This is a genomic window from Pseudoduganella lutea, assembly GCF_004209755.1.
In the GTDB taxonomy this organism is placed as follows: domain Bacteria; phylum Pseudomonadota; class Gammaproteobacteria; order Burkholderiales; family Burkholderiaceae_D; genus Rugamonas; species Rugamonas lutea.
Genome location: NZ_CP035913.1, coordinates 575713 through 689703 on the forward strand (window position 1 = coordinate 575713; position 113991 = coordinate 689703).

At 64.6% G+C, this 113991-nt stretch carries 100 protein-coding genes, 5 tRNA genes and 2 pseudogenes (2 of these 107 cut by a window edge); 49 read left to right on the plus strand and 58 right to left on the minus strand.

The genetic code is table 11. The features are described from left to right. A protein-coding gene (locus EWM63_RS02320; protein ID WP_130185106.1) for a bifunctional SulP family inorganic anion transporter/carbonic anhydrase crosses the window boundary here: on the minus strand, positions 1-1273 show its 5' portion. 950 nt of this gene lie to the left of the window's left edge; the window shows 1273 of its 2223 coding nt (coding positions 1-1273); it begins with the start codon at positions 1271-1273; its stop codon lies off the left edge, out of view. 587 nt (positions 1274-1860) lie between these two features. Between EWM63_RS02320 and EWM63_RS02325 the strand changes: the two genes are divergently transcribed. From EWM63_RS02325 to EWM63_RS02340, 4 genes are all read left to right on the plus strand, one after another. Then, complete coding sequence (locus EWM63_RS02325; RefSeq protein ID WP_130185107.1) at positions 1861-2220, plus strand: GntR family transcriptional regulator; 360 nt, start codon at positions 1861-1863, stop codon at positions 2218-2220. After that, positions 2217-3074 (plus strand): ABC transporter ATP-binding protein, encoded by an 858-nt coding sequence (locus EWM63_RS02330; RefSeq protein WP_130185108.1) that lies wholly within the window; start codon positions 2217-2219, stop codon positions 3072-3074. The genes EWM63_RS02325 and EWM63_RS02330 overlap by 4 nt, the downstream gene beginning before the upstream one ends. Further along, positions 3071-4054: a hypothetical protein gene (locus EWM63_RS02335; protein WP_130185109.1), complete on the plus strand. Its 984-nt coding sequence runs from the start codon at positions 3071-3073 to the stop codon at positions 4052-4054. Before EWM63_RS02330 ends, EWM63_RS02335 begins: the two co-directional genes overlap by 4 nt. A 164-nt stretch (positions 4055-4218) precedes the next feature. Beyond that, on the plus strand, positions 4219-4725 hold the full coding sequence (locus EWM63_RS02340; protein ID WP_130185110.1) for a cyanophycin synthetase family protein: 507 nt from the start codon (positions 4219-4221) through the stop codon (positions 4723-4725). 103 nt (positions 4726-4828) lie between these two features. Here the strand turns inward: EWM63_RS02340 and EWM63_RS02345 are convergent, their stop codons facing one another. From EWM63_RS02345 to rnr, 4 genes are all read right to left on the minus strand, one after another. Then, the gene (locus EWM63_RS02345) at positions 4829-5539 is read right to left on the minus strand and encodes a YceH family protein (RefSeq protein WP_130185111.1); all 711 of its coding nucleotides are present in this window, start codon (positions 5537-5539) and stop codon (positions 4829-4831) included. A gap of 23 nt (positions 5540-5562) precedes the next feature. Next, the gene (cysE, locus tag EWM63_RS02350) at positions 5563-6297 is read right to left on the minus strand and encodes a serine O-acetyltransferase (RefSeq protein ID WP_130190134.1); all 735 of its coding nucleotides are present in this window, start codon (positions 6295-6297) and stop codon (positions 5563-5565) included. Between the two features lie 118 nt (positions 6298-6415). Continuing rightward, on the minus strand, positions 6416-7162 hold the full coding sequence (gene rlmB, locus EWM63_RS02355) for a 23S rRNA (guanosine(2251)-2'-O)-methyltransferase RlmB (RefSeq protein WP_130185112.1): 747 nt from the start codon (positions 7160-7162) through the stop codon (positions 6416-6418). Positions 7163-7244: 82 nt separating this feature from the next. After that, the gene (rnr, locus tag EWM63_RS02360) at positions 7245-9968 is read right to left on the minus strand and encodes a ribonuclease R (protein ID WP_229487687.1); all 2724 of its coding nucleotides are present in this window, start codon (positions 9966-9968) and stop codon (positions 7245-7247) included. 306 nt (positions 9969-10274) lie between these two features. Between rnr and EWM63_RS02365 the strand changes: the two genes are divergently transcribed. Beyond that, a tRNA-Leu gene (locus EWM63_RS02365) sits at positions 10275-10359 on the plus strand. A gap of 68 nt (positions 10360-10427) precedes the next feature. On the opposite strand, the gene EWM63_RS02370 is transcribed toward EWM63_RS02365, so the two are convergent. Further along, entirely contained in the window at positions 10428-10655 is a 228-nt protein-coding gene (locus EWM63_RS02370; RefSeq protein ID WP_130185113.1) for a hypothetical protein, read from the minus strand. Here EWM63_RS02370 and EWM63_RS02375 point away from each other — a divergent pair. The 10 genes from EWM63_RS02375 to EWM63_RS02420 all read left to right on the plus strand — a co-directional run bounded on the left by EWM63_RS02375 (position 10654) and on the right by EWM63_RS02420 (position 20890). Beyond that, positions 10654-11748, plus strand: coding sequence for an NF038122 family metalloprotease (locus tag EWM63_RS02375; RefSeq protein ID WP_130185114.1), 1095 nt, complete (start codon positions 10654-10656; stop codon positions 11746-11748). The two genes, EWM63_RS02370 and EWM63_RS02375, sit on opposite strands and share 2 nt — an antisense overlap. A 149-nt stretch (positions 11749-11897) precedes the next feature. Then, positions 11898-11982, plus strand: a tRNA-Leu gene (locus EWM63_RS02380). Between the two features lie 187 nt (positions 11983-12169). Next, positions 12170-13291, plus strand: coding sequence for an NF038122 family metalloprotease (locus EWM63_RS02385; RefSeq protein WP_130185115.1), 1122 nt, complete (start codon positions 12170-12172; stop codon positions 13289-13291). A 76-nt stretch (positions 13292-13367) separates the two neighbouring features. Then, positions 13368-13452: transfer RNA gene (locus EWM63_RS02390), tRNA-Leu, on the plus strand. A 65-nt stretch (positions 13453-13517) separates the two neighbouring features. Beyond that, a tRNA-Leu gene (locus EWM63_RS02395) sits at positions 13518-13602 on the plus strand. Positions 13603-13720: 118 nt separating this feature from the next. Further along, positions 13721-15952 (plus strand): ATP-binding protein, encoded by a 2232-nt coding sequence (locus tag EWM63_RS02400; protein WP_229487688.1) that lies wholly within the window; start codon positions 13721-13723, stop codon positions 15950-15952. Further along, positions 15949-16146 (plus strand): hypothetical protein, encoded by a 198-nt coding sequence (locus EWM63_RS02405; protein ID WP_130185116.1) that lies wholly within the window; start codon positions 15949-15951, stop codon positions 16144-16146. Before EWM63_RS02400 ends, EWM63_RS02405 begins: the two co-directional genes overlap by 4 nt. A gap of 36 nt (positions 16147-16182) precedes the next feature. Then, the gene (locus EWM63_RS02410; RefSeq protein WP_130185117.1) at positions 16183-16734 is read left to right on the plus strand and encodes a phasin family protein; all 552 of its coding nucleotides are present in this window, start codon (positions 16183-16185) and stop codon (positions 16732-16734) included. Between the two features lie 191 nt (positions 16735-16925). Next, positions 16926-18575: a VRR-NUC domain-containing protein gene (locus EWM63_RS02415; protein WP_130185118.1), complete on the plus strand. Its 1650-nt coding sequence runs from the start codon at positions 16926-16928 to the stop codon at positions 18573-18575. Then, complete coding sequence (locus EWM63_RS02420; RefSeq protein ID WP_130185119.1) at positions 18572-20890, plus strand: ATP-dependent DNA helicase; 2319 nt, start codon at positions 18572-18574, stop codon at positions 20888-20890. The genes EWM63_RS02415 and EWM63_RS02420 overlap by 4 nt, the downstream gene beginning before the upstream one ends. Before the next feature lie 135 nt (positions 20891-21025). Here EWM63_RS02420 and EWM63_RS02425 read toward each other — a convergent pair whose 3' ends face one another. The 7 genes and pseudogenes from EWM63_RS02425 to EWM63_RS02445 all read right to left on the minus strand — a co-directional run bounded on the left by EWM63_RS02425 (position 21026) and on the right by EWM63_RS02445 (position 25346). After that, positions 21026-21760 carry a LytR/AlgR family response regulator transcription factor gene (locus EWM63_RS02425; RefSeq protein WP_130185120.1) on the minus strand — a complete coding sequence of 245 codons (735 nt, stop codon included), beginning with the start codon at positions 21758-21760 and terminating at the stop codon, positions 21026-21028. Then, a complete protein-coding gene (locus EWM63_RS02430) occupies positions 21738-22883 on the minus strand; it encodes a sensor histidine kinase (protein WP_229487690.1) in 1146 nt (381 codons plus the stop codon). The genes EWM63_RS02425 and EWM63_RS02430 overlap by 23 nt, the downstream gene beginning before the upstream one ends. A 13-nt stretch (positions 22884-22896) precedes the next feature. After that, positions 22897-23601 carry a LiaF transmembrane domain-containing protein gene (locus EWM63_RS02435; RefSeq protein WP_130185121.1) on the minus strand — a complete coding sequence of 235 codons (705 nt, stop codon included), beginning with the start codon at positions 23599-23601 and terminating at the stop codon, positions 22897-22899. Further along, complete coding sequence (locus EWM63_RS02440; protein WP_130185122.1) at positions 23598-23975, minus strand: LiaF transmembrane domain-containing protein; 378 nt, start codon at positions 23973-23975, stop codon at positions 23598-23600. Before EWM63_RS02440 ends, EWM63_RS02435 begins: the two co-directional genes overlap by 4 nt. Positions 23976-24185: 210 nt before the next feature. Continuing rightward, the gene (locus EWM63_RS31675) at positions 24186-24347 is read right to left on the minus strand and encodes a hypothetical protein (RefSeq protein ID WP_165390736.1); all 162 of its coding nucleotides are present in this window, start codon (positions 24345-24347) and stop codon (positions 24186-24188) included. Positions 24348-24365: 18 nt separating this feature from the next. Further along, complete coding sequence (locus EWM63_RS31680) at positions 24366-24527, minus strand: hypothetical protein (RefSeq protein ID WP_165390694.1); 162 nt, start codon at positions 24525-24527, stop codon at positions 24366-24368. Positions 24528-24856: 329 nt separating this feature from the next. Beyond that, positions 24857-25346 (minus strand): annotated as a pseudogene (locus EWM63_RS02445) (LysR family transcriptional regulator). 525 nt (positions 25347-25871) lie between these two features. Between EWM63_RS02445 and EWM63_RS02450 the strand changes: the two are divergent. Both EWM63_RS02450 and EWM63_RS02455 read left to right on the plus strand, forming a co-directional pair. After that, on the plus strand, positions 25872-26420 hold the full coding sequence (locus EWM63_RS02450) for an FxDxF family PEP-CTERM protein (protein WP_130185123.1): 549 nt from the start codon (positions 25872-25874) through the stop codon (positions 26418-26420). Between the two features lie 207 nt (positions 26421-26627). Beyond that, positions 26628-27644 carry a type II asparaginase gene (locus EWM63_RS02455; RefSeq protein ID WP_307720864.1) on the plus strand — a complete coding sequence of 339 codons (1017 nt, stop codon included), beginning with the start codon at positions 26628-26630 and terminating at the stop codon, positions 27642-27644. 9 nt (positions 27645-27653) lie between these two features. Here EWM63_RS02455 and EWM63_RS02460 read toward each other — a convergent pair whose 3' ends face one another. Next, positions 27654-28541, minus strand: a complete 888-nt coding sequence (locus EWM63_RS02460; protein WP_259772500.1) for a LysR family transcriptional regulator ArgP — start codon at positions 28539-28541, stop codon at positions 27654-27656. Between the two features lie 96 nt (positions 28542-28637). Between EWM63_RS02460 and EWM63_RS02465 the strand changes: the two genes are divergently transcribed. Further along, on the plus strand, positions 28638-29261 hold the full coding sequence (locus EWM63_RS02465; protein WP_130185125.1) for a LysE/ArgO family amino acid transporter: 624 nt from the start codon (positions 28638-28640) through the stop codon (positions 29259-29261). Positions 29262-29276: 15 nt separating this feature from the next. Here the strand turns inward: EWM63_RS02465 and EWM63_RS02470 are convergent, their stop codons facing one another. The 7 genes from EWM63_RS02470 to EWM63_RS02500 form a co-directional block, all read right to left on the minus strand. Continuing rightward, the gene (locus EWM63_RS02470; RefSeq protein WP_130185126.1) at positions 29277-29924 is read right to left on the minus strand and encodes a zinc ribbon domain-containing protein; all 648 of its coding nucleotides are present in this window, start codon (positions 29922-29924) and stop codon (positions 29277-29279) included. 168 nt (positions 29925-30092) lie between these two features. After that, a complete protein-coding gene (locus tag EWM63_RS02475) occupies positions 30093-30308 on the minus strand; it encodes a hypothetical protein (protein WP_130185127.1) in 216 nt (71 codons plus the stop codon). Positions 30309-30438: 130 nt separating this feature from the next. Next, a tRNA-Arg gene (locus EWM63_RS02480) sits at positions 30439-30515 on the minus strand. Positions 30516-30624: 109 nt separating this feature from the next. Next, positions 30625-31983 (minus strand): phosphoglucosamine mutase, encoded by a 1359-nt coding sequence (gene glmM, locus EWM63_RS02485; protein ID WP_130185128.1) that lies wholly within the window; start codon positions 31981-31983, stop codon positions 30625-30627. Between the two features lie 21 nt (positions 31984-32004). Beyond that, positions 32005-32829, minus strand: a complete 825-nt coding sequence (gene folP, locus EWM63_RS02490) for a dihydropteroate synthase (RefSeq protein ID WP_229487691.1) — start codon at positions 32827-32829, stop codon at positions 32005-32007. A gap of 63 nt (positions 32830-32892) precedes the next feature. After that, positions 32893-34776: an ATP-dependent zinc metalloprotease FtsH gene (ftsH, locus tag EWM63_RS02495; protein WP_130185130.1), complete on the minus strand. Its 1884-nt coding sequence runs from the start codon at positions 34774-34776 to the stop codon at positions 32893-32895. Between the two features lie 273 nt (positions 34777-35049). After that, positions 35050-35700, minus strand: coding sequence for an RlmE family RNA methyltransferase (locus EWM63_RS02500; RefSeq protein WP_130185131.1), 651 nt, complete (start codon positions 35698-35700; stop codon positions 35050-35052). 43 nt (positions 35701-35743) lie between these two features. On the opposite strand from EWM63_RS02500, the gene yhbY reads away from it, so the two are divergent. Further along, the gene (gene yhbY, locus EWM63_RS02505) at positions 35744-36208 is read left to right on the plus strand and encodes a ribosome assembly RNA-binding protein YhbY (RefSeq protein WP_130185132.1); all 465 of its coding nucleotides are present in this window, start codon (positions 35744-35746) and stop codon (positions 36206-36208) included. Positions 36209-36428: 220 nt separating this feature from the next. On the opposite strand, the gene EWM63_RS02510 is transcribed toward yhbY, so the two are convergent. The 16 genes from EWM63_RS02510 to pstS form a co-directional block, all read right to left on the minus strand. Further along, entirely contained in the window at positions 36429-36872 is a 444-nt protein-coding gene (locus EWM63_RS02510; protein WP_207221230.1) for a DUF4149 domain-containing protein, read from the minus strand. Beyond that, entirely contained in the window at positions 36872-37348 is a 477-nt protein-coding gene (greA, locus tag EWM63_RS02515; RefSeq protein ID WP_130185134.1) for a transcription elongation factor GreA, read from the minus strand. The genes EWM63_RS02510 and greA overlap by 1 nt, the downstream gene beginning before the upstream one ends. A 172-nt stretch (positions 37349-37520) precedes the next feature. Beyond that, entirely contained in the window at positions 37521-40751 is a 3231-nt protein-coding gene (gene carB / locus EWM63_RS02520) for a carbamoyl-phosphate synthase large subunit (protein ID WP_130185135.1), read from the minus strand. Further along, entirely contained in the window at positions 40752-41915 is a 1164-nt protein-coding gene (gene carA / locus EWM63_RS02525; RefSeq protein ID WP_130185136.1) for a glutamine-hydrolyzing carbamoyl-phosphate synthase small subunit, read from the minus strand. It lies immediately after the preceding gene. Positions 41916-42167: 252 nt separating this feature from the next. Then, positions 42168-43331 (minus strand): rhamnogalacturonan acetylesterase, encoded by a 1164-nt coding sequence (locus EWM63_RS02530; protein WP_207221231.1) that lies wholly within the window; start codon positions 43329-43331, stop codon positions 42168-42170. 233 nt (positions 43332-43564) lie between these two features. After that, positions 43565-44281, minus strand: coding sequence for a PEP-CTERM sorting domain-containing protein (locus EWM63_RS02535; RefSeq protein WP_229487692.1), 717 nt, complete (start codon positions 44279-44281; stop codon positions 43565-43567). Positions 44282-44349: 68 nt separating this feature from the next. Continuing rightward, positions 44350-45081 (minus strand): PEP-CTERM sorting domain-containing protein, encoded by a 732-nt coding sequence (locus EWM63_RS02540; protein ID WP_130185137.1) that lies wholly within the window; start codon positions 45079-45081, stop codon positions 44350-44352. Between the two features lie 167 nt (positions 45082-45248). Next, positions 45249-45653: a GlcG/HbpS family heme-binding protein gene (locus tag EWM63_RS02545; protein WP_130185138.1), complete on the minus strand. Its 405-nt coding sequence runs from the start codon at positions 45651-45653 to the stop codon at positions 45249-45251. A gap of 25 nt (positions 45654-45678) precedes the next feature. After that, entirely contained in the window at positions 45679-46686 is a 1008-nt protein-coding gene (locus tag EWM63_RS02550; RefSeq protein WP_130185139.1) for a patatin-like phospholipase family protein, read from the minus strand. A 76-nt stretch (positions 46687-46762) separates the two neighbouring features. Next, on the minus strand, positions 46763-48082 hold the full coding sequence (gene phoR, locus EWM63_RS02555; protein WP_130185140.1) for a phosphate regulon sensor histidine kinase PhoR: 1320 nt from the start codon (positions 48080-48082) through the stop codon (positions 46763-46765). After that, the gene (locus EWM63_RS02560) at positions 48079-48771 is read right to left on the minus strand and encodes a response regulator (RefSeq protein WP_130185141.1); all 693 of its coding nucleotides are present in this window, start codon (positions 48769-48771) and stop codon (positions 48079-48081) included. Before EWM63_RS02560 ends, phoR begins: the two co-directional genes overlap by 4 nt. A gap of 7 nt (positions 48772-48778) precedes the next feature. Continuing rightward, on the minus strand, positions 48779-49486 hold the full coding sequence (gene phoU, locus EWM63_RS02565) for a phosphate signaling complex protein PhoU (RefSeq protein WP_130185142.1): 708 nt from the start codon (positions 49484-49486) through the stop codon (positions 48779-48781). A 19-nt stretch (positions 49487-49505) separates the two neighbouring features. Further along, positions 49506-50294 (minus strand): phosphate ABC transporter ATP-binding protein PstB, encoded by a 789-nt coding sequence (gene pstB, locus EWM63_RS02570; protein WP_130185143.1) that lies wholly within the window; start codon positions 50292-50294, stop codon positions 49506-49508. 59 nt (positions 50295-50353) lie between these two features. After that, on the minus strand, positions 50354-51199 hold the full coding sequence (pstA, locus tag EWM63_RS02575; protein ID WP_371861169.1) for a phosphate ABC transporter permease PstA: 846 nt from the start codon (positions 51197-51199) through the stop codon (positions 50354-50356). Positions 51200-51237: 38 nt separating this feature from the next. Then, a complete protein-coding gene (pstC, locus tag EWM63_RS02580) occupies positions 51238-52182 on the minus strand; it encodes a phosphate ABC transporter permease subunit PstC (RefSeq protein ID WP_130185144.1) in 945 nt (314 codons plus the stop codon). Positions 52183-52368: 186 nt separating this feature from the next. Continuing rightward, entirely contained in the window at positions 52369-53412 is a 1044-nt protein-coding gene (gene pstS, locus EWM63_RS02585) for a phosphate ABC transporter substrate-binding protein PstS (RefSeq protein ID WP_130185145.1), read from the minus strand. Positions 53413-53734: 322 nt separating this feature from the next. Here pstS and ppk1 point away from each other — a divergent pair, with 322 nt between their 5' ends. Beyond that, entirely contained in the window at positions 53735-55825 is a 2091-nt protein-coding gene (gene ppk1, locus EWM63_RS02590) for a polyphosphate kinase 1 (RefSeq protein WP_130185146.1), read from the plus strand. Between the two features lie 36 nt (positions 55826-55861). Then, positions 55862-56329, plus strand: coding sequence for a phosphohistidine phosphatase SixA (gene sixA / locus EWM63_RS02595; RefSeq protein WP_130185147.1), 468 nt, complete (start codon positions 55862-55864; stop codon positions 56327-56329). A gap of 424 nt (positions 56330-56753) precedes the next feature. Here sixA and fliD read toward each other — a convergent pair whose 3' ends face one another. The 4 genes from fliD to alr all read right to left on the minus strand — a co-directional run bounded on the left by fliD (position 56754) and on the right by alr (position 61337). After that, the gene (gene fliD, locus EWM63_RS02600; RefSeq protein WP_130185148.1) at positions 56754-58172 is read right to left on the minus strand and encodes a flagellar filament capping protein FliD; all 1419 of its coding nucleotides are present in this window, start codon (positions 58170-58172) and stop codon (positions 56754-56756) included. A gap of 136 nt (positions 58173-58308) precedes the next feature. Then, entirely contained in the window at positions 58309-58629 is a 321-nt protein-coding gene (locus EWM63_RS02605) for a PilZ domain-containing protein (protein WP_130185149.1), read from the minus strand. Between the two features lie 224 nt (positions 58630-58853). After that, positions 58854-60227: a DNA repair protein RadA gene (gene radA, locus EWM63_RS02610; protein WP_130185150.1), complete on the minus strand. Its 1374-nt coding sequence runs from the start codon at positions 60225-60227 to the stop codon at positions 58854-58856. Positions 60228-60248: 21 nt separating this feature from the next. Further along, a complete protein-coding gene (alr, locus tag EWM63_RS02615; protein ID WP_130185151.1) occupies positions 60249-61337 on the minus strand; it encodes an alanine racemase in 1089 nt (362 codons plus the stop codon). Positions 61338-61559: 222 nt separating this feature from the next. On the opposite strand from alr, the gene lplT reads away from it, so the two are divergent. Continuing rightward, on the plus strand, positions 61560-62807 hold the full coding sequence (lplT, locus tag EWM63_RS02620) for a lysophospholipid transporter LplT (protein WP_130185152.1): 1248 nt from the start codon (positions 61560-61562) through the stop codon (positions 62805-62807). Between the two features lie 207 nt (positions 62808-63014). Here lplT and EWM63_RS02625 read toward each other — a convergent pair whose 3' ends face one another. Both EWM63_RS02625 and EWM63_RS02630 read right to left on the minus strand, forming a co-directional pair. After that, complete coding sequence (locus EWM63_RS02625) at positions 63015-63968, minus strand: IS1595 family transposase (RefSeq protein ID WP_165390737.1); 954 nt, start codon at positions 63966-63968, stop codon at positions 63015-63017. Between the two features lie 90 nt (positions 63969-64058). Beyond that, positions 64059-64970 carry a LysR family transcriptional regulator gene (locus EWM63_RS02630; protein WP_165391019.1) on the minus strand — a complete coding sequence of 304 codons (912 nt, stop codon included), beginning with the start codon at positions 64968-64970 and terminating at the stop codon, positions 64059-64061. A gap of 163 nt (positions 64971-65133) precedes the next feature. Here EWM63_RS02630 and EWM63_RS02635 point away from each other — a divergent pair, with 163 nt between their 5' ends. Beyond that, positions 65134-65832 carry a glutathione S-transferase family protein gene (locus tag EWM63_RS02635; protein WP_130185154.1) on the plus strand — a complete coding sequence of 233 codons (699 nt, stop codon included), beginning with the start codon at positions 65134-65136 and terminating at the stop codon, positions 65830-65832. Between the two features lie 283 nt (positions 65833-66115). Beyond that, positions 66116-66877: a meso-2,3-butanediol dehydrogenase gene (budC, locus tag EWM63_RS02640; protein ID WP_130185155.1), complete on the plus strand. Its 762-nt coding sequence runs from the start codon at positions 66116-66118 to the stop codon at positions 66875-66877. Positions 66878-66880: 3 nt separating this feature from the next. On the opposite strand, the gene EWM63_RS02645 is transcribed toward budC, so the two are convergent. Genes EWM63_RS02645 through tsaB form a run of 4 tightly spaced genes read right to left on the minus strand, consistent with a single transcriptional unit; the run spans position 66881 to position 70206 of the window. After that, positions 66881-67909 (minus strand): DUF1853 family protein, encoded by a 1029-nt coding sequence (locus EWM63_RS02645; protein ID WP_130185156.1) that lies wholly within the window; start codon positions 67907-67909, stop codon positions 66881-66883. Beyond that, positions 67893-68942 carry a uracil-DNA glycosylase gene (locus EWM63_RS02650; protein WP_229487693.1) on the minus strand — a complete coding sequence of 350 codons (1050 nt, stop codon included), beginning with the start codon at positions 68940-68942 and terminating at the stop codon, positions 67893-67895. Before EWM63_RS02650 ends, EWM63_RS02645 begins: the two co-directional genes overlap by 17 nt. Beyond that, positions 68939-69415, minus strand: coding sequence for a ribosomal protein S18-alanine N-acetyltransferase (rimI, locus tag EWM63_RS02655; RefSeq protein ID WP_130185157.1), 477 nt, complete (start codon positions 69413-69415; stop codon positions 68939-68941). The genes EWM63_RS02650 and rimI overlap by 4 nt, the downstream gene beginning before the upstream one ends. Next, on the minus strand, positions 69412-70206 hold the full coding sequence (tsaB, locus tag EWM63_RS02660; protein ID WP_130185158.1) for a tRNA (adenosine(37)-N6)-threonylcarbamoyltransferase complex dimerization subunit type 1 TsaB: 795 nt from the start codon (positions 70204-70206) through the stop codon (positions 69412-69414). Before tsaB ends, rimI begins: the two co-directional genes overlap by 4 nt. A gap of 108 nt (positions 70207-70314) precedes the next feature. Here tsaB and EWM63_RS02665 point away from each other — a divergent pair, with 108 nt between their 5' ends. Then, on the plus strand, positions 70315-70737 hold the full coding sequence (locus EWM63_RS02665) for a thioredoxin family protein (protein ID WP_130185159.1): 423 nt from the start codon (positions 70315-70317) through the stop codon (positions 70735-70737). A gap of 30 nt (positions 70738-70767) precedes the next feature. On the opposite strand, the gene EWM63_RS02670 is transcribed toward EWM63_RS02665, so the two are convergent. Then, entirely contained in the window at positions 70768-71232 is a 465-nt protein-coding gene (locus tag EWM63_RS02670; protein ID WP_130185160.1) for a winged helix-turn-helix transcriptional regulator, read from the minus strand. Between the two features lie 85 nt (positions 71233-71317). Here EWM63_RS02670 and EWM63_RS02675 point away from each other — a divergent pair, with 85 nt between their 5' ends. After that, the gene (locus tag EWM63_RS02675) at positions 71318-72523 is read left to right on the plus strand and encodes an MFS transporter (protein ID WP_130185161.1); all 1206 of its coding nucleotides are present in this window, start codon (positions 71318-71320) and stop codon (positions 72521-72523) included. A gap of 17 nt (positions 72524-72540) precedes the next feature. Here EWM63_RS02675 and EWM63_RS02680 read toward each other — a convergent pair whose 3' ends face one another. Further along, positions 72541-74829 (minus strand): xanthine dehydrogenase family protein molybdopterin-binding subunit, encoded by a 2289-nt coding sequence (locus EWM63_RS02680; RefSeq protein WP_130190144.1) that lies wholly within the window; start codon positions 74827-74829, stop codon positions 72541-72543. A 2-nt stretch (positions 74830-74831) separates the two neighbouring features. Continuing rightward, the gene (locus EWM63_RS02685) at positions 74832-77948 is read right to left on the minus strand and encodes an EAL domain-containing protein (RefSeq protein ID WP_130185162.1); all 3117 of its coding nucleotides are present in this window, start codon (positions 77946-77948) and stop codon (positions 74832-74834) included. A gap of 181 nt (positions 77949-78129) precedes the next feature. Here EWM63_RS02685 and EWM63_RS02690 point away from each other — a divergent pair, with 181 nt between their 5' ends. Continuing rightward, entirely contained in the window at positions 78130-78642 is a 513-nt protein-coding gene (locus EWM63_RS02690) for a DUF1993 domain-containing protein (protein WP_130185163.1), read from the plus strand. Positions 78643-78832: 190 nt separating this feature from the next. Here EWM63_RS02690 and EWM63_RS02695 read toward each other — a convergent pair whose 3' ends face one another. Further along, positions 78833-79027 (minus strand): DUF1289 domain-containing protein, encoded by a 195-nt coding sequence (locus EWM63_RS02695; RefSeq protein ID WP_130185164.1) that lies wholly within the window; start codon positions 79025-79027, stop codon positions 78833-78835. After that, positions 79024-79611 (minus strand): DUF1415 domain-containing protein, encoded by a 588-nt coding sequence (locus tag EWM63_RS02700; RefSeq protein WP_130185165.1) that lies wholly within the window; start codon positions 79609-79611, stop codon positions 79024-79026. Before EWM63_RS02700 ends, EWM63_RS02695 begins: the two co-directional genes overlap by 4 nt. 260 nt (positions 79612-79871) lie before the next feature. On the opposite strand from EWM63_RS02700, the gene EWM63_RS02705 reads away from it, so the two are divergent. From EWM63_RS02705 to EWM63_RS02725, 5 genes are all read left to right on the plus strand, one after another. Continuing rightward, on the plus strand, positions 79872-81233 hold the full coding sequence (locus EWM63_RS02705; RefSeq protein WP_130185166.1) for a transglycosylase SLT domain-containing protein: 1362 nt from the start codon (positions 79872-79874) through the stop codon (positions 81231-81233). 272 nt (positions 81234-81505) lie between these two features. Further along, positions 81506-82297 carry an enoyl-ACP reductase FabI gene (gene fabI, locus EWM63_RS02710; RefSeq protein WP_130185167.1) on the plus strand — a complete coding sequence of 264 codons (792 nt, stop codon included), beginning with the start codon at positions 81506-81508 and terminating at the stop codon, positions 82295-82297. A 427-nt stretch (positions 82298-82724) separates the two neighbouring features. Continuing rightward, positions 82725-84251 carry a DEAD/DEAH box helicase gene (locus EWM63_RS02715; RefSeq protein WP_130185168.1) on the plus strand — a complete coding sequence of 509 codons (1527 nt, stop codon included), beginning with the start codon at positions 82725-82727 and terminating at the stop codon, positions 84249-84251. A 146-nt stretch (positions 84252-84397) separates the two neighbouring features. Continuing rightward, on the plus strand, positions 84398-85387 hold the full coding sequence (locus EWM63_RS02720) for a L,D-transpeptidase family protein (protein WP_130185169.1): 990 nt from the start codon (positions 84398-84400) through the stop codon (positions 85385-85387). Between the two features lie 18 nt (positions 85388-85405). Beyond that, positions 85406-86122: a M23 family metallopeptidase gene (locus EWM63_RS02725; protein ID WP_130185170.1), complete on the plus strand. Its 717-nt coding sequence runs from the start codon at positions 85406-85408 to the stop codon at positions 86120-86122. Between the two features lie 105 nt (positions 86123-86227). On the opposite strand, the gene mepK is transcribed toward EWM63_RS02725, so the two are convergent. Then, a complete protein-coding gene (gene mepK / locus EWM63_RS02730; RefSeq protein ID WP_130185171.1) occupies positions 86228-86764 on the minus strand; it encodes a peptidoglycan L,D-endopeptidase MepK in 537 nt (178 codons plus the stop codon). 109 nt (positions 86765-86873) lie between these two features. Between mepK and EWM63_RS02735 the strand changes: the two genes are divergently transcribed. From EWM63_RS02735 to EWM63_RS02750, 4 genes are all read left to right on the plus strand, one after another. Continuing rightward, positions 86874-87329 carry a MarR family winged helix-turn-helix transcriptional regulator gene (locus EWM63_RS02735; RefSeq protein ID WP_130185172.1) on the plus strand — a complete coding sequence of 152 codons (456 nt, stop codon included), beginning with the start codon at positions 86874-86876 and terminating at the stop codon, positions 87327-87329. Positions 87330-87423: 94 nt separating this feature from the next. Further along, on the plus strand, positions 87424-88383 hold the full coding sequence (locus tag EWM63_RS02740; protein ID WP_130185173.1) for a LysR substrate-binding domain-containing protein: 960 nt from the start codon (positions 87424-87426) through the stop codon (positions 88381-88383). A gap of 164 nt (positions 88384-88547) precedes the next feature. Continuing rightward, entirely contained in the window at positions 88548-89843 is a 1296-nt protein-coding gene (locus EWM63_RS02745; protein ID WP_130185174.1) for a Glu/Leu/Phe/Val family dehydrogenase, read from the plus strand. A gap of 173 nt (positions 89844-90016) precedes the next feature. Beyond that, positions 90017-91171 (plus strand): catalase family protein, encoded by a 1155-nt coding sequence (locus EWM63_RS02750; protein ID WP_207221232.1) that lies wholly within the window; start codon positions 90017-90019, stop codon positions 91169-91171. Between the two features lie 173 nt (positions 91172-91344). Here EWM63_RS02750 and EWM63_RS02755 read toward each other — a convergent pair whose 3' ends face one another. Further along, positions 91345-92511 carry an IS4 family transposase gene (locus tag EWM63_RS02755; RefSeq protein WP_130185175.1) on the minus strand — a complete coding sequence of 389 codons (1167 nt, stop codon included), beginning with the start codon at positions 92509-92511 and terminating at the stop codon, positions 91345-91347. Between the two features lie 275 nt (positions 92512-92786). Here EWM63_RS02755 and EWM63_RS02760 point away from each other — a divergent pair, with 275 nt between their 5' ends. Next, positions 92787-94856: a S9 family peptidase gene (locus EWM63_RS02760; protein WP_130185176.1), complete on the plus strand. Its 2070-nt coding sequence runs from the start codon at positions 92787-92789 to the stop codon at positions 94854-94856. Between the two features lie 71 nt (positions 94857-94927). Here EWM63_RS02760 and mqo read toward each other — a convergent pair whose 3' ends face one another. Then, positions 94928-96532: a malate dehydrogenase (quinone) gene (gene mqo / locus EWM63_RS02765; protein WP_130185177.1), complete on the minus strand. Its 1605-nt coding sequence runs from the start codon at positions 96530-96532 to the stop codon at positions 94928-94930. A 484-nt stretch (positions 96533-97016) separates the two neighbouring features. On the opposite strand from mqo, the gene gloA2 reads away from it, so the two are divergent. Beyond that, the gene (gloA2, locus tag EWM63_RS02770) at positions 97017-97400 is read left to right on the plus strand and encodes an SMU1112c/YaeR family gloxylase I-like metalloprotein (RefSeq protein ID WP_130185178.1); all 384 of its coding nucleotides are present in this window, start codon (positions 97017-97019) and stop codon (positions 97398-97400) included. Between the two features lie 293 nt (positions 97401-97693). On the opposite strand, the pseudogene EWM63_RS02775 reads toward gloA2, so the two are convergent. Then, positions 97694-98620 (minus strand): annotated as a pseudogene (locus EWM63_RS02775) (SUMF1/EgtB/PvdO family nonheme iron enzyme); the annotation flags it as partial. Between the two features lie 16 nt (positions 98621-98636). On the opposite strand from EWM63_RS02775, the gene senB reads away from it, so the two are divergent. From senB to leuA, 3 genes are all read left to right on the plus strand, one after another. Continuing rightward, positions 98637-99632 carry a selenoneine biosynthesis selenosugar synthase SenB gene (gene senB / locus EWM63_RS02780; protein ID WP_130185179.1) on the plus strand — a complete coding sequence of 332 codons (996 nt, stop codon included), beginning with the start codon at positions 98637-98639 and terminating at the stop codon, positions 99630-99632. After that, a complete protein-coding gene (gene selD, locus EWM63_RS02785; protein WP_130185180.1) occupies positions 99629-100678 on the plus strand; it encodes a selenide, water dikinase SelD in 1050 nt (349 codons plus the stop codon). Before senB ends, selD begins: the two co-directional genes overlap by 4 nt. Before the next feature lie 629 nt (positions 100679-101307). After that, positions 101308-103005, plus strand: a complete 1698-nt coding sequence (gene leuA / locus EWM63_RS02790) for a 2-isopropylmalate synthase (RefSeq protein WP_130185181.1) — start codon at positions 101308-101310, stop codon at positions 103003-103005. 202 nt (positions 103006-103207) lie between these two features. On the opposite strand, the gene egtB is transcribed toward leuA, so the two are convergent. Together egtB and egtD are read right to left on the minus strand one after the other, a co-directional pair. Continuing rightward, positions 103208-104461, minus strand: a complete 1254-nt coding sequence (gene egtB / locus EWM63_RS02795; protein ID WP_130185182.1) for an ergothioneine biosynthesis protein EgtB — start codon at positions 104459-104461, stop codon at positions 103208-103210. 8 nt (positions 104462-104469) lie between these two features. Further along, positions 104470-105471 (minus strand): L-histidine N(alpha)-methyltransferase, encoded by a 1002-nt coding sequence (egtD, locus tag EWM63_RS02800; RefSeq protein ID WP_130185183.1) that lies wholly within the window; start codon positions 105469-105471, stop codon positions 104470-104472. 173 nt (positions 105472-105644) lie between these two features. Between egtD and EWM63_RS02805 the strand changes: the two genes are divergently transcribed. The 8 genes from EWM63_RS02805 to EWM63_RS02840 form a co-directional block, all read left to right on the plus strand. Then, positions 105645-106505 carry a putative selenate ABC transporter substrate-binding protein gene (locus EWM63_RS02805; RefSeq protein WP_130185184.1) on the plus strand — a complete coding sequence of 287 codons (861 nt, stop codon included), beginning with the start codon at positions 105645-105647 and terminating at the stop codon, positions 106503-106505. Positions 106506-106580: 75 nt separating this feature from the next. Further along, positions 106581-107372 (plus strand): phosphonate ABC transporter ATP-binding protein, encoded by a 792-nt coding sequence (locus EWM63_RS02810; protein WP_130190145.1) that lies wholly within the window; start codon positions 106581-106583, stop codon positions 107370-107372. 20 nt (positions 107373-107392) lie between these two features. After that, positions 107393-108238, plus strand: coding sequence for a PhnE/PtxC family ABC transporter permease (locus EWM63_RS02815; RefSeq protein ID WP_130185185.1), 846 nt, complete (start codon positions 107393-107395; stop codon positions 108236-108238). Then, on the plus strand, positions 108235-109029 hold the full coding sequence (phnE, locus tag EWM63_RS02820; RefSeq protein WP_130185186.1) for a phosphonate ABC transporter, permease protein PhnE: 795 nt from the start codon (positions 108235-108237) through the stop codon (positions 109027-109029). The genes EWM63_RS02815 and phnE overlap by 4 nt, the downstream gene beginning before the upstream one ends. Before the next feature lie 48 nt (positions 109030-109077). Next, positions 109078-109758 carry an ABC transporter ATP-binding protein gene (locus EWM63_RS02825; protein ID WP_130185187.1) on the plus strand — a complete coding sequence of 227 codons (681 nt, stop codon included), beginning with the start codon at positions 109078-109080 and terminating at the stop codon, positions 109756-109758. 141 nt (positions 109759-109899) lie between these two features. Further along, entirely contained in the window at positions 109900-110187 is a 288-nt protein-coding gene (locus tag EWM63_RS02830) for a hypothetical protein (protein WP_130185188.1), read from the plus strand. A 293-nt stretch (positions 110188-110480) separates the two neighbouring features. Then, complete coding sequence (locus EWM63_RS02835) at positions 110481-111698, plus strand: efflux RND transporter periplasmic adaptor subunit (protein ID WP_130185189.1); 1218 nt, start codon at positions 110481-110483, stop codon at positions 111696-111698. Between the two features lie 2 nt (positions 111699-111700). Further along, positions 111701-113991, plus strand: partial view of an efflux RND transporter permease subunit gene (locus EWM63_RS02840; RefSeq protein ID WP_130185190.1) — the 5' portion only. It continues 886 nt past the right edge of the window; the window shows 2291 of its 3177 coding nt (coding positions 1-2291); it begins with the start codon at positions 111701-111703; its stop codon lies beyond the right edge, outside the window.

Genomic DNA, 113991 nt, shown 5'->3' on the forward strand with positions numbered 1-113991 from the left:
TCGCGAACGGGTTGCGGAAATTGCTGCGCAGCAGGTAGAACAGGCTGGCGGCCAGGCCGATCATCACACCCATCAGCAGGTCGGTCAGCACGATCGCCGCCACCGTGACCACGAACGGCACGAATTGCGACGCGCCCTTCGTGTACATGTCGCGGAACAGCGAAACCTTGGCCAGCTTGTAGCCGGTCATGATGAGGATCGCGGCCAGCGCGGCCAGCGGAATCTGGTTCAGCACGGGGCTCAGCACCAGCACGGCGGCGAGCAGCAGCAGGCCATGGAACACGGCAGATGCCTTGGTAGCGTTACCCGTCTGGATATTGACAGAGCTGCGCACGATCACGGACGTGACGGGCAGGCCGCCCAGCAGGCCTGCGCAGATATTGCCCACGCCCTGCGCGACCAGCTCGCGGTTCGGCGGTGTTTCACGCTTGTGGGGGTCGACCTTGTCCACCGCTTCCACGTTCAGCAGCGTTTCCAGCGACGCCACGATGGCGATCGTGGCGCCCACGAACCACACGTCCGGGTTGGCGAAATGGCGCAGTTCCGGGAAGTTCAGGTAGGCACCGAGATTGCCGACGTCGACCGGCGGGATCTCCACGAGGTGCGACTGTTCCAGGCTCAGGCCCGGCGTGAAGCGGCTGAACAGCAGGTGCAGCGCGACGCCGAGCACGACGACGAACAGCGGCGCAGGCAGCAGCTTGACGTTCTTGAGCGGCGTGCGGTCCCAGTACAGCAGCACCAGCATCGACAGCGCGGCGATAATGACGGCGCCCGGCGTGATGCTGCCCAGGGCGCTGCCGAGCGCCGAGAATGTGGTTTCGCCGTTGGCCTGGAAGAACGAATACTCGTCGGCGTTGTTGGCGTCGTAGCCGAGGGCGTGCGGGATCTGCTTGAGGATCAGCAGCACACCGATGGCCGCCAGCAAGCCCTTGATGACGTTGGACGGCACGTAGTTGGCGATGAAACCGGCGCGGGCAATGCCGAGGGCCAGTTGCAGGAAGCCGGCGATCACGATGGACGCCAGCAGGATCTCAAATGCGCCGAGTTTCGTGATGGACGCCAGTACCACGGCGGCGAGGCCCGCGGCGGGACCGCTGACGCTGGTATGCGAGCCGCTGAGAAGCCCGACGACAATGCCTCCGATGATGCCCGAGATAATCCCGGAAAACAGGGGCGCACCGGAGGCCAGGGCAATGCCGAGGCATAAAGGCAGGGCAACGAGGAAAACCACAATCCCTGCCGGGATATCTTGCTTGAGGTGATGGATATTCATGGCACACGCGTTCGAATCGATTATCAGTCGTACGCGCCAGCCCCTCATCCCACGAATCTGTAATAAGAAACGCTGATTATCGAATAATAATCGTGGGCGGCAGTGCTCCCGACTGAGAGAGGCACCGCACTGGCAATGAATGGCGAAGCCGCGGCATCTCCTCGTAATTGCCCGGGAAATGTCAACGAAGCTCCATCTGTCGAAACAATATAGCACGCGTTTTTTGCGGTGCGCAATTACGATTTTCCCGATCCGTATTACTACGTATTTCCGGAAAGTTATATTTTTTTGTCAGGATATTTTTATTGTAATCGTTGAAATACGCATGCCAGTAAATATGCGGCTTTGCGCCGATAATCACGGAGATAAATGACGGATATATTCGATGACAATATCTCGATATTGACCAAATAAAGATGTTTCGGCGGGCGCCGGGCATCCTTCATGGACCATTGGTGGCCACACGCAAGCCGTTTTTCGTCGCTCAATCCCATGATTTTTTCACCGTCGCTTGCGCTCCGCCGTTTTGGTGTTATAGTTCACTACATCACCACCTCAATAACGCACCGACACGGGAGGACCCATGTATGTGGAATGACAATGCGCCGATCTACCGCCAGCTGAAGGAGCGGATGATCGGCATGATGCTCGATGGCTTGCTCAAGCCCGGCGACGCCCTGCCCTCGGTACGGCAGGTGGCGGCCGACTACCAGTTGAACCCGATCACCGTGTCGCGGGCCTATCAGGAGCTGGTCGATGAAACCTTGGTGGAAAAACGAAGGGGGGTGGGTATGTACGTGACTGAAGGCGCAGTGGAAAAACTGCTGGCATCCGAACGGGAGCGCTTCCTGCGCGAGGAATGGCCGGCGATGGTCGAACGCATCCGCCGGCTCGGGCTGGACCTGGAGCAGCTGTTGCGCGGCGCGCAGCCGGGGAGCGCACCATGAGCGCCGTCATCACCGCCCGCAATCTCGTCAAGCGCTATGGCAAGAGCACCGCGCTCGACGGCCTGACCTTCGACGTGCAGCCGGGCCGTATCGTCGGCCTGATCGGGCCGAACGGTTCCGGCAAGACCACCACGCTGAAGGCGGCCCTGGGCCTGTGCCAGTTCGACGGCGAATTGTCGGTGCTGGGCCTCGATCCGCGCACGCAGCGCGACGAACTGATGAAGGACGTGTGCTTCATCGCCGACGTGGCCATCCTGCCCCGCTGGCTGAAGGTGAAGGACGCGATCGATTTCGTGGCCGGCATCCACCCGCGCTTCGATCGCGCGAAGGCCGAACGCTATATCGCCGGCACGAAGCTGACACCGGGCATGCGCGTGAATGCCATGTCGAAGGGCATGATCGTGCAACTCCACCTGGCGCTCGTGATGGCGATCGACGCACGGCTTCTCGTGCTGGACGAACCGACGCTGGGGCTGGACATCCTGTACCGCAAGGGCTTCTACCAGAACCTGCTGGAAGACTACTTCGACGAGCACAAGACGATCGTCATTACCACCCACCAGATCGAAGAAGTGGAACACATCCTCACGGACGTGCTGTTCATCCGCGAAGGCCGCATCGCACTGGCCGCCTCGATGGAAGAGATCGGCGAGCGCTATACCGAAGTGATGGTGCACCCGCAGCATGCCGCGGCGGCTGCCGCGCTGCAGCCGCTGACGCAGCGCACCGTGTTCGGCAAGAGCGTGATGCTGTTCGACGGCGTGCCCAGGCAGCAGCTTGAAAACCTTGGCGAAATGCGCACGCCCAGCGTGGCGGACCTGTTCGTCGCCAGCATGAAAGGGAGCTACGAATGAACGCGAAAACGATGCAATGGCTGCTGCGCCGCGAGATGTGGGAGCACAAGGGCATGCTTGCCTGGGTGCCGCTGGCCCTGGCCGCCCTGATGATCGTGATCGTGACGGGGGTGGCCATCACCGGCCACAACGCCACGATCCAGGTCGATGGCGTGACGACGTCCGTCGCGGGAACGACCATCGAGCTGGGCGAACGACAGCAACAGCGCCTTGCCGAGGGCATTGTCGCCGTCTCGCCCGTGGGCGCGGCACCGATCTACCTGGCGCTCGCCTTCATGGTGTTCTTCTACAGCCTCGGCGCCTTGTACGACGAACGGCGCGACCGCAGCATCCTGTTCTGGAAATCGCTGCCGGTATCGGACGCGGCCACCGTGCTGTCGAAGGCGGCGCTGGCGCTGATCGGCATTCCGCTCCTGATGATCGTGGTGGAACTGGCCACGTCGCTGATCCTCGTCGCCATCGGCCTGACCGCCCTCGCCATCAAGGGCGTGAATGTGTTCCCGCAGGTGCTGTCGCACCCGCAATTCTGGCTCGGTCCATTGAAGATGCTGTCGCTGTTGCCCGTGTATGCGCTGTGGGCGCTGCCAACGGTGGGCTGGCTGCTGCTGGTTTCCGCCTGGGCCCGCGCCAAGGTCTTCCTGTGGGCCGTGGGCGTGCCACTGGCAACGATGATCTTTGTCGTGTGGATGCAGAAGGGCCTGCAGGTCGCGGTCAACACGCAGTGGCTGATCGAAAAGCTCATCTCCCGGCTGCTGATCGGCGTGGTACCCGGCACCTGGCTGATGGCCAGCGACGTGGCCCACCGGGCGCGCGACATGGACATCACGGCCAACACGCGGGGCCCGGTGGCGGCGTTCGACATGATCTACCAGTCGTCGTGGGCCGCCGTGGCAACGCCGGAAATGATCGGCGGCGCGCTGGCCGGCGGCGCCATGATCGCGGGCGCGATCTGGCTGCGCCGCCGCCGCGAGGAAGGTTGACCGCCGCGCAGTGGTCGATAGCTCAGCTGTAAGCGTCGTCTTACAGCGCTACCAGAAAGGCACCGATGCCGCCCGGCGGCTTTCGTTGAGATAATGCCAACCATTCCGCCAGCGCCAGACCTCCCGGTCTCGCGTTGGCTGTTGTTTTGAAGGATGGTTACAACATGAACATAATCGACCAGCGTTACCTCGACGGTGCCAACCGTTACTGCACCGAGCCCTGCCTGCTGAGCATTCTCGACCTCGGCCACCCTGCTCCTTATTCCGCCAGCGACATGCAGCGCCTGCGAACGAGCCTGAAGACGGCGCTGCCCGGCCTGCGCCAGGGCCGCAGCCTCATCGGCGTGGTGGGTGACGACGTGGATGCGCCGGGCCGCGGCCTGCAACTGGCGCGCCTGATCCAGAGCGTGGCGATCGAACTGCACCGCCTGACCGGCGACGAAGTGATGATGGGGTTTGTCGGCGGCGTGCCGAAGATGCCGGGCCGCTACCGGCTGATCCTGCCGTTCCGCTGCGGCACCGTGGCCAATGCGGCGCTGAACCTGGCCATCGGCCTTGTCGGCGCTTTGCTGGATGGCAAGGAGATCCCGCTGGCCGCTGGCCTGGCCGAACTGCGCGGCATCGCCGCGGCCGGCATGCCGTCGCAGCAGTCTGTCCTGATTGCTGCCTGAACCGCAGCGTCAGGCAGCCGTACATTCACATTGCCGCCTGCACCCCCGGTGTCAGGCGGCCGTTCACTCATCATGTCGCTTGCACAGCGTCGGCGGCAGCCGCTTACTCGAACTGCCGCTTGAACTGTTCGAACTGCTCCGCCAGCGCCGCATAGTCGGCGCGCAACTGCTGCACTTCCAGCTCCAGCTGCGCCACGCGGTCGCCGCGCGATGCGCCACCGGGCGCCACCGACGCCGTGCCGTATCCGGCCTCTTCCCGCGCCAGCTGGATTTCGCCACCCAGCAACTGGCCATAGCGCGGCTCCTTCGTGCCCGGCGCCAGCGCCAGCTTCGCCACGACCGGCGGGTACTTGTCGATCAAGAATTGCAGCGCCTGCTCGACGTCCGCCACCGATTTGAACTCGTGCAGGCGGCCCGTGCGCGTGCGGATCTCGCCCGCCGTCTGGTGGCCGCGCAGCATCAGGATCGTGAGCACGGCCAGCTTGTCCTGCTCAAGCGACCACTTGATGCGCATGCGATGCTCGTACTTCGTGACGCGGGCGCCGGCCGCCGCCACGGCATTGACGAGGCGGCGCTCGGTCAGCCGGGCCAGCACGTCGGCCACCGTTTCTTCCGAGATCTGCATCACGGGGTCGCGGCTGGACAGCTGGTTGCAGCCATTGGTCAGCGCATTGAGCGACATCGGATAGTTATCGGGCGTCAGCGCTTCCTTTTCGGCCAGCACGGCCAGCACGCGGATCTCGAACGGGTCCAGCGTATCGGACGGCACATCCGCCGGCGCCGCTGTCACGCCACTGTTCACTGCATCGGTCATCGCATCTCCTTGCTCATCATTCTTCAGTCGACCAACTTGTTCAGCTGGGCGGGGTCGGACTTGCCGACGGATTCGATGTCCCCGCATGGCAAGCCGTTTTCCTTCAGCAGCGCGACGATGCGCTCGATCTGCCGCTCCTGCGCCGCCGCATGGTTGATCAGCCCGTGCAGCGCCTTCGACAGGGGATCGTCGCCGTTCGGCGTGACGCCGTAGGCCGCGAACGGGCGCTGCGCGTTGGTGTCATGCTTCTGCACGACATGGGCAGGATTGCCGACGGCCGTAGCGCCGGGCGGCACGGGTTTCAGCAGCACGGCGTTGGAACCCACCTTGGCATATTCGCCCACCGTGAAGCTGCCCAGCACCTGGGCGCCGGCACCGACGATGACGCCGCGCTCCAGCGTGGGATGGCGTTTCTTGCCCGGCGACAGCGACGTGCCGCCCAGCGTGACACCCTGGTAGATCGTGCAGTCGTCGCCGATCTCCGCCGTTTCGCCCACCACGACACCGAAACCGTGATCGATGAACACGCGCCGGCCGATCCTGGCGCCGGGGTGGATCTCGATGCCGGTGACGATGCGCGCGAGCGAGCTGATGAAGCGGCCCGGCCATTTCAGCCCGTGCGTCCAGCACCAGTGCGCCCAGCGGTGCGCGATGATTGCGTGCAGGCCGGGGTAACACGTCAGCACCTCCCAGGCGTTGCGGGCGGCGGGATCGCGTTCGATGATGCTGCGGATGTCTTGGCGCAGGTGGCGGAACATGGGTGGAAACAGTATCGGTCGGATCACGATGGTAGCGCATCGGCAAGCAACTTGCAGGATGCGCCCGCCATGGCGACCGGCACTGCGGCGCGGCCGTTCTCCGCCGGCCAGGCGCTTGTCAGCCCTCTTTTGCGATGCGCTGCCGGCGCGCTTCGTACAGGCACACGCCCGACGCCACCGACACGTTCAGGCTCTCGACGGAACCGAACATGGGAATGCTCACCAGCACGTCGCACGTTTCGCGCGTGAGGCGCCGCATGCCTTCGCCTTCGGAGCCCATCACCAGCGCCGTCGGGCCCGTGAAGTCGGCTTCGTACAGGCCTTTTTCGCCGTCGTCGGACGTGCCGATCAGCCAGATGTCGCGCTCCTTCAGCTCGCGCAGCGTGCGCGCCAGGTTCGTCACCGTGATGTAGGGCACGGTCTCGGCGGCGCCGCTGGCCACCTTGGCGGCCGTGGCGTTCAGGCCGACCGCGCGGTCTTTCGGCACGATCACGGCATGCGCGCCGACACCGTCGGCCACGCGCAGGCAGGCGCCCAGGTTGTGCGGGTCGGTGATGCCGTCCAGTACCAGCAGCAGTGGCGGGCCTTCGATCGCGTCGAGCAGCTCGTCGAGGTTGCGCGCCAGCGCCAGTTGCGATGCGAAGGCGATCACGCCCTGGTGGCGGCGCGTGCCGACGATCTTGTCGAGGCGGGCCGAGTCGACGGGCATCACGCGCACGCCGGCCGACTTGGCGTTGGCGATCAGGTCTTTCATGCGGCGGTCGTCGCGCGCGGCATCGACGAAGATCTCCTCGACCGACGAGGCTTCGTGGCGCAGGCGCGAGGTCACGGCATGGAAGCCGAAAATCATTTTGTTCTTGGACATGGTACGGGGTTCTTATATGGCAAACGGCGTCGCCGGGGTAGTGCTGGGGGAAAAGCGCCGCGGCAGGCGCCGCGGCGTGGGATCATGATTTCTTGCGAGCCTTGCCGCCTGCTTTGGCGGCAGGCTTGGCCGCCGTGCCGGACGCGGCACGGGTCTTGCCGCTCTTGGCGGGTGCGGTGGCCTTGGCCGTCTTGCCGCGGCTCTTCGCATTTGGTTCAGCCTCGAATTGCGGCAACAGCGTAATGGAGGGCGCAACCGAAGGCGCCGGTGCGGGGGCAGCCGCCCTCGCAGGAGCAGGTTCGAACACGTCGTTGCCGCCGCGTTTGCCCCTGCCCTTCTGCTGCGCGACGGCTTCGTCCGCGACCATGCGCGGCGCGCTGTCCTGGCCGAACGCCGGACCGGCGTTCCTGCCGCCGCCCGCGTTGCGCCCGCCACCCTTGCCGCCCGCGCCGCCACGCGATTGGCCACCGCGCGAGTTGCCGCGACGTGGTTTCACGTCGTCGTTGCCGAAGCCGTCGTCGTCGAACGACTGGCCCTTGCGCCCGTTACGGGGCGCCGGGGGTGGCATGCCGGCGGTCTCGCTCGGTGCCAGGCGCAGGTCGATCTTGCGCGACTCGAGGTCGACGCGCACCACCTGCACCATGACGCGGTCGGTCAACTGGTAGCGCTTGCCGGTGCGCTCGCCGCGCAATTCGTGGCGGGCATCGTCGTACTGGAAGAAATCGGCGCCCAGGTCCGTCACGTGCACCAGGCCTTCGACGAACAGCTGGTCCAGCTGCACGAAGATGCCGAACGTGGTCACGCCGGTGATCAGGCCGCTGAATTCCTCACCCAGCTTGTCCTGCATGAAGTAGCACTTCAGCCAGGCCTCGACGTCGCGCGATGCCTCGTCGGCGCGCCGTTCGTTGGCCGAACAGTGCACGCCCAGCGCGTCCCACACGGTCAGGTCGCGCGCCGCCTTCGGTTCCTTGCCGGCGGCCTTGTCCTTCACCTGCTGGCGGCGCGTGGCGTTGGACACGGTGGTGTTCAGCACGCTCTTGTCCTCGACCTTCGGCTCGTATTTCTTGCCTTGCAGGATCGCCTTGATCGAGCGGTGCGTGAGCAGGTCGGGGTAGCGGCGGATCGGGCTGGTGAAGTGCGCATAGGCTTCGTACGCCAGGCCGAAGTGGCCGATGTTTTCCGGGCTGTAGACGGCCTGCTGCATCGAGCGCAGCAGCATCGTCTGCAGCAGGCTCGCATCCGGCCGCTCCTTGATCTTGCGCATCAGCTCGGCGTAATCGCCGGCCACCGGCGTATCGCCGCCGCCCAGCGACAGGCCCACCTGCTTCAGGAACTCGCGCACCTGCGTGAGCTTTTCCTTGGTCGGCGCGGCGTGGATGCGGTAGGTGCCGGGGTGCTTGTGGCGCAACAACAGGTCGGCCGCGCACACGTTCGCGGCCAGCATGCACTCCTCGATCAGCTTGTGCGCATCGTTGCGCGTGCGCGGGATGATCTTCTCGATCTTGCCGGCCGGGTTGCAGACGATGTAGGTTTCGGTCGTTTCGAAATCGATGGCGCCCCGTTCCAGGCGCGCCTTCAGCAGCGCGTGATAGACGGCATACAGGCTTTGCAGGTGCGGCACGAGGTGGGCGCGTTTCGCCGCCTCCGGGCCTTTCGTGTTCGACAGGATCGCCGCCACTTCCGTGTACGTGAACCGCGCGGCGGAGTGGATCACGGCCGGGTAGAACTGGTAGGCCTTGATCTCGCCCTCGGCGGTGACCACGGCATCGCAGACGAGCGTGAGGCGGTCGACGGCCGGGTTCAGCGAGCACAGCCCGTTCGACAGCTTTTCCGGCAGCATCGGGATCACCCGGCGCGGGAAGTACACCGACGTGCTGCGTTCGATCGCGTCCGCATCGAGGGCGTCGTTCGGCTTCACGTAATGGGAAACGTCGGCGATCGCCACGATCAGGCGGAAGGCATTGGCACGGCCCACTTTCACGGGTTCGCAATACACGGCGTCATCGAAGTCGCGCGCATCCTCGCCATCGATCGTGACCAGGGGCACGTCGCGCAGGTCGACACGGTCGCCCCAGTCCTTTTCATGCACCACGTCCGGCAGCCTGGCGGCCTGCTTCAGCGCCGCGTCGGAGAACACGTGCGGCACGCCGAACTTGCGCACGGCGATCTCGATTTCCATGCCGGGATCGTCCATGTCGCCCAGCACTTCGACGATCTTGCCCACGGGTTGCTTGAAGCGGCCCGGCTGCTCGGTCAGTTCGACACTGACGATCTGGCCGCTCTTGGCCTTGCCGGGCGACCCGGCCAGCAGGATATCCTGGCCGATGCGCTTGTCCTCGGGCGCCACGATCCACACGCCGTTATCCTTCAGCAGGCGGCCGATGACGTGCGTGTTGCCGCGCTGGACCACCTCGACGATGGTGCCTTCCGGGCGGCCGCGGCGATCGTAGCCGGTGACTTTCGCCATGACCTTGTCGCCATGCAGCACCTTCTGCATTTCGCGCTCGGACAGGAACAGGTCGTCGCCCGGTTCGTCGGGAATCACGAAACCGAAGCCGTCGCGGTGCGCGCTCACGCGTCCCGACACGAAATCGGAATGGTCGGCCAATACATAGAAGCCGCTGCCGTCCGAACGGATCTGGCCGTCGCGCTCCATCGCATTCAGGCGGCGCGTCAGCACCTCCTGCGAATCGGATTTCACACCGAGCGACATGGAAAGCGTGCGCAGATCAAGCGGCGCACTGGCGCTACGGAAGATGCCGAGGATTTCCTCGCGGCTGGGGATGGTATGGATCGTCTGGTTCAAAACTATTCTTTGGTCTTATTAGGATGATCGTGAGGGAAAGGTGGCAGCGTAGTGTACCGGAGGCGCGCCGGTTTGCCTAACGCGGGCAATTGGAACGTGCGCCCCGGGCACTTTTACGGACCCCTTTGACTTTCGAAAAGATTACTCTATAATCCTGGCTCTCGCAGCGATCGCAGTTTTACTGGGATTGTTGATGGGTAGTAGTAGATGAGCCGTAACAGAGTGGATGTGCAGCGTGGAATGAAAGTTCATCTGGCGCAAAACTCTCCATGGCAGTATGATAGCAGGAGTTGCAAGCAAATCAGTGCCCACGTGGCGGAATTGGTAGACGCGCATGGTTCAGGTCCATGTGCCGCAAGGTGTGGGGGTTCGAGTCCCTCCGTGGGCACCACTCTACCGGATACCGGGCGCAAGCCCCGACAAAAGCCGTGAATCGAAAGATTCACGGCTTTTGTCATTTCAGGCCACCCGATAAGCCTGCCCCCCCTCGTTGCCAGATAATTGTTTATAAAAAGGCATTTTTCTATTGCTGAGCTGGCGCTTGGCCGATATCCTCTTTCCGCGGAAAATCATCGCGCTTTTTGTTAGCGCTATCCGCGACGGTGAATCCTGTCCGGCAGATGTGGCGGTCATATAGCCATGTCCTGTCGGCGGGTTTCGCCCAACAACTAATACAGGGGATGTCATGAAAAAACTCGTAACCGCCATTGCCATGGCCTGCGCCGTTGCCGCGGCCGGCTCCGCCGCCGCCGCGCCGGTGTTCAACTTCCAGTTCACGGCAGGCACGTCGATCGAGGCGCAGCAAGGGTTCATCGCCGCGGCTGCACGCTGGTCGAGCGTACTGACCGACAATGTCACGATCAATCTCACGGTGGGCTTCAATCCGCTGGGCGACAGGATCATCGGCGAGACGCACTCGGCGCTGCTGTACACCGACTATTCGGATGTGCGGGGAGCGCTGGTCCGGGATGCCACGTCCCATGTCGATGCCATCGCCACCAGCAACCTGCCCAGTACCGCCACCTTCGGCGTGCTGACGAACCGCACGGCGAACAACCCGCACGGTGCCGGCAGCGCCAAGCCCTACCTCGACAACAATGGCGGCTTCAACAACGCTTTCGTGACGGTCACGAGCGCCGAGGCCAAGGCCGCCGGCCTGGGCGAGCTGCCGCAGTCGCTGGCCGGCTGCATCGGCACGTGCGATGGCTTCATCCGCTTCAACAGCGACTTCAACTTCGACTTCAACCCGCACGACGGCGTTCGCGCGGACGCGTTCGATTTCATCGGGGTGGCCGCGCACGAGATCGGCCACGCGCTGGGCTTCTCCAGCGGCGTGGACGACCTGGACTTCGTCGGCACGCTGCCGGAGCTGTATGCCGATGATGCCTTTCTCGTTTCCGGGCTCGACCTGTTCCGCTTTTCCGAGCAGAGCGCGGCCCTGGGCGTGATCGACTGGACGGCGGACAAGCGCGAGAAATACTTCTCGATCGACGGCGGCGTCACGGCCATCGCGCCATTTTCCACCGGCCGCGAGTTCGGCGACGGCAACCAGGCCAGTCACTGGCTGGACGATAAATACATCGGCCTGATGGACCCTACCGCCGGCCTGGGCGAAGTACTGACGATCTCGCAGGAAGACCTGGTGGCCATGGATGCGATCGGGTGGGATGTGTCGCCGGTTCCCGAGCCGTCGACGTATGCGATGCTGGGTGCCGGCCTGATGCTGCTGGGCGGCCGGGCAGCGCGCAAATCGGCGCGCAAATCGACGACGGCAGCGTAACGGCGATCCGGTGGGTGGCGTAGGCATCGGGAGCACGGCCCTCAGGCAATATTTGCTAAAAGGCATAATTCCCTCTTGCCCGATCGCGTCCGGGCCGTTATGATGCGTGCCTCGTTGCAGTACAGCGCAGCGGGAAATGAGCAAGCAGTGCCCACGTGGCGGAATTGGTAGACGCGCATGGTTCAGGTCCATGTGCCGCAAGGTGTGGGGGTTCGAGTCCCTCCGTGGGCACCACTCTACCGGATACATGAAAAGAGCCGTGAATCGCAGGATTCACGGCTCTTTTCTTTTGCGTCGGACTATTTGACGCTCGCCCATTTCTTTCGCCTGCCACGCCGCAGGCGCATGCCCTCCCCCTCTGGCGGCACGCCTGTGCACGCTTCTTGCCTGCTCCCTGTCGTCCAACCACAGGGAGTACGCCATGAAAACGCTGCTGACCGCCATCACACTGGCCACGGCCGCCGTTGCAGCCGGCCCCGCCGGCGCCGTGCCGGTCTTCAATTTCCAGTTCACGCCCGGCACGTCGGCACAGGCGCAACAGGGATTCATCGCGGCAGCCACGCGCTGGTCCAACCTGCTTGCCGACGACGTGACGATCAACCTCACGGTGGGCTTCAACCCGCTCAGCCCTGGCGTGCTGGGTCAAGCCCAGTCCGCGAGGCAGGCGTACTCCTACTCGGCCTTCCGGCAAGAACTGGTGAACGACATCACATCGACCTTCGACACCACGGCCACCGCCAGCCTGGCGGGCGGCAACACCTTCGGCATGCTGCTGAACCGCACGTCGAACAATCCAAACGGCCCCGGCAGTGCCACGCCCTGGCTCGACAATGATGCCGACGCCAACAATGCCTTCGTGCGCGTCACCACCGCCGAGGCCAAGGCGATCGGCCTGGCCACGCGGGCCCAGACGCTGAGCGGCTGCCTCGGACCATGCGACGCGTTCATCCAGTTCAACAGCAACTTCACGTTCGATTTCAACCCGACCGACGGTGTCAGTGCGACCGCCTACGACTTCATCGGCACGGCCGCGCACGAGATCGGCCACGCGCTGGGATTCGTCAGCGGCGTGGACATCCTGGACAACAATGCCACCCCGCCGAACCTGTTCCCGGACAACGACTTCACGTGGGTATCCGGCCTGGACATGTTCCGTTATTCGGCGCAATCCGCCGCGCTGGGCGTAATCGACTGGAGCGCCGACAACCGCGACAAGTTTTTTTCGATCGATGGCGGCGCCACGGCCGGCCCGCGGTTCTCCAATGGCGTGATGTTCGGTGACGGTCGACAGGCCAGCCACTGGAAGGACGACCTGTTCATCGGGCTGATGGACCCGACCGCCGGCCTGGGCGAGGCGCTGGCGATCTCGCCGGACGACCTGCTGGCAATGGATGTGATCGGATGGGACGTGTCGCCCATTCCGGAACCGTCGACCTGCGCGATGCTGGGCGCCGGCCTGCTGGTGCTCGGTGGCCGCGCCCTGCGCAGATCGGTAGGCAAAGCGGCACGGAAACCGGCAGTATTTCGCAAAAACAAAAAATGAAGTTGACGGATCCGGTTGCGGCCTTTAAGATGCGTGCCTTCTGTTGCTGAACAACGCAACGAAGTAAGAAAACAGGGCCCACGTGGCGGAATTGGTAGACGCGCATGGTTCAGGTCCATGTGCCGCAAGGTGTGGGGGTTCGAGTCCCTCCGTGGGCACCAAGTCCTGTTTTCATTACACGCAGTAGTCAGTAATAACTGGCAGGCAATACTAGAGAAGCAGCAGTGCCCACGTGGCGGAATTGGTAGACGCGCATGGTTCAGGTCCATGTGCCGCAAGGTGTGGGGGTTCGAGTCCCTCCGTGGGCACCACTCTACCGGATACCGGCTTCGCAGGAAGCCTTGAGAAACGCCGCCGGCTCGCAGGAGCCGGTGGCGTTTCTCTTTCCTGCGCCGCGTTGGCCACTGCGCCGGCCACCATGCGCGCCACATGGTCTACACTCTGCCCATGGTCACCCTGCCCCCATCGGACACGCTGAACACCATCCTGATCGCCAGCGCCACCGCGTTCCCGGCGCTGGAAGATGCGCTTGCCCATGCCGGGTTCCGCATCGGCGTGGTCAACCGCGGCGACACCGCGCTGGCGGCCGTCTGCGAGCCGCGCCCGGATGGCCACGTGGCACTCGTGCTCCTCGATGCCGCCCTGGCCGGCAGCGCGCGGATGGAACTGTGCGCGCGACTGGCCGGCACGGCACCCGTGCTGGTCATGTCGGCCGCACCTTCCGACGAGGAACAGGAACAGGCGCTGCACGCCGGCGCCGTGGGCTACCTGCGGCTGCCTTGCGCCCCCGAGGACGTGGTGGAGAAAGTGACCGTCGAACTCACCGCGCGCCATGCCTGGCTGCCGGTCGGGGGCCCGCTCGATACCGGCAACCTCGAAGTCAATTACCACGCGCTGCTGGCCGGCTCGCCCGACGCGATCCTGCTGTACGACGCGGCGCGCGGCCTGCCGGTGGACGTGAACCGCAATGCCGAGCGGATGTTCGGGCGCAGCGGCGCGGAATTGATGCGCATGCGGCTGGCGGACCTGTGCCCGCCCCGCCAGCCCGATGGCATGGCGTCGGCCGATGCGGTCGCCGCGCTGGTCACGCGTGGCCTGTCCGGCGATATCCGCATCTTTCCGCTGACGTTCCAGCACAGCAGCGGGCGCCATATCGATGGCGAGCTGCGCCTGGTCGTGCTGCAAAAGGCCGACATGCGGCTGCTGCACATGCGCGTCGCGGATGTGACGGGCCAGCGCGTTGCCGAGGCGCTGCGGGCGGGACAGAACCGGCTGCTGGAGATGATCGCGCGCGGCGCGCCCCTGCAGGATATCCTGGACAACCTGCTGCGCCTGATCGAAGGCCAGGCACCGGGCCTCGTCTGCACCGTGCTGCTGCTCGACGAGGATGGCGTAACCGTCCGCGGCGGCGCCGCGCCCAGCCTGCCGCCGGAGTTCCTGCAGGTGTTCGATGGCCAGCCGATCGGCCCTTCGGCCGGCTCGTGCGGGACCGCGATGTTCCGCCGCGAACCCGTGGTGGTGGCCGACATCCACCACGACCCGCTGTGGAACGGCTGGCACCAACTCGCCGCCAGGCATGGCTTGCACGCGTGCTGGGCCATGCCGATCATGACCGACCGCCCAATGGCGCTCGGTTCGTCCGCTACCGTGCTCGGGTCGTTTGCCATGTATTACCGCGATATTCGCCTGCCACGCGCCGACGACGAGCGGCTGATTGCCGTGGCCGTGCACCTGGCCGGCATCGCCATCGAACGCATGCGCCGCGAGGCGGAACTGGCGCGCCACCGCCATCACCTGGAAGACCTGGTGGCGGCGCGCACGGCCGAGCTGCTCAGTGCGAAGGAAAGGGCCGAACTGGCCAGCGCCGGACTGGCCGCGGCGCTGGACGACTTGCGCAAGACCCAGGCCGAGCTGGTGCGGCGCGACAAGCTGGCCGCGCTGGGCGGGCTGGTGGCCGGCGTGGCCCACGAACTGAACACGCCGATCGGCAACACGCTGACAATCGCCAGCGCCATGAGCGAACGCCTGGGTGCGCTGCGCGCCGGCCTGGCCGCGGGCCTGCGCCGCTCCGACCTCGAACAATTCCTGGCCCAGGCCGGCGAGGCCGACGAAGTCGTGGTGCGCAACCTGCGCCGTGCCGCCGCGCTGATCGCCAGCTTCCGGCAGGTAGCCGTCGACACGGCCAGTTCGCAACGCCGCCAGTTCCGGCTCGATGAATTCATTGCCGAGCTGGTGCTGCCGCTGACGGCCGGCATCGCACCGCCGCGCCCGCGCGTCGTGCAGGAAGTGGCGCCCGGCCTGGCGATGGACAGCTATCCCGGTCCGCTGGGGCAAGCCGTTTCCGCGCTGTTCGAGAATGCCGTGATCCACGGGCTGGACGGGCGCGGCGACGGCACCGTCACGCTGGCCGCCCATGCACTGGAGGATGGCTGGATCGCGTTGTCCGTGGCGGACAACGGCGCGGGCATTGCTCCAGGGAATCTCGAACGGGTGTATGATCCCTTCTTCACTACCCGGCCCGGCGCGGGTGGTTCCGGCCTGGGCCTGCACGTGACGCACAATATCGTCACCGGCGTGCTCGGTGGCCGGATCGCCGTGCGCAGCGCGCCGGGCGCCGGCAGCACCTTCACGATGACCCTTCCCGCGATCGCTCCCCGATGAAACGTAAGCTGTTCCTGAGTACCCTGCTGCTGGCCGCCATCGCCGGCGCCGCGCCGGCCCCCTGGTGGCTGTGGGAAAGCGTGACCGGCAGCGGCGCCAAGGTCTGCTCGCAGACGCCGCTCGGCCCCGGCTGGCGCAAGCTGCTGGGCCCGTACAAGGATTCCCGTTGCGAGAAGTTGATTCGTGTTCAATAATGGCCCGACAAGCTTTTTCACACCGACGGAGGAGACATGTTTCAGAATCCCGAGCAATTTGCCCAAGCGACGAAAGCCCTGTTCGAGTTCCAGCTCGAAACCTTCAACACGCTGACCAGCAAGGCGGTCCAGGGCATTGAACAGGTTGTGCAACTGAATATCGACACGGCCAGGAGCGGCGTCGAAAAGAACATCGCCGCCGGCAAGGAGCTCAGCCAGGCCACGGACCCGAAAGCAGCCATGGCGGCCGCCAGCGCACGGATGCAGAACCTGACCAACGTGGCCGAGTACAACCACCAGCTGGGCCAGATCCTCGCCGAAATCCACACCGAATTCAGCACTGCCGCCGAAGCCCACCTGGCCGAAGCGCGCAGCAACTTGTCGGCGCTGATCTATGACGTGACGCAGAACGTGCGCCCGGGCTCCGAGAATGCGGTGGAAATCGTCAAGACGGCGATCGACAATGCCTTCGCGGGCTATGAACAGGTCACCAAGGCCACGCGCCAGGCCGTTGCCGCATTCGAGGACCAGCTGGCGAAAGCGGCCTCGCTCGCCGAACAGCAGGGCGCCGGACAGACCAAGCACTGACGTCGTTGCGCGTATTGCCGGCATAAAATAAAACGCTGGGCAAGCGGCGGGAGAAGCGATAGACTGTATATAAATACAGCTATCGCCCTCCCGCTTTTTTTTTTGCGCCTGTTTTGGCCGCCTGTTTTGGCCACTACTGTTAGCCGCTTCTTTTTACCGCCGTTCCGATTGCCCGCATCCCCGCAGTACCGATGAAACCAGTCCTCGAAAACCCTTTTTACTACCTGGATAACTTCCACCAGGTGCTGGAATGGATCGGCGAACGCTATGCCGACCTGCTGGACAGCGAGGAGCGCGACTTCATCGACCGCTTCCCCGCCCTGCCCCGGCCATCGCGCGCGCTGTTGGTGCGCATGGTGATGCGCAAGGGGCAGCTGTTTCGCGCCTCGAAGCTCGTCTACGAGGAAATCGGCTGCGCCCGCGCCGCCGCCGCGGCGCTGGCGGAAACCGGCTGGATCGTCGTCGATCCGGCCATGTCGCTCGATGAACTGTTCGACCTGCTGCAAAAGCCGGAACTGTGCCAGGCCTTCGGGCTGGCCGGCGCGCTGCGCTCGGCCCGCAAGGAAGCGCAGCTGGAGGCGCTGCGCGCGGAGCACGACACCGCGCGGCCCTTCTCGGCATGGTGCGGCGACGGTGCGCCGCGGGACGAAGCCTACCGCATCGTCGCAAAACCGCTGTGCGACCGGCTGCGGCTGATCTTCTTTGGCAATTACCACCAGGACTGGACGGAGTTCGTGCTGTCCGACCTCGGCGTGTTCCGCTTCGAGCACGTGGAAATCTCGGAAGCGGCGCGGGGCTTTCGCACGCGCCGCGACATCGACGACTACCTGCAGTTGCACGCCTGCCGCGAACGTTTCGGCAATGGCGAAGCGCCGCTGGACGTGCTGCGCGACGTGCCGCCGCCCGGCACGGACAACGAATGGCTGGCCAGCCGCCGCCACAAGCTGCTGTTCCAGCTGGGCCAGCAACTGGAGAAGCTACGCGACTGGGCCGGCGCCTGCACCGTCTACAGCGACTGCGCCTATCCGGGCGCGCGGGCGCGCGCGATCCGCGTGCTGGAAAAGGACGAGCAGTTCGGCGCCGCCTGGGAACGGTTGCAGGCAGCCATGGCGGCGCCGGAAAGCGAAGCGGAGCGGCAGCACCTGCTGCGCATGGCGCCACGGCTGGCGCGCCGACTCGGCCATCCGCGGGGGAGCACCGGCAAGGCTGCGCCGCCAAGCCGGTTCGACCTCGCCTTGCCCCAGCCGGATGGCCAGTGGTGGGTCGAAGGCGTGGTGCGCGACCACCTGAACCGCGAGGAAGCGCCCGTCTTCTACGTGGAAAATGCCCTGATCAATTCGCTCTTTGGCTTGCTGTGCTGGGATGCGGTCTTTGCCGCGATTCCCGGCGCCTTCTTCCATCCGTTCCACCACGGCCCGGCGGACCTGCACAGCGCCGACTTCCACCGCCGCCGCACCGCACAATTCGATGCCTGCCTGGCGCAACTGGACGACGGCAGCTATCCGGCCACGATCCGGCGCAACCTGGAAGCCAAGCGGGGCATCTCGTCGCCGTTCGTGTTCTGGGGCGCGATGGATGAAACGCTGCTCGAGCTGGCACTGCACTGCATTCCGCCGGCGCACCTGAAGCAAGCGTTCCTGCGCATCCTGCAGGATGTGAAAGCCAACCGCACAGGTTTTCCGGACCTGATCCAGTTCTGGCCGGCCGAGCGCCGCTACAACATGATCGAAGTAAAGGGCCCCGGCGACCGCCTGCAGGACAACCAGCTGCGCTGGATCGACTACTGCGCGCAGCACCGCATGCCGGTCACCGTCTGCTACCTGCAATGGGCGCCGCAATGACGGTGGAGATCGTGAATACGGGCCCGGTGGACACGGCCGCGGCGGGACCCCGTTACAGGGTGGCCGTGCGCGCGCTGTGCGAGTTCACCGCCAAGACGGGCGACCTGGACCTGCGCTTCACGCCCTCGCCGACCGCGCAGGAAGGCATCGCCGGGCATGGCGTCGTCACGTCGCGCCGTGACGACGATTATGAAAAGGAGATCGCGCTGTCCGGCGATTTCGGCCCGCTGCACGTGCGCGGCCGCGCCGACGGCTACGACCCGAAGCGCAACCAGCTGGAGGAGATCAAGACCTTCCGCGGCGAGCTCGATCGCATGCCCGGCAACCACCGCGCGCTGCATTGGGCGCAGTTGAAGGTCTATGGCCACCTGCTGTGCGCCGCGCGCGGCTTGCCGTCGCTGCGCCTCGCGCTGGTGTACTACGACATCGGCTCGCAGAAGGAAACGCATCTCGTCGAGGAGCATGCCTCGGCATCGCTGCGGGCCTATTTCGAAGCGCAGTGCGGCCTGTTCCTGGCCTGGGCGGAAATGGAACTGGCGCACCGCGCCGCGCGCGACGAGCAACTGAAGGCGCTGCGCTTTCCGCACGCCGACTTCCGCCCCGGCCAGCGCGAACTGGCCGAGGCGATGTTCAAGGCCAGCGCCCGTTCGTGCGCGCTGCTGGCGCAGGCGCCGACCGGCATCGGCAAGAGCGTGGGCAGCCTGTTCCCGCTGCTGAAGGCCGCCGCCGCCCATGGCCACGACAAGATCTTCTTCCTGGCGGCGAAAACATCGGGGCGGCGCATGGCGCTCGATGCCGTCGAGTCGATCAGGGCGGGCGCGCCGCTGCTGCCGCTGCGCACGCTGGAACTGGCGGCCCGCAGCACGGCCTGCGAGCATCCCGACAAGGCGTGCCACGGCGAATCGTGCCCGCTGGCGAAGGGTTTTTACGACCGACTGCCCGCAGCCCGCGCGGCCGCGGTGCGCGAGCCGATGCTCGACCGCGCCGGCGTGCGGGCGGTCGCGCTGGCGCACGACGTGTGCCCGTACTACCTGCAAAGCGAACTCGTTCGGTGGGCCGATGTGATCGTCGGCGACTACAACTATTATTTCGACGTGACGGCCATGCTCCATTCGCTGACCGTGATGAACGAATGGCGCATCGCCGTGCTGGCCGACGAGGCGCACAACATGGTGTCGCGCGCCCGCAAGATGTATTCGGCGGAGCTGGAACATGCCGGATTGCGGCTGCTGCGCAAGACGGCCCCGGGCGCGCTGAAGAAGGCGCTGGACCGCGTGCACCGGCAATGGTCCGCGCTGGAGAAAGAGCAGGATGGCGATTATCGCGCCTACGACGCGCTGCCGGACAAATTCGTCAACGCGCTGCAGACGGCGGCCACCGACATCGGCGACTACATGGCGGAGAACCCGGCCTGGTTCGATGCCGACGTGCTCGATTTTTATTTCGCCGTCCTGCACTTCACGCGCCTGGCCGAGAGTTTCGGCGAGCATTCGGTGTTCGACGTCACGATCGCGAACCGGGGCGCCGGCGGCGGCACGCGCGTCGACTCGGTGCTGTGCCTGCGCAATATCGTGCCGGCCCCCTTCCTGCAACCGCGCTTCGCCGCGGCACGCACCACGGCGCTGTTTTCCGCCACGCTGAGCCCGTGGAATTATTACAGCGACACGCTGGGCATGCCGGCCGATACGGCGTGGGTCGACGTGGCCTCGCCCTTCCAGGCGGCGCAGCTGACGGTGCACATCGCCGGCCACATCTCCACCCGCTACCAGCACCGCGACCGCTCGCTGGCGCCGATCGCGCGCCTGATGGGCGAGCAGTACGACAGCCAGCCGGGCAACTACCTGGCCTTCTTCAGCAGCTTCGACTACATGGACAAGGCCGCCGACCTGTTCGCGCGCGAGCACCCGCACGTGACGGTCTGGCGCCAGCCGCGCCGCATGGACGAAACGGCGCGCGAGGCCTTCCTGGCCCGCTTTACCGCAACGGGCCAGGGCGTCGGCTTCGCCGTGCTCGGTGGCGCGTTTGGCGAGGGCATCGACCTGCCTGGCACGCGGCTGATCGGCGCATTCATCGCCACGCTGGGGCTGCCGCAACTCAATCCCGTCAACGAGCGCATCCGGGAAAGGATGCAGGCCATCTTTGGCGCCGGCTACGATTACACCTACCTGTACCCCGGCATGCAGAAGGTCGTGCAGGCGGCCGGCCGCGTGATCCGCACCACGAGCGACACGGGCACCGTGCACCTGATCGACGACCGCTTCGCCCGCCCCGACATCCGCGCCCTGCTGCCCGCCTGGTGGCACGTGCCGCGCTGACAGCCCAGTCCGTGTCCACCTTGGAGCCAGGCTCGAAAGTGGACACAGCCTCTGCCGTCATTTCGGATATTACAGCCGAGTTCGTGTCCGCTTTGAGGGTTGACCCCAGGGTGGACACGGGCTCTGCGCCAGCGGCTACTGCATGGCGGCGCGGATCTTCTGGTAGCCGCTGCGGCTGATCGGCAGCTTCGTGCCGTCGGCGAGGATGGCGGCATGGCTGTCCTTGCCGGCCAGTTCGATGCGTGCCACGTGGTCGACGTTGACGAGGTGGGAGCGGTGGATGCGCAGGAAGCGGCCGGGATCGAGCTGCGCCTCGAGTTCGCCCAGCGTGGCGTTCTTCAGCCAGGCCTTGCCGTCGGCGTGGATCTGCACGTAGTCGTCCTGCGCCTCGATCCACGCGATCTTTTCGGTGGCGATGACGTGCACCCGGGCGCCGTCGCGGATCAGCACGCGGCCGAGCGGCCTGTCACGGGCGGCGATGGCTTCGCGCACGGCTGCCTCCTGCCGTGGCAATGCGCTGGCCAGGCTGGTGCGCGCATGGGCCAGCGCCCTGTCGAAGCGCTCCTGGCTGAACGGTTTCAGCAGGTAGTCGAGCGCATGGATCTCGAAGGCGCGGATCGCATACTGGTCGAATGCGGTGGCGAAGATGAAACGCGTCTTGCTGCCCACCAGCTCGGCCACTTCGAAGCCATCGAGCCTGGGCATCTGGATATCGAGCAGCACCAGGTCCGGCGCCAGGTCCGTGATCGCCTTCACGGCCTCGAAGCCGTTGGCGCATTCGGCCACGATCTCGATATCGGCATGCGCCGCCAGGTATTCGCGCGCCACGCCGCGCGCCAGGGGTTCGTCATCCACCACGATCAGCCGCATCCTGTTTCCCCATGTGATTTATAGCCGTTTCCGCCGTCTGTGCCGGCAGGCGGATTTCGACACTGAAGGTGTCCCCTTCCCGCTTCCATTCGAGCGCCGACGCGTTGGGATAGGCGCAGGCCAGCCGCTGGCGCACGTTGGCGAGCCCGACGCCACGCTGCGCTTCCGGCCCTGTTTTCGAGCCGATTGTCTGCCCGACTTGCTGCATCTCGGCATCGATCGTATTGCTGATCGTGATCGACAGCCGGCCACCGTCGCGCCACGCGGCCACGAGCACCAGTCCGCCTTCGGTCAGCTGGCCGATGCCGTGCTTGATCGCGTTTTCCACGAGCGGCTGGATGATCATCGGCGGCACCAGGCAATCGAGCGCGCCCTTTTCCAGCGCTTCCTCGGTGACGAGCCGCTCGCCGAAGCGCACTTTCTCGATCGCGAGGAAGTCGCGCACCAGGTCCATTTCCTGCGCCAGCGTGATCAGCGGCTGCCCCGCCAGGCCCATGCTGCGGCGGAAGAAGCCGGCCAGCAGCAACGTCATCTCGCGCGCGCCTTTCGGGTCCTGCGACGTCAGCGCGCTCACCGAATTGAGGCTGTTGAACAGGAAGTGCGGATCGACCTGCGTGCGCAGCATGCGCAATTCCGCGTCCTGCGCCATCAGCTTCGATTCCAGCACGCGCCGTTCGGCGTTGCGGGCGCGGCCCGATTCGATCGCCAGGTAGTTCACCGCCACCAGCAGGCCGTACAACAGCGCGCCCAGCGCGAACAGGAACGCCGACAGCAGCGGCGTCCGCACGATGCCGGCCCAGTGCACACCGAAGGCCAGCGTCAGTTCGTTCCAGCCACCCAGCACCGCGAGCCACATGAACGCGGCCAGCACCGCCGCCGTGCACAGCGCCAGCACGATCATCGCGGGTGGCCGCGCACCCAGCGGATTGGCGCGGCACAGGTAGTACGCGGAGAAGCCGGCGGCCACGCCATACACCAGCGAACCGGGAATGGCGAACAGCAGCGCATTGACGGGGCGCGCCGGCGCCATCACCGCGCACACGCCGCCCAGCACGGCGCCGACGATCAGCCACGCCAGCAGGTACAGCAGCGCCCCGCGCCGGGCCCGGATCAGCCAGCTCACAGCGGCACGGCCATCAGTTGCGGATTTCCACGCCGCCCATGATCGCGTACCCGCGCACGACCAGGCGCTTCGAACCGTCTTTCGGGCGCAGCGTCGATTCCTCGATGCCGCCGAGGAGTGGCGCGCCTTCCAGCTGCACGGTCCAGTCCACCGGCACCTGGATCGTGATGCCGCCCATGAGTGCGAAAAGGTTGACGACCGCCTCGCCCTCGAGCGACGCTTCGCGCAGATCGAGTTCGCAACCGCCCATGATCACGGTGATCTCGCCACCCGCAAACTGCTGCGACGTGATGCGGCGCTTGTACGCGCCGAGGATGGCGGTGGCGAAGACGGCATCGTCGCCGCGGCCTTTCAGCGGCATCGCGGAAGGCGTGTCCGCGCGGCGATGCCCGATCGAGCGGGCCACCACGAACAGGCCCACGCCGATCATCGCCGCCGGTGCCAGCACGTTCCACCCGATCGCCAGGATGCCGAGCCCCTTCAGCAGCAGCACCGCGCCGGACAACAGCAGCGCGCCGCCGATGAGGCTGCCATTCGTGGAGCGGGCACCCATGATTTTCAGGACGCCCGCGATGATGAGGACCACCGGCCAGAACTGTACGCTCATGTCGACATCGAGCCAGCCGAGATTGTCGAACAGGAAAAGCATCCCCACCGCGATGACGGCGAGGCCGACCACGACTTGCGCGGCCGGATTGTGTTGGCGCCCGGTTCTCATGCCTTGTCTCCCTGGTTGCGATCGAAGTAGCGTGTCGCCAGCGGCTGCAGCACCATGCCGGCGCCCGCCACGATGATAAGCAATGGCCAGCTGTTACGGAAGGTCAGCCCCCACCAGCCTTCGTAGGTGGCGAAAAACCAGGCGCCGAACAGCACCTGCGACAGGCCGTCGACGAATCGCCGGCCATCGACCGGGGGCAGCATGTTGCCAAGGCCGAATGCGCTCAGCACCAGCGGCCAGTATGTCCACAGCCCCAGCACGGCTTCATGGTCGTCGCGATTGACCAGGTAGGCCACGCCGAACGCCACGAGCGTCAGGCCCCAGGTCACTTGCCGGCGCAACTTGATCGTTGCCTTCTCTTCCTCGCTTTGCATGGTTTCCTCCATCGGATCGATGATGGAACGATACGCGGCACGGGTCGCGAGCGAAACCGCTTTTCGGTGAATGGCGGCCCGGCACCGGTGAATGACGAAGAAATCCGCCGAACGGCGGCCCGCCTCCCGTGCGCCGGTCCGTTCGTATGCACCACGCAAAAAAAACCCACGGCATGCCGTGGGCGCGGGGTGGTAATTTGCCGGGGACGCTCAGGCGGCAGGCGCGGCCTGGCCCTTCACCTGGTTGCGGTATTTCGCGCGGGCGATGGCCTGCTTTTCAGCTTCCATCGCCTTGTTGAAGGCGCGGGTCCGCTTTTTTTCCTCTTTGCCGCGCATCTGCGCAATATCCTTGTTACCGATACGGTGTGTCATGTGTTCTCCTTTTTTTGATCAAGATCTGCCGTCGTACTTCTGGTCAAACATCACGAGGCCCCATCCGAGCTGGCGCCGGATTTCTTCCGGCGTCGGCGGCGGTTCCACGTCATTGGTCCTGCGCTCCAGGTATTCACGCACCGCTTCCTTCGAGGGGTGGCTGGTCTGCATCGTCATCATGATGACCTCCTATATTGTTCGCGGTCGCGGCCCTGCTCTTTGGCGGTCGGGTGCGTCGCTGCCTGGTCGAAAAATCTGGTGCCGGCGCTTGAGGCGACCGGCTTGCCTGCGGACGAGCGACCAGCTTTCGTTATCCTGATCATTGCATCGCGCTCCAGTTACACAACTTAGTCACGCAACTCCATCTTATAAATGCACCCCGGTTGACACCGTGCGCCAGCGAACAATTGCGCCGGCGCTTTCGCGCGTGTGAATGTGGGACCGCGCCTACAGGCGCAAGCCGTGGATCGACAGATTTTCTGCATGCATTCGAGGAAGCAGCTGATACGCTAAACCAGCGGCGTGTTGGGATGGTAGACAGCTTGGATCTGCTGGCGGCAGCCGGTGTTGAATGCTGCCAGCAATGGCACGAGCCGGCCGGCGGCGATGTCGGCGCGTGTCATGAAATCGGCAAGGCATGCGATGCCTTCGCCAGCCAGCGCAAGGTGGCGCACTGTTTCGCCGGACGACGCCGCCAGCGCCGGCGTCACGGCCAGGCTGTCGCCGCCGCAGTGCCGCATGGGCCACACATTGCCCTGCTCGTATTGCACGAACCCGAGCAGCGCATGGCGCGCCAGGTCGTCCGGCGGACAGGATACGACGCGCCCGATCGAGGAACAGCTGCCCCTCTTCCGTCAATTCCATGCGGCGCGTGGCACGCGTGAGCAGCGATGTCTGCAGCATGTCTTCGAGCCGCGCCAGTGACCGGCTGATGCCGGACGCGGTCTGCCCGAGGTGTACCGCAGCGGCGCTCAGCGAGCCGCTGTCGATGACGGCCACGAACGTTTACAGGTCGTCCGAGTTGATATCCACGGGCAAATCAGACGCATTGATAAGGGTGTGACTGCCGTATCGGCGGCGCTACTCGGCAATAAAATATTTTTCTTGACTTCCGATTAACCCTCAGCTCCGCCCTTGTCTCATATCCCCATCCCATGAGTCGGATGGACACACCTTTCATCAGTGAAGCAACCTGACATTTAGCCGGGCTATATTGACAATGTTGGCAAGAATGTAATCTTATATTTTTTCAGCCACTACTGTTGGCGCTGCCATTGCCTTCATCGCCGTCGCAGTGTCGCGCAATGCGGCGTTGTAATCCAGCTCCGGTGGTCCAGCTTTTGTAGTCAAACTTTGCAGTCAAACTTTGTAGTCAAACTTTGTAGTCAAACTTCGCAGTCAAACTTCGCAGTCAAACATCGTAGTCCTGAGTGTGCAGTCGAATACTTGCAGTCATCTCCTTACGCGCTTGCCGACACCGAGCTATCACTTCGTAACAACAATCGAGTCAAGGGGTAAATCGAAATGAAGAAAGCTTTGTTCAAACAGGTGGCAGGTTCCCTGCTGCTCACCGCAGGTCTGCTTGCCTCTGGCGCTGCGTCCGCTCAAACCACCCTCACCTTCAATGCCGACGGCAATGCCGATTTCACCGCCGCGCATGCATGGTCCGCCGATACGAATATCGACACCTACCTGTTCGACGTGGACATGACGTCGTGGGCTACCGGCACCGCTGTTGTCGGGCGCACGGTGATCAACGGCGCCCGCGTGGAAAACTATGCGATCACCGACATCCAGTTCTTCTGGGAAGATGCCGGAGGCACGCGCATGGACCTCGAGACCGTGTTCGACACCACCGGCGGGATCGTCTTCTATCCGGTCGACCCGCTGAATGCCGGCGCCTACGGCTTCACGGTAACGGGCAACACACTGGCCGCCAATACGGGCGGCATCTATACCGGCACGCTGAATCTGGCTCCGGTACCTGAACCCACCGTCTTTGCCATGCTTGGTGTCGGCATCGGCCTGCTGGCCTTCACGGCGCGCCGCAAGACCGACACCAAACTCGGCTGACTGCCTCTACCACGATAAAAACCCGCTGCGGCGGGTTTTTTTCATATGTGTGGCACTTTCGGCCAACGCTCGCTCAGCGCCTTTGGTTGCACATGCCGTTGGTATAAGATGCGTTTTTTTCAACAAGTCCTGAAAGGAATCCGCATGTCGCGACACAAGACGCTGCATTTCCCGCAATTGTTCCTGGTGCTGGCCACGCTGCTGTTCATGCTGACCGGCGTCCACGCACAGACGCGGCCGAACGTGATGATCCTGGCCACCGGCGGCACGATCGCCGGTACCGGTGCCAGCAGCACCACGACGGTCGGGTACACCGCGGCAACCGTCGGCGTGCAGCAATTGATCGCCGCCGTGCCGGAGCTGGCCAAAGTGGCCAATGTAAAGGGCGAGCAGGTCTTCCAGATCGCCAGCGAAAGCATGACGAACGAGCACTGGCTCACGCTGGGCAAGCGCGTCAACACCCTGCTGGCCCAGGCCGACGTCGACGGCATCGTCATCACGCATGGCACGGACACGCTGGAAGAGACCGCGTATTTCCTCGACCTGGTGGTGAAGAGCCGCAAACCGGTCGTGCTGGTCGGCGCGATGCGGCCCTCGACGGCGCTGTCGGCCGATGGCCCGCTGAACCTGTATAACGCCGTGCTGGTCGCGGGCAGCCGCGATGCCGCCGGCAAGGGCGTGCTGGTGGCTTTGAACGACCAGATCCATACGGCGCGCGACGTGACGAAGACCAATACGTCGACCCCCGACAGTTTCAGGACGCCGGAACTGGGCCTGGTTGGCTATATCCAGGGCGGCAAGGCGTTCTTTTACCGCGCCTCCACGCGCAAGCACACGTTCGACACCGAATTCGACATCGCCAATATTGCCGCCCTGCCCCAGGTCGATATCGTGTATGGCTATGCCAACATGAATACCGTGGCGCTGGACGCGTTCGTTGCCGCCGGCGCGAAAGGCATCATCCACGCCGGTGTCGGCGATGGCAGCCTGGCTGCACGTGTCAAGCCGGCATTGATTGCCGCGCGCAAGAAAGGCACCCTCATCGTGCGGGCCAGCCGCGTCGGCCAGGGCATCCTGGCGCGCAATGGCGAAGCCAATGATGACGAGCTCGACTTTATCGCCGCCGACACGCTCAATCCACAAAAGGCCCGCATCCTGCTGATGCTGGCGCTGACAAAGACCAGCAACACGGCCGAAATCCAGCGCATGTTCTATACGTATTGAAGGCCGCGGTCACGGCTGATGAAGGGCGGCGCGCGCCGCCGCCACCACGGCCTGGCCCAGGCGCTCGAGGGCCGGCGACTGCACGCGCCACGCGTGCCAGAACAATGGCACGTCGGTGGTCTTGCCCGGCGCGAGGTCGACCAATTCTCCGGCCGCCTCCGAACCGCCGATCTGCTGGGACGGCAGCATGCCGTAGCCGAGACCCAGCTTGACGGCATCCAGGAATGCACCGCTGGCCGGCACGTAATGCACCGGGTAAGCGCCAGGCATCAGCCCCAGTTCCGCCTGGATGAAATCGGCCTGCAAGCGGTCCTTGCGGGAAAACACCGCGACCGGCGCGCGCTGGGCGGAAGCGCGCTTGAACCCTTGGGGAAACCAGCGGGCGACGAAGGCCGGCGCGGCCATCATCCGGTAACGTATCGTGCCAAGGGGCTGCACGACACACCCCCGCATCGCCCCTGGTTCGCTCGACACACCCGCCACCGCCACACCCTTCTCCAGCAGCGCATACGTGTAATTCTGTTCGTCCAGAACGATATCGAGCGTGACGTGCTCGCGCTGCAGGAACCCGGCAATGCCCGGCAACAGCCACGTTGCCAGCGTATCATTGTTGACGGCGATGGGGATGCGCAGCGACGTGCTGGCCTCGTCGCGCAGTCCGGCCAGAAACTCATCCTCCATCAGCCGGCTGCGGCGCAGGTATACCAGCAGGCGCTGCCCCGTCGCCGTGGTGCGGCATGGCCGGCTGCGGATCAGCAATGGCGCGCCGAGCGACGTCTCGAGTGCGGCAATGCGCTGCGATACCGCCGATGGGGTGATGTGCAACTGGCTGGCTGCCTGCTCGAAACTGCCGGTCTCCGCCGCGGCCATGAACGCTTCGCAATGTCGTGTGTCCACCGCTTCCTTAGAGTTTTTAATGAAAGCTGAATTATATTAATCCAGCTTCATTTCCAGCACAGTTCCCGTGACAATATATTTTTTATGGGGAACAAAATGACGACACAGGTATTCCTGAGTGGCTTGGGCCTGGGTGCCAGCCTGATCATGGCCATTGGTGCACAGAATGCCCATGTCCTGCGCATGGGCGTGCAGCGCAGCCATGTCGCGCTGACCGTGGCGGCGTGCATTCTCGTGGACATTGCGCTGATTGGCGCTGGCGTTGCGGGTGCAGGCGCGCTGATCGAAGGGTCACCGGTCTTGATGGCGGTGGCGCGCTGGGGCGGCGCGGCGTTCCTGCTGTGGTATGGCTTGCGCAGCTGGCGAAGCATGCTCGCGACGAGCAGGCTCGATATCGCCTGCGCCGCCGCGCCACGCACCGCCACCGCCGCACTGGCCAGCGTGCTGGCCCTGTCGCTGCTCAATCCGCATGTCTACCTGGACACCGTCGTGTTGCTGGGCTCGATCGGGGGCCGGTATCCGGAAGCGGAACGTACGGCGTTCTCGGCCGGCGCCATGACCGCGTCATTGCTGTGGTTCAGCGTACTGGGATTTGGCGCCGCCCGCTTTGCCGGCGTGCTGGCACGCCCGGCGGCATGGAAATGCATCGAGGGATTGACGGGTGCCGTGATGCTGGCGCTGGCCGCCAGCCTGGTGGCCGACGGCGTGGCTGCGCTGTGATCGACGGGCCTGCCGTCACGCCTGGCGGTGGCCGCACTCGGTGCAGAACTTCGTGCCTGGCTGCAGCAGTGTGGAGCACGCGGTGCAGGCCACCTGCTGCGCCATCTTGTAGCCGCACTCGGGGCAGAACTTGGCGCCGTGCGTTTCGGCCCGGCACTGCGGACAGACGAGCTGCATGTCCTGCTTGACGTCATGGCGGGTGCCGCGGCTCTCGCCTTCCGTGCCCGCCCTGTCGGCCGCGCTGCGCACTTCGCCCTGGGCACGTGCCTTCGTGATGGCCACCTGCACGTTCGGCGCGCAATTGAAGCACAGGCCGTTGGCCGTGTCGAAACAAGGCTCGCACACATAGTCGTGGCAATTGCCGCAGCGGTTGAAATGCGCCTTCGCGTCTGCAATGGCTTCCTTGAATGCGTCGTCGCGGGCGCCGTGCCAGCCGGCCTGCGCCATGCCGCTCACGACCGTGCTGGCATTGCCCAGCAGGCCGCCGAAAATGCTCGCACCCTTCTGGATCCAGCCGGACGCCTGGCCGCTGCGGTATGGCTTGTAATGCGTGCGCCAGCGATCATTACAGCGTTCGCAATAGAACTCAAACTGAAAACCGGCGTCGACGCCGGACGACTGGCTCAGGTCCTGGTAATTGCTGGAAAACCGGATCTCCGACATGACACCTCCGAAACAGAAGCGTGCGATTATAACAACGACAACTATTCGTGGGTAAATATTATGGTTGCGGATTTGCCACGCGGGACGATGCCGGCGCTATGGGGCTGGCAACTGATCGTGGATTAGCAACGTGCATTGCCGCGCGATGCATCCTTGCCAGCTGATCCACTAGCGGTGAAACTTCGGCGAGCACAATACCCGCAGGATGGTGGCTCGGTCGAGCTGGTGCTGCTCCATGTGGCGGATCGCGCCATCGATGCCTTCGCTTTCGCACAGGCGCAGCGCTTCATCGATGATGGCCGCCTTGGCCGCATCGCTGCGCAACATCGGTTCGCGTTGTTCATGTTCGTGCATAGCTTGACCTTTGCCGAGCGCCGGCTTCATGCCGGCAGGAACAGCCTGGCGCCGGGCATGCTTTGCATGCGCAACGGCGGTGTTTCATCCGGCATCAAATGTGAACGACCGGTCGGAAATACAAGTGACGAGGTAGGATGAAATGCGTGGGGCGAATGACTGGCCTGCCCAGCTGGGTTCGAACCAGCGACCTACGGCTTAGAAGGCCGTTGCTCTATCCAGCTGAGCTATGGGCAGCATACCGGGCCGTGGAGGTCCGGATATAACGACAGCGGGCAGGCGCCCGCTGTGGGAGCAAAATGATAACCGCTTGGCACTGGGAGCGTCAATGCGGCCCGGCGATGCTTCAGGCGGCGTTCGCCTGGGGCACTTCGACCTTGTCGGCAATGCGGCGGGCGCATTTCTGCGCCAGGTTCGCATCGCGCGCCTCGACCATTACCCGGATCAGGGGCTCGGTGCCGGATGCGCGGATCAGCACGCGGCCCGTATCGCCCAGCTCGCGCTCCACGAGTTCCTTCTCGGCCACCATGGCAGGGTTCTGCTGCCAGTCGAAGCCGGCAGGCACGCGCACGTTGATCAAGGTTTGCGGGAACAGTTCCAGCTGGCCGGCGATCTGGGCCAGCGACTGGCCGCTGCGCTTCAGTGCGGACAGCACCTGCAACGCGGAAACGATGCCATCGCCGGTGGTGTGCTTGTCCAGCGCCAGCAGGTGGCCGCTGCCCTCGCCGCCCAGGATCCAGCCGTTTTCCTTCATCACCTCGAGCACGTAGCGATCGCCCACCTTGGCGCGCGCGAAACCGATGCCTTTTTCCTTGAACGCGACTTCCAGCGCCATGTTCGTCATCAGCGTGCCGACCGCGCCCTTCACTTCGCCGGTGGCCAGTCGGTCCATCACCATCACGTACAGCAGTTCGTCGCCGTTATACAGGCGGCCGTTCGCGTCGCACATGATCAGGCGGTCCGCATCGCCGTCCAGTGCAATGCCGAGGTCGGCATCGTGCGCCAGCACGGCGGCGGCCATGGCCTTCGGCGCGGTGGCACCGTGGCCGTCGTTGATGTTGAAGCCGTCCGGCTTGTTACCGATCGACACCACTTCGGCGCCCAGTTCGTGGAACACGTGCGGGGCGATGTTGTAGGCGGCGCCGTGGGCGCTGTCGACGACGATCTTCAGGCCACGCAGGTCCAGCTCGTTCGGGAACGTGCTCTTGCAGAACTCGATGTAGCGGCCCTGCGCGTCTTCCAGGCGCTTGGCGCGGCCCAGTTTTTCCGGCGCCACGCATGCCATCGGCTGGTCGATCTGCGCCTCGATGGCCAGTTCCACGGAATCGGGCAGCTTGGTGCCCTGCTCGGAGAAGAACTTGATGCCGTTATCCTGGAACGGGTTATGCGATGCCGAAATCACGACCCCGGCCTGCAGCCGCAGTGCGCGCGTCAGGTAGGCGATTGCCGGCGTGGGCATCGGGCCCGCCAGCATCACGTCCACGCCAGCCGCGGCAAGGCCAGCTTCGAGTGCCGCTTCCAGCATGTAGCCGGAAATGCGCGTGTCTTTGCCGATCAGCACGGTGGGACGGGCCGCGCCCGCCGTTGCCGTGCGCGCCAGCACCTTGCCGGCGGCATAGCCGAGGCGCATCACGAAATCCGGCGTGATCGGCGCTTCGCCGACCAGGCCGCGAACCCCATCGGTTCCAAAATATTTACGTGCCATATTGTTCTCTTCAGTTAAGGTTCATTGAGCCGCGTGCCATACCTTCAGAGCGTCGACCGTTTCAGCGACGTCATGCACGCGAACGATGCCGGCGCCATGGGCAACGGCGGCCAGCGCGCCGCCGATGCTGCCGGCCAGCCGCCCCTCGACGGGCTTGCCGGTCACGGCACCGATCATCGACTTGCGCGACACGCCCGCCAGCAGCGGAACGCCGAGCTCGTCAATCATCCGCCTGCCGGCCTTGAGCAAAGCATAATTATGGTCGACGGTCTTGCCGAAACCAAACCCGGGATCGACCCACAGTCGACTCCGGTCAATCCCGGCGCCCGTGAGCGCTTCGATCCGTTCGCGCAGGAACGCCATGACTTCCAGCACGACATCGTCATAGGCAGGTTTATCCTGCATTGTTGCAGGTTTGTCAAGCATATGCATAATACACAACGCGCAGTCGCTGTCACGCACAGCCTCGATCGCACCGGGTGCGCGGAAGGCGTTGACGTCGTTGATCATGTCGACGCCGGCCAGCACGGCTTCCTTCATCAGCGTCGGCTTGCAGGTATCCAGCGAGACCGGTGTGCCGCAATCGCGCAATGCATACAGCACGGGTAGTACGCGACGCAATTCTTCCTCGACCGGCACCAGCGGCGCACCGGGCCGCGTGGATTCGCCGCCGACGTCGATGATATCGACGCCATCGCGGATCATCTGCTCCGCATGGGACAACGCGTAGTCCAGCGCGGCGAACTTGCCGCCATCGGAAAACGAATCGGGGGTGACGTTCAGGATGCCCATGACAAGGGCGCGATTGGCCGGCAAGCTGTGCCGGCCGAAGGGGATCTGGGACATGATTTCTACAAATGAAAAGGGCGAGGATCGCTCCTCACCCTTTTTATGACGACATGACGCTGCTTACGCCGGCGCGGTGGCGTTCGGCGACGGCGACGACGGACCGTCGCCGTTCGGCTGCTTGCGAATCGTGACGCCGGCCTTCGGCGGCCGTGGTTCGTTGCCGGCCATAATGTCGTTGATCTGGTCCGCGTCGATGGTTTCCCAGTCGAGCAGCGCCTTCGTCATCGCCTCGACCTTGTCGCGGTTTTCATCCAGCAACTTGCGCGCCAGCGCATACTGCGTGTCGAGGATCGCGCGGATCTCGGCATCCACCTTCTGTTGCGTGGCTTCCGAAATGGTCTTGTTGCTGCCGCCCAGGAAGCCTTCGTTCGCCTCGTCCTCGTAGACCATCACGCCCAGCGAATCGGACATGCCGAATTTCGTGACCATCGAGCGGGCCAGTTTCGTGGCGCGCTGGAAGTCGTTCGAGGCGCCGGTGGACATCTGGCCGACGAACAGTTCCTCGGCGATGCGGCCGCCGAACAGGATCGAGATTTCTTCCAGCATCTTGTCCTTGTAGCCGGAGATGCGGTCGTGCTCGGGCAGCTGCCAGGTCAGGCCCAGGGCCCAGCCGCGCGGCATGATGGTGACCTTGTGCACCGGATCGGCCTTCGGCAGCAGCTTCGCGACGACGGCGTGGCCGGACTCGTGATACGCCGTGTTGCGGCGTTCCTCTTCGCGGATCACCATCGACTTGCGTTCCGGGCCCATGAAGATCTTGTCCTTGGCATCCTCGAAGTCGGCCATGTCCACCAGGCGCTTGCTGCGGCGGGCGGCGAACAGGGCCGCTTCGTTGACCAGGTTGGCCAGGTCGGCGCCGGAGAAGCCAGGGGTACCGCGAGCCAGGATGTCGGCCTTCACGTCGGTGCTGATCGGCACCTTGCGCATGTGCACGTTCAAGATCTGTTCGCGGCCGCGGATGTCCGGCAAGCCCACGGAGACCTGGCGGTCGAAACGGCCCGGGCGCAGCAGCGCCTTGTCCAGCACGTCGGCACGGTTCGTCGCGGCGATCACGATGACGCCCGAGGAAGCCTCGAAACCGTCCATCTCGACCAGCAGCTGGTTCAGCGTCTGTTCGCGCTCGTCGTTGCCGCCGCCCATGCCGGCGCCGCGGTGACGACCCACCGCATCGATCTCGTCGATGAAGATGATGCACGGCGAATGCTTCTTGGCGTTCTCGAACATGTCGCGCACGCGGGACGCGCCCACGCCAACGAACATTTCAACGAAATCGGAACCGGAAATCGAGAAGAACGGTACTTTCGCCTCGCCGGCGATGGCACGCGCCAGCAGCGTTTTACCGGTACCCGGAGGGCCCACCATCAGCACGCCGCGCGGGATCCGGCCACCCAGTTTCTGGAACTTGGTCGGATCGCGCAGGAAGTCGACGATCTCCGTCACTTCTTCCTTGGCTTCATCGCAGCCGGCCACGTCGGAAAACGTGACGGTATTGTTGGTTTCATCCAACATGCGGGCCTTCGACTTGCCGAACGAGAACGCGCCGCCTTTGCCGCCGCCCTGCATCTGGCGCATGAAGAAGATCCACACGCCGATCAGCAGCAGCATCGGGAACCAGGACACGAATACCTGTTGCAGGAACGATGGCTCTTCCGGCGGACGCACGTCAAAACGCACGCCGTTGTCGCGCAGGTCGCCGATCAGGCCGCGGTCCAGGTAGGTGGACGTGGTGCGGACACGCGAATCGTCGGTTTTCGTCGCGGTGATCGTGTTGCCCTCGATGACGAGGTCCTTGATGCGCTTCGCCTTGATCTCATCCAGCAGGTCGGAATACGCGATGGTCTTGCTGCCGCCGGAGATGCTGTGGTTGTCGAATTGCTTGAACAGCATGAACAACAACAGGGCTACGACAACCCAGATGGCGGATTTGGAAAACATGTTATTCACGAAAACTCCTTGGATGCTCGCGCACCTGTTACCTGTAGCAGAAATTCGATTTTACCCGCATTAGGCCAAAGCGTGCTACAAGGCGGCCTAAAGGTGCGCGAAAGCAGCAGCGCACGTATCAAATCTTCAAATCCCGCGCCGAATCCGGCAATGCGGGCGTGCGCAACGCGCCATGTGCTGCCGATGTGCGGCTCGGAGCGCGAAAAACAAGGGCGTCCCGGAGGTTTTTCCACCCTTTTGCACAAACCGGCATGGGAAATCACGACGTCCGGCTCAATTTTCCGCAGGATTCTTCAAACCGCGGCCGAGCAGGAAAATTTCGGACGATTTGACGCGGCTGGCTTTTGGTTTTTTCTGCGCGACAGTTTTGAATTCATGGCGGAACTTTTCCACGATTTGCGAAAAGCCCATGTCCTTGAAGCATTTCACCAGCAGCGCGCCGCCCGGTTTCAGGTGCAACTGTGAAAACTCGATCGCCAGGTCGATCAGGTCTTCCATCCGTGCCGCATCGGCCGAGGCGATACCGGAAAGATTGGGCGCCATGTCCGACAGGACCAGGTCGACCTTGCGGCCCTGCAGCAGCTGGGCCAGCTGGTCGACGCTCTCCTGCTCGCGGAAATCGCCCTGGATGAAATGCATGTCGGCGATCGGCTCCATCGGCAGGATGTCGAGGCCGATGATCGTGCCATTGATGCCGCCGCCTTCCTTGCCGGCCAGCTTGCGGCGCACGTATTGCCCCCAGCTGCCGGGCGTGCAGCCAAGGTCGACGATCACCTGGCCCGCGCGCACCAGCTTTTCGTCCTCGTCGATTTCCTTGAGCTTGTAGGCCGCGCGGGCCCGGTAGCCATCCTTCTGCGCCGCCTTGACGTAAGGGTCGTTAATATGGTCGTGCAACCAGTTTTTGTTTAATTTGTTCTTTGCCATTCGCGTAGAATACTGCCTTTAAGAGAACTACCTATAAATCATTATGTTGAATCTGACCCCTGTTGAGCGCAGCGCCCTGCGCGCAGAAGCCCACGCGCTCAAGCCCATCGTCCTCATTGGGGAAGCAGGCCTCTCCGAGGCCGTGATGAAGGAAATCGACCTGGGACTGGATTCCCACGGCCTGATCAAGGTCCGCGTGTTCGGCGACGACCGCGAAGCCCGCATCGAAATGTACGAAACCATCTGCGAACAGCTCGAAGCCGCTCCCGTGCAGCATATCGGCAAGCTGCTGGTGCTGTACCGCCCGAAAAAGGAAGCAGAGAAAGCCCGTTCCGCGAAAACCGGCAAGGGCATGCGCATGGTCACCATCGTCAAGCCCAGCGCCAGCGGCACCAAGAAGCCTTCCGTCAGCAAGGTCATGCTGAAAGGCAATGAACGCGTCACCGAAGGCGGCACCATCAAGCGTGCCAAGAAACGCCAGACCAGCACCAAGAAGAACGTCGGCTGACCGGCCGGCTCCACCATGAAAGCGGGCACTGCCCGCTTTTTTGTTGCCTGAAAAATGGGGACGTACCCCATTTTTCAAGCAACATTTTCTCAGCCTGGGCATCGTACCGGGAACTCGAAAGCCCGTAGATCTCTATCGCAGCCTTCGAGACCGTACTCTCCAGCGTATTATTTGGGCAATGTTTCTCGGAAAATGGGGTACGTCCCCATTTTTCGGGTAACTATTGCTTCAGGATCAGCCAGCCGGCGAGAAAACTCTGCACGAGGTAGATCACGCTCGACACGCCGTGCAGCATGCCGAAACGCGACTTGGCGGCCGATTCCATCACGCCGCCGGGCCCTGCCGCGGCGCGCAGTTCGGCCATCATCGGCTGCAGGCCGAAATGGCTCACGACCGTGCACAGCGCCATCGCGGCCACTAGCGCGAGCATGGTGCGCCGGCGCGCCGGCGTCCAGTCGGGCGTGGCGAACTTCAGCAGTACCAGCAGCGCCAGCGCGCAACCGAGCGACAGCATCGCCTCGGCATGGAACATCGCGCCAGCAAGCGTGCCGGCCAGCACGCGGTCGGAGAGCGTGGTGAACAGCGTGGGCGCGACGAGGTAGCCGACGGTCCACAGGCTGCCGGCCCACAGCACCGCGACCAGCAGCCGCAGCTTCGCCAGCATCACACGTAGTGCACTTCGAGGATTTCGTATTCGCGCGGGCCGCTCGGGGCCTGCACTTCGACCACGTCGCCGGCCGACTTGCCGATCAGCGCACGGGCGATCGGCGACGTCACCGACACCTTGTTGACCTTGATGTCGGCTTCATCGGTGCCCACGATCTGGTAGCTGACTTTCTGGCCCGATTCCAGGTCTTCCAGGTCGACGGTGGCGCCGAAGACGACGCGGCCTTCCGCGTCCAGCGTGGCGGGATCGATGATCTGGGCGCTCGACAGCTTGCCTTCCAGCTCGGCGATGCGGCCCTCGACGAATGCCTGCCGCTCTTTCGCGGCATCGTATTCGGCGTTTTCGGACAGGTCGCCATGCGAGCGCGCCTCGGCGATCGCATCGATGACGATACGGCGTTCCTTGGTCTTCAACTGGTGCAGTTCTTCCTTCAGGAGCTCGGCGCCGTACTTGGTGAGTGGAACAGAATTCATGTGTCGTCTCTTGGGTAATTGAAAAAGCACAGAGCCCGCGCCATGCTTCGGCGCGGGCTCTGTCGTGGGGCTGTGGTGACGTGAATACTTCACGTACTACCAGACTTTGTACCAGACTTTGTACCAAACTTCGTAACCAGGCCGCGGGTCATTACAGACCCGCGGTAAGCACTTAGTTTAAGGTTTTATGCAGCCCTTGTAAATCGTACACCTGCAACTCGTCCAGGTGACGGATACCGGCCACCGCCGCCTCGGCACCGGCGATCGTCGTGTAGGTCGTCACGCGCGATTGCAGTGCCGACGTGCGGATCGCCCGCGAATCGACGATGGCGCTGCGCTTTTCCTCGACCGTGTTGATGACCAGGGCGATCTCGTGGTTCTTGATCATGTCGACCACGTGCGGGCGGCCTTCGACCACCTTGTTGACCGGCGTGACGGGAATGCCCGCCGCCGAGATCACGGCGGCCGTGCCCTTCGTGGCCACCAGCGAGAAGCCTGCCTCGACCAGGTCGCGCGCCACTTTCACGGCGCGCGGCTTGTCCGATGCCTTCACCGACAGGAACACCTTGCCGGACTTCGGCAGTTTCACGCCGGCGCCCAGCTGCGATTTCACGAACGCTTCCGCGAACGTCTGGCCCACGCCCATCACTTCGCCGGTCGACTTCATTTCCGGGCCGAGGATCGTGTCCACGCCCGGGAACTTCACGAACGGGAACACGGCTTCCTTCACGCTGTAGTATGGCGGCACGACTTCGGTCGTGATGCCCTGCGACGACAGCGTCTGGCCCACCATGCAGCGCGCGGCGATCTTCGCCAGCTGCAGGCCGGTGGCCTTCGACACGAACGGCACCGTGCGCGAGGCGCGCGGATTCACTTCGAGGACGAATACGACATCCTTCTGCTCTCCGTCGATCTCCTGCTTCTGGATCGCGAACTGCACGTTCATCAGGCCGACCACGTTCAGGCCCTTGGCCATCAGCGCGGTCTGGCGCTTCAGTTCATCGATGGTTTCCTGCGACAGCGAATACGGCGGCAGCGAGCACGCGGAGTCGCCCGAGTGCACGCCGGCCTGCTCGATGTGTTCCATCACGCCGCCGATGAACGTGGTCTCGCCATCGGAGATGCAATCCACGTCGCATTCGATCGCATCGTTCAGGAAGCGGTCCAGCAGCACGGGCGAATCGTTCGATACCTTGACCGCTTCGCGCATGTAGCGCTCCAGGTCGCGCTGCTCGTGTACGATTTCCATCGCGCGGCCGCCCAGCACATAGGAAGGACGCACCACCAGCGGGTAGCCGATTTCCTGGGCCAGGGCCAGGGCTTCGGTTTCCGTGCGCGCGGTACGGTTCGGCGGCTGGCGCAGGTCCAGGTCCTGCAGCAGCTTCTGGAAACGCTCGCGGTCTTCGGCCGCGTCGATCATGTCGGGCGACGTGCCCACGATCGGCACGCCGTTCTTTTCCAGGTCCAGCGCCAGCTTCAGCGGCGTCTGGCCGCCGTACTGCACGATCACGCCGACCGGCTTTTCCAGCTCGACGATTTCCAGCACGTCTTCCAGCGTCAGCGATTCGAAGTACAGGCGGTCCGACGTGTCGTAGTCGGTCGACACGGTTTCCGGATTGCAGTTGACCATGATGGTCTCGTAGCCGTCTTCACGCATCGCCAGCGCGGCATGCACGCAGCAGTAGTCGAATTCGATGCCCTGGCCGATCCGGTTCGGGCCGCCGCCCAGCACCATGATCTTCTTCTTGTCGGTCGGGTTCGATTCGCATTCCTCGTCGTACGTGGAATACATGTACGCGGTGTTGGTGGCGAATTCGGCGGCGCAGGTGTCCACGCGCTTGTACACCGGGCGAATGCCCAGCGCGCGGCGCTGCTCGCGCACGGCCGTGTCGGTCGTCTGCAGCAGGTAGGCCAGGCGGCGGTCCGAGAAGCCCTTCTGCTTCAGGCGGTACAGCGTGTTCTTGTCCAGGTTTTCCAGCTTCTGCGTATCCAGCCACAGCTCCAGGTCGACGATCTCCTTGATCTGCACGAGGAACCACGGGTCGATCTTGGTCAGGTTGTGCACTTCTTCCATCGTGAAGCCCTGGGCAAACGCGTCGCCCACGTACCAGATGCGCTCCGGACCCGGCTCGCCCAGTTCCTCTTCGATCTTCTCGCGGTCGACCGTCATCTGGTTCATGCCGTCGACGCCCACTTCCAGGCCGCGCAGCGCCTTCTGGAACGATTCCTGGAACGTGCGGCCCATCGCCATCACTTCGCCCACCGATTTCATCTGCGTGGTGAGGTGGTCGTCGGCGGTCGGGAATTTCTCGAATGCGAAACGGGGGATCTTCGTGACGACGTAGTCGATCGACGGTTCGAACGATGCCGGCGTGGCGCCGCCCGTGATCTCGTTGCGCAGTTCGTCGAGCGTGAAGCCCACGGCCAGCTTGGCCGCCACTTTGGCGATCGGGAAGCCAGTGGCCTTCGATGCCAGCGCCGAGGAACGGGATACGCGCGGATTCATCTCGATGACGATCATGCGGCCGTCTTTCGGGTTGATCGAGAACTGCACGTTCGAGCCGCCCGTGTCCACGCCGATCTCGCGCAGCACCGCCAGGGAGGCATTGCGCATGATCTGGTATTCCTTGTCCGTCAGCGTCTGTGCCGGCGCCACGGTGATCGAGTCGCCGGTGTGCACGCCCATCGGGTCCAGGTTCTCGATCGAGCAGATGATGATGCAGTTGTCCGCCTTGTCGCGCACCACTTCCATCTCGTACTCTTTCCAGCCCAGCAGCGATTCCTCGATCAGCAGTTCGTTGGTCGGCGAAGCCTCCAGGCCGCGCTTGCAGATCTGCTCGAATTCTTCCTCGTTGTAGGCGATGCCGCCGCCGCTGCCGCCCATCGTGAACGACGGCCGGATGATGGTGGGGAAGCCGACTTCGCGCTGCACCGCCCAGGCCTCTTCCATCGAGTGCGCCACGCCCGAGCGTGCCGAACCGAGGCCGATCTTGGTCATCGCGTCCTTGAACTTGGAACGGTCCTCGGCCTTGTCGATGGCTTCCGGCGTGGCGCCGATCAGCTCCACGTTGTACTTGGCCAGCACGCCGTTGTTGTGCAGGTCCAGCGCGCAGTTCAGCGCCGTCTGGCCGCCCATCGTCGGCAGGATCGCGTCCGGGCGCTCTTTCGCCAGGATGCGTTCCACCACTTGCCAGGTGATCGGCTCGATGTACGTGACGTCCGCCATTTCGGGGTCGGTCATGATCGTGGCCGGGTTGCTGTTTACCAGGATGACTTTATAGCCCTCTTCGCGCAGCGCCTTGCAGGCCTGTGCGCCGGAGTAGTCGAATTCGCAGGCCTGGCCGATCACGATCGGGCCGGAGCCGATAATCAGGATGCTTTTGATGTCAGAACGTTTTGGCATTTATTTCTTCTCCGCGGCTTCCATCATCGAGATGAAGCGGTCAAACAGGTACGATACGTCGGTGGGGCCAGGCGATGCTTCGGGGTGGCCCTGGAAGCAGAACGCGGGGGTGTCGGTGCGGGCAAAGCCCTGCAGCGAACCGTCGAACAGCGACACGTGGGTCACGCGGCAGTTGTCGGGCAACGTCGCGGCGTCCACGGCGAAGCCATGGTTCTGCGACGTGATCAGCACCTGCTTCGAATCCAGGTCCTGCACCGGGTGGTTGGCGCCGTGGTGGCCGAACTTCATCTTCAGGGTCTTCGCGCCGGAGGCGAGCGCCATGATCTGGTGGCCCAGGCAGATACCGAACGTGGGGATCTTCTTTTCCATCAGTTCGCGCGTGGCGCGGATGGCGTAGTCGCATGGCTCCGGATCGCCCGGGCCGTTGGCCAGGAAGATGCCGTCCGGGTTCAGGGCCAGCGCGTCGGCCGCCGTCGATTGCGCCGGCAGCACGGTGACCTTGCAGCCGCGCTGGGCCAGCATGCGCAGGATATTGCGCTTCACGCCATAGTCGAACGCCACCACGTGGAACCGCGGGTTCTCGACCTTGCCGTAGCCTTCGCCCAGCTTCCATTCCGTCTCGGTGAATTCATAGGCCGCCTGCGTGGTGACCACCTTGGCCAGGTCCATGCCCGCCAGGCCCGGGAACGAACGGGCCAGTTCGACAGCCTGCGCCACGGATGGCTCGTTGCCCAGCGTGCCCGTCAGGATCGCACCGGCCTGTGCGCCTTTTTCGCGCAGCAGGCGCGTCAGCTTGCGGGTGTCGATGCCGGCAATGGCGACAACGTTCTCGGCTTTCAGGTAGTCGGCCAGCGACTGCGTGGAGCGGAAATTCGAGGCCAGCAGCGGCAGGTCACGGATGATCAGGCCGGCGGCGTGGACTTTCGTGGCTTCGACGTCTTCGGCATTGATGCCGTAGTTACCGATGTGCGGATACGTCAGCGTGACGATCTGGCGCGAGTAGCTGGGGTCGGTCAGGATTTCCTGATAGCCGGTGATGGACGTGTTGAAGACAACTTCGCCCGTCGTGTGACCGGCGGCGCCGATCGAATAACCTTTGAAGACGGTACCGTCGGCAAGAGCCAGGATGGCTGGAACGGAAGGGCCAGAAAAAAATGGCGGCAAGGGCAACTCCTGTAAAGTTACCGTAGCAGCGCCACGTCAGCAGCCCGCATAAAAAATTAGCCGGGCTGGGCCTGGCTGCGGGTGGATGAGAATGGAATGATGAGGTAGGCGCTACGACGGATATGTATTGGCTAAACCTTTGGATTATAGCGCAAAGGCTGTCGCCCGGCAATGCCGGGCGGGCAATCCATTCACGGATTCTAGACCGTAACGCCTGCGGGTGGCGCCCCCATGGAGGCGCCACCGCCCTGCTCAATGTGCCGCGACGCGGATCTGCTGCCGTTCCAGGTCTTCCGCCACCAGCCGCGCCAGCTCGGCCGCTCCGGCACGGTTGGGGTGCAGCGAATCGCCCGGCATGTACAGCTCCAGCGTTGCCTCGCGGCCGATCTGCGTGAAGTAAGCCGATGACAGCACGTTCAAGTCCACCAAGGCCACGTTTTCCTCCTGGGCCAGGGCCAGCGTGGCACGGCGGTACCAGCGCCCGGTCGCGCTGTGCACACCCTCGGCATTGAAGTCGGTGGCGCGCCCCTGCGGCGTGACCAGCACGGGCCGGGCGCCGGTGGCGGCCACCTGGCGCACCATGTCGCGCATGATTTCCTTGAATTGCGCTTCCGTGGTCTCGTTTTTCGGATTCGTGTCGTTGATGCCCATCTCGAGCAGGAAGAGATCGCCCGGCTTGGCATACTTGACGATCGTCTCGAGCTGGCCGCCGTCGCGGAAGCCGCGGGCGATCTGCCCGCCGGTGGCGATATTGCGGACCTGGTGCGCGCGCAGGTCCACATGGTCCGCCAGCAGCTGCCCCCAGCCGCCCTGGGCGCTGGTCGCCAGCGGATAGTAACTGGCGACCGTGGAATCGCCGCCCACCCAGATGGTGGGGCTGGTTTCGGGCTTGGGAGAAACACGCTTGATCTCCAGGGCGCTCAGCGTAAACGCCGTGCCTGCCTTCCCCTCGGTGACGAGCAGGTTGAGCTGCCCGTCCGTGATGGGGATCTCGAATGCGTCCGTCGCGTTATTGCCCGTCAGGTTGAGCACCTGGTAGACGCCTTCCGCGGCCACCGTCGCCCGCGACGTATTGCCGAGCGTGACCGAAATCCTGTACAGGCCCAGCTTCAGGTCCACGTTGAAGGTGTTGGTGCTCTTGGTGCCGAACTGCAGGAAGCGCACGGCGTCGCTGTCGGTGCCGGTGCCGCTGGCCGGCACGTTGCTCATGTGTTCCGGCGTGTTGAAACCATAGCCCTTTTCCGGCGTGTAGGCATCCTCGGCGCGCACACCGATATAGCTCGGCGCGACCGGGCCATCGCCGAAGTCGAACCGGTATGGCGGCTGGCCGTTGGCGTCGCTTCCCGCGCTCGCCCCCATGGCGGTTGCAAGCAGCATGGCGGTCATGGATGCGCGGGCAAGCTGTGATCGGATCATCGGTCTGGTCTCCTTTGTCATTGATGGGCAGGGAATCGCTGCTGGCGTGTGGACGTGGCGATGCCTGCGGCCAGGGGCAGGAAAAGCCCGCCGCGCACCGCGCAGAGCGTTGTCACTCACGCAACGATTTAATCCTGGCCGGCAGGCCAGGTCAATGAGGCAGGACCGGTTGGCGAACGATAATCGTGAAGTTGAGCGGACAGGCGGCGGGGGCGCCCCACAGCCATCCGCCCTCAGGTGCGGCGCCGGCGGGCAGCCGCGGCCAGCAGGCCCAGGCCGCCCAGCATCATGCCGTACGTGGCGGGCTCCGGCACGGCCGCCACCTCGACATTGAGCAGCGCATTGCCGATCGACGCCAGCGCATGCGATGCGGAAGAACTGTCCGGCCCCACGGAACCCCAGGCCTGCGCGAAGACCGTGGCGCCGAGCTCGACCTGGAACGTGCCGTCCAGCGACAGCGGCCCGGCACCCAGCGCCACGGGCTGGAAACCATTGAAGTCCGTCGCCGCCCAGGACCGCGGCAGCAGCGTGCCTGGCGCCGTCAGCAGGAAGCCCAGGCTGGCGAAATTGCTGGCACTGCCCGGTTCGGCGTCGGGCGCCTGCCCTGCGCCCAGCTCGCCATAGCCCAGCGCATGGAGCCCGATCCCCGTGACGCGGTAGCCGGGATTGACATCGATCCGCAGGGTACTCTGGTGACCGCCACCGTTCGTTGCGCCAACACCGGTCAGGTCGTCGGCCGGGAAGTGCTGCACGTCCTGGTTCAGCGTATCGAGGGAGATGCTGGTCGTCAGCGGCGTGAGCGCCGCCACACTGATGCTCCAGTTTTCCGGGGCGGGCCCATCGATGTACGTGATCGTGAATCCCTGGAACGCCAGCGCGGTGGCAGCCTGCACGGCGGGAACGGCGGACAGCATGGCACCGAGCACCAGCCCGGTCAGCGCGTTTTTCATCTGAACCTCCGTCAGCATGGGTGGCGGCGCGGGCCGCCGGAACGATGCGAAGACAAGCCGCTATCGGTCTAATCCGGGCCGGGCGCCGCAAGCGGCGGAGCCGGTGCGCGACGGCGCCGCGCGAAAAGGCCGAGCACACCGAGGCCGGCCGCCAGCATCAGGCCCGCGTGCGGTTCGGGCACCGGCGCCACTTCCACATGCAGCACGAGGTCGCGCAGGGATGACGACGCCATCGACTCGGCAAACGCGCCGCCGCCTTCCACGCCCCACGCCTGCGCCGCCAGCATGCCCGAGATACTGACATTGGCGGTACCGGAAAGATCCAGCGGCCCGGTCGGTACGTCGACGGTGTTTTCGGCCTGGAAACCGGCATAGGAAGCACCCCACGTGTCGGAAGTTCCGACGGTGAGGTACAGGTTTGCTTCGTTATTGGCGGTGCCCGGCGGGAAGTTGGGCAACTGGCCAGGGGCCAGCTCGCCAAAAGCGATGCCGGTCACGGACAGCCGCGTCACGCGGTAGCCGGCACCGATGTCGAGTCGCAGCGCGCTCCATGAAACGGTCGCGGCGAAGCCGCCGGCGCCGGTGAGATCGTGCGCCTCCACGGCCAGGGACTGGTTCAGGGTGTCGAGGGAAAAACTGGCCACCCCGGGAAACAGGTCGACCTGCGTGATGCTCCAGTCTTCCGGCGTGGGGCCGCCGACGTAGGTGATGGTGAAGGCCGCCGTGTCGATGGTGGTGGCGGCGGGAACGGGCGAGGACAACAGCAAGCCGAGCGCGAACCCGGCCATCGCATTTCTCATGTGAGCCTCCGTTGGGTCGGCACCGCACTTTGCAGCCCATGCGGCAAACGCGGCGCCGCAGCCATGCTGGCTTACAGCATAGCAGCCGCTGCCGGAAATGCCAGCCGGAGGCTTCGGATCAGCCGCGCCGTTGGCGCGCCGCCACACCGGACAGGGTGGGGAGAAAATCAGCCCAGCGCGGCGATACCGGCCTTGGCGATCTGCGCGTCCTGGTCGGACTTCACGCCGGAAACACCCACGGCGCCGATCGAATGACCGTCGACGACGATGTTCACGCCGCCTTCCAGCAAGCCTTCCACTTCCGGCGCCGTCAGGAACGCGTAGCGGCCGTTGTTGATCACGTCTTCATAGATTTTCGTTTCACGGCGGCCCAGCGCCGACGTCTTGGCTTTCGCCGGCGCGATGTGCGCGGTCAGCGGCGCGGCGCCATCCAGGCGCTGCTGCCACAGCAGGTGACCGCCGTCGTCGACGATCGCGATCGACACCGCCCAGTCATTCGCCAGTGCTTCGGCTTCGGCGGCGGCGGCGATCTTCTTTACATCGGCGAGTGTCAGGTAAGGCTTGCTTTGCATGTTACTTCTTCCTTCGGTTGATGAATCATTGACTGGCCACGGCCGGTGATTCCCGGCGGGCCTTCAGTTTCTGCTTGATCTGGGGCATCAGCGCCAGCGTGGCCTTCTCGCCGGCCTGCATCGCCCGCGCGCGGCTGGCGAAGTCGTTCCCGGCCATATTGCCCAGCGCCGGCTGGATCACCACGTCGGCATCGCGCAATTCATACTGGTTGATGCGCTGGCCCATGATCGAAAAGGTTTGCATGATCACCTGGAGCGACGATACGGCGGCCTGCGCCTCGGTCTGCGTGCTGATGTTGACGGCGATGATGAACTCGGCGCCCATTTCCTTCGTGAAGCGCACCGGCACGGGTGCCACCAGCCCACCATCGACATAGGTGCGGTTGCCGATGGTGACCGGCTGGAAAACGCCCGGCACGGCCGAGCTGGCGCGCACGGCCTGCCCGGTATTGCCGCGCGCGAACAGGATCGGCTGGCCCGTCTTCAGGTCGGACGCGACGGCGCCGAACGGCAGCTTCAGTTTTTCGATCGGACGGTTGTTGACGGCCTTGTTGACGTAGCTTTGCAGTGCCACGCCCTTCAGCACGCCGGACTTGGTGCCGAACAGCGGCAGTGCCCAGTCCGAGATCGCCGCCTCGTCCATCGCATACGCCATCTTTTGCAGCGCACCGGCGTTGTTCCCGGCGGCGTAGAGCGCACCGACCACGCTGCCGGCACTGGTGCCGACCACCACGTCGGCCATGATGCCGTTCGCTTCGAGCGCCTTGATCACGCCGATGTGGGCAAAGCCGCGTGCGGCACCGCCGCCCAGCGCCAGCCCGATCCTGACCTTGCGCTGCGGCGGCGCGGCGGGCGTGTGGATGGTGGGCGTCGCATCGCCGAGCGCAGGCGGAATGACGGGCGGCAGCGTTCCCGCCGCGCCCGGCGCACCGTTCGCGGCGACCGTCGTGCCAGGGGGAATAACGGGAGCGCTACCGCATCCGGCCAGGAAGGCCGCGGCCAGCGCATACACGCTCAATCGTTTCAGGAACATCACTGTCAATCTGGTTGGGGCCGGCACCAGGAACGCGAAAAGCGTGCGCGGGTGCGCGGCAAAACGGCAGATTGTATCAGTTCGCGGCGAGCGCGGCGGCTGGCTGTGGCGCGGCCGCCAGCGTCTTCGGCAGGTTGACGGTGAACGTGCTGCCCTTGCCGGGCTCCGAACTGATCGAGAGCGTGCCGTTGTGGCGCAGCAACACGTGCTTGACGATCGCCAGGCCCAGGCCCGTTCCCTGCGTTTCCCTGGAACGGCTCTTGTCGACCCGGTAGAAACGTTCGGTCAGCCGCGAAATGTGCTCGGGGCTGATGCCGATGCCGGTATCGCGCACCGTGAAGCGCACGCCGGTGGCCGTGTCTTCCCACTTCATGGACACGGTGCCGCCCGCGGGCGTGTAGCGCACGGCATTGGCGGCCAGGTTGCCGAACGCGCTGTACAGCTCTTCCACGCCACCCATCACGTCGCTGCCGTTCACGTCGAGGACGATCTCGTGCTTGCCGGCGGACAATGCCAGTGCATCGCGCCGCACCTTTTCCAGCAACTGGTCGATATGCACGTGCTCGGCACGCACCGGGTGGTCGATCGATTCCAGGCGCGACAGCGTCAGCATGTCCTCGATCAGGTGCTGCATCCGGTAAGCCTGGTCCATCATCAGCTTCAAGTGGGCCTGGCGCGTGCCCTCGTCGAGCTGTTCGGCCGCGGCAATCTCCAGGAACCCCAGCACCACCGTCAGCGGTGTGCGCAATTCGTGCGAGGCATTGGCCACGAAGTCGCGGCGCATCATGTCGGTGCGCTCGCTTTCCGTGACATCGTGCGTGACCAGGATCTGGCGCCGGTTTTCAAACGGAATGATGTGCGTGATCAGCTTGCGGCCACGGAAGGACAGCACCAGCGGCTGGTCATAACGGCCCAGGATCAGGTAATCCATGAAATCCGGGCTGCGCACCAGGTTCGTCACACGCATGCCCTTGTCACGGTCATGCCGCAGGCCCAGGTGTTCCTCGGCGGCCGGATTGCACCATTCAAGGAACAGCACGTCGTCCATGATCACCACGCCGTCGGGCAGCAGGTGCATCGCCTGGCGGAAACGGGCCAGCCATTCGGTCAGTTCGGCCTGGTTTTTCTCGTCGTCGCGGCGCAGGCGGTACAGCCGGGAAAACACCGGCGTCCATTCGCCCCAGCCATCGGGCAGCTTGGCGCTGTTCGGTTCGTCGAGCCAGCCGGACAGCTGGTACAGGTAGTGCAGCTGCACCAGCACCATCGCACCCAGCGATGCTACCGCCACCGACAGCGCCGTCACCATGCCGAACCACCACCACAACAGGCCGATGCCGAACGCGCCGGCGACCATCTGGATGGCGACCGGTACCCAGAACACGAACCGTGGATTCATGTTTTTTCAGACAGCATGTAGCCGACGCTGCGCACTGTCTTGATCAAGTGCTCCGCTTCCTTCAGCGCCTTGCGCAGGCGCAGCACGTGCACGTCCACCGTGCGTTCCTCGATGACCACGTGGTCGCCCCACACCTTGTCGAGCAGCTGGCTGCGCGAGAACACGCGTTCCGGATGGGCCAGGAAGAATTTCAGCAGCTTGTATTCGGCGTGGCCGATATCGATCTTGGCCTGGCCCAGCGACACGGTGCAGCTGATCGGGTCGAGCGTGATCGGGCCGGCGCGCATGGCGGCATCGGCGTGCTCCGGGCTCTTGCGGCGCAGCAGCGCACGCGAGCGGGCCAGCAGTTCGCGCGGCGAAAACGGCTTGGTGATGTAGTCGTCCGCGCCGTTGTTCAAGCCCGCCAGCTTGTCTTCTTCCATGCTCTTCGCCGTCAGCATGATGATCGGGATGTCGGCGAAATGGCGGTCGCCGCGGATGCGGGCCAGCAGGCGCAGGCCCGTCTGGTCCGGCAGCATCCAGTCCAGCAGGATCAGCTGTGGCTTGCGCTCGTGAATGAAGTCCCACGCTTCCTGCGTGCTCTGCACCGAACTGACGTTCCAGCCCGACTCGCGCAGCGAGAACGTGACCAGTTCGACAATCGCCGGTTCATCTTCAACAATCAGTACTGTCGTTTTATCCGCTGCCATTTCTCGTTCAGTCTTCCTTGATTCCCTCGCCCGCCGCCACGGCGCGGCTATGGCGGATATCGATGCCTTCCACCACGTAGATCACGTATTCGGCAATGTTCTTCGCATGGTCGCCGATGCGCTCGATCGCCTTGGCGACCCACATCGTATCGAGCGCTGCCGAAATTGTACGCGGATCTTCCATCATGAACGTAATCAGGTTGCGCATGATCGTGCGGAACTCATGGTCGATGATCGCATCCTGCGCGATCAGCGCCAGCGCCTGGGTGTGGTCGTTGCGGGCAAAGGCATCCAGCGCGTCGTGCAGCATGTCGCTGGTGGCCGTGGCGATGTTGCGCACCATCTCGTAGTGGTTCACGGTGACGGCGCCGCGGCTGTGCAGGCTCTTCGCCGTGCGCGCGATCTTCGCGGCTTCGTCCCCGATGCGTTCCAGGTCGGTGATCACCTTGATGGTGGCCATGATCGTGCGCAGGTCGTTGGCCGCCGGCTGGCGGCGCACGATCAGGTGGCTGCACTGGTCGTCCAGCTGCACTTCGAGCTGGTTCACGGCATCGTCTTCGCGGATCACGCGTTCGGCGCGCTCCTGGTTGCCGATGCGAAAGCACGTCATCGCATCGAGGAATTGCGTTTCGACCATGCCGCCCATCAGCAGCACCTTCGAGCGGATCGCTTCGAGGTCGTGGTCGTACGCCTTGGAGGAATGTTCGCCAATCATGATGTCCTTACCTTTCTGATCAGCCGAAGCGACCGGTGATGTAATCCTGGGTTTCCTTGCGGGCCGGATTCATGAAGATCTGGTCCGTTTCGCCGAACTCGACCAGTTCGCCCAGGTACATGTAGGCGGTGTAGTCGGAGCAGCGGGCAGCCTGCTGCATGTTGTGGGTCACGATGGCGATCGTGTAATCCTGCTTCAGTTCGCTGATCAGCTCTTCCACTTTCGACGTGGAGATCGGGTCCAGCGCCGACGTCGGCTCGTCGAGCAGCAGCACGTCGGGCTTGACGGCCACGCCACGGGCGATGCACAGGCGCTGCTGCTGCCCGCCGGACAGCGACAGGCCGCTCTTGCCCAGCTTGTCCTTCACCTCGGTCCACAGCGCGGCCTTCTTCAGTGCCCATTCCACGCGCTCGTCCATTTCGCCTTTCGACAGGTTTTCATACAGGCGCACGCCGAAGGCGATGTTGTCGTAGATGGACATCGGGAACGGCGTGGGCTTCTGGAACACCATGCCGACCTTGGCGCGCAGCATGTTCACGTCCTGCGTGCCTTCGAGGATATTGGTGCCGCGGTAGGCGATCGTGCCTTCGGCGCGCTGGCCCGGATACAGGTCGTACATGCGGTTCAGCGTGCGCAGCAGCGTGGACTTGCCGCAACCGGACGGGCCGATGAAGGCCGTCACCTGGCGCTCATGGATGTCCAGGTTGACGTTGTGCAGGCTGCGCGTCTTGCCATAGAAAAAGTTGAGGTTCTTGATCTCGATGATCTTCGCTGCGGCCTTCGCGGGTGCATTCACTTGCGCGTTCATGTGCGGTTCTCTTGGTAAATAATTTGAATGAAGTATTCGGCTGAACGGGTCGGCCCGGATCAATTCGGGATCTTTTGCGTGAAGACGGTGCGCGACAGGATGTTCAGGGCCAGCACGCTGAACGTGACCAGCAGTGCGCCACCCCAGGCCAGATCGCGCCAGTTGTCATACGGGCTCATGGCGAATTGGTAGATCACATACGGCAGGTTGGCCATCGGCTTGTTCATGTCGGCATTGAAGAACTGGTTCGACAGCGCGGTGAACAGCAGCGGCGCCGTTTCGCCGGCCACGCGGGCCACGGCCAGCAGCACGCCCGTCACGACACCGGCCTTCACGGCACGCAGGCGCACCGTCATGGCCACCTTCCAGCGCGGCGCGCCCAGCGCGAACGCGGCTTCCAGCAGGCTGTTGGGCACGAGGCGCAGCATGTTGTCCGTGGTGCGAACGACCACCGGCACGGCGATCAGCGTCAGCGCGATCGAGCCGGCATAGCCGGAGAAGTGGTTCACGTTGGCCACGTACAGCGCGTAGACGAACAGGCCGATGACGATCGACGGCGCGGACAGCATGACGTCGGTGACGAAACGGGTGATCGCAGCCACCTTGTTTTCCTCGCCGTACTCGGCCAGGTAGATGCCGGCCAGGATGCCGATCGGCGTGGACACCAGCGTCGACAGGCCCACCATCAGCAGGCTGCCGACGATCGCATTGAGCAGGCCGCCGCCATCGCTGCCGGGTGCCGGCGTGGTTTCCGTGAACAGCGCCGGCGTCAGCGCGGCGAAGCCGTTGATGAGCAGCGTGGCCAGGATCCACAGCAGTACGATGACGCCGACCGACATGGCCGCCACCGACATGGCGATGCCGATCCGGTGCGTCCACAGGCGCTTGCGGTAGACGGGGTTCATGCGGGCATTCATGGGTGAGCTGACAGCAGCGGTTTGCATTATTTGACACCTTCTTTACGGGACATGCCTGCCAGCATCAGCTTGGCGGCGGTCAGGACGATGAACGTGATCACGAACAGGATCAGCGCCAGCGAGAACAGCGACGACACATGCAGCGGCGTGGCGGCTTCGCCGAATTCGTTGGCCAGCGTGGAGGCAATCGAGTTGCCCGGTGCGAACAGCGAGGCGGACAGCTTGTTGGCGTTACCGATCACGAACGTGACGGCCATCGTTTCGCCGAGCGCGCGGCCCAGCCCCAGCATCACGCCGCCCACGACGCCCGTCTTGGTGTACGGCAGCACGATCTTGCGCACCACTTCCCAGCGCGTGCAGCCCAGGCCGTACGCGGATTCCTTCAGCACGGCCGGCACGATCTCGAACACGTCGCGCATGACGGAAGAGATGAAGGGAATGATCATGATGGCCAGGATCAGCGCGGCGGTCAGGATGCCGATGCCCATCGTCGGCCCACTGAACAGCACGCCGATGAACGGGACCTGGCCCAGCGTGGCTTTCAGGAACGGCTGCACGTAGTCGCCGAACAGCGGCACGAACACGAACAGGCCCCACATGCCGTAGATGATCGATGGCACGCCGGCCAGCAGCTCGATCGCGGTGCCCAGCGGACGCTTCAGCCACACGGGGCAGATCTCGGTCAGGAACAGCGCGATGCCGAAGCTGACGGGGAACGCGATCAGCAAGGCGATGCCGGCCGTGGACAGCGTGCCGACGATGGCGATCAGGGCGCCATACTGGTCGTTGATCGGGTCCCACTCGACGCGCGTGACGAAGCCGGGGCCGAATTCCTTCAGCGCCGGCCACGCACCCATCGCCAGCGAGATGATGATGCCGATCAGGACAAACAGCACGGACAGGGCGAACGTCATCGTCACCTTGTGGAAGATCCAGTCCTGGATCCGCTGCCGGCGCATCACGGATTGCATCGCGGCCTGCGACACCTTGGACACCGCCTGCGAATCAGCCCCGGGACGGAAGTAATTTCTGCACTCATGGACATAGTTTTTGGATATTTTTCTTGAAAATGGGCTAACCGGGAGTCCCCTGCTGGCATCCAGCTGAGCTCTCCCGGTTAACCCCCTCGGGGTCAGCCGAGGGAGCAGGTACATCGATCAGTACAGCGCCTTGCCGGAAGCATCCTTCAGGTTTGCCTTCCAGGCGGCCTGGACTTGCTTGACCACGGTGTCGGGCAGCGGCACGTAGTCCAGTTCCACGGCGGCCTTGTCGCCGTTGGCGAAGGCCCAGTCGAAGAACTTGACGACTTCCTTGCCCTTGGCCGCATCGGCCTGCTGCTTGTACAGCAGGATGAACGACACGCCGGTGATCGGCCACGACTGCTTGCCGGCCTGGTCGGTCAGCACCACGCCGAAGCCCGGGGTCTTGGTCCACTCGGCATTGGCGGCGGCGGCCTTGAAGTTCTCGTCGTCCGGCTGCAGGAACACGCCATCCTTGTTGCGCAGCTGCGTGTGCTGCATCTTGCTCTTCTTCGCATACGCCCACTCGACGTAGCCGATGGCGCCCTTGATGCGCTGCACGTTGGCGGCCACGCCTTCGTTACCCTTGCCGCCCACGCCAGTCGGCCATTTCACGGCGCTGTTGGCGCCCACGGTCGACTTGAATTCCGGATTGGTCTTGGACAGGAAGTCCGTGAACAGGAACGAGGTGCCCGAGCTGTCGGCACGGTGCACGACGGTGATGTCTTCCGCCGGCAGGGCAACGCCCGCGTTCAGCGTGGCGATCGCCGGATCGTTCCACTTGGTGATCTTGCCCAGGAAGATGTCGCCGACGACCTGGCCGGTCAGCTTCAACTGGCCCGGAGCGATGCCGGGCAGGTTCACCACGGTCACCACGCCGCCCATGATGGCAGGGAATTGCATCAGGCCCGACGCATCCAGGTCTTCCGCTTTCAGCGGCATGTCGGAAGCGCCGAAATCGACGGTCTTCGCCTTGATTTGCTTGATACCTGCGCCGGAGCCCACGGATGCATAGTTCAGGCCGTTGCCGGTGGAAGCCTTGTACTGCTCGGCCCACTTGGCATAGATGGGGTACGGGAAGGTAGCACCAGCGCCGGTCATGTCCGCTGCGGCGGCGGTAGTGAAGGCCACTGCTGCGGAAGCGCCTACGATGAGGGAGGCCATCAACTGTTTCATACGCATATCAAAGTTCCTCTTTCGGGGTTGGGGTACTGAATGCTGCGCAGTGTAGTGACCGAATATGACGGCTTTATGACATGTTTGACGCAGGTTGAAATATTTGACCGAAAAGTCTGTCATAAGTTGTGTGACGTCGCGTCATAAAGCGTTTAACCCATTGAATTATAAGGACATAAATTTATGTCATAATTGTTTGAAAGCCACTTTTGGATGTCATGTTGTTGTCATATTTCTTATCTAGACTGTCATGAGCGCCAGCGTTGCCCTCAGCTACCTGCGGCAGCGCTAAAATCTTGCAATAATGAATAGAAAAACCGATAAAACCATGAAACCCGAGATCCGCGCGGAAGTAACGCGTCACACCCAGTTTTTAGATCGTGAACTCTCTCAGCTTGCTTTCAATCGCCGCGTCATGGCGCAGGCCGAGGATGCGTCGATTCCCGTGCTGGAGCGGCTCCGTTATCTCTGTATTACGTCGAGCAACCTGGATGAGTTCTTTGAAGTGCGTGTCGCCAGCCTGCTGGCCGCCGCCACCGTCGACGGCAAGCTGTCCGAACACCCTGCCCTGACGGCCAACCTGAACCGTGTTTCGTCGGAGTGCCACGCGCTGGTGACCCGGCAATATGACATCCTGAACACCCAGATCCTGCCGCTGCTGAAGGAGCATGGCGTGCATCTGCTGCGCAATAACGAGCGCAATGACGCGCAGCGCGCTTGGCTCAAGGATTATTTCGAACGCGAAGTGCGCCCGCTGCTGACGCCGATCGGCCTCGACCCGGCACACCCGTTCCCGCAAGTCATCAACAAGAGCCTGAACTTCATCGTGGCGCTGTCCGGCAAGGATGCCTTCGGCCGCGGCACGGCGATCGCCATCATCAAGGCGCCGCGCGTGCTGCCGCGCGTGATCAAGCTGCCGGACGAGCTGTCGGACAAGCCCGGCACCTGCTTCTGCCTGCTGTCGTCGATCATCCACGCGCATATTTCCGACCTGTTCTCGGGCCGCGAAGTGATGGCCTATTCGCAGTTCCGCGTCACGCGCGATTCCGACCTGTGGGTGGACGAGGATGAAGTGAAAAACCTGCGCCAGGCATTGAAGGGCGAACTGCAGGGTCGCCAGTTCGGCCGCTCGGTGCGCCTCGAAGTGGCGAAGAACTGCCCACCGGAACTGTCGCAATTCCTGCTCGACCAGTTCGACCTGGACCGCTCCCGCCTGTACCAGGTCGATGGCCCCGTCAACATGGTGCGCCTGAACGAAATGATCGAGCACACGAAGATGCCCGAACTGCGCTTCACGCCGTTCTTGCCGGGCGTGCATCCGACCGGCAACGACATCTTTGCCTCGTTGCGCAAGCAGGATATCCTGCTGCACCATCCCTACCAGTCGTTCCAGACCGTCATCGACTTCATCCGCCAGGCGGCAACCGACCCGTGCGTGGTCGCGATCAAGCAGACCGTCTACCGCACCGGCATGAACTCGGACCTGATGGAAGCCCTGATCCTCGCCGCGCGCCTGGGCAAGGAAGTCACGGTGATCGTGGAACTGATGGCGCGCTTCGACGAGGAAGCCAACATCAACTGGGCCGACAAGCTGGAGCAGGCCGGCGCGCAGGTCGTCTATGGCGTCGTGGGCCTGAAGACGCACGCAAAGATGGCGCTCGTGATCCGGCGCGAAGGCAGCGCGGACAACACCGAGCTGCGCTACTACGCGCACCTGGGTACCGGCAACTACCACCCGACCACGACGAAGTTCTACACCGACTTCGGCCTGCTCACGTGCGAGTCGAGCCTGGCCCGCGACGTCAATGAAGTGTTCATGCACCTGACCAGCCTGGCCAAGCCGCACAAGCTGAACCACCTGTGGCTGGCGCCGTTCGCGCTGCAGAGCGAGATCATCAAGGCGATCCGCAACGAGGCCAAGATCGCCAAGGCCGGCAAGCCGGGCCGCATCATCGTCAAGGTGAATGCGATGGTCGACGAATCGGTGATCCGCGCCCTGTACGCGGCCTCGCAGGATGGCGTGAAGATCGACCTGATCGTGCGCGGCGCCTGCACGTTGCGCCCGGGCGTGCCGGGGCTGTCGGAAAACATCAAGGTGCGCTCGATCATCGGCCGCTTCCTCGAGCACACGCGCATCTATTACTTCCGCAACGACCTCGCACACGACGTTTATCTTGCCAGCGCCGACTGGATGAGCCGCAACCTCTTCCGGCGTATCGAGGTAGCGTTCCCAGTGCTCGACCGCGCGCTGAAACGGCGCGTGATGGCCGAAGGCCTGAACCCCTACCTGAAGGATAATACGAACGCCTGGGAGCTCGAGTCCGATGGGCATTACCAGCGCCGCAAGCCGCGTGGCAAGCAGCAGCCTTTCAGCGCCCAGCAATACCTGATGAAGACGCTCGGCACCGCGGCCGAGTAATAACCGTCACGATCACAAGAAAAAGAAAGGAATCCGATGGACCTGATCCTGTGGCGCCATGCCGAGGCGGAACCGGGCCACGAAGGCTTGCCGGACCTGGAGCGCGCGCTGACGCCGAAAGGCGTGAAACAGGCCCGGCGCATGGGCAAGTGGCTCGATTCGCAACTGCCGGAAAACTGCCGTATCCTCGCCAGCCCGGCCGTGCGCACGGTGCAGACGGCCGAGGGCCTGGGCCGCAAATACAAGACCCACGCCGAACTGGTGCCCGGCGCGGCCCCGGAAGCGATCCTGCAGGCGGCCAACTGGCCGGCCGCCAATCAAACCGTGGTGATCGTGGGCCACCAGCCGACGCTGGGCCAGGTGGCCGCGTTGCTGCTGACGGGCGAACCGCTTGATTTCGAGATGAAAAAGGCGGCCGCCTGGTGGTTCGTGCAGCGCGATGCGGAAGACCCCGCCAGCCTTTACCTGAAGGCGGTGATGGCAGCCGACCTGGTCGTCAAATAAGTCACGGGTTCGCCCCGCACGCCCCTTGTAATGGCATGATCGTCTGCTACAGTACAAATGTAGTACCGGAGTAAACGTATCGTTGCCATGTATGTTTTGTACATTTACAAGGAGCAGCCTTCCGCAAGGATGGCTGGTTTATCATGCCCACTCTGCTGACGATCGGCATCTTCCTGGCCACCGTGGGGCTGATCGCCTATGAAATCCTTTCTGAAAGCCGTGGTGGCCACGGCCATCTGACTGATCGCTATCACGACGAATAGCGAATGCTTCATTAGCAAGCAAAGGCCTCGCGGCAGCCCGTATCACTACGGTCTGCAAGCGAGGCCTTCGTCATTCGGGCGTAGCAGAGGTTTCGGAAAGCCTGCTTTCTACCTGCGCAGCGGAGATGGCATGCTTGCCATCGTCTCCCTCGTCCCCGCTTTCATCCCCACCAGTTCAGCAGCATTCCCGAGCCGCCCATCTGCTCCTGCATCGTGTACATCTGCGCCAGCGCCTGCGCCTGGATGGTCAGCGTTTGCGCCATCATCGCATGCTGGTCGTTCAGCCTGCCGAGGTCGTGCGTGGTGCGTTCCTGGGCGCGGCGGATGAGGCCATTCTCGGCCGTCAGCGTCCCGAGACGCTCGTCGATGCGGTCGGCCAGGCCCGTGCCTTCGTTGGTGAACAGCCGACTCACGGCATCGGGATCGTCGGCGATGGCCGCCTTCAGCTTGATCTCGTTCAGCACCAATTTGCCGTCGGCATCGCGCGACAGCCCCACGTCCGCCAGCGCCTGCGCCGAGGCGCCGGCGCCGCCGATCCGCATCACCGCATTCAATTGCATGGACACTCTCGACAGCGCGTTATCGCCGCTCAGCGCGCCTTCCTGCAGCACCGCCAGCTTGTCGGCCAGGGCGTTGTAGCCCTTGACGAAAGCGGCGACATTGGTGGCGATCTGGCTGCTGTCCTGCGTGATCGCCAGCCGTGTCTCGCCCTTGCCGGCCAGGTTCAATGTCACACCCGCGATTGCGCCGGTCACCGTGTTCGTGCTGCTCCGGTACTCCTTGCCGGCGATGGAAACGATCGCATCCTGCGCCACCTGTGCCTGCGTCATGCCGGCGGCGGCCGGGTTTTCCGGGTCGAAACCGATCGCAGCCTTCAGCGCCGCGTCACCGCTGACGCTGATCGACAGCGTTTGCGTGGCCCCCGACTCGCCGTTGACCTGCAGCGCGTAGCCGCCATTCGAGCGCACCACGGTGGCGCTCACGCCGGCCTCCTGCAATGCGGCGGCAATGCCCTCCAGCGTATTGTTGCTGCTGTCGATCGTGATGGTCTGCGCCGTGCCGCCCGTGGGCTGGAACCCCTCCGCGCCCAGCGTGCCCCATTCCAGCCGGACGGTGGCGCCCAGGCCCGTGCCGATCGCGGCGCCGGCTGCCGGCTGCACGCCACTGTTGAGTACCTGCCCCTGCGCCAGCTGCTGCACGTCGACCGCGTACTTGCCGGGCTTCGCGCCGGCGCTCGTGGAGGCCGTGAGCACGCCCCCCGTCGACACCGATGCCGATGTCGACAGCCCCGCACCGGCCAGGCTTTCCGCCAGCGCCTCGAAGGTGTCGAGCGCGCTTTGCAACTGGCCCAGGCCGGACAGGCGGGTCTGCGTGCTTGCCAGGCTGGCGTTCAACAGGTCGATATTGCCGCGCTGGCCCGCGAGGGCCTGCTGCACGCGGGCCGCGACCGAGGCCGACAGCGTGGTGCTGCCCGTGACCTGCGTACCGCCGAGCATGCCGCTCAGATTGCCGTTGCCGTACAGCGTGGCAATCGAATTCGTCCCGTACAGTGAAGCGAGGGTGCTGGTGTTGATGACCATGGAATCCTCCGATGTCGGACTATTATGATCCTATCGGCCCGGGGAATCAAAATAGCAAACAGAACCGTGCACGCCCCGTTGTTCCGATCACCACCGGCTATCGGCATCGGCCGAGGTATCGCTACCAGCAGGCGTGTCAGCGCATGAACTTCGTGATGGCGGCCATGGCCTCCGCGTTCAGCGGCAGGAACACGAAGCCGACCTTGAATTCGTCACCGGAAAAGATGCAATGACTGACCTTTGTGCGGCATGTGATGATCTGCGGCTTGCCATCGACCAGCATCTCGAACACCACTTGCCCGACCTGCCCCGGTTCGACCTTCGTGCCCGACGTGACGGACACTCCGGCCAGCCCCAGGTCGAAGGTGCGCGCGGGAACCGGCGCGGCGCCATCGATGACCATCATTGCCCTGACACGCAGGATCTTGCGCACGCCCTGCCTCTGATCGACTGACACTTGAAAACCTCGGTATAAAAATGAAGACGGCCGGCAAAAAAGCCGGCCGCATATTCTACTGCGCGACGGCCGATCATGCATTAATGAAGTTCTTTGCAAGATGGCAGTCACCACCGCGTATTGCTGTGCGCTGTATCGCGGTTCTGTGTCGCCGTTTCTGAGTCGCCGTTTCTGAGTCGCCGCTTTTGTGTCGCCGCTTTTGTGTCACTGCTTTTGTGTAACGTTTACTGCAGCTCGCGCAGCCGGTTGAACGCATCGTCGATCCGGTCCACGCCGATGATCGTCATGCCTTCGATCGGCTGCTTCGGCGCATTCGCCTTCGGGATCATCGCGATCGAGAAACCCAGCTTGGCCGCCTCGCGCAGGCGCTCCTGGCCGCGCGGCGCGGGGCGGATCTCGCCAGCCAGGCCCACCTCGCCGAACACCACGAAGCCGCGCGGCAGCGGCTTGTTGCGCATCGAGGAATTAATCGCCAGCAGCACGGCCAGGTCCGCTGCCGGTTCCGTGATCTTCACGCCGCCGACGGCGTTGATGAACACGTCCTGGTCGAACGCTGCGATCCCCGCATGCCGGTGCAGCACCGCCAGCAGCATCGCCAGCCGGTTCTGTTCCAGGCCCACGGACAGGCGACGCGCGTTCGGCAGGTGGCTGGCGTCGACCAGCGCCTGGATCTCCACCAGCAGCGGGCGCGTGCCTTCCTGCGTGACCATCACGCAGGACCCGGGCACCTGGTTGTCATGCTGCGAGAGGAACAGCGCGGAAGGATTCGACACGCCTTTCAGGCCCTTCTCCGTCATGGCGAACACGCCCAGTTCATTGACGGCGCCGAAGCGGTTCTTGATGGCCCGCACCAGCCGGAAGCTCGAATGGGTATCGCCCTCGAAGTACAGCACCGAATCGACGATGTGCTCGAGCACGCGCGGCCCGGCCAGCGCGCCCTCCTTCGTGACGTGGCCGACGAGGATGATCGTCACGCCGGTCTGCTTGGCCACGCGCGTCAGTTGCGCCGCGCATTCGCGCACCTGCGCCACCGAACCGGGCGCGGACGTGAGCGCATCGGAGTACACCGTCTGGATCGAGTCGATGACGGCGACTTCCGGCTTCAGGTCGCCCAGCGTCTGCAGGATTTTTTCCAGCTGGATCTCGGCCTGCAGCTTGAAGTCCTTCGCGTCGATGGCCAGCCGCTTGGCGCGCAGCGCGATCTGCGCACCGGACTCCTCGCCCGACACGTACAGCACGCTCTTGAGGTGCGAGAGGTTGGCCAGCGCCTGAAGCAGCAGCGTCGACTTGCCGATACCGGGATCGCCGCCGATCAGCACCACGCCGCCGGACACCAGGCCGCCGCCGAGCACGCGGTCGAATTCCTCGATGCCCGTGCCGAAGCGCGGCACGTCGAGCGCCTCGATCTCGGAGAGCGACAGCACCGGCGCCGTCTGCGCCAGCGCCTGGTGCGACTGCGACATGCGGTTCACGCCGGCCGTCTCGATCACCGATTCCACCATCGTGTTCCATTGCCGGCATGCCGGGCACTGGCCGGTCCACTTGCTGCTCGTGCCGCCGCATTCGCTGCACACGTATTGGGTCTTAGCCTTGGCCATCGGTCTTCCTTCAGTTTTCGCTCAGTTTTCCACTACCTGCACGCGCTGCGCCACCGCGCACATCAGTTCATAGCCGATCGTGCCGGCGGACGTGGCGACGTCGTCGATCGGCAAGCCTTCCCCCCACAGCACCACGCGGCTGCCCACGCGCGCCGTGTCGATGCCGGTCAGGTCCACGGCCATCATGTCCATCGACACGCGGCCCACGGTACGGGTGCGCACGCCATCGACCATCACCGGCGTACCGGTGGGGGCGTGGCGCGGGTAGCCATCGGCATAGCCGCAGGCCACGGTACCGATGCGCATCGCGCGGTCGGCCTCGAAGCGGCTGCCATAGCCGACGAAGTCGCCCGCCTCGATGTCCTGTATCCCGATCAGTTCACTTTCCAGCGTCATGGCCGGGCGCAGGCCGTAGCCATCCGCGCTGGCGCCGCCCGGCGTGCCGCCATACAGCATGATGCCCGGGCGGATCCAGTCGCTGACCAGTTCGTCCCGCAACGCCGGCATGCGCAGCACACCGGCCGAATTGGCCAGGCTCCGCGGCGCTTCGATGCCTGCAGCGCCTTCGTTGAAACGGCGGATCTGCTCGCGGATCGGCAGGCACTCGTGCGCCGCTTCGTCCGCATTGGCGAAGTGCGTCATCAGCGTGATCCGCCCCACGTGGGGGATGGCGCGCAGGCGCGCATACGCGGCGCCGAACTGGGCTGGCTTGAAACCCAGCCGGTTCATGCCGGTGTTCATTTTCAGGTGCACATCGACGGGCCGTGCCAGCGGCGTGCGTTCCAGCAGCGCGATCTGCTCGATACAATGCGCGGCGCCTTCCAGGCCGTGCTCCGCCATCGCATGCAGGTCGGCCGCGTCGAACCAGCCTTCCAGCAGCAGGATCGGCTTGGTCCAGCCCATGGCGCGCAGCCGCACCGCGTTGTCGAACTCGATCAGCGCCAGGCCATCGGCCTCGGCGAAGCCGCGCAGCGCGCGCTGCAGGCCATGGCCATAGGCGTTGGCCTTGACCACTGCCCAGGCTTTCGCGCCAGGCGCGCAGGCACGTGCACGGGCCAGGTTATGCTGCATCGCAGCGACGTGGATGGTGGCAACGATCGGCCTTGGCATGACGGGATGGACGCAATGCGCGTGAAATGGGAAGCCGACATTTTACCAAAGACACTCTCGCGGCGACTTCCTTAGGCGGGGCTTAAGAACGCGCCGCCATGCCCGCAGTCATGCCGCCTTGCAGCAATCGAACGACCATTCGAATTGCCCTGCCGTTTTCTTTGGAAAGCATATCTTTCATGGTATAAAGCAAGCCGATATCGGTTTTAAGGCCCTTCCACAATGAATCGTGGTTTCTATACCATCATGGCGGCGCAGTTCTTTTCGTCGCTGGCGGACAATGCGTTGCTGTTCGTCGCGATCGACCTGCTGATCACGATGAAGTCGCCGGCATGGATCACGCCGCTGCTGAAATTCCTCTTCGTGCTGTTTTATGTGCTGCTGGCCGCATTCGTGGGAGCCTTCGCCGATGCGCTGCCGAAGGGCCGCGTCATGTTCTACGCGAATCTCGTCAAGATCTTCGGCTGCGCCCTGCTGTTCTATGAAGTGCATCCGCTCGCGGCCTATGCGATCGTGGGCATCGGCGCCGCCATCTATTCGCCCGCCAAATACGGCATCCTGACCGAACTGCTGCCGCCGGAAAAGCTGGTGGCCGCGAACGGCTGGATCGAAGGCCTGACGATTTCCTCGATCATCCTCGGCACCGTGATGGGCGGCGCGCTCGTCAGCGACCGTGCCGAGTCCATCATGCTGGGCTGGGACATCGGCATCGGCAACGCCGCCTACGGCGCGCTGATGATCGTGGGCGTGCTGTACATCGTCGCCGCGGGGTTCAACCTGCGTATTCCGCTGACCGGCTGCGTCTATCCGCACCAGGAACGCAACCCGATCCGCCTGATCGAGGATTTCGCCAATTGCTGCATGGTCCTGTGGCGCGACAAGCTGGGCCAGATCTCGCTGGCCGTCACGACACTGTTCTGGGGCACCGGCGCCACCTTGCAGTTCATCGTGCTGGAATGGGCCAAGCAGGCGATGGGCATGAGCTACGAGAAGGCCACCACGATGGTGGGTCTCGTGGGCCTGGGCGTGACGGTGGGCGCCATCATGTCGGCCAGGATGATCACGCTGCGCAAGTCGCTTTCCGTGATCCCGCTCGGCATCGCGATGGGCTTCATGGTGATGACGATGGCGTTCATCCACACGCCGCTGATCGCCTACCCGATGCTGATCGTGATCGGCGCGCTGGCCGGCTTCTTCGTGGTGCCGATGAATGCGCTGCTGCAGCATCGCGGCCACGTGCTCATGAGCGCAGGCCATTCGATCGCCGTGCAGAACTTCAACGAAAACCTGTCGATCCTGGTCATGCTCGCCATGTACTCGCTGATGCTGCGCATGGACCTGGCGCTGAACACCATCATCATCCTGTTCGGCCTGTTCCTGTCGGGAACGATGATCGCCATCAAGCGGCTGCACGTGGCCAACCAGCGCGAACACGACTCGCTTGCGCTGATCGGCGAGCACAAGCATTAAACGCCGGCGGCATCGCCAGCCGGGCCCGAACGGGCGCATCGAGGAACGCTCAACGGGTACCGGCACGTGATGGTTGCACCTCACTGCGGCGGCTGTATACGCGCCTGACCAGGTTGAGATCATTTACGTTGGCGCTGTTAGCGTAAAGTGGTCGCTGCTTAGAGGCATGGAACTTTTAATGAGCGCCGTTGTCGCGGGGGGCGGCCATTAGGCGGACGCTACCGCAACACGCAGCCACTGCGCCGGTGCCGGCCACGCCGCGGTATCGAGCACGCGCAGCCAGCCCGTGTAATTGGCCAGATAGCGGCTGGCCACACCGTTGAAACGGCGCAGCCAGGCCTTGAAGCGGCTGTGCCAGGCATTCACGCCCTGGATGTGGATGGCGCCGCGCGTTCGCATGCCTGCCTTGACGTTCACCGCCTCATGTGTAATGCCCGCCTGTCGGGCGAACGTGACATACGCCCTGGCGGCATCGCTGATCAACAGGATGTCCGGTGCCAGTACAGGCTTCAGGTGTTCGGACAGTTGGCTGGCGCTGACCGGGCCGCGGCCGGTCACGAACTCGCAGGTTTGGCGCGTGCGGTCACGTGCCACGAGAATGCAATCGAATTCCTTGCTGATCCCGCGCTTCGACGCCGTGCCGCCGCGCTTGCGGGGCCGGCGGTCCAGGTGCCGTGAGCCTTTTTGCGATTCGAGGTGATACGTTTCGTCGGCTTCGACGATGCCCGAGAGTTGCGGCCGGCGTTCCCGGCGCACGGCGGCGATAAAACGGTGGCGCCACCGGAAGCTGGTGGATTTCGCCACGGCTACGCGCTCGGCGGCCTTGCGCACCGTGCACGACTCGATCAGGCATTGGAAGTACGGCAACCATTTGTCGCGCAGCCGCAGGCGGGCCAGCGGCGTGCTGGTCAGCGCGTTGAAGCTGCGCCGGCAGGCCACGCAGCGATAGCGTTGCAGGCCGTTCGCGTGGCCGCTGCGGTGGCATCGCGTGCCGCCGCATCTGGGACAAGGCCGCTTGCCGGCAGACTCCTCGATCAGGCGCAGGCACTGGCCGGGTTGCACGACGTTTGCAAGGAAGCCTTGCAGAAGAGCGACCTCATCGTCGGAAAGCTGGCGCTGCGCCAGCGCCTTGAACACCACGTCGAACTCCGCTGCGCCCATCGCACCCTCCGCGTATACATGAAGTATCTCAACAGAAGATCAGACCGTGATTCCGCAGGGAAGTTCCCCAGCTTTACGCGCACAGCGCCTTTACGTTTTCACTGCCGAGCGCAAGAAATCGACAAATGCACGCACTCTGGCCGACAGGTGGCGGTTCTGGGGATAGAGGATCGAAAACGGGCGGGAGCGGCCGCCGTACTTTTCAAGGACTTCCACAAGGTCACCACGCCGCAGGGCGTCGCCTACTGCAAAGCGATATGTCTGATAAAGACCTCCGCCCGCGTTTACCCAAGCGACAGCTCCTAACGCATCGTTAAGCACACGCATCCTGCTGGCTATCGGCTTCTCGATTGCAGTACCTTGATCATCGGTGAACAGCCACTGCAGTGGCCGCCCGGTATTCGGCGATATGTACTGGATACAATCGTGTTCATTGAGATCATCGATACTGCGTGGTACGCCTTTCTTTGCAAGGTATGTCGGGGTACCAAAGACCCCCAGCATGGCGTCTTCAAGTTTGAACGCGACAAGACGTGAATCCTGTTGAATACCGAGCCTGATTGCCAGGTCGAAGCCTTCTTCGACAAAGTCGATGATCTTGTCCGAAATGCTGATCTCGATGTCGATCTGCGGATAGAGCTCCGTAAACCTGGGCATCAAAGGCAGCAACCGAAACGTTCCATAAGCAGCACTGACGCTGATGCGTAGCGGCCCACTCGGGACGGTTTGGGCACCTGTAATCGCACGCTCGGCCTCGACAATCTGCTCAAGTGCGAGCTGACATTCCTTCCAATAGAGCTCGCCTTCAGCTGTCAGCTTGACGGCGCGGGTAGTCCTTAAAAAAAGGCGTACACCGAGGCGCTGCTCGAGCCGGCTGATCGACCGGCTGACCGCGGCCGGTGTCAAACCAAGCATCTCGGCTGCACCGGTAAAGCTGCCAGTCTCCGCTGCTCTACAAAACTGTTCAATGCTGCCCAGCTGAAGTGCGTTGCCCGCGGCCATATTCATTACCATCTGTAATAAATGAATTGATTATCACATGGTTTATCGATCAAGAACAACGCATTAAATTACGTCCACTGCTTCAGCAACAACGCGCCAAGCCTCGCTACTCAAGCAGGACTCGGCTTTGGCCTACCCCTCGACATACTTGAAGGAATTCGAAATGACCAGCAAATTGAACGTTTTTACCTCGCCGTCGGCTTTCCCTAACCCGCAGCGCCTGCGCCTGTTCATGCATGAAAAGGGAATCGCTGATCAGTTCCAGGAAACCATTTACGACATGACACCAGTCGGTGAACAGCGTGGCTGGCGTCATCTGAAGATGAATCCCTGGGGTGAGACACCGACCCTCGAGCTCGCTGATGGCAGTTACATATCCGAAACGGCAGCAGTCGTCCGTTACCTGGACCAGTCCTACCCCGGCCGCAAGATCATGGGGGACATGCCACTGGAACAGGGCCTGGACAATATGTGGGATAACCGCATCTGGGTTCACATCCTGTATCGCATCGTGACGGCCTTCCATGTCCTGCATACCGGTCTCGGCTTCAAACTCGAACTGACGAAGAACGAAGCTTGGGGCGAACACTGCCGCAAAGAAGCGCTGGCCCATGCCGCCCTGGTCAACAAACATCTTTCGGATGGACGGAAATGGTTGCTGGGGGGCGACGAGCCAACTTTTGCCGATATCACGCTGGCAACTGCCATCGCGTTCTCGAAATTCCCGGTGAACGCTACGCCACTGGACGAGCGTATTGAGTTCCTGGACGCCTACTGGCAGCGCTGGCAGCAACGTCCGAGCTTCCAGGCCGCGTATGCGGATCGCAGCAGTGGCATCCCTGAACTGGACAACAAGGCTTGATGCAAGCTCGAAGTCGCGCGCTGTCCAACCAATGGTTGTCGCGCGACTAACTTGAAGGCAGCCAACGGGCTAAGGTCAACCATCGCCCTCACCGGCCGCGGTTTTCCGCGATACGGATGGCACCGCGCTCGAGATTTCCTGGCACCACTGAAAAGCGGTGATTGCACTGCCGTGATATGGTTTTGGCCACATTTTAGTGAACCATACGGGGCGCGACGGATGGCCCACACATCTGCCCGTCCTGCCGACACCGCCCCGGCCCGCATGAAAGGAAAGGAAAGGAATGAACCGTTTCAAGGACAAAACCGTACTAGTCACCGGCGCCGCTTCCGGCATCGGCCTGTCGGCCACCCGCCGGTTCCTCGATGAAGGTGCCCGTGTCGTGATGCTCGATATCGACGAAGCCAGGCTTCGCGAAGTCGCTGCCGCCATGCCGCAGGACCGCATTCTCGTACAGGCCGGCGATACCGCCGACAGGCAGACCGCGGTGCTCGCCGTGAAGGCTGCCGTCGAACGCTTCGGCAGGCTCAATATCCTGGTCAACAACGCCGGCGTGGCGACCGAGGGCGACATCCTGCAGACCAGCGAAGAAGACTTCTCCCGTGTCATGGCAGTCAACGTGGCGGGCTACTTCCACATGGCCAAGGCGGCGCTGCCCGAACTCGTGAAGACCCGCGGCTCGATCGTGATGACGTCGTCAGTCTCGGGCCTCGGTGGCGACTGGGAACTGTTCGCCTACAACACGTCGAAGGGCGCCGTCAGCAATATGGTGCGCGCGATGGCGATGGATGCGGCAAAGGATGGCGTGCGGGTGAACGCGGTCAACCCGAGCTTCACGAAAACAGGCATGACCGAGGACATGGTGAACGATCCCGAACTGGTCGCCGAGTTCCGGAAGCGCATGCCGCTCGGCGCGCCCGAGGATCCGGACGGTGTCGCGGCAGCGATCGCATTTTTGGCGAGCGACGATGCACGCCTCATTACAGGCGTCAACCTGCCGGTCGATGCGGGCCTGATGGCATCCAATGGGCAGCCGCACCAGTGAGCTTCATGCGGGCGGCTTCTGCCCCGTCTCACGCCTGACCGCCGCGCGCGCGGGCCAGTCGTCGCGCACGACGAAAGCCCGCGCCTCTTCCAGCAGCCAGCCGTCCACTTCGCGTACCGACGCGATCATCACTGGCGAAGCATCGCCCTCGAATTTCTGCGCAAGGGCGGCGGCCAGTTCGCCACGGGAAAGCGGCGACGAAACGCCCTCCGACACTTCCCGTGCCGGCACCTTCAATGGCGCCAGCCACTGCAGGCGCGGCATCACCACGAAACGCCCGCCCGGGTGCCCGGCCCCGCCGGCGAAGGCGGACAGTGTGTGCCACCACCCGCGGCAATGATCCGGCGTGATGCCGGGGATGACCGGTGGATCGGTGGACAAATCGGCCGATGGATAGAACAGCCAGCCCTTGACGAGCGCCTGGGCCGACGTCACGGGCCGCGGCAGCACCGCCTGCGCGGCCGGGTGGAAAGCCAGCTCGAGCTGCTGCTCGAAGATCTTGCGCATCTTGCGGCCCAGCGTGTCGCCCAGGTTGGGCCCCACGAGCAGGTCGAAGTCGTCCGACCGGACAGTGCTGTCGAGAAGGTAGAACTTGGTGGCGAATTCGATATGGCGCAGGCCGCCATCCGGCTCGTCGAGCAGGAAGTCGAATTCGCCCACCGTTTCCTTGCCTACCTTGTGCGTGGCACGCACTTGCAGGCCATGCGCCACCAGGTGCCCATGCTGCGCGAAATAAAAGGCCATCAGCTTTTCCGCGTACAGGCCCAGGCGGGTGTAGAAGCGCCCGCCCAGCGCGGCATCGAGCGGGGCCGGGTCGGCCTCGAGTGCCGCCAGCCACGCGTCGACGTCCGGCGAGACCGGGCCGAGCGATGCGAGGCGGCCGTGCCAGTACGGCGCTTGCGCGTCGAGCAGGTCCGGGGCCTCGAGCAGCCACGCCAGCGCGCGCACATGCGGGCGCGTCAGGTGATGCCAGCGGTGCTCGAAGCGCGCCTGGCTGGAAAGCCCGTTCCCGTCGTCAGCGGCGGGCGGCATGGGCGGAACGCGCCAGGCACAGGTCGGACCATGCCCTGCCCTTGTCTTCCGGCTTCTTCAGCAGGTCGGCCGGGTGGAACGTGGCAACGACGGGCAGCTCGCCGCCCGGGTGCTCGAAGCGCAGCACCTTGCCGCGCTCGGCCATGCCGAGCAGGCCCTTCGCCGTGACGCCGCCGAGGGTCAGCGCCATGCCGGCCCCCGTCAGCGCCAGCTCGCGCTGCAGGTACGGGCGGCACGCCGCCAGTTCATCGGCGGCGGGGCGCCGCTCGGCACCGTCGTCCGCGACCGGGCGGCACTTGACCAGCGTGGTCAAATACGCGCCATGTCCCATGGGCAGGTCGACCGCCCGCAGCATGTTGTGCAGCAGCTGGCCCGGCTTGCCCGAGAAGGGCTGTTCCGCATCCTCGTCGGCCCGCGTGGGCGCAGTGCCCAGCACAAGCCAGCGCGCATTTTCGTCGCCGTTGCCAGGCACCGCCACGCGGCGCGTTTCGCAGAGCCGGCAGCGGGTGCAGCTGCGCACGGCGGCCTGCAGTTCGGGCCAGTCCATTGCCGCGATGTCCTCGTCGGTGGCAGCGGTGCGCCCGCCCCCACGCTGGACAGGCGCGGCCGGCACGGCATCGAACCAGGATGTGTCTTCACCCGCTTGCGGCGCATCGGCTTTTGCACGCGGGGGCGCCGGCTGCTTCAGCGTGGGCGCCTTCGGCGGCGGGGCCGGCGCGTCATCGAACCAGGCCATATCGTCGCCGGCTGCGGCCGGCGCCGGGGAAACGACGGGGGCCGGCGCCGGGGAAACGACGGGGGCCGGCGGCGGCCCGGCCGGCACGGCCGGGGGCATTGAAACCGGCGCAGGCCGTGCCGGCACCGGCACGGTAGCTTCCGCTTCGATGACAGGCGCCTCCTGCTCGAAGGCCATCGCGGACCCGGCGTCAGTCACGGCATGCACGCGGTCGCGCAACAGCCAGCGCGGCCCGACGCCCATCTCCCGCAGGAAGGCGCTGCTGCGCTGCGACAGGCTCATGGCACGCTCCGTCATAACGCGATCCGCATCACGATGGCATCCTCGCGCTTGCCGTCGGCCGCCGGGTAATAGCCCTTGCGGCGGCCGATCTCCGTGAAGCCGTAGCGCCGGTAGATGCCGAGCGCGCGCTCATTCGACGGACGCACTTCCAGCAGCATCGATTCCATGCCGAGTCCGCGCGCGCACGCCACGGACTGGTTCAGCAGGAAACGGCCCAGGCCCTTGCCCTGCCAGCGCGCGGCAACGGCCACGTTCAGCAGGTGCGCCTCGTCGACGACGGCCATCACGAGAAAATAGCCGAGCAGTTCGCGCAACGGGTCGCGCAGCACCCAGGCGTGGTAGCCGTGCTTGAGCGAGTCGGCAAAATTCGTGCGTGTCCACGGGTGCGGATACACGCTGTATTCGACCGCCACCACCTCGTCCAGGTCGGCCTGCCGCATCGGTTCATAGACCAGCCGCGCCAGGTCCCATGCGGGATTGAGCGTCATGGCGCGACCCCGGAGGCAGGATCGGAAACGGCAGCGGATACGGCGCCGGCAGGGTCCGCCGGAATCCCCGCCGCTTTTTCCTGCGCTTTTTCATGATTGATCACCGCCCGTTCCGCCTTCGTGTACGCGACCTTGTTGCGCAGGTACAGCGGCTGCGCGTCGGCCGCGGCCACGCCCTGCCCGGCCGTAAATGCCACGGCGCCGAGGCGGGCGACCTGCTCCGCATGGGGCAGCACGGCCGTATCGGCGCCGGCAACGAATGCCTTGCCGGCAAAGGCTTCCGCATATGCCGTCAGCCCGTTGCCGCAGGCGAGCGGCTCGCCCTGCGGGTGCACATCCTGCGGCGCCGACAGCGCGGCCGGCAGCACGGGCACGGGCACCTCGCCTGTAAACCGGTACTGCGCCCAGTACACCTCGTTCATCCGCGCATCGAGCACGGCCAGCACCTCCGCGGCGCCATGCCGCTCGCGGCAGGCCAGCGCCATCGCGTCGAGCGTGACGACCGGCACCAGCGGCAGGCCGGCACCGAAACCAAGGCCCTGGGCAATGCCGCAGGCCGTGCGCACGCCGGTAAACGAGCCGGGCCCGGCACCATAGGCGATCGCGTCGCAATCGGTCAGCGCGATGCCCGCTTCGGCCAGCAGTTCCTGCACCATCGGCAGCAACGCGGCCGAGTGCGTGCGCACGCCGTCGGAGCTGCGCGATGTCAGGCGCGCGCCGTGCAGCAGCGCGCAGGAAGCCAGTTCGGAGGATGTTTCAAGAGCGAGGATGGTAGGGGAAGACTTGGACATAGGCCGTATTTTACCTTGCGCGGCGGCGCCGGCCCAGCCATCGGTGGGCGCCGTGGCGCAGGCATCGGTAGCGCGGCGGCGCGACGGACGACGCTGTACAATGCCGAAATGCACAGCACAACCCTACACGCCGACAACCGCGCCGAAGTGGCCGCCGCGCTGGCGCAGGACCACCTGGTCGTGGCCTGCCTGTGCGCCGCCTGGTGCGGCACCTGCTCCAGCTACCGCACCGCGTTCGAAGAACTGGCGGCGCGCCACCCGGAAAAGTATTTTCTCTGGGTCGACATCGAAGACCATGCCGACCTGGTGGGCGACCTGGACGTGGAAAACTTCCCCACGCTGCTGATCCAGCGCCATGAAACGGTGGCGTTCTTCGGCACCATGCTGCCCGACCCGAACGTGGCCAGCCGCCTGATCGACACCATTGCCGCCACCGGCGACGATGAGCTGGACCGCCAGGCCGGCAGCACCGCCGAGCGCCGGCAATGGCAGCAGGCGTGCAATCTGCGCCAGCTGATGGGCACCGCCTGACCGGCGCGGCCTGGGCCAGCACGACCTGCGTCAGCGCGGCCCGGGGCCGTCCGCCACTTTCTTCACATACACGTCGGACGCCGACAATTGCTCGCCGCCGGCAGTGCGCAGCGCCAGGTCGCCGGCCGCTTCGCCCGTGTCCCGCCGCACCAGCACCGAATGCGCCTCGCCTGCCGCGAACAGGTGGCGTTCGCCCCAGCGGCGCAGCGCGACGATGACGGGGAACAGGTCGTCCCCCTTCGGCGTCAGCACGTATTCCTGGTAGGCGGATCCATCGGACGCCGGCTGGCTGGCGAGAATCCCCGCATCGACCAGCATGCGCAGCCGGTCGGCCAGGATATTGCGCGCCACGCCGAGGTTGCGCTGGAAATCGCCAAACCGCCGCACCCCGTCGAACGCATCGCGCACGATCAGCAGCGCCCACCGGTCGCCAACGAGGTCCACGCCCCGCGCCACGGGACATGGCTGCGCCGCGCTGTTTTTCTTTCCTGCCATGCCATCTCCTCACAAGTGGTTGCATTTTAAAACTACAAAGCTTACGCTACAAGTAGTTTTGATTTGCAACCACTTGGAGCCCGCCATGCATTTTTCCACCACCCGTCTCGCCTTGCTCGCCGCATCGGCGGCCCTGTGCGTCGCCAACGTCTATTACGCCCAGCCGCTGCTCGACCTGATCGGCGCCGACCTGGCGCTGGACCGCGCGATGGCGGGCGGCATCGTTACGGCGACACAGCTGGGCAGCGTGCTGGCGCTGCTGTTCGTGGTACCGCTGGGAGACCGCTTCGACCGGAAACGCCTGCTGCTGGTGCAGCTCGCCGCGCTGGCGTTCGCGCTGGCCGGCGTGGCGACAGCCGGACAGGTCATGCCGCTGCTGGGCGCGATGGCGCTGGCCGGCTTGCTGGGAACGGCGATGACGCAGGGCCTGATTGCCTGCGTGGCCGCCGCCGCCGATGACGGCCAGCGCGGCCATGTCGTCGGCGTCGTGCAGGGTGGCGTGGTGCTCGGCCTGCTGGGCGCACGCGTGGTGGCAGGCGGCATCGCCGACCTCGCGGGCTGGCGCGCCGTCTATGCGGTGTCCGCCGCATCGACCGTGCTGCTGGCAGCACTGCTGTGGCGCGCACTGCCCACTGTGCCCCCGCCAGCGCGGCCGCTACCGTACCGCGAGCTGATCGGCTCCATGGTGACGCTGCTGCGCACCGACCGGGTCCTGCGCGTGCGCGGCGTCATCGCGCTGCTGATATTCGCGGCCTTCAATATCTTCTGGAGCGCCATGGCGCTGGAACTTGCCGGGCCACCGCATGCCTTGCCGCACACGGCGATCGGCGCGTTCGGCCTGGTGGGACTGATCGGCGCACTTGGCGCGATGCGTGCGGGCCGCCTGGTGGACAGCGGCCGCGGCGAATGGACGACCGGCGTCGCCCTCGTGCTGCTGTGCGCGGCGTGGCTGCCGCTGGCCTTCACGCCGGCGTCGCTCGTGGCATTGGGGATCGGCATCGTCGCCCTGGACCTGGCCGTGCAGGCGCTGCATGTGACGAACCAGGGCCTGATCCTGCGCAGCGGCGCGGCCCCTGGCCGCCTGGTCGGCAGCTATATGCTGTTCTACGCGGTGGGCAGCGGCGCCGGTGCGCTGGCCGCCACGGCCGCGCATGCGGCGGGTGGATGGCATCTGGTCTGCCTGCTGGGCGCCGCCGTCAGCATGGCGGCGCTGGCCTGCTGGCTGGCCAGCTGGCGGGCGGCCCGGCGCGCCGCCGCACGCGCCCATGCCGTCTGTCGCTCCCCGGCCTGAGCGCCCTTTGCGGACGGTCACGCCAGCCGCAGCGGCAGGCTGCGCAGGCGCTGCCCCGTCAGCCTGAACACGGCGTTGGCCACGGCCGGCGCCACCGGCGGCACGCCCGGTTCGCCCACGCCCTCGGGCGGCTCGGTGGACAGCACGATCACCGTTTCCACGACCGGCACCTGGCCCATGCGCAGCACGGGGTAGTCGCCGAAGTTCGACTGCTGTACCGCCCCGCCTTCGATCGTGATCGCGCCGCCAAGGGCAGCGCTCAAGCCGAACGCGACGGCCGACTCCATCTGCTGCGCGATGTGCCCCGGGTTGACGGCCAGCCCGCAATCGACCGCACACACCACCCGGTGCACGCGGATAGCGCCATCCCGCACCGACACCTCGGCGACCTGCGCCACGATCGTGCCAAAGCTCTGGTGCAGTGCCACGCCGTGCGCGCGGCCGGCAGGCGGCGTGCCGGCCGCGCGCACGGCCATCGCCAGCACCGCCGCGTGGCGCGGGTAGGCAAGCAGCATCGCGGCGCGGAAGGCCACCGGGTCCTTGCCGGCCGCGTGCGCCATCTCGTCGATGAAGCTTTCCTTGAAAAACGCGTTGTACGAATGACCGACGGAGCGCCAGTTCCCCAGCGGCACCGCGCTGTCCACCGCCGCGTGGGCGATGCGCTGGTGGGGGATTTCGTACTGCATGTCGTAGGCGCCTTCGATGGTGGTCCGGTCCGGTCCCGCCGCCGGCACGCCCAGGTTGCGCAGCGTGAACTGGCCGGTCAGCGCGCCGCCGGCGCCGGTGAATTCCCAGCTCTTGATCGTGCCCGCGGCATCGAGCATGGCGGCCAGCCGCGCGACCGCCGCCGGGCGATAGACGTCATGGCGGATATCCTGCTCGCGCGTCCAGATCACCTGCACCGGCAGGCCATGGCATTCGCGCGCGACGGCCACCGCCTGCGCCACCATGTCGCCCTCGAGGCGCCGGCCAAAGCCGCCGCCCAGCAGGTATTCATGCAGCTCCACCTGCTCGCGCGCCACGCCACCGACGCTGGCCGCGATGCCGATCACGATCGACGGCGCCTGCGTCGACAGCCACAGGCGCACCTTGCCATCGGCCACCTGGGCGGTACAGTTCACGGGCTCCATCGCCGCGTGCGCCAGGAACGGCACGCTGTATTCGGCGCGGATCACGTGGCCGGGCACCTCCCCGCTGTCGTGTGCGCGTGCCGCGTCGACGTCGCCCCGGCTGAAGTATTCGTGGTGCCCTTCGCCGTCCAGCGCGCCGCGCAGGGCACCGAGGATGGCTTCGCCCGACAGGTCCGCGTGCGGGCCGGGATGCCAGCGCACCGCCAGCGCCTCGGCGGCCACTTTCGCCTGCCAGAACGTTTTCGCCACGACGGCCACGCCGGCCTGTGCGCCCGTCTGCCCACCGAACGCGCCATTGGCCGCGTTGCTGATATCGATCACGCTGAGCACGCCAGGCATGTCCAGCACGCCTGCGGGATTGATGCCGGCGAGCGTGCCGCCGAGCGTCGGCGCCATCCGCAGCGCGGCATACACCATGCCCGGCGGGCGCGCGTCGATACCGAACCGTGCCGCGCCATCGACCTTGGCGCGCCCCTCCCGGCGCGGCACGTCGCGGCCGATCAGCCGGAATGCCCGCGGCTCCTTCAGCACCACGTCGCCCGGCGATTCAAGGGCGGCGGCCGCGGCAAAGCTGCCGTAGGTGGCACGGCGGCCGCTGGCGTCGTGAAACAGTTCGCCATTGTCCGTGCGGATGGTGGACGGTGCCATGCCCCATGCGCGCGCCGCGGCCGCCACCAGCATGCCGCGCGCGGCGGCGCCCGCTTCACGCATCGGCAGCCATGCATCCTTCACCGATGAGGAACCGCCGGTCAGGCTGATGCCCAGCTCGCGCGCCACCTTGGCCAGCGTCCAGCGCGCGAATGCCTGCGCGGTGCCGGTATCGTCCGGATGAAACGGCAGCGCGTCGCGCAGGGCGGCGAGATTGGCATAGATCTTGTCGGGTGGCGCGGCGGCAATGGCCACGCGTGCCAGCGGCATGTCCAGTTCCTCCGCCACCAGCATCGGCAGCGCCGTGTGGATGCCCTGGCCCATCTCGGCGCGCGGCACGACGACCGTCACGGTATTGTCGGGTGCCAGCACGACCCAGCCGTTCAGGGCCACGGCGTCACCGCCGAACCGCAACGGTTCCGTCGCGTGCAGGCGCTGCCGCGGCGGCAGCGCGCCCCAGCCCACCACGAGCGCACCGGCCGTGGCGGCGCCGGCCAGCAGGAAGCGGCGCCGCGTCCACTGCGCCATCGTCACGGCAGCCAGCGGCGCAGCAGGTCGTCCGGCATGACCGGGCGGCTGTAAAAATACCCCTGGGCCAGATTACAGCCATGGCGCAGCAGGAAGGCGGCCTGTTCGTCCGTTTCCACGCCTTCGGCGATCACCGACAGGTTCATGCTCTTGCCGAGCTGGATGATGGCGATCGCGATTGCCTCGTCGTTGGCATCCTCGTCGATGTCCTTGATGAACGAGCGGTCGATCTTCAACGTCTGCACGGGCATCTGCTTCAGGTAGGCCAGCGACGAATAACCGGTGCCGAAATCGTCGATCGCCAGGCTGACGCCAAGCGCATGCAGGCCGTTGATGTACTGCAGCGCATCGCCCGTGTTCATGATCAGCGATTCCGTCACTTCCAGCTGCAGCCGGCCCGGTTCCAGCCCCGTGGCGCGCAGGATATCGTCCACCGTGCGCACGATCGAGCCCCGCTCGAACTGGCGCACGGACAGGTTGACGGCAATCTTCGGCACGGCCAGGCCCGCCTCCTGCCAGCGCACCATCTGCCGGCAAGCCTCGGCCAGCACCCACTCGCCCAGCTGGATGATGAACCCCGTGTCCTCGGCCAGCGGGATGAACTTCACGGGTGGCACGAGACCCAGTTCCGGGTGGTTCCAGCGCACCAGGGCTTCCACGCCGACCAGGCGGCCGGTGTCGATTTCCACCTGCGGCTGGTAGTTCAGGAACATCTCGTCCTTCTCGATCGAACGGCGCAGCCACGCTTCCAGCCGCAGGCGCTCCACGCCCTCGCCCGTCATCGACAGCGCATAGAAGCGATAGCCGTTGCGTCCGCGTGCCTTGGCCTGGTACATGGCCACGTCGGCATTGCGGAGCAATACGTTCAGGTCCGTGCCATCGTGCGGGTACAGGCTGACGCCGATGCTGCACGTGACGAACAGTTCGTGGCCCGCGACGATGAATGGCTGCTCGAACATCGCCACCAGCTTTTCGGCCACCAGCGTGGCCGAGTATTCGCTGCCCAGCCCCTCGAGCAGCACCACGAATTCGTCGCCACCCAGCCGGGCCAGCGTATCGGCATCGCGCAGCCGTGTGCGCAGGGCCTCGGACACCTGCTTGAGCAGCTGGTCGCCGATGTGGTGGCCCAGCGTATCGTTGACGTTCTTGAACCGGTCCAGGTCGATGAACAGCAGCGCCAGTTGCTCCTGCGAGCGCTGCGCGCGGTCAAGCGCGTGCTGCAGGCGGTCGTTGAACAGCAGGCGGTTGGGCAGGCCGGTCAGCGAATCGTGGTGTGCCAGGTGGTCGAGCTTGCGCTCGTGCTCCTTGACCAGCGTGATGTCGCTGAAGACGCCCGCGTAGTGCGTGATGTAGCCCTGCGAATCGCGCACCGCGGTCATGGTCAGCGCCTGCAGGAACTGCTCGCCGTTCTTGCGCAGCGCCCATAGCTCGCCATGCCAGTAGCCGGTGGTGACCAGTTCCGTCCACAAGTGCTGGTGGAATGCCGCGTCGTGGCGTTCCGAACGGGTGAGGCTGATGTCGCGGCCCAGCGCTTCCGCCTCCGCGTAACCGGTAATCTGCGTGAAGGCGGGATTGACGGCCGCGATGCGGCCTTCGCGGTCCACGACCACCACGCCGTCGGCGATGTGCTCGAGCACGGTGGCGGACAGCCTTGCCTTGTCTTCCGCTTCCTTGCGCGCCGTGATGTCGGCATACACCCAGATGCTGCCGTCGTTCGGGCGGTGCTGGTCGATCGCGCAGCCGCTGACCATGCACCAGAACAGCGTGCCGTCGCGCCGCCGGTAGCGACGCTCCTCGTTGAAATAGTCGCCCTGCCCCAGCGTGGGATATTGCCGCACGCCGGCCGCCTCGAAATCGAACGACGTGGGGAACACGATGGCCGTCGACTTGCCCACCATGTCGCCCGGCTCGTAGCCGAACAGTTCCTCGCAGCGGCGGTTCACCGACATGATGGTGCGGTGGCGTACGAACATCACGCCAAACACCACATTGTCCAGGATCGCGCCCTGCTCGGCCAGCAGCGCTTCGATGCGCATCTCGTTGTGCTTGCGCTCACTGATATCGGAGAGGATGCCGTCCACCCACGGCTCCCCGCCACCCGGCGGCACCTGCGGCTGACCCGTTTCCAGCACCCAGCGCTCGGTGCCGCTGGCATCGACGATACGGTATTCGGCCTCGTACGCGTGGCCCTCCTCGACCGCGCTCTTCAGGGTGCGGCGCTGCGCGCGGCGGTCCTCCGGCGTGATCAGGTTGACCCACGAATGCGTGGTGCCACGCATCAGCTGGGCAGCCGTGTAGCCGGAGATTTCCTCGATGGCGTCGCTGACGAATTCGATCGGCCCGTCCGGCCGGTAGCGAAACACGGCACCGGGCACCTGCGAGACGATCGTGCGGAAGCGCTCCTCGCGCTGGCGCACATCCTCGAAGAGCCGGCGCAGCGCTTCGCGCGTCTGTTCGAGCTGGCCGCCCAGCCGGCCGAGCTCGTCATTGCCGCGCACGTCGATGGGGGTATCGAAGTCGCCTTGCGCCAACCGGTCGGAAACACGCATCAGGTGGCGCAGCGGGCCGATCACGCGCTTGTCCAGGAACAGCACGATCAGCAGCAGCGAGACGGTCAGCTGGGCGGCCAGCACGAAGATGAAGGAACGGCGCTTCTCATGCAGTTCCTGCTGGCTGCGGGCATCGTCCATCTCCACCATCACGTGGCCGATCCGCTCGCCACGCACCGTCACGTCGCGCTCGGCCCGGAGCACGTTGCCGAGCCGGCGCGCCGGCGATTTCTCGTGGATGAACCCGGTGTCGGCCTGGCTGGTGACCCGCACCTGCACGACCGCCGGATCGCGCATCACCGACTGCACCAGCAGCTGGGCCGAATCGGCATGCATGTTCCACAGGGATTCCTGCAGGCCGAGCGCCAGGATGTCGGCGTTGCGCTGCAAGGTTTCGTTCAGTGCGGTGCGGGCCGATTGCTGCTCGCGCACGCCCACCAGCAGATAGCTGCCGACGATCGCAGGCACGATCAGGCCGCCCAGCACGACGAGCAGCAGGGAACCGACGATCGACTGGCCGTACAGCGCACCCAGCCGGGCACGCAGGCCGCGGGTCGGCGGCTCCCTCATGCGGAAACGGCGGGCTGGAAATTCAAGAGCATCTTGAGCAGCGCAGTATTATCGTAGCGCAATTATGCACGCAAAGCGGCAAGCTAGCCATGCATGCCGTGCGGAACTGTAGCGCCCCGTCGTGCAGGCGTCGCTGTCTGCGCAAACTTGCTATGATGCCCACTCTTTGACAGGAGTTCCCATGAGTTTTTCGATGTATTCCGCTTCGGTACCCGTGTTCCAGCAGATCCTGAACAGCCTGCTCGAGATTCTCGACAAGGCTGAAAAGCATGTCGAGACCACCCGGATCGACCCGAACGCCCTGCTGCAATACCGGCTGTTCCCGGACATGCTGCCTTTCACGCGCCAGATCCAGATCGCCGCCGACTTCGCCAAGGGCGCCGGCGCCCGGCTGGCCGGCCAGGAAGTGCCGTCCTATGAAGACACGGAAAAAACCTTCGCCGACCTGAAACTGCGCATCAAGAAGACGCTGACCTTCCTGGACAGCCTGCCGCGCCACGATATCGAACTCAGCGCCGAACGCGCGATCACCACCGGCAGCGGCGAGAAGACACGGCACTTCACGGGCCAGGCTTACCTGCTGCACTACGCCCTGCCGCATTTCTTCTTCCACGCCACCACCGCCTACGACATCCTCCGGCACAATGGCCTCGAGATCGGCAAGAAGGATTTCATCGGTACGATTCCGCAATAAGCACGACAAAAAACCGGTGACAGGCACTAATGCCGTTCAGATAAGCCAAACCCAGAGGCAGATTCCGGGGTCAGACCCGCCGGGTCTGACCCCAGCCCTTCGCTTTAGGGGTGTCTGCTTGTCGGCCAAGCACTAATTGAACAGCATTAGTGACGGGCACCGGTTTTCGCTGCCGGATTTTAGCCAGAGGTCAGCCGTTGCGGCGCGGATAACCCTGGGCCAGGATGCGTTCCCAGACCTTTTCCTTTTCGTCGGCCGACATCGACACCCAATGCGCAACTTCGATATAAGTGCGGCCGCACCCGCGGCACACATCATCGAACGTGGTCGAGCAGACGGCCACGCACGGCGTATCCGGGCGTTCGGGCAGCTTCTCGTCGCTCATTGCTTTGCCTGCGGGAACAGCTCGTTCCAGCCTTCGTGGCCGAGGTTTTCCATTGTTTCGATGTTTTTCTCGAAAATGGCTTCAGCTTCGGGGAAGGCTTCGACGGCGCGCTCGACGCTCTCCTCGCGCAGCAGGTGCAGCGTGGGATAGGGGGAGCGGTTCGTGTAGTTGCCGATATCGTCCCTGCCGGTATCGGCGAACTGGTAATCCGGATGGAAACTGGCGACCTGCAGCTCGCCGTCGAGCCCCATGTCCTCGAGCGCAGCGTCGGCCACGTCGAGGAACTCGTTGTACTCCTCGAAGTCATTCAATACGCGAGGGTGGATGATCATGGTCGTATCGACCTGTTCGGCCGGCGTGTCGGACAGGTATTGCAGCTCGTTCATCAGCATTTCAAGCAGCTCTTCCGGCGTGGTGGCATCCGACACAACGTACCGGATCTGCTTCTTGACGTGGACGGCCTTGGCGAACGGGCACAGGTTCAGGCCGATCACGGCCTTTTCCAGCCATTGTTCGGTCGCCGCGATCGCCCGCGCATGGTCCACGGCGCCATCGCTTCCGCTCTTGCTTACACTATTGTTCATGTTCAACTTCCTGGTTCTGAAATGCTGGTCCGTCATTCTACGCATCGAATGGCATTTTCGCTATTTCCTGCCATTTTGACCCGATTTCCATGGATCTCGCATGTAATTATCTTGATTCCACAGCTCAAGTTTTTTGTAACCGAGCCGACATATTGCTTGACGGCGGCGCAGCAACATCCTTAAACTCAGCCTTTGAATTGGTAGTCCGTCCCCGCGCCAGGCTTGCCCTGGTTAACCTGACGACAACACAATGGAGCACTATGCGAATTAAGTACATCTCCCTGCTGGCGGCACTCGCCGCGGCACCGGCGATCAGCCTGGCGGTAGAGTCCGCCGTGGCGACGGACCGAGTTTCCCTCCCGCTGATCCCGCTGTCCTCCGCCATCAAGGCACCTGCACCCAATCTCGCCACGCCCCCTGCATACGCCACCAAGACCTCCGCCGAAGATCCTTTCCGTGAAACGGACGTGTGGAACCGCATCCGCACCGGCTTTTCGATCCCCGACCTGAACAACCCGCTCGTGACGAAGCATGCCAACTGGTATGCCGACCGTCCCGACCACATGGCCCGCACGTCGGCCCGCGCTTCGCTGTACCTGTTCCATGTGGTGACGGAACTGGAAAAGCGCAACATGCCGACCGAACTGGCGCTGCTGCCTTTCATCGAATCGGCATTCAATCCGGTGGCCGTATCGAGCGCCAACGCCGGCGGCATGTGGCAGTTCATGCCCGGCACCGGCCGCGATTTCAACCTGAAGCAGAACGCCTTCAAGGATGACCGCCGCTCCGTGCTCGCGTCCACCGATGCCGCCCTGACTTACCTGCAAAAGCTGTATGACATGTTCGGCGACTGGCAACTGGCGCTGGCGGCGTACAACTGGGGTGAAGGTTCGGTGCAGAAGGCCATCGCGAAAAACCGCGCCGCCGGCAAGCCGACCGATTTCGACAGCCTGGCGCACCTGATGCCGGCCGAAACCCGCAATTACGTGCCGAAGCTGCAGGCGGTGAAGAACATCGTCGCCAACCCGTCCCGCTTCGGCCTGTCGCTGCCGCTGATCCGCAACGAACCCTATTTCACGACCGTCGACAAGACCAGCGACATCGACCTGGCGATTGCCGCCCAATTGGCCGAGCTGTCGGTGGACGAATTCAAGGCACTGAACCCGCAGTTCAAGCGCCCCGTCATTACCGGCGGCGAGCAGACCCAGATCCTGCTGCCTAAGGAAAACGCGGAAAAATTCCACCTGAACCTGGCGCAGTGGGGCCAGGCGCTGTCCACCTGGACCACGCACCGTGTCAGCAGCGCACGCGAAAGCATCGCCTCGCTGGCATCGAAGTTCCGCACCACCCCGGATGTGATCCGCAAGGCCAACAACCTGCCGTCGCGCGGCGTGCTGACGGCCGGTTCGACGATCCTGGTGCCGAAGATCTCCACCAGCACCCATATCGACATCCCCGTCGACATCGCCGACAACGCGACCGTCAACGTGGCCGACGAACCGGTGGCCAAGCGCAGCAACTATCGCAAGGCCAAGGCGTCGAACAGCAAGTCGAAATCGCCGATCAAGCTGGTCAAGGCGCGCGTCTCGCGCGACCAGGCGAGCAAGAAACGCAGGAACTGACCGGCCGGCCGATCGGCCAGCGGATCACATCTCCAGCACATCGAGGCTGCGCGGCCAATGGCCCCGCAGCCTTTGTCATTCCTGGCCGGATCATGTCCGTCATGCGCGCGGCCACCCGGCCCCGCAGGAATCGGCCAAACTTGCAGCCGCCGCCCCCAAGCCATACAATCTCGATCCTGCGGTAATGCGTACCCGTCATCGATTGGTCCGTCACCAACTAGAACAACAACTCATGCTTGCGCCAATGCGCGCAACAGGCAATTGGAGTAATCATGGCTTTCTTGCAAGGCAAAAAAATCCTCATCACCGGCCTGCTGTCCAACCGCTCGATCGCCTATGGCATCGCGCAGGCCTGCCACCGCGAAGGCGCCGAACTGGCCTTTACCTACGTTGGCGACCGCTTCAAGGACCGCATCACCGACTTCGCCGCCGAGTTCGGCAGCAAGCTGGTGTTCGATTGCGACGTGGCCAGCGATGAGCAGATCGAAGCGCTGTTCCGCGACCTGGGCCAGACCTGGGACAGCCTCGACGGGTTCGTGCACGCGATCGGCTTCGCGCCGCGCGAAGCGATTGCCGGTGAATTCCTCGATGGTTTCTCGCGTGAGAACTTCCGCGTGGCGCATGACATCTCGGCCTACAGCTTCCCGGCCATGGTGAAGGCCGCGCTGCCGATGCTGAAGGAAGGCTCGTCGGTGCTGACGCTGTCGTACCTGGGTGCCATGCGCGCGATTCCCTACTACAACACGATGGGCCTGGCCAAGGCCTCGCTGGAGGCATCGGTGCGCTACCTGGCCGAGAACCTGGGCCAGAAAGGCATCCGCTCGAACGGCATCTCGGCCGGCCCGATCAAGACGCTGGCCGCCTCGGGCATCAAGGATTTCTCGAAACTGCTGGGCTTTGCCGCCAGCCACGCGCCACTGCGCCGCAACGTGACGATCGAGGAAGTGGGCAACACGGCCGCATTCCTGCTGTCGCCGCTGTCCTCCGGCATCACCGGTGACATCATCTACGTCGACGGCGGCTTCTCGCATGTGATGGGCCTGAACGCCAGCGATTATCAATAATTGCAGTCGATCGTCCCGACGGCGCTCCCGCAACGCGGGCGCCGGCATCCGCGCCCGGCCTGCACGGTTTAGAAAACCGTGCAGGAATGAATCAAATCGGGTATGATGTCCTTTGTGCGTTGCAACAGACGGCGCACAAAGAAGAAGAATATAAGATTTATTCAGCTATTTAATCAGCTTCGCAAGCCTTCGCGCATCCCGGTTTCTTTGCTCGCGCTGTGTTCGATACAGCCAATGCTTATGTCCGGATGGCGCTTATAAAAAGCCCCCCGCCCCAGTGTGTCGCCGCAAATCATCGCTGCATGACACCGTCCCGGCGCAAAGCTTTTGTGCCGAAATTTCTATTCATGTTGTATAGAGTCATTTCGTTCGGTTGGCGTAGCTATGTTGCGTTCTGCAGGAACGCGCAATTTTACGAAAGATATACATGAGTTTTGAAGCACTAGGTCTCCACGCATCCATCCTGAAAGCCCTGACCGATTCCGGCTACACCACGCCGACGCCAGTCCAGGAGCAAGCTTTGCCTGCCGCAATGGCCGGGAAGGATCTGCTGGTTTCCTCGCAAACGGGCTCCGGCAAGACCGCGGCCTTCATGCTGCCGTCGCTGCATCGCCTGGCCGAACTGTCGCCAGCGGAGTCGGCCGGCCGCACGCCGAACCAGGAAAAGCAAGCCGCCCAGGCACGCGGCGAGCGCCCGCGTTTCAAGGCAGCCCAGCCGAAGATGCTGGTACTGACCCCGACCCGCGAACTGGCTTTGCAGGTCACCACGAACACCGATAAATATGCCGTCAACCTGCGTCGCCTGAAAGCCGTGGCGATCCTGGGCGGCATGCCTTATCCGAAACAGATGCAACTGCTGTCGCGCAATCCTGAGATCATCGTGGCCACGCCGGGCCGCCTGATTGACCACATGGAATCGGGCAAGATCGACTTCTCCCAGCTGGAAATCCTGGTGCTGGACGAAGCCGACCGCATGCTGGACATGGGCTTCATCGACGACATCGAAAAGATCGTCGCCGCCACGCCGGCAACGCGCCAGACGATGCTGTTCTCGGCCACGCTGGAAGGCACCGTCGGCAACATGGCGCGCCGCATCACGAAGGATCCGATGACGATCCAGATCATGCAGGCCGCCAACAAGCACGAAAACATCACGCAACGCGTGCACTTCGTGGACGACCTGTCGCACAAGAACCGCCTGCTCGATCACCTGCTGCGCGATGAATCGCTGGACCAGGCCGTGGTGTTCACGGCCACCAAGCGCGATGCCGACACGATCGCCGACCGCCTGAACATCGCCGGTTTCTCGGCCGCCGCACTGCATGGCGACATGCACCAGGGCGCCCGCAACCGCACGCTGGACAGCATGCGTCGCGGTACCGTCAAGGTGCTGGTGGCAACCGACGTGGCCGCGCGCGGCATCGACGTGCCGACGATCACGCACGTGTTCAACTACGACCTGCCGAAGTTCGCCGAAGACTATGTGCACCGTATCGGCCGCACGGGCCGCGCCGGTCGCAACGGCCTGGCGATCTCGCTGGTGAACCACTCTGAAAACATGAACGTGCGCCGCATCGAACGCTTCACCAAGCAATCGATCCCGGTCAACGTGGTCGAAGGTCTCGAGCCGAAGAAATCGGCGGCGCCACGCTCCGCCGCTCGTCCGGGCTGGAAGCCGGGCGAAGGCCGCAAGCCGGGCCAGCGCACCTTCACCCCGCGCGATGGCGCACCGCGTGACGGTGGTTTTGCCCGCGACAGCAGCCACTACCGTAGCGAAGGCACCCCGTTCCGCGCCGAAGGCCGTCCGGAAGGCGGCTTCCGCAAGGAAGGCGCACCGCGTCCTGAAGGCGGCTTCCGCCGTGAAGGCGCGCCGGCCCGCAAGGAAGGCGGCGGTTTCCGTCGCGACAGCGCACCGCGTTCCGACGCACCGCGCCGTCCGTGGGGCGAGCGCTGATCGCCAGCGTAGCGTGCAATAAATAAAAGCCGCCGGGTTCGCCCGGCGGCTTTTTTCATGGGGCTGTCGTACGCCAGCGCGTCCTGCCGAGCGCACATGTACGCTGCCGTACAGAACGACGACCAGTGCGGCGTCACACTGGGGTCATGAAAAAATTACTGCTTACCCTGCTCGTCGCTGCGCCGCTGGCGCATGCGCAAACCACGCCGGCCAGCAAGCCGGCACCGCCCGCACAACCGGCCCAGGCCGCGCAACCGGGCCAGGTGCCTGCGCCCCAGGCCCCGATCACCCCGGATGCCGTGCCAGCCGACCTGCGCGCCCAGGTCCTGCTCGACCGTGCCCACTTCTCGCCCGGCGAGATCGACGGCAAGGTGGGCAGCAATATGCGCCAAGCGATCGCCGGCTTCCAGAAGGCACGGGGCCTGCAAGTGACCGGCACGATGGACCAGGCCACCTGGAATGCGCTGGAAGACCGCCAGCCCATCCTTGGCTCCTACACGATCACCGATGTCGACGTGCAAGGCCCGTACGGCCCCGTGCCGGAATCGATGGGCGACAAGGCAAAGCTGGCGTCGCTGCATTACGAAACCATCGAGGAGGCATTGGGCGAACGCTTCCACGCCAGCCCGGAACTGCTCAAGCAGATGAACCCCGGCAAGAATTTCATGCGGGCGGGTGAAACGATCCTGGTACCGAACACGGGTGCGACAGGGCCGCTGCCGGCGGCCGCGAAACTCGTCGTCGACGACTCGGACCGCACGCTGTCGCTGCTGGACGAAAGCGGCAAGGTCATTGCCCAGTTCCCTGCCAGCACGGGCAGCGAACACGATCCGCTGCCGGTCGGCACGTGGAAGATCAACGGCGTGGGCCGCAATCCCGACTACCGCTACAACCCGAAACTGTTCTGGGATGCCAAGCCCGGCGAGGGCAAGGCCATGATCAAGCCCGGCCCGAACAACCCGGTGGGTGTGGTGTGGATCGACCTGTCGAAGGAACACTACGGCATTCACGGCACGCCCGTGCCGTCCAAGATCGGCAAGACGGAGTCGCACGGCTGCATCCGCCTGACGAACTGGGACGCCGCCAAGGTGGCCAATGTGGTCACGCCGGGCTTCGAGGTCATCCTGCAAGATTAAAACAGACGGAGGCGCATCATGAAATGGCTGCTGACATTGTTGCTGGGCGCCGTGCTGGGCGTGGTGGGAGCGGTGCTGTGGCTGGGGCGCGATGTGCCAGCGACCGTCCCTGCGGACACCGCCGTGACACCCGCGGCGACACCGGCCCCGGCACCTGCCACTCCGGCCCCCGCGCCTGCGCCTGCCCCGGCACCGGCAGCGGGCGTTCCCCTGCCCGCCAAGGACTTGCCGGAAGTACAGGCACCCGCACCGGTCAACCCTGCGGCCACCACGTTCGACCTCGACGTCAAGCCATCGACGGGCCCGTTGCTGCTGCCGGTCGCCGGCGTCAGTCCCCGTGAACTGGCGGACACGTTCAACCAGCCGCGCGGCACGGAGCGGCAGCACCAGGCGCTGGACATTCCGGCGCCAAAAGGCACGCCGGTGCTGGCGGTTGCCGACGGCAAGATCGCCAAGCTGTTCACGAGCAAACCGGGTGGCCTGACCGTCTACCAGTTCGATCCATCGGAAAAATACGCGTACTACTACGCTCACCTGGACAGCTATGCGCCAGAGCTGAAGGAAGGTAATACCATCCGGCGCGGCCAGATGATCGGCTACGTGGGCGTGACGGGCAACTCCGACCCGAATGCGCCGCATCTGCACTTTGCGATCTTTGAACTGGGTGCGGACAAGAAATGGTGGGAAGGCACGCCGGTGAATCCCTATCCTTACCTCGCCGGCACCGCCAAATAAACCAGGCAGGCGCACCGGTGCCAGGCACGTTCCCCACGAACGGGAACGTGCCTGGCACCGGTTCTTACGTCAGTAGCGGGTAGCGCTGTCCAGCGCCACCAGTGCTTACCAGTGTCTGACCCGCCCCGTATCCATGTGCACGAACTGCGAGTCGTGGTAATACCCGACCCCACCGGATTTCAACGCCAGTGCCGCCTTGTGCACGTGCTTCAAATCCTTGCCCGGAATGCGCAGGTCGATCGCCTTGCCTTCCAGGTGCATGCTGTGCCGGGCGACGCCGCCGCTGGCGGCAGCCAGCTTCGCATTGGTTTCCGGCGAGCGGTAGCCGGAAATGATGTGCACCACGTTATTGCTGCCGAATTGCGTGGCGACCTTATCCACCAGCAGCAACAATGCCGGGTCGATCGTGGCAATCGTATTGCTGCGGTGATCGCGCAACAGTTTGTTGATGTCCTGCAGCGCTTCAGGAATGAACTGCCCTTCCGCCCAGAACACGCTCTTGAGCGACTCGCCCGTGTGCGTGTTATGGAAGCGCAGGATGCGTTCATGCGGAGCGGCCACGGCCGCACGGGCCAGCGCGGGCATGCTCAATGCGGACGCGACGGCTACCGATTTCTTGAGGAATGATCTGCGTTGGTTCATCCCTGAATGATACTCCTGTTTGCCGCGGCTGGCTGCGCAGCGATTTCTATGGCGCGTTGCAACTTCTTAAAATATACTTGAGGACTCAAGTATATTTCAAGGATCGATTATGGATAACCATTCCGATAACGACCGCGGCGCCGCGGCCCTCGACTTCTGCCTGCGCCTTGCCAGGGCCCAGGCCACGGTCGTGCGCCGCCTGGACGCCGTGCTGGGCGGGCATCACGGCCTCTCGTTCAGCGACTTCATGCTGCTGCACCACCTGTCGAAAGCCCCTGGTGGGCGGCTGCGCCGCGTCGACCTGGCCGAACGCCAGGGGCTCACGGCATCCGGCGTGACCCGCACCCTGCTGCCGATGGAAAAAACGGGCCTAGTGGCCCGCATGGCGGACGAGCGCGACGCCCGCGTAGGTTTCGCGGCCATCACGCCGGCCGGCCACAACCTGCTCGACAACGCGCTGCTCACGGCCCGTGAAACCTGCGCCGAACTGCTCAGGCACGCCCCCCAGGAACAGCTCGACGCGCTGGCGGCGGTGCTCGGCAACATCCTCGGGCCCGGCGCGTGACATGCCGACGCCGCTTGGCGGTCCAGGCCGCCGCATACGATCACGGTCACACCGGTCGTTAGAATAGCGGCTCGTCGCTACTACGGAAAACACGATGGAAACCAAATGGCTCGAAGATTTCATCTCCCTGGTCGAGACCAGCAACTTCAGCCGCTCGGCGCAGTTGCGCCACGTGACGCAGCCGGCGTTCTCGCGCCGCATCCAGTCGCTGGAAAACTGGCTCGGCACCGACCTGATCGACCGCACCACGTTCCCCACGCGGCTCACGCCGGCCGGCCACGTGTTTTACGAGCAGGCGCTGGAGATGCTGGGCCAGATCAACGGCGTGCGCGAGCTGCTGCGCCACAAGCGCGTGGCCGCGCAGACGACGATCGACCTGGCCGTGCCGCACACGCTGTCGCTGACATTCGTGCCCAAGTGGATCACGAAGCTCGAGGATGATTTCGGCCCCATCCACAGCAGGCTGATGGCGCTGAACGTGCACGACGCCGTGCTGCAACTGGTCGAGGGCGGCTGCGACCTGCTGCTGTGCTACCACCATCCGCGCCAGCCGGTGCAGCTCGATCCGGGCCGCTATGACATGCTGGTGATGGGCCGCGAAGCGCTGCGCGCCTATGCGCGCAGCGACAAGGCCAGGCAGCCGCTATTCACGCTGCCCGGCCGCAAGGCGGCGCCGCTGCCCTTCCTGTCCTACACGACAAACGCCTACCTGGGCCGCATGGTCGACCTGATCCTCGCCGATGCGAAACCTGCCCTGCACCTGGACAAGCGCTACGAAACCGACATGGCCGAAGGCCTGAAGATGATGGCGCTGGAAGGCCGCGGCATTGCATTCCTCCCCGAATCGGCCGTCACGCGCGAAGTGAAGCAGAAGCTGCTGGCGCCCGCCGATGAGCGGGGCAGCTGGGAAATCGAGATGGAAATCCGCCTGTACCGCGAGCGCCCCTCCCCGGCCCGCCCGGGCAAGCCGCTCGTGGCCGAGTTGTGGGATTTCCTCGAAGAGCAGCTGCAGCCGGCCAGGGCGAAACGCCGCATGACCGTGTCGGAGCGCTGACGCCGCCGCGTGCCGGGATTCACGCAAATCACACGTTATGCATTTTTTGCATGGCCGGATGCGCAAGCGGCATTGGCCGGAAAATCGCCGTGCATCCTATGATTCATCTCGCTGGCAAGAGCCACTGCCCAATCACAAAACAAGCGAGAGACAGGAGTCATACCATGACGAATCCCATGCCGAACCACGCACTGCCTTCCTACCTCAATGCCGACGACCTCGGCCCATGGGGCCAGTACCTGCAACAGATCGACCGTGTCACGCCCCACCTGGGCGCCCTGTCCCGCTGGGTGGAAACGCTGAAGCGTCCGAAGCGCATCCTCACCGTCGACGTGCCCATCGAGCGCGACGACGGTTCCATCGCCCACTTCGAGGGCTATCGCGTGCAGCACAATATGTCGCGCGGCCCCGGCAAGGGCGGCGTGCGCTTCCACCAGGACGTGACCCTGTCCGAAGTGATGGCCCTTTCCGCATGGATGACGGTGAAGAACGCCGCCGTCAACGTGCCCTACGGCGGTGCCAAGGGCGGCATCCGCGTCGATCCGAAGCTGCTGTCGAAAGGCGAACTGCAGCGCCTGACCCGCCGCTACACGAGCGAGATCAGCCTGATCATCGGCCCGACCAAGGATATCCCGGCGCCGGACGTGAACACCAATGAGCAGGTCATGGCGTGGATGATGGATTCCTACGCGATGATCGAAGGGAACCTGTCGACCGGCGTAGTGACGGGCAAGCCCATCTCGCTGGGCGGCTCGCTGGGCCGCCGCGAAGCCACCGGCCGCGGCGTGTTCGTCGTGGGCCGCGAGGCGGCGCGCCAGCGCGGCGTGGCCATTGCCGGCGCCCGCGTCGCCGTGCAGGGCTTCGGCAACGTGGGCGGCGTGGCCGCCACGATGTTCGCCGAGGCTGGTGCGAAGATCGTCGCCGTGCAGGACCATGCCGGCACCATCGTCAGCGAGGGTGGCCTCGATGTGGCGCAACTGCACCGGCACGTGGCCGAGACCGGCAGCGTGAACGGGTTCCCCGGTGCCGATGCCTTCCTCGACCGCGACGCGTTCTGGGACGTGGCTTCGGACATCCTGATCCCGGCCGCGCTGGAACAGCAGATCACCGCGGCCAACGCGCCACGCATCCGCACGAAGATCATCCTGGAAGGCGCCAACGGCCCGACCACGCCCGAAGCCGATGACATCCTGAACGACAAGGACATCCTGATCGTGCCCGACGTGCTGGCCAATGCCGGTGGCGTGACGGTTTCCTACTTCGAGTGGGTGCAGGACTTCTCCAGCTTCTTCTGGAGCGAGGACGAGATCAACGCCCGCCTGACCCGCATCATGCAGGACGCCTTCAGCGCCGTGTGGGAAGTGGCGCAGGACAAGAAGGTGTCGCTGCGCACGGCCACCTTCATCCTGGCCTGCACGCGCGTGCTGCAAGCGCGCGAAGTGCGCGGCCTGTACCCGTAAAGAGTCCCGACCATTCCGCCGGAGAAGCGGAGGAGACATGAAGGCGCTGCCGCGAGGCAGCGCCTTTTTTTGCAGGGGGCCGGCGTTATTCGCCGCATTGTTTGGTGGCTCACAGACAACAAGTTACAAGCGCACGAGAATCGTCTGGTCCATATCAATGCCAAGGAGCAGCCATGCGCCCACCGATCGAATACGACCCGCGCTACGAAGTGCCCGAAGCCGATGAAGGCGACACGCAGGCCGAACTGCTCGACGTGCTGCACGCCATCGCGGACACGACCTTCAAGGACACCGGCCAGCCGCTGCGCAGCGTGCACGCCAAGAGCCATGGCCTGCTGCGCGCCGAACTGCGCGTGCTGCCGGACCTGCCCTCCGTGCTGGCACAGGGCTTGTTAGCCACGCCCGCCAGCTATCCTGTCGTGATGCGCCTGTCGACCACGCCCGGCGACGTGCTCGAGGACAGCGTCTCCACGCCGCGCGGCGTGGCCTTGAAGGTGATCGGCGCGCAGGGGCCGCGCCTGCCCGGCAGCGAAGACGATGCCACGCAGGATTTCGTGCTCGTCAACGGCACCACGTTCCTGAACGCGGGGCCAAAAGCCTTCCTTGGCGGTCTGAAGATGCTCGCCGCCACCACCGACAAGGCGCCCGCGCTCAAGAAGATGCTGTCGGCCGCGCTGCGGCAAGTCGAGCGGGCCATCGAGAAAGCCGGTACCGACAGCGCGGCCTTGAAGGGCATGGGCGGCCAACCCGCCACCCATCCGCTCGGCGACAGCTATTACAGCCAGGTACCGATCCTGTTCGGCCCGTACATGGCCAAGGTGGCGCTGGTGCCGACCGCCGTGGGCCTGACAACCCTGAAGGACGCGCCGGTCGACTATTCCGCCGATCCGGACGTGCTGCGCAAGGTCGTTTCCGACCACTTCGCCGTGCAAGGTGGCGAGTGGGACTTGCGCGTGCAGTTCTGCACGAACATCGAGGAAATGCCGATCGAGGATGCGTCATCCGAGTGGTCCGAGGAACTGAGTCCCTACGTGACCGTGGCACGCCTCATCGCGCCGCCGCAGATCGGCTGGAGCGAGGCGCTGTCGGCGGCGATCGACGAATGCATGAGCTTCTCGCCATGGCACGGTCTCGCCGCCCACCGGCCGCTGGGCGCCGTCAACCGCGTGCGCAAGGCCGCGTACGAGATGTCGTCGAAGCTGCGCGCCCGGCGGCGCGGCGCCCCCATCGTCGAACCCGTGTCGCTCGACGGGCTGCCGTTCGATCAGGCCGGCACTGGGCATGCCGCTGCTGCACTGCTGGACACCGAGCCGGTAGCACCACGCTGAGTTCGTGTCCTCGTGCCTGGCGGCACACCTGACGGCGCCGGTTCTCTGGTGTCGGACATTTTTTCCGGGCGCTGTTTCCGGAAAATGTGTCGGACACCGGTGTTCCCTGATGAGCAATGGCGTCTTTGCATCAAGGGAAAACCGGTGTCCGACCACTAGTGTCCGGACGTTTCTCATAGGAGAGCGAGCTGAATCTGCTCGCTTTTTTGTAGATCATCGTTGTCTGCTCCGCTAAGTAGTTGATTTAATGGGGAAGTTTCGAACATTGCCAGATTGAGAATCTGTAGAATTTCGTAGAGACTTTGGGGTAGTTGGAGGCGTTTTTTTGCGATGGCGATCAGGACGTAGGTCGCGATTGCGATCCAAATTTGGGTCTTCACGGCGTTCTCGCTGGTGCCATAAAACGCCTTGATGCGTAGATGTTGTTTGATCCACTTGAAGAACAGTTCGACCTGCCACCGCTGCTTGTAGAGGCCCGCGATCGTCTCCGGGCTCAGTGAAAAATTGTTCGTCAAAAAGCTGATGCGCTTGCCCGTTTCGTCCTTCACGACCACGCGTCGCAATGCGTCTGGGTAGCGCGAAGCGGTCGCTGGGATCGCCAACACAACGGTCTGATCGCATTCCACATTCGTGTTGGCGCAGTCGACTGAATGCGAGTAACGACGCCTAAGCTTGGTGTTGCTTCTTGCCCTCGAGACGAAGAACGCGCCCATCAAATTGAGGTTGTAGAGACGTTCGAAATCGAGGTAGCCGCGATCTAGCAAGTAGAAAGCGCCTGGTTCAATCGTCAGTCTGTCGAAGCCTCGGACGTCACTCATTTTGCCGTCCGAGATATGGATGAAGCTTGGTATAGAGCCCCGTAGATCAAGCAGTGTATGAAGTTTGATGGCTGCTTTGGTCGACTTGAATGGTGCCCACGGATAGACCGACAGGCATAGATCGATTGTCGTCGAGTCGAACGCATACACAGTATTTTTGAGGTCGACGTCCAGTTCCTCACCAACGTACAAAGGTCTGGCAATGCCGATAAGATGCGCTGCGAGATCGGCATAGATTTGCCATGGCCGCGTCTCGTTTGCATCGGCCAGTGTGCTACGGGAGATCGTCTTGCAGCGGAAGCCCATGTGATAGAGCCGGGCTGCTTGAGCCCTGAGATTGAGCTCGATGTCACGCAGCGATTCGCGATAGGTGAGCTGAGCGAATGCCATCGCCAAGAACTGGTCAAGACATGAAAACGTCTTGACCTTGTAGTGACCTTGGTGGGCTGCGACGCAGCGTCGAAACGTGGTGAGTGGCAGATGCGTCATGATCTGCGCAAAGACGAGTTTGCCCTGATGCATGGGAGCCTTTCGCGGTTGCCAGCAAAAGGCCCAAGTCTGCGCTCAAAATTGAAATCGAGACCAGACCAAACCGTCGAAATCTCGCGTGGAATCAGTAGCTTACAGACGCCATCCGGACCAACGTCCGGACACTAGTGGTGTCAGACACCATTTCCGGGAAAGACTCCGGAAAAGATGTCTGACACCGCCCTCCGATTGCTGTTGGATTGTCATTTGCTATCATGCGCGCCTTGGCCGGCGCGTGCCGGCCTCCCCTTTTACATCGGAGAAACCGGATGACCCTACGCCTGCTGGCAACCAGCGCCGCCCTCGCGGCCGTTGCCCTATCGGCTGCGCCCCTTGCGATGGCGGCGCCACGCGGCCTGACCATCGAAGACCTCGCGAGCATGGACCGGGTAGGCAGCCCCGTGCTGTCGCCCGACGCCTCGCGCGTCGTCTACACGGTGCGCAGCACCAGCCTGGAAAAGAACCGTGGCATCACCCAGCTGTGGATGATCGACCTGCGCGCCGCCAAGCCTGTGCCGCAGCAGCTCACGTCGCATGAATCGAGCAGCTTCGACCCGGAATGGTCGGCCAGCGGCGATGCCCTGTACTTCCTGTCCAGCCGGTCCGGCTCTGCGCAGGTGTGGCGCCTGCCTGCCGGCGGTGGCGAGGCCGTCAAGGTGACGAACCTGCCGGTGGATGTCGACAGCTTCCACGTGTCCCCGAAAGGCGACCGCCTCGCGGTGACGATGGCCGTCTTCCGCGACTGCGCCGACCTGGCCTGCACGAAGAAGCGCAACGACGACCAGGCCGCCAACAAGGCCACCGGCAAGCTGTACGACCAGATGTTCGTGCGCCACTGGGATACGTGGGCGGACGGCAAGCGCAATGTGCTGCACACCGTGTCACTGGGCGCGGCACCCGCGTCCACCGCAACGAGCCTGTCCGGCACGCTCGATGGCGACATCACCAGCAAGCCGTTCGGCGACCGCGGCGAATACACGTTCAGCCCGGACGGCCAGCGCATCGTGTTCTCGGTGCGCGTGGCGGGCAAGAGCGAGGCATGGTCGACCAACTTCGACCTGTATGAAGTGCCGGCCGCGGGCGGCGCCGCACCGCGCAACCTGACGGCCGACAATCCGGCCTGGGACACCAAGCCGCAGTTCTCTCCGGACGGCAAGACACTGGCCTACCTGGCGATGAAGCGCCCCGGCTTCGAGGCGGACCGCTTCCACATGGTCCTGCAGGACGTTGCGTCCGGCAAGAAACGCGTGCTGGCCGAGAGCTGGGACCGTTCGATCGCCGACTACCGCTGGCGCCCGGACGGCAAGGCGCTGCTGGCCAATGCCGACGACGTGGGCAACCACCGCCTGTTCTCGCTCGACGCGGCCAGCGGCAAGGTCAGCGCGCTGACGGACCAGGGCTATGTCGCCGAGTTCGACGCAAAGCGCGATACCGTGGTGATGACGCAGAACAGCCTGCGCGATGGCGCCCAGCTGTTCAAACTGGCAGGCACGAAGGCCACCCAGCTCACGCACGCCAACCGCGAGCGTCTGGCGGACATCAGGATGGGCGAGTATGAACAGTTCTCGTTCGCCGGCGCCAACGGCGAAACGGTCCATGGCTACGTGATGAAGCCGTGGAACGCCGAGCCCGGCAAGATGTATCCGGTGGCCTTCCTCGTGCACGGCGGCCCCCAGGGTAGCTTCGGCAACTCGTGGAGCTATCGCTGGAATCCGCAGGTGTATGCCGGCGCCGGCTATGCCACCGTGTTCATCGACTTCCACGGCTCCACCGGCTATGGCCAGGCCTTCACGGATTCGATCAGCGGCGACTGGGGCGGCAAGCCGCTCGAAGACCTGAAAAAAGGCCTCGCCGCCGCGGGCCAGAAGTATCCGTGGCTGGACACGTCGAACGCCTGCGCACTGGGCGCCTCGTATGGCGGCTACATGATGAACTGGATCGAAGGTAACTGGAGCGACGGCTTCAAGTGCATCGTCAACCACGACGGCGTGTTCGACCAGCGCGGCATGGGCTACTCGACGGAAGAACTGTGGTTTACCGAATGGGAAAACGGCGGCACGCCGTACGCGAACCCGGAAGGCTACGAGAAGTTCAACCCCGTGCACCACGTGACGAAGTGGAAAACGCCGATGCTCGTGATCCAGGGCGACCTGGACTTCCGCATCCCGACCGCCCAGGCGCTGGGCACCTTCACGGCGCTGCAGCGGCAAGGCATCAAATCGAAGCTGCTGGTATTCCCGGACGAGAACCACTGGGTGCTGAAGCCAGCCAATTCGATCCAGTGGCATCACACGGTGATCGGCTGGCTCGATGAGCACCTGAAGCAGCAAGCGAAATAAACGGACGGAATGCGCATAAAAAAATCCCCCTCCATGCCATGCATGGAGGGGGATTTTTGTTGGGCGATGGATTACTGCTGCGCGGTCGCCGGAACGTCCAGCGTGATCGCCTTCAGGCCCAGCACGGCGCTGCTCTGCTGGCGGATCTGGTTCGCATAGGCGGCGTCGGGATTGAGCTTGCGGCCATACGACGGCACCATTTCCTTCATCTTCGCCTGCCATTCCGGCGTGGCCAGCTGGCCCTTGAACGACGATTTCTCGAGCACCTTCAGCATGATCGGCGCGGCCGTCGAGGCGCCCGGCGAGGCGCCCAGCAGCGCGCTCATCGTGCCGTCGGCGGAGCTCACGACCTCCGTGCCGAACTGCAGCAGGCCACCCTTCTTCGGGTCATCCTTGACGATCTGCACGCGCTGGCCGGCGTTGACGAGCGTCCAGTCTTCCAGTTTCGCTTCCGGCAGGTAGTCGCGCAGCGTGGCCAGGCGGTCTTCGGGCGACTGCATCACCTGCTGCACGAGGTATTTCGTCAGCGGGATGTTGTCGTAGCCCGCTTCGAGCATCGGCTTGACGTTGTCGCCACCAATGGAGGCCGGCAGGTCGATCCACGAACCGTTCTTCAGGAACTTCGTCGAGAACGTGGCGAACGGGCCGAACAGCAGCGCCTGCTTGCCATCGATGATGCGGGTATCCAGGTGCGGCACCGACATCGGCGGCGAGCCGACGGAAGCCTTGCCATACACTTTCGCGTTGTGCTGCTTGATCAGTTCGGGATTGCTCGTGACCAGCCACTGGCCGCCGACGGGCACGCCGCCGAAGCCCTTGGCTTCCGGAATGCCGCTCTTTTCCAGCAGCGGCAAAGAACCGCCGCCGGCGCCGATGAACACGAACTTCGCGCGCACCGTCTTCATCGAGTTGTCGGCCAGGTTCTTGACGGTGACGTTCCAGTTGCCATCCGTGCCGCGCGTGATGTCTTCCACCTGGTGGCGCAGCGACAGCGTCATGCCGCCCTTCTCCGTCAGGTGCTTCACCATGCTGCGCGTCAGCGTGCCGTAGTTGACGTCGGTGCCGATTTCCATCCGCGTGGCCGCCACTTTCTGGTTCTTGTCGCGGCCGTTCATGACCAGCGGAATCCACTTGCGCAGCTGTTCCTGGTCTTCCGTGTAGATCATGCCCTTGAACAGGTTTTCCTTCTGCAGGGCGGCATAGCGCTTCTGCAGGAAGGCGATGTTGTCATCGCCCCAGACGAACGACATGTGCGGCACGTTGTTGATGAACGTGCGCGGATCGCCGAGGTAGCCCTTCTGCACCTGGTAGGCCCAGAACTGCTTGGACACTTCGAACTGTTCGTTGATGTCGACGGCTTTCTTCGTTTCGACGCTGCCGTCCGGCATTTCCGGCGTGTAGTTCAGTTCAGCGAAACCGGAGTGGCCGGTGCCCGCGTTGTTCATCGCGTCCGAACTTTCGGCCGAGACCGTATCGAGGCGCTCGAACATCTGCATGGTCAGGCCGGGCTGCAGCTCATGGAGCATCGTGCCCAGGGTGGCGCTCATGACACCGGCGCCGACCAGCACCACGTCGACCGGTTTGTCGGCGGAGGGCGGCGGGGACTTGGTGCAGGAGGAAAGGATCAAACAGGAGAACAGGACAACGAGCGACTTACCGACAAATGACTTACGCATGATGACATTACCTGAACGATGATCGCGGTGCTGCCACCGCCACCATCCGGTTAAAAGAACTTCAACGGTTCCTTGCGAAATATTTCCGACAGGCCGGGGAGACCAAACAAAAAAATTCCGTAAGGAGCGTGCAGCCACGGTGAATCGGGGCACACGACGCGCAGCGGAAGCAACGTCACGGCGCGACACTGTTGAGTGGATCGATGGACCGTGACAGGAGACTAGCAGCAAACGACGGCATGCCGGTTCCGGCATGCGGACGGCAAGCTGTGTTCTGTGCGTCTATTGAAGAGACAAGCCCGGAAGGGCCAGACGAATCTTAGGCCCGCGTGGCCGCCCCACCTATTCGGGATTCTACTTAGGTCATGTATAAGACCCGCCGGTGCATGAACCGATGCACGCATCGAAATGCACGCGAATATAATGCCGTTCATTCCACTGCAGCGCATGCGGCAAGGCTCATCCATCGAAGGCGTTACTACCGATGTTCAAACGAATCCACCACGCAGCCATCATCTGCGCCAACTACGCGCGCTCCAAACGTTTTTACACCGAGGTACTCGGCCTGCGCATCATCGCGGAAAACTACCGGACGGCGCGGCACTCGTACAAGCTCGACCTGCAACTGGCCGACGGTGCGCAGATCGAGCTGTTCTCGTTCCCCGACGCACCCGAACGCCCCTCGTATCCCGAGGCACGGGGCCTGCGCCACCTGGCCTTCGCGGTGGACGACATCGATGCCTGCAAGGCCCGCCTGGAAGAGCAAGGCGTTGCCGTCGAGCCGATACGGATCGACGAGCATACCGGGCGGCGTTTCACGTTCTTTGCCGACCCGGATGGCCTGCCGCTCGAGCTGTACGAGGATTGACCCGGACAGAACTGCCCGTTACGCCCACGCGCACGTCCGGAACCCGCAAAAGATATCGTCGCGCTCGGGCATGAAGAAATTGCGGAACTTCGCCGAGCCGAAGCGCGACGGCGTGGCGAACGACGCGCCGCGCAGCGCCTGGTGCGTGGCGAACCACGGCTCGGAGTATTCGCGGTAGCGGTCCGCCGTGAAACCGGGATACGGTTCGAACGGCGAAGCCGTCCACTCCCATAACTGCCCCAGCGGAACGCCGGGTGGCCATGCAATGCCGCATATTCCCACTCCGCTTCCGTCGGCAGGCGCCGGCCCGCCCACGCGCAGTAGGCCTGCGCTTCGTACAGGCTCACGTGGCGCACCGGCTCATCCGGGTTCAACGTGGCCGGACGGCCGAAGCGCACGGTGCGCCAGCCGGCGCCGTCGCGTTCCCAGTAGCGCGGCGCGGAACGCTCCTGCCGCATCAGCCACGCGGCCCCGCCGGTGCTCCAGAACTGCCGGTTGTCGTAGCCGCCGTCGGCCATGAAGTCCATGTACTGCGCGTTGGTCACGAGGCCCGCATCCATGCGGAACGGCGCCACATACACTGCGTGCGCGGTCTTTTCGTTGTCGAACACGAAGCCGGCGGTGTCGGCCGCGCTGCCCAGCTGCAGGGTACCGCCAGGGAACAGCAGGTCGCCGTGGCTGGCGGGTGCGGGTTCGTCCTGCATCAGCTGCGCCGGCGCCGCCAGGCCAAGCGTCTGCAGCGTGTACAGGTAGGCTTCGCCGTGCATGTCCTCGTGGGCGAGCGCCAGGCGATAGGGATAGAGCGCCTCGTCGGTATTCGCCTCGCGCGACAGCTTGTCGAGCACGCGGTCGAGCACCTCGTGGCAATAGGTCTTCACGCCGCCGGTGCTCGGCAGGTCGAGCGTCCAGCGGCTGCGGTGCGGCACGTTGGCCGAGTCGAACCAGTCGTCGCCCTTCGTCAGCAAGGAGGCGAATTGCGCATCGGCCGGATGGCTCGACAGCGCCTCGCGCAGGATGAACCATTCGGCGAACCAGGCCGTATGGCCCAGCTCCCACAACGGCGGGTTGACGATGCGAAGCTGGGGCACGTTGCGTGGCACGTCCATGCCGGCGGCGGCGAAGCAATCGAACAGGGCGAGCGTATAATGCCGCGCATCCTGCATGGCCTCGGCCAGTTGCTGCGTGCGCGCGGTACGGAAGGAGGCGGTGATGGAATTCATTGAAGGATTGTAACCAATGGCAGCTTCCGGCAAACGGACGATCTGTATCGTGAGCCCCGGCACGGCGCGCGACAACAACGGCAACTGGCACACCGCCGACCGCTGGGCGGGCTTCCTGCGCGACGATTACGACGTGGTGGTCCAGGAGCGGTGGTCGGAGCGGTGGCCCGCGCCGGACTTGCTGATCGTGCTCCATGCACGCCGCTCCGCCAGGTCGTTGGCCGACTTCCGCCTGCACTGCGACGACCGTCCCGCCATGCTGGTGCTGACCGGGACGGACGTGTACCACGACATCCATCACGACGCCGAAGCGCAATGCGCGATCCGGCTGGCCGACGCGCTCGTGGTGCTGCAACCGGCCGCAATCGACGAGCTGCCCGACACCGTGCGGGCGGACACCCATGTGATCTACCAGTCCGCCGACGCGCTGCCAGCGCTGCCGAGGATTCCCGGCCGCAAGGACATCACGATGGTCGGCCACCTGCGTGCCGTGAAAGACCCGGCCACGTTCATGCGTGCCGCCGCGCTGGTGACGGCGCCCGGCGTCTTCCTGCAGCAGATCGGCGCGGCGCTCGACCCGGACCTCGAGCGGCTGGCCGAACGCACGGGCGACACGGTGGCGCATTACGCATGGCTGGGCGGCACGCCGCGCGAGTTCGCCCGCGATGCCATCCGCCGCAGCCACGCGCTGGCCATCTGCTCGACGATGGAGGGCGGCGCCAACGTGATCGTCGAGGCCATCACCAGTGGCGTGCCTGTGCTGGCCAGCGACATCAGCGGCAACCGTGGGATGCTCGGCAACGATTACGCGGGCTTCTTCCCCGTCGGCGACGCCCCCGCCCTCGCCCGCCTGATCGACCGCAGCGTGCAGGACGAGGCGTTCATCGCCACCCTGCGCGCCCAGTGCGCGGCCCGCGCCCCGCTGTTCGCGCCGGGGGCGGAACGGGCAGCATTGCTGCGGCTGGTGGATAATCTGCTTCAACCGACACCTTCAATTGGCAAAAGAACATGACTACTGAACCGATCAAACTCACCTCGTTTTCCCACGGCGGCGGCTGCGGCTGCAAGATCGCGCCCGGCGTGCTGTCCGAGATCCTCAAGAACTCCAGCGGCTTTCCCGTGCCGAAGGAACTGCTGGTGGGCATCGAGACGGCCGACGACGCGGCCGTGTACAAGCTCAACGACGAACAGGCGCTGATCGCCACCACCGATTTCTTCATGCCGATCGTCGACGACCCGTTCGACTTCGGCCGCATCGCGGCCACCAACGCGATCTCCGACGTGTATGCCATGGGCGGCACGCCGATCATGGCGCTGGCGCTCGTGGGCATGCCGATCAACAAGCTGCCGGTCGAAACGATCGGCAAGATCATCAAGGGCGGCGAGTCGGTCTGCGCCGAAGCGGGCATCCCGATCGCCGGCGGCCACACGATCGATTCCGTCGAGCCGATCTACGGCCTGGTGGTGCTGGGCCTCGTGCACCCGTCGAAGATCAAGCGCAACGCCGATGCGAAAGCGGGCGACGTGCTCGTGCTGGGCAAGCCGCTGGGCGTGGGCGTGCTGTCGGCCGCATTGAAGAAGAACGTGCTGGGCGAAGAAGGCTACGCGGCGATGATCGCCAACACCACGAAGCTGAACAAGCCGGGCAAGGCGCTGTCCGAACTGCCGGGCGTGCATGCACTGACGGACGTCACCGGCTTCGGCCTGCTGGGCCACCTGCTGGAACTGGCGCGCGGCGCGCAGCTGACCGCGAAGCTGACGATGTCGCAGATCCCGCTTCTGCCAGGCGTCGAGCAGCTGGCCCACGACGGCTACTTCACCGGTGCCTCGGGCCGTAACTGGGAGGGCTACGGCAAGGATGTGACCCTGTCGCCGAACGTCACGCCGGCCCAGCATACGCTGCTGACCGACCCGCAAACGTCGGGCGGCCTGCTCGTGTCGTGCGACCCTTCCGCGGTCGATGACGTGCTGGCGATCTTCCGCGCCGGCGGCTTCGAAGCCGCCGCCGTCATCGGCGAAATGGCCGCCGGCGACGCCCGCGTGCAAGTCGCCGCCTGAGAACACGGCAACGTATGCCTGGTGTCCGACATTATTTTCTGGGCGATTCTTCCAGAAAATGGTGTCGGACACCGGTTCTCCCACGATCTTGCCGACCATCTGCGTGAAACCGGTGTCGCACACTTTTTCCGGATGAACCGCCCGGAAAAATGTCCGACACCAGATCCTCCATGCTTTCCGGCGGTGCCGGTACCACGTTTGCGGGCGAATTGTCTTGACAATAGCAAACAGGTTCTCTTACATTGATGCCATGTTCACGCATCCGCAACTATCCGCTTTCCTGCTATCGCTTGCCAGCCTATCGCTGGCAACGCCCCTGCTAGCACGCGCCTGATTCGTTTCACCCCTGTGCGCGCTGCACACCCGCCGTACCTCCAGCTGGCCACAAGCCACACCCGTTTCGAAGCCGGAACACAGTCAGGAAAGATGCACCCATGCCCGCCATCCATTGCCCTACCGTCGCACTCATCGCCCGCGCGCAGCCGCTGCCGATACTGCTATCGCTACCGACCGGTTGCCTGGTCTAGCGCCCCGTGGCCCACCAGGCAGCCCTCCGCCACATGCATGCGACCAAGGAACGCTGACGACAGCGGTCCGCCCGACAAAATTCGAGAACCCAGGAGTACACCATGATGTTGCAGAACCCCGCCGCCAAATACCGCGCCTTCCCGCCCGTCCAGCTGGCCGACCGCACGTGGCCGAACAAGACGATCGCCACGCCGCCGATCTGGATGAGCACCGACCTGCGCGACGGTAACCAGGCGCTGATCGAGCCGATGAGCGTGGAAAAGAAGCTGAAGTTCTTCGACCTGCTGATCAAGACGGGCCTGAAGGAAATCGAAGTGGGCTTCCCTTCGGCATCGCAGACGGACTTCGACTTCGTGCGCAAGCTGATCGACGAGAACCGTATCCCGGACGACGTGACCATCATCGTGCTGACCCAGTCGCGCGACGAACTGATCCGCCGCACCGTGCAGGCGGCGGCCGGCGCGAAGAACGCCATCGTCCACCTGTACAACTCGGTGGCGCCGGTGTTCCGCAAGGTGGTGTTCAACATGTCGCGCGAAGAAATCGTGAACATCGCCACCACGGGTACCACGCTGGTGAAGGAACTGCTGGCCAATCATCCGGAAACCAACTGGACCTTTGAATACACGCCGGAATCGTTCTCGACGACGGAACTGGATTTCAGCAAGCAGATCGTCGACGCGGTGACCGCCATCTGGCAGCCCACGCCGGAAAAGAAGATGATCGTCAACCTGCCGACGACGGTCGAATGCAGCATGCCGAACGTGTATGCCGACCAGATCGAATGGATGTGCCGTAACATCGAGCGCCGCGACTCGGTCATCATCAGCGTCCACCCGCACAACGACCGCGGCACGGCCGTGGCTTCCGCCGAACTGGCCGTGCTGGCCGGCGCCGAGCGCGTCGAGGGCTGCCTGTTCGGCAATGGCGAACGCACCGGCAACGTCGACCTGGTCACCCTGGCATTGAACCTGTACACCCAGGGCGTGCATCCGGGCCTGGACTTCTCGGACATCGATTCCGTGCGCAAGATCGTCGAGGAATGCAACCAGCTGCCGGTGCACCCGCGCCACCCGTACGTGGGCGACCTGGTGTTCACCGCCTTCTCCGGCTCGCACCAGGACGCGATCAAGAAGGGCTTTGCAAAACAGCAGCCGGGCGCGGAGTGGGAAATCCCCTACCTGCCGATCGACCCGCAGGACCTGGGCCGCAGCTACGACGCGGTGATCCGCGTGAACAGCCAGTCCGGCAAGGGCGGCATGAGCTACCTGCTGGAACAGGATTATGGCCTGGTGCTGCCGCGCCGCCTGCAGATCGAGTTCTCGCGCGCCGTGCAGGCCGTGGCCGACCAGACCGGCCTGGAAATCACGTCCGAAGGCATCCACGAGATCTTCGAACGCGAATACTTCGCGCAAACGTCGCCCTATGCCTACGTGTCGCACAAGATGGTCGAGGACAGCAGCGCGGATGAATCCGTGCAGATCGACATCGGCCTGCTGCACCGCGGTGCCTCGATGGCCCTGCAAGGCGGCGGCAACGGCCCGATCGACGCGTTCGTCGACGCGCTGGGCCTGGACATCAAGCTGATGGACTACCACGAACACGCGATCGGCCACGGCGCCAACGCCAAGGCGGCCTGCTACGTCGAACTGCGCCTCGACAACGGTCCGACCCTGTTCGGCGCCGGCATCGACAGCAATATCGTGACGGCATCGTTCAAGGCCGTGCTGTCGGCCGTGAACCGGCAGTTGCGGCAGAAGGAAGCGGCACCGGCCCAGGCGAGCGACGCCGCGGCTTGATATAACGTGTGCCTGGTGTCTGACACTATTTTTCGCAGAAAAATAGTGTCAGACACCGGTTTTTCCATGCAAAAACGCTGCGCTGGGGACAACCGGTGTCAGACACCTTTTTCGGAAAAATCATCCGAAAAAAGTGTCTGACACCAGCCGCTACTGGCGGGGACAGACCCCTGCGACGCAGCCGTTCTCGAAGCATCGTGCTTCACCTCGCCAGCCGTATCCCCGCAAACTGCCACCGCGCCCCCGCCGGGAAGAAATTCCGGTAGCTGGCCCGCGCATGCCCCGCCGGCGTCGCGCACGACGATCCCCGCAGCACATACTGGTTCACCATGAACTTGCCGTTGTATTCGCCGATCGCGCCCGCGGCAGGCCGGAAGCCGGGGTAAGGCGCGTAGCTGCTGCTGGTCCACTGCCAGCAGTGATCGAACATCTCCCGCAACGCGCCTGAACCAGCGGCACCGCCCGGATGCGGCAGCGCCGGCGGCGCGCCCGGTACGACACCGCTTTCACGCGCCGCATGCTCCCATTCCCCCTCCGTCGGCAGCCGTGCGCCGGCCCAGTGCGCGTAGGCGTCGGCCTCGAACAGGGAAATGTGCGTCAGCGGCCGTCCGGGGTCCAGCGGCTGCAGGCCCATCAGCGTGAACTCGCACCAGTTGCCGTCGTCATCCTGCCGCCAGTACAGCGGCCTGTCGAAGCCCTGGGCGCAGATCCAGTCCCACCCCTCCGCCAGCCACAGTCCCGCGTTGCGGTAGCCGCCAGCCTCGATGAAGGCGAGGAATTCGCCGTTCGTCACCAGCCGCGATGCGAGCTGGAACGGCTCCACGAACTGGCGATGGCGCGGCAGTTCGTTGTCGAAGCAGAAGCCGTCGCCGTCGTAACCCACCTCCATTAGGCCGCCCTCGAACGGCAGCCAGGACAGTGCCCCGGCGGAGGCCGCGCGCGGCAACGCTTCGGCCAGGTATTCGGGGCACAGGCCGTTCTGCGCGAGCAGGTGCTTCACGTCCGTCAGCATCAGCTCCTGGTGCTGCTGTTCGTGCTGCAGGCCCAGGGTGAGCAAGGCCGCGAGGCGGGAACGGGCATCGGCATCGAGCCCGCTGCCGACCAGCGCGGCGATGCGCCCGTCCACATTGGCCCGGTAGGCGCGCACCTGCGCCATGGCCGGGCGCGTCAGCAGGCCGCGCTGGGGCCGCGGGTGCTTCTGGCCCACGCCGTTGTAGTAGGAATTGAACAGCACGCGGAACGCCGGGTGGAACGGCGCGAAACCAGGTTCCATCGCTTCCAGGATGAAGGTCTCGAAGAACCACGTGGTGTGCGCGAGGTGCCACTTGATCGGGCTGGCGTCGGGCATCGACTGGGCCCCGCAGTCCTCGTCGGACAGGGGCGCGGCCAGCGCCAGCGAATGCTCGCGCACGGCGCGGTAGCGGGCCGTCCAGACGGCGGGATCGTTCAGTTGCATGGCTCCTCCTACGCCGTGGCCGCGTGCGCATGCATCACCGCGAACCAGCCCGCATCGTCGGTCCACACGGCATCGGCCGCGAAGCCGGCCTGCGCCAGCAACTGCGCGAAACTCTCGGGCGTGTACTTGTAGCTGTCCTCGGTGTGGATGCGCTCGCCGCGCGCGAAGCGGCGCTCGCCACCCGGCCAGCGCACCGTGAGCGCCGTGCGCGCTTCCAGGTGCATCTCGATGCGGCTTTCCTCGGCGTTGAAGAAGGCCACGTGGCGCCACTGGCGTACGTCGAAATCGGCGCCGGTCAGGTGGTTCACGTGGCGCAGCATGTTCAGGTTGAACGCGGCCGTCACGCCGATCGCATCGTCATAGGCCGCATCCAGCACGGCCGCATCCTTGATCAGGTCCACGCCGATCAGCAGGGCACCGTCGCTGGACGTGTTCTCGCGGACGCGGCGCAGGAAGGCAATGGCCTCGTGCGGCGCGAAATTGCCGATCGACGAGCCGGGGTAGAAGAACGTGCGGCGCGCCGCGTTGACGGCCGGCGGCAGCGTGAACGGGCCTGACAGGTCGAGGGCCAGCGCCGTCATGGCGATCGATGGAAAGCGTTGCTGCAGGCGGCCGACCGCCTCGTTGAGGAAGTCGCGCGAGATGTCGATCGGCACATACTGTTGCGGCTGCAACAAGGGGAACAGGCTGGCGGCCTTGGCGCAGTTGCCGGCGCCCAGGTCGATCAGCGTGCCCCCCGTGCCCACGCGGCGCGCGATGTCGGCACCGTGCGCCGCGAAAATCGCCGCTTCGGTCCGTGTGGGATAATACTCGGGCAATTCGCAGATGGCTTCGAACAGGCGCGATCCCAGGCTGTCGTACAGGTATTTCGGCGAAGTGCGTGCCTGCGGCGCCAGCAGCCCCGCCTGGATTTCGGCAACCGTGGCACGGTCGCCTTGCGGCCCCTCGGCAATGTCGGACGAGTGGGTCGGCAACGCCCTCAGGGCGGTGGCGGTTCTGGTCATGGGCATGGCGCTCTTCCTGTTCTTTTCGGTTAGTCTCACGGGCTGGCGGCACGGCCTGTCGTAACGGACAGTCGGGCGGCAAAGGCAATTTTGCTATGATACTCAATTACAAAATGGCAGAGCGTCCCTCACGGAACTCCCTGGGCGCCTGCATTCAACAACAATTTTATTTCCTGCTCATGAAACCAACCTTCAAACGTGCGCTCGGCGCCCTCGCCCTCGGTACCCTGCTTTCCCTGTCCGCGCATGCCCAGCAAGTGCTGCGCGTGTCGGCCATTCCCGATGAGGCGCCGACCGAACTGCAGCGCAAGTTCAAGCCGCTGGGTGAATACCTGTCGAAGAAAACGGGCCTGAAGGTCGAGTTCACACCGGTGACCGACTACGCGGCGTCCGTCGAAGGCCTGGTCAACAACAAGCTGGACATGGTGTGGTTCGGCGGCTTCACGTTCGTGCAGGCCAAGGATCGCAGCAAGGGCCAGGTCGTGCCGCTGGTGCAGCGTGTGGAAGACGAGAAATTCCGCTCCGTGTTCATCACCACGTCGCCATCGATCACGAAACTGGCTGACCTGAAAGGCAAGACGCTGTCGTTCGGTTCCGAGTCGTCCACGTCCGGTCACCTGATGCCGCGCTCGTTCCTGCTGGCCGCCAAGATCGACCCGGACAGCGACCTGAAGCGCATCGCCTTCTCCGGCGCGCACGACGCCACGGTGGCCGCAGTCAGCGGCGGCAAGGTCGATGCCGGCGCGCTGAACATCTCGGTGTGGGAAAAGCTCGTGGGCGAGAAAAAGGTCGACACGTCGAAAGTGCGCGTGTTCTACACCACGCCCACCTACTACGACTACAACTGGACGGTGCGCGCCGACATGCCGGCCGACCTGAAGAAGAAGATCACCGATGCCTTCCTGGCCCTCGATCCGTCCACGCCCGAAGGCAAGGAAATCCTCGACCTGCAGCGTGCCACGAAGTTCATCCCGACCAAGGCGGAAAACTACGTGAACATCGAAGCCGCGGCAAAGAACGCCGGCCTGCTGAAGAAGTAAGCCGTGGAAGGCAGCGACGTGACGCGTGACCGCGACAGCGTGACCTCCGATACGTTCATCTATCGGCTGGAAGAAATGTCCGCCCGCCATGCGGGCGGCACGCGGGCATATGCGCTGCAAGGCATCACGCTGGCCGTGCGGCCTGGCGAACAGCTGGCGCTGATCGGCCCTTCCGGGGCCGGCAAGACCACGCTGCTGGCCACGCTGTCGGTGGGCCACGCGCCGGACGGCGGCAGGTTCGAGGCGTTCGGCCTTGATCCCTGGCGCCTGTCCGACCGCGAGCGCCACAAGCTGCGCGCGCGCCTGTTCCTGGCCCCGCAAACGCCGCCATTGCCGCCGCGTCAGCGCGTGGTCACCGCCGTTCTCGCGGCGCGGTTGCCGCAGTGGAGCCTGTGGCAGGCGCTGGCATCGCTGGTCAGGCCCGCCGAGCCGGAAGCGGCCTGGCGCGCGCTGTCCCGCTTCAACCTGGGCGACAAGCTGTATGCGCGCGTGGACCGGCTGTCCGGCGGCGAGCGCCAGCGCTGCGGCCTGGCAAGGCTGCTGCTGTCGTCGGCGCAGGCCCTGCTGGTGGACGAGCCGCTGTCCGCGCTCGATCCCGCACTGTCGCAACTCACATTGACCACGCTGCAGCAGGAAGCGGCGGCGCGCAACGCCGCCCTCGTGTGCAGCCTGCACCAGGTGGATCTCGCCCTGGCGCACTTTCCCCGCATCGTGGCGCTGAAGGAAGGCCGCATCGTGTTCGACCTGCCGCGCGACCAGGTCACGCAGGCCATGATCGACGACTTGTACCTGAACGAACAGCCGCCCGCGAACACGCCGCATCCGGTCGACCTGCCGGCCAAGCTGGCCGTCGGCGCCTGCCTCTGATCCACCGCCACCGCAGAACGATGCAAAGCATTCCCGCCGCACCCTATGCCGAGCGCCATCCCGATCCCGCGTGGCGCGGTCGCGTCACGTACACGGTCGTCGCGCTGCTGATCCTGTGGCCGATGCTGGTCGCCAGCGAATTCAAGCCATCGATCCTGTTCGATGGCGACAGCCTGGCCGCCACGCTGCGCTTCCTCGCCGATTTCCTGCCGCCGGCGCACTCGCCCGAGTTCCTGCTGCTGCTGCTGCGCGAAACGTGGCAGACCGTCGCCATCGCTACGGCCGGCCTCACGCTGGCGCTGCTGGGCGCCATCCCCGCCACGCTGGTCGTAACCGAGCGCCTGTCGATCTCGCGGCTTGGCACCGGCCGCATGGCATGGGCTTCGCGCGCCGTGCGGCAGGCCATGCGCTGGCTGCTGGTATTGCTGCGCAGCGTGCCCGAACTCGTGTGGGCGCTGCTGTTCGTGCGCATCATCGGCCTCGGCCCCACCGCCGGCGTGCTGGCCATCGCCCTCACCTATTGCGGCATGCTGGGCAAGGTGTATGCCGAGATCCTCGAATCGTCCGAGCGCCATGCCAGCGACACGCTGCTGGCCAACGGCGGCTCGCGCCTGCAGGCGCTGCTCTATGCCGCGCTGCCGGAATCGGCCTCCGAACTGGTGTCGTACACCGTGTACCGCTGGGAATGCGCGATCCGCGGTTCCGTCGTGATGGGCTTCGTCGGCGCCGGCGGCCTGGGCCAGCGGATGGATGAATCGATGAAGATGCTGGCCGGCGGCGAGGTATCGGCGATGCTGCTGGTGTTCGTGCTGCTCGTCGCCTGCGCCGACGTCGTGTCCAAAGCCTTGCGAAAGCGCCTCGGATGACCGCGCCCCGGATGCCTTCGCCGCCGCCACGCCGCTGGTCGGGCGCCGTCATGGCGCTGCTGCTGGCCGCGCTGGTCGTGGCCAGCTTTGCCAGCCTGCCGCTGCAGTTCGCGGCATTCTTCACCGCCGACGCGGTTTCCTCCGTGGCCGAATTCCTCGCCGGGTTCGCCCCGCCCGAAACGGGCGCGGGTTTCCTGCGCAAGACCGCCATCGCCACCGCGGAAACGCTGGCCATGTCCGCGGTCGGCACGCTGCTGGCCGTGGTGGCCGGCGTGCTGCTGGCGATCCCCGCCGCCGGCCGCTTCGGCCGCCCTTTGCGCGGCGCCGTGCGCGCCGTGCTGAATGTGCTGCGCTCGATTCCCGAACTGGTATGGGCATCGGTACTGCTGATCGCCGCGGGCCTGGGCCCGTTTCCCGGCGCGCTGGCCCTCGGCGCGCACACGGCCGGCGTGCTGGGCCGCCTGTTCGCCGATGCGCTGGAAAACGCCACGCCGCTGCCCGAGCAGAGCCTGCGCACCAACGGCGCCACGCCGATGGCCGCATTCCTGTATGCCACGCTGCCTCAGACGCTGCCGCAAATGCTGTCCTATACGCTTTATCGCTGGGAAAACAATATCCGCGCCGCCGCCATCCTCGGCGTCGTCGGCGCGGGTGGCCTGGGCCAGATGCTGAAATACCACCTGTCGCTGTTCCAGATGGAGAAGGCCGCCACCGTGATCCTGGCCATGCTGCTGCTGGTGGCACTCGTGGATGCCGCCAGTTTCTGGCTGCGCCGTACCCTCACGCGATAACGACCCGCCGATGACGGCATCACCACCCCGATACCCGACAGGAACCCGATGCTGGAACTGCGCAACCTGAGCAAATCCTATGCGGGCGGCCGCCCGGTATTGTCCAAGCTTTCATACCGTTTCCAGGCTGGGGAATTCGTGGCGATCATGGGCGATTCCGGCGTCGGCAAGTCCACGCTGCTGAACCTGATCGCCGGCCTGGATCACCCCGACCAAGGCGCCGAGGCGCCCATCCTCGTCGACGGCATCGCCATGGCATCGCTCGACGACGATGCCGCTACCCGCCTGCGCCGCCAGCGCATGGGGTTCATCTTCCAGGCATTCCACGTGCTGCCCCACCTCACGCTGCTGCAGAACGTGGCGCTGCCCCTGTTGCTCAACGGCATGCCACAAGGACGGGCGGCCGAGATGCTGGCCGCCGTGGGGCTGAAAGGGCGCGAGCACGGTTATCCGCACGAACTGTCCGGCGGCGAACTGCAACGCGTGGCGATCGCCCGTGCGCTGGCACACCGGCCCGCCCTGGTCCTGGCCGACGAGCCCACCGGCAACCTCGATCCCGATACGGCACATGCCGTGCTCGACGTGCTGCGCAATGAAATCCGCGCCAGTGGCGCGTGCACGATCATGGTCACCCACTCTGAGGCAGCCGCGGCCATGGCGGACCGTACGCTCATCCTTACCCGATCTGGATTGCAGGATGCTACGGCTGTCAAGCCGTTGCGTCATTAAGACGTCATATTTTTGTATAGGACGCGCGCTTTTTTTTATAACCGTAGTATGATTTAAATAACTTGCTTGGTTATCAATAGTTTTGTACTTTCCAACAAGCCAACGCCTTTTCACGCATTTCTTTTGAGGGAGGGGAGCAAAATGAGCGTAAGGCAAAAAAAACTCGAGCTGATCGAAGCGATGAACCGGGCGCGGGCACTGGAACCTTCCAGTTTCGTGCCGAACAAGTTGCTGGACACGCTGATCGAACGGATGAACCTGAAAAACGACGCCGAGCTGTGCCGGGTGCTCGAGGTGCAACCGCCGATCATCAGCAAGATCCGGCACCGCAAGCTGGCCGTTGGCGCAACGATCCTGTTGCGCATGCATGAGAAATCCGAATTGAGCATCCGAGAACTCAAAGAACTCACCAATGCGTCAGTGCACTGATGTGTGCAATGCCTGGCGCCGGCATCGCATTCCCGGCGCCCTTCTTTTTCTCCGCGGTCAAACTCCTCGCAGTCAAACTCCCCGCATTAACAGCTTTCTTCATTAATCGCTTCCCGCGATAAAGCGCCTCGCCGTTTTCCCGGTGTCGCATGCCCCGGTTCACGTTCCCGCAGTCTTCGCGCAATCTTCCCGCATCTTCCCGCATCTTCCTTTCGGGAGAAGCCGCCCTCTCCTGCCCGCCCTAGACTGGTGCACGGCATGCCTGCCGGCAGCCGATTCCGGAGGGTAAAGCGATGTCCGAACCGTTCCGCCAGCCATTGCGCCGTCCGCTGGGCGTGGCCGCCATGCTGTCCATTTCCATCCCCCTGTTCCTGTCGACCGGCTGCGATCGCGCCGAGGGCCAGGCACCCGCTGCCGGCGCACCGCCGCCCGCCCCCGTTTCCGCCGCCGCCGTCGTGGAACGGAACATCGTCGAAACGCAGGAATTCTCCGGCCGGCTCGAAGCGGTCGAGCGCGTGGAGATCCGCCCGCGCGTGCCGGGATACATCACGGCCGTGCACTTCACGCCGGGCGCGCTGGTGAAGAAAGGCCAGCCACTGTTCACGATCGATGCGCGGCCCTACCAGGCCGAAGTCGAACGGGCCGAAGCCAACGCGAATTCGGCCCGCGCGCGGGCCGGGCTGGCCAAGGTGGAACTGGAGCGCGCCGAACTGCTGCTGGGCGACCGCGCCATTGCGCGCCGCGAGTTCGACGAGCGGGTCGCCGCGCAAAAGGACCTGGATGCGGCCGCCCGCTCCGCCGGGGCCGAAGTGGCGACGGCACGCCTGAACCTCGGCTATACGCGCGTGACGTCGCCGATCGACGGCCGCGCCAGCAAGGCCGAGATCACGGTGGGCAACCTGGTCGACCAGAATGCCGTGCTGACGTCCGTCGTCTCGACGGACCGCATCTATGCCAGCTTCGATGGCGACGAGGACACTTACCTGCGCGTGCGTTCCCGCACGCGCCAGCGGGAGCCCGTGCCCGTGCGCATCGGGCTGGCCAACGAAACGGGCTTCCCGCATGCCGGCAAGCTGGAATTCGTCGACAACCGCCTCGATCCGGCCACGGGCAGCGTGCGCATGCGCGCCACCTTCGCCAATGCGGACGGCACGCTGGTACCCGGCCTGTTCGCCCGCGTGCAGGTCTCGGCGGGCACCGAGGGCGACGGCAGCGCCGGTGCCGCACGCGTACTGCTGATCCACGACCGCGCCGTGAACACGGACCAGGACCGCAAGTTCGTCTACGTCGTCAAGGATGGCAAGGCCGAGTATCGGCCCGTGGTGCTGGGCCCGGCCGCGGACGGCCTGCGCGTCGTGCGCAAGGGCCTGGCGCCGGGCGAGAAGATCGTCGTGGGCGGCCTGCAGCGGGTGCGCCCCGGTGCGCCGCTGCAGCCGAAGATCGTGCCGATGGACACGGATCCCGATGCGCCGGCGAAGGCCGGAGCCGCCGCGCAGCCGAAGGCGGGGTGACCATGAATTTTCCCCGCTTCTTCGTCGACAAGCCGATCTTCGCGGCCGTGCTGTCGATCCTGATCTTCGTGGCCGGCCTCATGTCGATCGTTTCGCTGCCGGTCTCCGAGTACCCGGAGGTGGTGCCGCCCTCGGTGGTGGTGCGCGCCCAGTACCCCGGCGCGAACCCGAAGGTGATCGCCGAAACGGTGGCCGCGCCGCTGGAAGAGCAGATCAATGGCGTCGAACACATGCTGTACATGGATTCGAAGGCCACGTCCGATGGCGCGCTGGCGCTGACCGTCACGTTCAAGGTGGGCACGAACGTGGAACAGGCGGAAACACAGGTGCAGAACCGCGTGCAGCGGGCACTGCCGCGGCTGCCGGAGGAAGTGCGGCAGATCGGCGTGACCACGGCGAAATCGTCGCCGAACCTGACGCTGGTGGCGCACCTGGTGTCGCCGAAAGGCCGCTACGACGATGTCTACCTGCGCAACTACGCGGTGCTGAACGTGAAGGACCAGCTGTCGCGCATTCCCGGCATGGGCGAGGTGATCCTGTTCGGTGCCGGCGACTACGCGATGCGCATCTGGATCGACCCGCAAAAGCTGGCCGCGCGAGGCATGACGGCATCCGACGTGACCGATGCGATCCGCGAGCAGAACGTGCAGGTGGCGGCAGGTGTCGTCGGCGGCTCGCCCACCAAGGGGTCGCAGTTCCAGCTCACTGTCAACACCGCCGGGCGCCTGAAGACGGTCGACGACTTCGGCGCGATCATCGTGCGCACCAATGCCGATGGCGCCGTCACGCTGCTGCGCGACGTGGCCCGCGTCGAGCTGGGCTCAAACTCGTATTCGCTGCGCTCGCTGCTGAACAACAAGTCGGCGGCAGCGATCGGCATCTTCGAGGCGCCGGGTGCCAATGCGCTGCAATTGTCCGACGACGTGCGCGCTACGCTGAAACGGCTGGAAGCGGACTTTCCCGAGGACGTGGAATGGCAGGTCGTCTACGACCCCACGCAGTTCGTGCGCGAATCGATCCGCGCCGTCATCCACACGCTGCTCGAAGCGGTGGCACTGGTGGTGCTGGTGGTGATCGTGTTCCTGCAGACGTGGCGCGCATCGATCATCCCGCTGCTGGCGGTGCCCGTGTCGATCGTCGGCACGTTCGCCGTGATGATGCTGTTCGGCTTCTCGATCAACACGCTGTCGCTGTTCGGCCTCGTGCTGGCCATCGGCATCGTGGTGGATGACGCCATCGTCGTGGTGGAAAACGTGGAGCGCAACATCGCTTCGGGCCTGTCGCCGCACGACGCGACGATCCAGGCGATGAAGGAAGTGTCCGGCCCGATCGTGGCGATCGCGCTGGTGCTGTGCGCCGTGTTCGTGCCGATCGCGTTCGTGTCCGGCCTGACGGGCCAGTTCTACCGCCAGTTCGCGCTGACGATCGCGATCTCCACGGTGATCTCGGCCCTGTGCTCGCTCACGCTGGCGCCGGCCCTGTCGGCCGCGCTGCTGCGCGCCCACGATGCGCCGAAGGACCGGCTCACGCGCGCCATGGACCGGGTGCTGGGCCCGTTCTTCGGCTGGTTCAACCGCTTCTTCAGCCGCGCCTCGGAATCGTATGGCCGCGGCGTGAAGGGCGTGATGGCGCGCAAGAGCCTGGGCATCGGCGTCTACCTCGCGCTGACGGTGGCGGCCGTGTTCGTGTTCCGCGCCGTGCCGGCCGGCTTCGTGCCGCAGCAGGACAAGCAGTATCTCGTCGGCTTCGCGCAACTGCCCGACGCGGCATCGCTGGACCGCACCGATGCCGTCATCCGCCGCATGTCGGCCATCGCCAAGGACGTGCCGGGCGTGATGGACGCGGTGGCCTTCCCCGGCCTGTCGATCAATGGCTTCATCAACGCGCCGAACACGGGCATCGTGTTCCTCGGCCTGAAACCGTTCCACGAGCGCACATCGCGCGAACTGTCGGGCGACGGCATCGCGGCCGAGGTGAACAAGCGGATGGGCGCGATCGAGGATGCGTTCATCATGGTATTCCCGCCGCCGCCCGTGAACGGGCTGGGCGCGATCGGCGGCTTCAAGATGATGGTCGAGGACCGCGCGAACCTCGGCTACGACGCGCTGTACGCCGCCGTGCAGGCCCTGCAGGCGAAGGCGTGGCAGGAGCCGCGACTGGCGGGCGTGTTCTCCAGCTACCAGATCAACGTGCCGCAACTGTTCGCCGACGTCGACCGCACCCGCGCCAAGCAGCTCGGCGTGCCGCTGCAGTCCGTGTACCAGACCTTGCAGATCAATCTCGGTTCGCTGTA

What these genes read in the sequence shown, in the direction of transcription:
- EWM63_RS02325 (WP_130185107.1), top strand. Translation starts at nt 1,861, where the DNA reads ATGTGGAATGACAATGCGCCGATCTACCGCCAGCTGAAGGAGCGGATG.
- EWM63_RS02330 (WP_130185108.1), top strand. Translation starts at nt 2,217, where the DNA reads ATGAGCGCCGTCATCACCGCCCGCAATCTCGTCAAGCGCTATGGCAAG.
- EWM63_RS02335 (WP_130185109.1), top strand. Translation starts at nt 3,071, where the DNA reads ATGAACGCGAAAACGATGCAATGGCTGCTGCGCCGCGAGATGTGGGAG.
- EWM63_RS02340 (WP_130185110.1), top strand. Translation starts at nt 4,219, where the DNA reads ATGAACATAATCGACCAGCGTTACCTCGACGGTGCCAACCGTTACTGC.
- EWM63_RS02345 (WP_130185111.1), bottom strand. Translation starts at nt 5,539, where the DNA reads ATGACCGATGCAGTGAACAGTGGCGTGACAGCGGCGCCGGCGGATGTG.
- cysE (WP_130190134.1), bottom strand. Translation starts at nt 6,297, where the DNA reads ATGTTCCGCCACCTGCGCCAAGACATCCGCAGCATCATCGAACGCGAT.
- rlmB (WP_130185112.1), bottom strand. Translation starts at nt 7,162, where the DNA reads ATGTCCAAGAACAAAATGATTTTCGGCTTCCATGCCGTGACCTCGCGC.
- EWM63_RS02375 (WP_130185114.1), top strand. Translation starts at nt 10,654, where the DNA reads ATGAAAAAACTCGTAACCGCCATTGCCATGGCCTGCGCCGTTGCCGCG.
- EWM63_RS02370 (WP_130185113.1), bottom strand. Translation starts at nt 10,655, where the DNA reads ATGACATCCCCTGTATTAGTTGTTGGGCGAAACCCGCCGACAGGACAT.
- EWM63_RS02385 (WP_130185115.1), top strand. Translation starts at nt 12,170, where the DNA reads ATGAAAACGCTGCTGACCGCCATCACACTGGCCACGGCCGCCGTTGCA.
- EWM63_RS02400 (WP_229487688.1), top strand. Translation starts at nt 13,721, where the DNA reads ATGGTCTACACTCTGCCCATGGTCACCCTGCCCCCATCGGACACGCTG.
- EWM63_RS02405 (WP_130185116.1), top strand. Translation starts at nt 15,949, where the DNA reads ATGAAACGTAAGCTGTTCCTGAGTACCCTGCTGCTGGCCGCCATCGCC.
- EWM63_RS02410 (WP_130185117.1), top strand. Translation starts at nt 16,183, where the DNA reads ATGTTTCAGAATCCCGAGCAATTTGCCCAAGCGACGAAAGCCCTGTTC.
- EWM63_RS02415 (WP_130185118.1), top strand. Translation starts at nt 16,926, where the DNA reads ATGAAACCAGTCCTCGAAAACCCTTTTTACTACCTGGATAACTTCCAC.
- EWM63_RS02420 (WP_130185119.1), top strand. Translation starts at nt 18,572, where the DNA reads ATGACGGTGGAGATCGTGAATACGGGCCCGGTGGACACGGCCGCGGCG.
- EWM63_RS02425 (WP_130185120.1), bottom strand. Translation starts at nt 21,760, where the DNA reads ATGCGGCTGATCGTGGTGGATGACGAACCCCTGGCGCGCGGCGTGGCG.
- EWM63_RS02435 (WP_130185121.1), bottom strand. Translation starts at nt 23,601, where the DNA reads ATGAGAACCGGGCGCCAACACAATCCGGCCGCGCAAGTCGTGGTCGGC.
- EWM63_RS02440 (WP_130185122.1), bottom strand. Translation starts at nt 23,975, where the DNA reads ATGCAAAGCGAGGAAGAGAAGGCAACGATCAAGTTGCGCCGGCAAGTG.
- EWM63_RS31675 (WP_165390736.1), bottom strand. Translation starts at nt 24,347, where the DNA reads ATGACACACCGTATCGGTAACAAGGATATTGCGCAGATGCGCGGCAAA.
- EWM63_RS31680 (WP_165390694.1), bottom strand. Translation starts at nt 24,527, where the DNA reads ATGATGACGATGCAGACCAGCCACCCCTCGAAGGAAGCGGTGCGTGAA.
- EWM63_RS02450 (WP_130185123.1), top strand. Translation starts at nt 25,872, where the DNA reads ATGAAGAAAGCTTTGTTCAAACAGGTGGCAGGTTCCCTGCTGCTCACC.
- EWM63_RS02455 (WP_307720864.1), top strand. Translation starts at nt 26,628, where the DNA reads ATGCTGACCGGCGTCCACGCACAGACGCGGCCGAACGTGATGATCCTG.
- EWM63_RS02465 (WP_130185125.1), top strand. Translation starts at nt 28,638, where the DNA reads ATGACGACACAGGTATTCCTGAGTGGCTTGGGCCTGGGTGCCAGCCTG.
- EWM63_RS02470 (WP_130185126.1), bottom strand. Translation starts at nt 29,924, where the DNA reads ATGTCGGAGATCCGGTTTTCCAGCAATTACCAGGACCTGAGCCAGTCG.
- EWM63_RS02475 (WP_130185127.1), bottom strand. Translation starts at nt 30,308, where the DNA reads ATGAAGCCGGCGCTCGGCAAAGGTCAAGCTATGCACGAACATGAACAA.
- glmM (WP_130185128.1), bottom strand. Translation starts at nt 31,983, where the DNA reads ATGGCACGTAAATATTTTGGAACCGATGGGGTTCGCGGCCTGGTCGGC.
- folP (WP_229487691.1), bottom strand. Translation starts at nt 32,829, where the DNA reads ATGTCCCAGATCCCCTTCGGCCGGCACAGCTTGCCGGCCAATCGCGCC.
- EWM63_RS02500 (WP_130185131.1), bottom strand. Translation starts at nt 35,700, where the DNA reads ATGGCAAAGAACAAATTAAACAAAAACTGGTTGCACGACCATATTAAC.
- yhbY (WP_130185132.1), top strand. Translation starts at nt 35,744, where the DNA reads ATGTTGAATCTGACCCCTGTTGAGCGCAGCGCCCTGCGCGCAGAAGCC.
- EWM63_RS02510 (WP_207221230.1), bottom strand. Translation starts at nt 36,872, where the DNA reads ATGCTGGCGAAGCTGCGGCTGCTGGTCGCGGTGCTGTGGGCCGGCAGC.
- greA (WP_130185134.1), bottom strand. Translation starts at nt 37,348, where the DNA reads ATGAATTCTGTTCCACTCACCAAGTACGGCGCCGAGCTCCTGAAGGAA.
- carB (WP_130185135.1), bottom strand. Translation starts at nt 40,751, where the DNA reads ATGCCAAAACGTTCTGACATCAAAAGCATCCTGATTATCGGCTCCGGC.
- EWM63_RS02530 (WP_207221231.1), bottom strand. Translation starts at nt 43,331, where the DNA reads ATGATCCGATCACAGCTTGCCCGCGCATCCATGACCGCCATGCTGCTT.
- EWM63_RS02535 (WP_229487692.1), bottom strand. Translation starts at nt 44,281, where the DNA reads ATGAAAAACGCGCTGACCGGGCTGGTGCTCGGTGCCATGCTGTCCGCC.
- EWM63_RS02540 (WP_130185137.1), bottom strand. Translation starts at nt 45,081, where the DNA reads ATGAGAAATGCGATGGCCGGGTTCGCGCTCGGCTTGCTGTTGTCCTCG.
- EWM63_RS02545 (WP_130185138.1), bottom strand. Translation starts at nt 45,653, where the DNA reads ATGCAAAGCAAGCCTTACCTGACACTCGCCGATGTAAAGAAGATCGCC.
- EWM63_RS02550 (WP_130185139.1), bottom strand. Translation starts at nt 46,686, where the DNA reads ATGTTCCTGAAACGATTGAGCGTGTATGCGCTGGCCGCGGCCTTCCTG.
- phoR (WP_130185140.1), bottom strand. Translation starts at nt 48,082, where the DNA reads ATGAATCCACGGTTCGTGTTCTGGGTACCGGTCGCCATCCAGATGGTC.
- EWM63_RS02560 (WP_130185141.1), bottom strand. Translation starts at nt 48,771, where the DNA reads ATGGCAGCGGATAAAACGACAGTACTGATTGTTGAAGATGAACCGGCG.
- phoU (WP_130185142.1), bottom strand. Translation starts at nt 49,486, where the DNA reads ATGATTGGCGAACATTCCTCCAAGGCGTACGACCACGACCTCGAAGCG.
- pstB (WP_130185143.1), bottom strand. Translation starts at nt 50,294, where the DNA reads ATGAACGCGCAAGTGAATGCACCCGCGAAGGCCGCAGCGAAGATCATC.
- pstA (WP_371861169.1), bottom strand. Translation starts at nt 51,199, where the DNA reads ATGAACCCCGTCTACCGCAAGCGCCTGTGGACGCACCGGATCGGCATC.
- pstC (WP_130185144.1), bottom strand. Translation starts at nt 52,182, where the DNA reads ATGCAATCCGTGATGCGCCGGCAGCGGATCCAGGACTGGATCTTCCAC.
- pstS (WP_130185145.1), bottom strand. Translation starts at nt 53,412, where the DNA reads ATGCGTATGAAACAGTTGATGGCCTCCCTCATCGTAGGCGCTTCCGCA.
- ppk1 (WP_130185146.1), top strand. Translation starts at nt 53,735, where the DNA reads ATGAAACCCGAGATCCGCGCGGAAGTAACGCGTCACACCCAGTTTTTA.
- sixA (WP_130185147.1), top strand. Translation starts at nt 55,862, where the DNA reads ATGGACCTGATCCTGTGGCGCCATGCCGAGGCGGAACCGGGCCACGAA.
- fliD (WP_130185148.1), bottom strand. Translation starts at nt 58,172, where the DNA reads ATGGTCATCAACACCAGCACCCTCGCTTCACTGTACGGGACGAATTCG.
- radA (WP_130185150.1), bottom strand. Translation starts at nt 60,227, where the DNA reads ATGGCCAAGGCTAAGACCCAATACGTGTGCAGCGAATGCGGCGGCACG.
- alr (WP_130185151.1), bottom strand. Translation starts at nt 61,337, where the DNA reads ATGCCAAGGCCGATCGTTGCCACCATCCACGTCGCTGCGATGCAGCAT.
- lplT (WP_130185152.1), top strand. Translation starts at nt 61,560, where the DNA reads ATGAATCGTGGTTTCTATACCATCATGGCGGCGCAGTTCTTTTCGTCG.
- EWM63_RS02625 (WP_165390737.1), bottom strand. Translation starts at nt 63,968, where the DNA reads ATGGGCGCAGCGGAGTTCGACGTGGTGTTCAAGGCGCTGGCGCAGCGC.
- EWM63_RS02630 (WP_165391019.1), bottom strand. Translation starts at nt 64,970, where the DNA reads ATGGCCGCGGGCAACGCACTTCAGCTGGGCAGCATTGAACAGTTTTGT.
- EWM63_RS02635 (WP_130185154.1), top strand. Translation starts at nt 65,134, where the DNA reads ATGACCAGCAAATTGAACGTTTTTACCTCGCCGTCGGCTTTCCCTAAC.
- budC (WP_130185155.1), top strand. Translation starts at nt 66,116, where the DNA reads ATGAACCGTTTCAAGGACAAAACCGTACTAGTCACCGGCGCCGCTTCC.
- EWM63_RS02645 (WP_130185156.1), bottom strand. Translation starts at nt 67,909, where the DNA reads ATGCCGCCCGCCGCTGACGACGGGAACGGGCTTTCCAGCCAGGCGCGC.
- EWM63_RS02650 (WP_229487693.1), bottom strand. Translation starts at nt 68,942, where the DNA reads ATGACGGAGCGTGCCATGAGCCTGTCGCAGCGCAGCAGCGCCTTCCTG.
- rimI (WP_130185157.1), bottom strand. Translation starts at nt 69,415, where the DNA reads ATGACGCTCAATCCCGCATGGGACCTGGCGCGGCTGGTCTATGAACCG.
- tsaB (WP_130185158.1), bottom strand. Translation starts at nt 70,206, where the DNA reads ATGTCCAAGTCTTCCCCTACCATCCTCGCTCTTGAAACATCCTCCGAA.
- EWM63_RS02665 (WP_130185159.1), top strand. Translation starts at nt 70,315, where the DNA reads ATGCACAGCACAACCCTACACGCCGACAACCGCGCCGAAGTGGCCGCC.
- EWM63_RS02670 (WP_130185160.1), bottom strand. Translation starts at nt 71,232, where the DNA reads ATGGCAGGAAAGAAAAACAGCGCGGCGCAGCCATGTCCCGTGGCGCGG.
- EWM63_RS02675 (WP_130185161.1), top strand. Translation starts at nt 71,318, where the DNA reads ATGCATTTTTCCACCACCCGTCTCGCCTTGCTCGCCGCATCGGCGGCC.
- EWM63_RS02680 (WP_130190144.1), bottom strand. Translation starts at nt 74,829, where the DNA reads ATGGCGCAGTGGACGCGGCGCCGCTTCCTGCTGGCCGGCGCCGCCACG.
- EWM63_RS02685 (WP_130185162.1), bottom strand. Translation starts at nt 77,948, where the DNA reads ATGAGGGAGCCGCCGACCCGCGGCCTGCGTGCCCGGCTGGGTGCGCTG.
- EWM63_RS02690 (WP_130185163.1), top strand. Translation starts at nt 78,130, where the DNA reads ATGAGTTTTTCGATGTATTCCGCTTCGGTACCCGTGTTCCAGCAGATC.
- EWM63_RS02695 (WP_130185164.1), bottom strand. Translation starts at nt 79,027, where the DNA reads ATGAGCGACGAGAAGCTGCCCGAACGCCCGGATACGCCGTGCGTGGCC.
- EWM63_RS02700 (WP_130185165.1), bottom strand. Translation starts at nt 79,611, where the DNA reads ATGAACAATAGTGTAAGCAAGAGCGGAAGCGATGGCGCCGTGGACCAT.
- EWM63_RS02705 (WP_130185166.1), top strand. Translation starts at nt 79,872, where the DNA reads ATGCGAATTAAGTACATCTCCCTGCTGGCGGCACTCGCCGCGGCACCG.
- fabI (WP_130185167.1), top strand. Translation starts at nt 81,506, where the DNA reads ATGGCTTTCTTGCAAGGCAAAAAAATCCTCATCACCGGCCTGCTGTCC.
- EWM63_RS02715 (WP_130185168.1), top strand. Translation starts at nt 82,725, where the DNA reads ATGAGTTTTGAAGCACTAGGTCTCCACGCATCCATCCTGAAAGCCCTG.
- EWM63_RS02720 (WP_130185169.1), top strand. Translation starts at nt 84,398, where the DNA reads ATGAAAAAATTACTGCTTACCCTGCTCGTCGCTGCGCCGCTGGCGCAT.
- EWM63_RS02725 (WP_130185170.1), top strand. Translation starts at nt 85,406, where the DNA reads ATGAAATGGCTGCTGACATTGTTGCTGGGCGCCGTGCTGGGCGTGGTG.
- mepK (WP_130185171.1), bottom strand. Translation starts at nt 86,764, where the DNA reads ATGAACCAACGCAGATCATTCCTCAAGAAATCGGTAGCCGTCGCGTCC.
- EWM63_RS02735 (WP_130185172.1), top strand. Translation starts at nt 86,874, where the DNA reads ATGGATAACCATTCCGATAACGACCGCGGCGCCGCGGCCCTCGACTTC.
- EWM63_RS02740 (WP_130185173.1), top strand. Translation starts at nt 87,424, where the DNA reads ATGGAAACCAAATGGCTCGAAGATTTCATCTCCCTGGTCGAGACCAGC.
- EWM63_RS02745 (WP_130185174.1), top strand. Translation starts at nt 88,548, where the DNA reads ATGACGAATCCCATGCCGAACCACGCACTGCCTTCCTACCTCAATGCC.
- EWM63_RS02750 (WP_207221232.1), top strand. Translation starts at nt 90,017, where the DNA reads ATGCGCCCACCGATCGAATACGACCCGCGCTACGAAGTGCCCGAAGCC.
- EWM63_RS02755 (WP_130185175.1), bottom strand. Translation starts at nt 92,511, where the DNA reads ATGCATCAGGGCAAACTCGTCTTTGCGCAGATCATGACGCATCTGCCA.
- EWM63_RS02760 (WP_130185176.1), top strand. Translation starts at nt 92,787, where the DNA reads ATGACCCTACGCCTGCTGGCAACCAGCGCCGCCCTCGCGGCCGTTGCC.
- mqo (WP_130185177.1), bottom strand. Translation starts at nt 96,532, where the DNA reads ATGCGTAAGTCATTTGTCGGTAAGTCGCTCGTTGTCCTGTTCTCCTGT.
- gloA2 (WP_130185178.1), top strand. Translation starts at nt 97,017, where the DNA reads ATGTTCAAACGAATCCACCACGCAGCCATCATCTGCGCCAACTACGCG.
- senB (WP_130185179.1), top strand. Translation starts at nt 98,637, where the DNA reads ATGGCAGCTTCCGGCAAACGGACGATCTGTATCGTGAGCCCCGGCACG.
- selD (WP_130185180.1), top strand. Translation starts at nt 99,629, where the DNA reads ATGACTACTGAACCGATCAAACTCACCTCGTTTTCCCACGGCGGCGGC.
- leuA (WP_130185181.1), top strand. Translation starts at nt 101,308, where the DNA reads ATGATGTTGCAGAACCCCGCCGCCAAATACCGCGCCTTCCCGCCCGTC.
- egtB (WP_130185182.1), bottom strand. Translation starts at nt 104,461, where the DNA reads ATGCAACTGAACGATCCCGCCGTCTGGACGGCCCGCTACCGCGCCGTG.
- egtD (WP_130185183.1), bottom strand. Translation starts at nt 105,471, where the DNA reads ATGCCCATGACCAGAACCGCCACCGCCCTGAGGGCGTTGCCGACCCAC.
- EWM63_RS02805 (WP_130185184.1), top strand. Translation starts at nt 105,645, where the DNA reads ATGAAACCAACCTTCAAACGTGCGCTCGGCGCCCTCGCCCTCGGTACC.
- EWM63_RS02810 (WP_130190145.1), top strand. Translation starts at nt 106,581, where the DNA reads ATGTCCGCCCGCCATGCGGGCGGCACGCGGGCATATGCGCTGCAAGGC.
- EWM63_RS02815 (WP_130185185.1), top strand. Translation starts at nt 107,393, where the DNA reads ATGCAAAGCATTCCCGCCGCACCCTATGCCGAGCGCCATCCCGATCCC.
- phnE (WP_130185186.1), top strand. Translation starts at nt 108,235, where the DNA reads ATGACCGCGCCCCGGATGCCTTCGCCGCCGCCACGCCGCTGGTCGGGC.
- EWM63_RS02825 (WP_130185187.1), top strand. Translation starts at nt 109,078, where the DNA reads ATGCTGGAACTGCGCAACCTGAGCAAATCCTATGCGGGCGGCCGCCCG.
- EWM63_RS02830 (WP_130185188.1), top strand. Translation starts at nt 109,900, where the DNA reads ATGAGCGTAAGGCAAAAAAAACTCGAGCTGATCGAAGCGATGAACCGG.
- EWM63_RS02835 (WP_130185189.1), top strand. Translation starts at nt 110,481, where the DNA reads ATGTCCGAACCGTTCCGCCAGCCATTGCGCCGTCCGCTGGGCGTGGCC.